96 protein-coding genes, 1 tRNA gene, 2 pseudogenes and 1 other annotated feature (2 of these 100 running past the window's edge) are annotated in these 115343 nt (G+C 54.5%); of the genes and pseudogenes, 42 read left to right on the top strand and 57 right to left on the bottom strand.

The genetic code is table 11. The features are described 5' to 3' along the window. Positions 1-413: the end of a ferric-rhodotorulic acid/ferric-coprogen receptor FhuE gene (gene fhuE / locus ACVKSX_RS00915; RefSeq protein ID WP_354438208.1), read on the top strand. The gene continues 1750 nt to the left of window position 1, outside the view; only the last 413 of its 2163 coding nucleotides appear in the window; the start codon falls outside the window, past its left edge; the stop codon is at positions 411-413. A 75-nt stretch (positions 414-488) separates the two neighbouring features. On the opposite strand, the gene ACVKSX_RS00910 is transcribed toward fhuE, so the two are convergent. From ACVKSX_RS00910 to ACVKSX_RS00895, 4 genes are all read right to left on the bottom strand, one after another. Beyond that, positions 489-890, bottom strand: coding sequence for a cell envelope integrity TolA C-terminal domain-containing protein (locus ACVKSX_RS00910; RefSeq protein WP_010247930.1), 402 nt, complete (start codon positions 888-890; stop codon positions 489-491). Positions 891-988: 98 nt separating this feature from the next. Continuing rightward, positions 989-1270, bottom strand: a complete 282-nt coding sequence (locus tag ACVKSX_RS00905; protein WP_010247933.1) for a hypothetical protein — start codon at positions 1268-1270, stop codon at positions 989-991. Between the two features lie 185 nt (positions 1271-1455). After that, positions 1456-2769 (bottom strand): LLM class flavin-dependent oxidoreductase, encoded by a 1314-nt coding sequence (locus ACVKSX_RS00900; protein ID WP_022624972.1) that lies wholly within the window; start codon positions 2767-2769, stop codon positions 1456-1458. 47 nt (positions 2770-2816) lie between these two features. Beyond that, a complete protein-coding gene (locus ACVKSX_RS00895; protein ID WP_354438205.1) occupies positions 2817-3887 on the bottom strand; it encodes an iron-containing alcohol dehydrogenase family protein in 1071 nt (356 codons plus the stop codon). Positions 3888-4139: 252 nt separating this feature from the next. Here ACVKSX_RS00895 and ACVKSX_RS00890 point away from each other — a divergent pair, with 252 nt between their 5' ends. After that, positions 4140-4685 carry an N-acetyltransferase gene (locus tag ACVKSX_RS00890; RefSeq protein WP_033758314.1) on the top strand — a complete coding sequence of 182 codons (546 nt, stop codon included), beginning with the start codon at positions 4140-4142 and terminating at the stop codon, positions 4683-4685. A 79-nt stretch (positions 4686-4764) separates the two neighbouring features. Beyond that, complete coding sequence (locus tag ACVKSX_RS00885; protein WP_354438204.1) at positions 4765-6075, top strand: MmgE/PrpD family protein; 1311 nt, start codon at positions 4765-4767, stop codon at positions 6073-6075. Between the two features lie 5 nt (positions 6076-6080). On the opposite strand, the gene ACVKSX_RS00880 is transcribed toward ACVKSX_RS00885, so the two are convergent. From ACVKSX_RS00880 to ACVKSX_RS00865, 4 genes are read right to left on the bottom strand one after another with little or no spacing between them, the layout of a single operon-like run. Next, positions 6081-8366 (bottom strand): molybdopterin-dependent oxidoreductase, encoded by a 2286-nt coding sequence (locus ACVKSX_RS00880; protein WP_354438202.1) that lies wholly within the window; start codon positions 8364-8366, stop codon positions 6081-6083. A gap of 33 nt (positions 8367-8399) precedes the next feature. Further along, positions 8400-9161: an amino acid ABC transporter ATP-binding protein gene (locus ACVKSX_RS00875; RefSeq protein ID WP_022624977.1), complete on the bottom strand. Its 762-nt coding sequence runs from the start codon at positions 9159-9161 to the stop codon at positions 8400-8402. After that, complete coding sequence (locus ACVKSX_RS00870) at positions 9154-10077, bottom strand: amino acid ABC transporter permease (RefSeq protein WP_033767719.1); 924 nt, start codon at positions 10075-10077, stop codon at positions 9154-9156. Before ACVKSX_RS00870 ends, ACVKSX_RS00875 begins: the two co-directional genes overlap by 8 nt. After that, a complete protein-coding gene (locus tag ACVKSX_RS00865) occupies positions 10044-10952 on the bottom strand; it encodes an ABC transporter substrate-binding protein (protein ID WP_354438201.1) in 909 nt (302 codons plus the stop codon). The genes ACVKSX_RS00870 and ACVKSX_RS00865 overlap by 34 nt, the downstream gene beginning before the upstream one ends. A gap of 713 nt (positions 10953-11665) precedes the next feature. Between ACVKSX_RS00865 and ACVKSX_RS00860 the strand changes: the two genes are divergently transcribed. Next, positions 11666-13588, top strand: a complete 1923-nt coding sequence (locus ACVKSX_RS00860) for a methyl-accepting chemotaxis protein (protein ID WP_354438200.1) — start codon at positions 11666-11668, stop codon at positions 13586-13588. Positions 13589-14016: 428 nt separating this feature from the next. On the opposite strand, the gene ACVKSX_RS00855 is transcribed toward ACVKSX_RS00860, so the two are convergent. Together ACVKSX_RS00855 and ACVKSX_RS00850 are read right to left on the bottom strand one after the other, a co-directional pair. After that, complete coding sequence (locus ACVKSX_RS00855; protein WP_010247965.1) at positions 14017-14277, bottom strand: hypothetical protein; 261 nt, start codon at positions 14275-14277, stop codon at positions 14017-14019. Between the two features lie 116 nt (positions 14278-14393). Beyond that, the gene (locus tag ACVKSX_RS00850) at positions 14394-14696 is read right to left on the bottom strand and encodes a hypothetical protein (RefSeq protein ID WP_155740577.1); all 303 of its coding nucleotides are present in this window, start codon (positions 14694-14696) and stop codon (positions 14394-14396) included. Between ACVKSX_RS00850 and ACVKSX_RS00845 the strand changes: the two genes are divergently transcribed. Beyond that, complete coding sequence (locus ACVKSX_RS00845; protein ID WP_354438199.1) at positions 14686-15384, top strand: RluA family pseudouridine synthase; 699 nt, start codon at positions 14686-14688, stop codon at positions 15382-15384. The two genes, ACVKSX_RS00850 and ACVKSX_RS00845, sit on opposite strands and share 11 nt — an antisense overlap. 16 nt (positions 15385-15400) lie before the next feature. Here the strand turns inward: ACVKSX_RS00845 and ACVKSX_RS00840 are convergent, their stop codons facing one another. Next, positions 15401-15940, bottom strand: coding sequence for a DUF2058 domain-containing protein (locus tag ACVKSX_RS00840; protein WP_010247968.1), 540 nt, complete (start codon positions 15938-15940; stop codon positions 15401-15403). Positions 15941-16091: 151 nt separating this feature from the next. On the opposite strand from ACVKSX_RS00840, the gene ACVKSX_RS00835 reads away from it, so the two are divergent. The 3 genes from ACVKSX_RS00835 to ACVKSX_RS00825 all read left to right on the top strand — a co-directional run bounded on the left by ACVKSX_RS00835 (position 16092) and on the right by ACVKSX_RS00825 (position 19033). After that, on the top strand, positions 16092-16724 hold the full coding sequence (locus tag ACVKSX_RS00835) for a TetR family transcriptional regulator (RefSeq protein ID WP_010670932.1): 633 nt from the start codon (positions 16092-16094) through the stop codon (positions 16722-16724). Between the two features lie 83 nt (positions 16725-16807). After that, positions 16808-18190, top strand: a complete 1383-nt coding sequence (locus ACVKSX_RS00830; protein ID WP_132500078.1) for a D-arabinono-1,4-lactone oxidase — start codon at positions 16808-16810, stop codon at positions 18188-18190. A 12-nt stretch (positions 18191-18202) separates the two neighbouring features. Beyond that, positions 18203-19033: a glycosyltransferase family 8 protein gene (locus tag ACVKSX_RS00825; protein WP_354438198.1), complete on the top strand. Its 831-nt coding sequence runs from the start codon at positions 18203-18205 to the stop codon at positions 19031-19033. A 90-nt stretch (positions 19034-19123) separates the two neighbouring features. On the opposite strand, the gene ACVKSX_RS00820 is transcribed toward ACVKSX_RS00825, so the two are convergent. Beyond that, positions 19124-20245 carry a Gfo/Idh/MocA family protein gene (locus ACVKSX_RS00820; RefSeq protein ID WP_163640073.1) on the bottom strand — a complete coding sequence of 374 codons (1122 nt, stop codon included), beginning with the start codon at positions 20243-20245 and terminating at the stop codon, positions 19124-19126. Between the two features lie 333 nt (positions 20246-20578). On the opposite strand from ACVKSX_RS00820, the gene ACVKSX_RS00815 reads away from it, so the two are divergent. The 4 genes from ACVKSX_RS00815 (at position 20579) to ACVKSX_RS00800 (ending at position 22682) form a co-directional block, all read left to right on the top strand. Next, positions 20579-20654, top strand: a tRNA-Asn gene (locus ACVKSX_RS00815). A gap of 368 nt (positions 20655-21022) precedes the next feature. Further along, positions 21023-21367: an XRE family transcriptional regulator gene (locus ACVKSX_RS00810; RefSeq protein WP_191924407.1), complete on the top strand. Its 345-nt coding sequence runs from the start codon at positions 21023-21025 to the stop codon at positions 21365-21367. Continuing rightward, complete coding sequence (locus ACVKSX_RS00805) at positions 21352-21663, top strand: HipA N-terminal domain-containing protein (protein WP_031591302.1); 312 nt, start codon at positions 21352-21354, stop codon at positions 21661-21663. The genes ACVKSX_RS00810 and ACVKSX_RS00805 overlap by 16 nt, the downstream gene beginning before the upstream one ends. Continuing rightward, positions 21660-22682, top strand: coding sequence for a type II toxin-antitoxin system HipA family toxin (locus ACVKSX_RS00800; protein ID WP_163640069.1), 1023 nt, complete (start codon positions 21660-21662; stop codon positions 22680-22682). The genes ACVKSX_RS00805 and ACVKSX_RS00800 overlap by 4 nt, the downstream gene beginning before the upstream one ends. A gap of 125 nt (positions 22683-22807) precedes the next feature. Here the strand turns inward: ACVKSX_RS00800 and katG are convergent, their stop codons facing one another. The 4 genes from katG to ACVKSX_RS00780 all read right to left on the bottom strand — a co-directional run bounded on the left by katG (position 22808) and on the right by ACVKSX_RS00780 (position 30851). After that, positions 22808-25027, bottom strand: coding sequence for a catalase/peroxidase HPI (gene katG, locus ACVKSX_RS00795; RefSeq protein ID WP_354438196.1), 2220 nt, complete (start codon positions 25025-25027; stop codon positions 22808-22810). Between the two features lie 187 nt (positions 25028-25214). Further along, complete coding sequence (locus tag ACVKSX_RS00790) at positions 25215-28310, bottom strand: efflux RND transporter permease subunit (protein WP_354438195.1); 3096 nt, start codon at positions 28308-28310, stop codon at positions 25215-25217. After that, on the bottom strand, positions 28307-29404 hold the full coding sequence (locus ACVKSX_RS00785; RefSeq protein WP_354438194.1) for an efflux RND transporter periplasmic adaptor subunit: 1098 nt from the start codon (positions 29402-29404) through the stop codon (positions 28307-28309). Before ACVKSX_RS00785 ends, ACVKSX_RS00790 begins: the two co-directional genes overlap by 4 nt. A 424-nt stretch (positions 29405-29828) precedes the next feature. Next, complete coding sequence (locus ACVKSX_RS00780; RefSeq protein WP_010247994.1) at positions 29829-30851, bottom strand: LLM class flavin-dependent oxidoreductase; 1023 nt, start codon at positions 30849-30851, stop codon at positions 29829-29831. A gap of 208 nt (positions 30852-31059) precedes the next feature. Between ACVKSX_RS00780 and ACVKSX_RS00775 the strand changes: the two genes are divergently transcribed. The 4 genes and pseudogenes from ACVKSX_RS00775 to ACVKSX_RS00760 all read left to right on the top strand — a co-directional run bounded on the left by ACVKSX_RS00775 (position 31060) and on the right by ACVKSX_RS00760 (position 35079). Next, positions 31060-32022 (top strand): fatty acid desaturase, encoded by a 963-nt coding sequence (locus ACVKSX_RS00775; protein WP_354438192.1) that lies wholly within the window; start codon positions 31060-31062, stop codon positions 32020-32022. Next, a pseudogene (locus tag ACVKSX_RS00770) lies at positions 32015-32788 on the top strand (phosphate/phosphite/phosphonate ABC transporter substrate-binding protein). Before ACVKSX_RS00775 ends, ACVKSX_RS00770 begins: the two are co-directional and overlap by 8 nt. 185 nt (positions 32789-32973) lie before the next feature. Beyond that, positions 32974-33888: a ketopantoate reductase family protein gene (locus ACVKSX_RS00765; RefSeq protein ID WP_031591308.1), complete on the top strand. Its 915-nt coding sequence runs from the start codon at positions 32974-32976 to the stop codon at positions 33886-33888. 129 nt (positions 33889-34017) lie between these two features. Beyond that, a complete protein-coding gene (locus ACVKSX_RS00760) occupies positions 34018-35079 on the top strand; it encodes a LacI family DNA-binding transcriptional regulator (RefSeq protein WP_354438191.1) in 1062 nt (353 codons plus the stop codon). A gap of 93 nt (positions 35080-35172) precedes the next feature. On the opposite strand, the gene tmaR is transcribed toward ACVKSX_RS00760, so the two are convergent. The 3 genes from tmaR to dacD all read right to left on the bottom strand — a co-directional run bounded on the left by tmaR (position 35173) and on the right by dacD (position 38147). Further along, on the bottom strand, positions 35173-35499 hold the full coding sequence (gene tmaR / locus ACVKSX_RS00755; protein WP_004571340.1) for a PTS system regulator TmaR: 327 nt from the start codon (positions 35497-35499) through the stop codon (positions 35173-35175). A 160-nt stretch (positions 35500-35659) separates the two neighbouring features. Continuing rightward, complete coding sequence (locus ACVKSX_RS00750; protein WP_010248016.1) at positions 35660-36718, bottom strand: FUSC family protein; 1059 nt, start codon at positions 36716-36718, stop codon at positions 35660-35662. A gap of 265 nt (positions 36719-36983) precedes the next feature. Further along, positions 36984-38147, bottom strand: a complete 1164-nt coding sequence (gene dacD / locus ACVKSX_RS00745; protein ID WP_010248019.1) for a serine-type D-Ala-D-Ala carboxypeptidase DacD — start codon at positions 38145-38147, stop codon at positions 36984-36986. A gap of 152 nt (positions 38148-38299) precedes the next feature. Between dacD and ACVKSX_RS00740 the strand changes: the two are divergent. Continuing rightward, positions 38300-38509 (top strand): annotated as a pseudogene (locus tag ACVKSX_RS00740) (type VI secretion system tube protein Hcp); the annotation flags it as partial. Positions 38510-38770: 261 nt separating this feature from the next. After that, entirely contained in the window at positions 38771-40198 is a 1428-nt protein-coding gene (sbcB, locus tag ACVKSX_RS00735) for an exodeoxyribonuclease I (protein ID WP_354438190.1), read from the top strand. A gap of 58 nt (positions 40199-40256) precedes the next feature. Here sbcB and ACVKSX_RS00730 read toward each other — a convergent pair whose 3' ends face one another. From ACVKSX_RS00730 to ltnD, 5 genes are all read right to left on the bottom strand, one after another. After that, positions 40257-41612: a GntP family transporter gene (locus ACVKSX_RS00730; RefSeq protein WP_033758358.1), complete on the bottom strand. Its 1356-nt coding sequence runs from the start codon at positions 41610-41612 to the stop codon at positions 40257-40259. A 125-nt stretch (positions 41613-41737) separates the two neighbouring features. Next, a complete protein-coding gene (locus ACVKSX_RS00725; protein ID WP_033778823.1) occupies positions 41738-42523 on the bottom strand; it encodes an HPr family phosphocarrier protein in 786 nt (261 codons plus the stop codon). Then, positions 42523-43167 (bottom strand): 3-oxo-tetronate 4-phosphate decarboxylase, encoded by a 645-nt coding sequence (otnC, locus tag ACVKSX_RS00720; protein ID WP_354438188.1) that lies wholly within the window; start codon positions 43165-43167, stop codon positions 42523-42525. Before otnC ends, ACVKSX_RS00725 begins: the two co-directional genes overlap by 1 nt. Next, positions 43160-44422, bottom strand: coding sequence for a 3-oxo-tetronate kinase (gene otnK / locus ACVKSX_RS00715; protein ID WP_354438186.1), 1263 nt, complete (start codon positions 44420-44422; stop codon positions 43160-43162). The genes otnC and otnK overlap by 8 nt, the downstream gene beginning before the upstream one ends. Further along, the gene (ltnD, locus tag ACVKSX_RS00710) at positions 44422-45327 is read right to left on the bottom strand and encodes an L-threonate dehydrogenase (RefSeq protein ID WP_029519622.1); all 906 of its coding nucleotides are present in this window, start codon (positions 45325-45327) and stop codon (positions 44422-44424) included. The genes otnK and ltnD overlap by 1 nt, the downstream gene beginning before the upstream one ends. A 267-nt stretch (positions 45328-45594) precedes the next feature. Here ltnD and ygbI point away from each other — a divergent pair, with 267 nt between their 5' ends. Next, entirely contained in the window at positions 45595-46356 is a 762-nt protein-coding gene (gene ygbI / locus ACVKSX_RS00705; RefSeq protein WP_033758363.1) for a DNA-binding transcriptional repressor YgbI, read from the top strand. 48 nt (positions 46357-46404) lie between these two features. Here the strand turns inward: ygbI and ACVKSX_RS00700 are convergent, their stop codons facing one another. Together ACVKSX_RS00700 and ACVKSX_RS00695 are read right to left on the bottom strand one after the other, a co-directional pair. Next, on the bottom strand, positions 46405-47763 hold the full coding sequence (locus tag ACVKSX_RS00700; protein WP_010248042.1) for an APC family permease: 1359 nt from the start codon (positions 47761-47763) through the stop codon (positions 46405-46407). A gap of 405 nt (positions 47764-48168) precedes the next feature. Further along, positions 48169-49584, bottom strand: a complete 1416-nt coding sequence (locus ACVKSX_RS00695; RefSeq protein WP_010248044.1) for a glutamine synthetase family protein — start codon at positions 49582-49584, stop codon at positions 48169-48171. Between the two features lie 204 nt (positions 49585-49788). Here ACVKSX_RS00695 and puuD point away from each other — a divergent pair, with 204 nt between their 5' ends. The 3 genes from puuD to ACVKSX_RS00680 are packed head-to-tail and all read left to right on the top strand — an operon-like array spanning position 49789 to position 52402. Continuing rightward, positions 49789-50556, top strand: a complete 768-nt coding sequence (gene puuD / locus ACVKSX_RS00690) for a gamma-glutamyl-gamma-aminobutyrate hydrolase (RefSeq protein WP_022625003.1) — start codon at positions 49789-49791, stop codon at positions 50554-50556. Then, a complete protein-coding gene (gene puuR, locus ACVKSX_RS00685) occupies positions 50549-51106 on the top strand; it encodes an HTH-type transcriptional regulator PuuR (RefSeq protein ID WP_033767775.1) in 558 nt (185 codons plus the stop codon). The genes puuD and puuR overlap by 8 nt, the downstream gene beginning before the upstream one ends. Before the next feature lie 18 nt (positions 51107-51124). Beyond that, positions 51125-52402, top strand: coding sequence for an NAD(P)/FAD-dependent oxidoreductase (locus tag ACVKSX_RS00680; RefSeq protein ID WP_022625004.1), 1278 nt, complete (start codon positions 51125-51127; stop codon positions 52400-52402). A gap of 168 nt (positions 52403-52570) precedes the next feature. Here ACVKSX_RS00680 and ACVKSX_RS00675 read toward each other — a convergent pair whose 3' ends face one another. Continuing rightward, the gene (locus tag ACVKSX_RS00675) at positions 52571-53398 is read right to left on the bottom strand and encodes an SDR family oxidoreductase (protein WP_045140280.1); all 828 of its coding nucleotides are present in this window, start codon (positions 53396-53398) and stop codon (positions 52571-52573) included. A 179-nt stretch (positions 53399-53577) separates the two neighbouring features. Between ACVKSX_RS00675 and hisL the strand changes: the two genes are divergently transcribed. The 12 genes from hisL (at position 53578) to ACVKSX_RS00615 (ending at position 63658) form a co-directional block, all read left to right on the top strand. Next, on the top strand, positions 53578-53625 hold the full coding sequence (gene hisL, locus ACVKSX_RS00670; RefSeq protein WP_100396937.1) for a his operon leader peptide: 48 nt from the start codon (positions 53578-53580) through the stop codon (positions 53623-53625). After that, positions 53601-53721: a sequence feature (His leader region), on the top strand. (Overlaps the previous gene by 25 nt.) A gap of 48 nt (positions 53722-53769) precedes the next feature. Continuing rightward, positions 53770-54669 (top strand): ATP phosphoribosyltransferase, encoded by a 900-nt coding sequence (hisG, locus tag ACVKSX_RS00665; protein ID WP_004571317.1) that lies wholly within the window; start codon positions 53770-53772, stop codon positions 54667-54669. Positions 54670-54672: 3 nt separating this feature from the next. Beyond that, a complete protein-coding gene (hisD, locus tag ACVKSX_RS00660) occupies positions 54673-55977 on the top strand; it encodes a histidinol dehydrogenase (protein ID WP_010670959.1) in 1305 nt (434 codons plus the stop codon). Next, positions 55974-57050: a histidinol-phosphate transaminase gene (hisC, locus tag ACVKSX_RS00655; RefSeq protein WP_124890112.1), complete on the top strand. Its 1077-nt coding sequence runs from the start codon at positions 55974-55976 to the stop codon at positions 57048-57050. Before hisD ends, hisC begins: the two co-directional genes overlap by 4 nt. Further along, positions 57047-58114, top strand: a complete 1068-nt coding sequence (gene hisB, locus ACVKSX_RS00650) for a bifunctional histidinol-phosphatase/imidazoleglycerol-phosphate dehydratase HisB (RefSeq protein WP_010670960.1) — start codon at positions 57047-57049, stop codon at positions 58112-58114. Before hisC ends, hisB begins: the two co-directional genes overlap by 4 nt. Continuing rightward, the gene (hisH, locus tag ACVKSX_RS00645; protein ID WP_008926061.1) at positions 58114-58704 is read left to right on the top strand and encodes an imidazole glycerol phosphate synthase subunit HisH; all 591 of its coding nucleotides are present in this window, start codon (positions 58114-58116) and stop codon (positions 58702-58704) included. The genes hisB and hisH overlap by 1 nt, the downstream gene beginning before the upstream one ends. Further along, entirely contained in the window at positions 58704-59441 is a 738-nt protein-coding gene (hisA, locus tag ACVKSX_RS00640; RefSeq protein WP_010248066.1) for a 1-(5-phosphoribosyl)-5-[(5-phosphoribosylamino)methylideneamino]imidazole-4-carboxamide isomerase, read from the top strand. The genes hisH and hisA overlap by 1 nt, the downstream gene beginning before the upstream one ends. Beyond that, on the top strand, positions 59423-60199 hold the full coding sequence (gene hisF, locus ACVKSX_RS00635) for an imidazole glycerol phosphate synthase subunit HisF (RefSeq protein ID WP_010248068.1): 777 nt from the start codon (positions 59423-59425) through the stop codon (positions 60197-60199). Before hisA ends, hisF begins: the two co-directional genes overlap by 19 nt. Further along, a complete protein-coding gene (gene hisIE / locus ACVKSX_RS00630; RefSeq protein WP_033778806.1) occupies positions 60193-60804 on the top strand; it encodes a bifunctional phosphoribosyl-AMP cyclohydrolase/phosphoribosyl-ATP diphosphatase HisIE in 612 nt (203 codons plus the stop codon). Before hisF ends, hisIE begins: the two co-directional genes overlap by 7 nt. Positions 60805-60918: 114 nt before the next feature. Beyond that, positions 60919-61395 (top strand): YbaK/prolyl-tRNA synthetase associated domain-containing protein, encoded by a 477-nt coding sequence (locus tag ACVKSX_RS00625; RefSeq protein WP_354438183.1) that lies wholly within the window; start codon positions 60919-60921, stop codon positions 61393-61395. Between the two features lie 66 nt (positions 61396-61461). Continuing rightward, a complete protein-coding gene (locus ACVKSX_RS00620; RefSeq protein WP_010248077.1) occupies positions 61462-62253 on the top strand; it encodes an ABC transporter substrate-binding protein in 792 nt (263 codons plus the stop codon). Positions 62254-62359: 106 nt separating this feature from the next. Continuing rightward, positions 62360-63658 carry a succinylglutamate desuccinylase/aspartoacylase family protein gene (locus ACVKSX_RS00615; protein WP_354438182.1) on the top strand — a complete coding sequence of 433 codons (1299 nt, stop codon included), beginning with the start codon at positions 62360-62362 and terminating at the stop codon, positions 63656-63658. A gap of 35 nt (positions 63659-63693) precedes the next feature. On the opposite strand, the gene gndA is transcribed toward ACVKSX_RS00615, so the two are convergent. The 25 genes from gndA to wbaP form a co-directional block, all read right to left on the bottom strand. After that, on the bottom strand, positions 63694-65103 hold the full coding sequence (gene gndA / locus ACVKSX_RS00610; RefSeq protein ID WP_010248093.1) for an NADP-dependent phosphogluconate dehydrogenase: 1410 nt from the start codon (positions 65101-65103) through the stop codon (positions 63694-63696). A gap of 102 nt (positions 65104-65205) precedes the next feature. Next, positions 65206-65979: a glycosyltransferase family 2 protein gene (locus tag ACVKSX_RS00605; RefSeq protein WP_354438181.1), complete on the bottom strand. Its 774-nt coding sequence runs from the start codon at positions 65977-65979 to the stop codon at positions 65206-65208. Next, complete coding sequence (locus ACVKSX_RS00600; RefSeq protein ID WP_307379282.1) at positions 65976-66884, bottom strand: glycosyltransferase family 2 protein; 909 nt, start codon at positions 66882-66884, stop codon at positions 65976-65978. Before ACVKSX_RS00600 ends, ACVKSX_RS00605 begins: the two co-directional genes overlap by 4 nt. Continuing rightward, a complete protein-coding gene (locus tag ACVKSX_RS00595; RefSeq protein WP_354438180.1) occupies positions 66877-67713 on the bottom strand; it encodes an NAD-dependent epimerase/dehydratase family protein in 837 nt (278 codons plus the stop codon). Before ACVKSX_RS00595 ends, ACVKSX_RS00600 begins: the two co-directional genes overlap by 8 nt. A gap of 1 nt (position 67714) precedes the next feature. Continuing rightward, complete coding sequence (locus tag ACVKSX_RS00590; RefSeq protein ID WP_307379275.1) at positions 67715-69589, bottom strand: rhamnan synthesis F family protein; 1875 nt, start codon at positions 69587-69589, stop codon at positions 67715-67717. After that, positions 69590-70336: an ABC transporter ATP-binding protein gene (locus ACVKSX_RS00585; RefSeq protein ID WP_307379272.1), complete on the bottom strand. Its 747-nt coding sequence runs from the start codon at positions 70334-70336 to the stop codon at positions 69590-69592. A gap of 1 nt (position 70337) precedes the next feature. Continuing rightward, a complete protein-coding gene (locus ACVKSX_RS00580; RefSeq protein WP_307379269.1) occupies positions 70338-71111 on the bottom strand; it encodes an ABC transporter permease in 774 nt (257 codons plus the stop codon). Then, positions 71108-71971 (bottom strand): dTDP-4-dehydrorhamnose reductase, encoded by an 864-nt coding sequence (gene rfbD, locus ACVKSX_RS00575; RefSeq protein ID WP_307379266.1) that lies wholly within the window; start codon positions 71969-71971, stop codon positions 71108-71110. The genes ACVKSX_RS00580 and rfbD overlap by 4 nt, the downstream gene beginning before the upstream one ends. After that, the gene (gene rfbC / locus ACVKSX_RS00570; protein WP_307379262.1) at positions 71968-72504 is read right to left on the bottom strand and encodes a dTDP-4-dehydrorhamnose 3,5-epimerase; all 537 of its coding nucleotides are present in this window, start codon (positions 72502-72504) and stop codon (positions 71968-71970) included. The genes rfbD and rfbC overlap by 4 nt, the downstream gene beginning before the upstream one ends. Next, a complete protein-coding gene (rfbA, locus tag ACVKSX_RS00565; protein ID WP_307379259.1) occupies positions 72501-73376 on the bottom strand; it encodes a glucose-1-phosphate thymidylyltransferase RfbA in 876 nt (291 codons plus the stop codon). The genes rfbC and rfbA overlap by 4 nt, the downstream gene beginning before the upstream one ends. A gap of 1 nt (position 73377) precedes the next feature. Continuing rightward, complete coding sequence (gene rfbB / locus ACVKSX_RS00560) at positions 73378-74439, bottom strand: dTDP-glucose 4,6-dehydratase (RefSeq protein ID WP_307379256.1); 1062 nt, start codon at positions 74437-74439, stop codon at positions 73378-73380. A gap of 295 nt (positions 74440-74734) precedes the next feature. Continuing rightward, positions 74735-75748 (bottom strand): UDP-glucose 4-epimerase GalE, encoded by a 1014-nt coding sequence (gene galE / locus ACVKSX_RS00555; RefSeq protein ID WP_010670976.1) that lies wholly within the window; start codon positions 75746-75748, stop codon positions 74735-74737. 42 nt (positions 75749-75790) lie between these two features. Next, a complete protein-coding gene (gene galF / locus ACVKSX_RS00550) occupies positions 75791-76693 on the bottom strand; it encodes a UTP--glucose-1-phosphate uridylyltransferase GalF (protein WP_010248118.1) in 903 nt (300 codons plus the stop codon). A 278-nt stretch (positions 76694-76971) separates the two neighbouring features. After that, a complete protein-coding gene (locus ACVKSX_RS00545; RefSeq protein WP_010248120.1) occupies positions 76972-78312 on the bottom strand; it encodes a lipopolysaccharide biosynthesis protein in 1341 nt (446 codons plus the stop codon). Then, positions 78309-79532, bottom strand: coding sequence for a glycosyltransferase (locus ACVKSX_RS00540; protein WP_187495740.1), 1224 nt, complete (start codon positions 79530-79532; stop codon positions 78309-78311). Before ACVKSX_RS00540 ends, ACVKSX_RS00545 begins: the two co-directional genes overlap by 4 nt. Positions 79533-79536: 4 nt before the next feature. Beyond that, entirely contained in the window at positions 79537-80799 is a 1263-nt protein-coding gene (wcaK, locus tag ACVKSX_RS00535) for a colanic acid biosynthesis pyruvyl transferase WcaK (RefSeq protein WP_010248124.1), read from the bottom strand. A gap of 159 nt (positions 80800-80958) precedes the next feature. Then, positions 80959-83175: a phage tailspike protein gene (locus ACVKSX_RS00530; RefSeq protein ID WP_163798726.1), complete on the bottom strand. Its 2217-nt coding sequence runs from the start codon at positions 83173-83175 to the stop codon at positions 80959-80961. Positions 83176-83257: 82 nt separating this feature from the next. Further along, complete coding sequence (locus tag ACVKSX_RS00525) at positions 83258-84292, bottom strand: glycosyltransferase (RefSeq protein ID WP_010670977.1); 1035 nt, start codon at positions 84290-84292, stop codon at positions 83258-83260. A gap of 46 nt (positions 84293-84338) precedes the next feature. Next, positions 84339-85091, bottom strand: coding sequence for a glycosyltransferase family 2 protein (locus ACVKSX_RS00520; RefSeq protein WP_010670978.1), 753 nt, complete (start codon positions 85089-85091; stop codon positions 84339-84341). Between the two features lie 69 nt (positions 85092-85160). Next, positions 85161-86078, bottom strand: a complete 918-nt coding sequence (locus ACVKSX_RS00515) for a glycosyltransferase family 2 protein (RefSeq protein WP_010248134.1) — start codon at positions 86076-86078, stop codon at positions 85161-85163. Between the two features lie 128 nt (positions 86079-86206). Next, on the bottom strand, positions 86207-87343 hold the full coding sequence (locus tag ACVKSX_RS00510) for an EpsG family protein (protein ID WP_010248137.1): 1137 nt from the start codon (positions 87341-87343) through the stop codon (positions 86207-86209). A 277-nt stretch (positions 87344-87620) separates the two neighbouring features. After that, positions 87621-89798, bottom strand: a complete 2178-nt coding sequence (gene wzc, locus ACVKSX_RS00505) for a tyrosine-protein kinase Wzc (RefSeq protein WP_010248139.1) — start codon at positions 89796-89798, stop codon at positions 87621-87623. Between the two features lie 12 nt (positions 89799-89810). Further along, positions 89811-90245, bottom strand: coding sequence for an arsenate reductase/protein-tyrosine-phosphatase family protein (locus ACVKSX_RS00500; RefSeq protein WP_010248142.1), 435 nt, complete (start codon positions 90243-90245; stop codon positions 89811-89813). A gap of 7 nt (positions 90246-90252) precedes the next feature. Beyond that, a complete protein-coding gene (locus tag ACVKSX_RS00495; RefSeq protein ID WP_010248145.1) occupies positions 90253-91392 on the bottom strand; it encodes a polysaccharide export protein in 1140 nt (379 codons plus the stop codon). A gap of 287 nt (positions 91393-91679) precedes the next feature. Then, positions 91680-93113 (bottom strand): undecaprenyl-phosphate galactose phosphotransferase WbaP, encoded by a 1434-nt coding sequence (gene wbaP / locus ACVKSX_RS00490; RefSeq protein WP_022625020.1) that lies wholly within the window; start codon positions 93111-93113, stop codon positions 91680-91682. Between the two features lie 795 nt (positions 93114-93908). On the opposite strand from wbaP, the gene ACVKSX_RS00485 reads away from it, so the two are divergent. Then, positions 93909-95480, top strand: coding sequence for a TerC family protein (locus ACVKSX_RS00485; RefSeq protein ID WP_010670979.1), 1572 nt, complete (start codon positions 93909-93911; stop codon positions 95478-95480). 30 nt (positions 95481-95510) lie between these two features. Here ACVKSX_RS00485 and asmA read toward each other — a convergent pair whose 3' ends face one another. The 3 genes from asmA to udk all read right to left on the bottom strand — a co-directional run bounded on the left by asmA (position 95511) and on the right by udk (position 98651). Further along, positions 95511-97334 carry an outer membrane assembly protein AsmA gene (gene asmA, locus ACVKSX_RS00480; protein WP_187510646.1) on the bottom strand — a complete coding sequence of 608 codons (1824 nt, stop codon included), beginning with the start codon at positions 97332-97334 and terminating at the stop codon, positions 95511-95513. Between the two features lie 12 nt (positions 97335-97346). Then, entirely contained in the window at positions 97347-97928 is a 582-nt protein-coding gene (gene dcd, locus ACVKSX_RS00475; protein WP_004571280.1) for a dCTP deaminase, read from the bottom strand. 81 nt (positions 97929-98009) lie between these two features. Continuing rightward, positions 98010-98651: a uridine kinase gene (gene udk, locus ACVKSX_RS00470; protein ID WP_010670982.1), complete on the bottom strand. Its 642-nt coding sequence runs from the start codon at positions 98649-98651 to the stop codon at positions 98010-98012. Positions 98652-98934: 283 nt separating this feature from the next. Here udk and ACVKSX_RS00465 point away from each other — a divergent pair, with 283 nt between their 5' ends. The 3 genes from ACVKSX_RS00465 to yegD all read left to right on the top strand — a co-directional run bounded on the left by ACVKSX_RS00465 (position 98935) and on the right by yegD (position 104476). Further along, positions 98935-99549 carry a phosphatase PAP2 family protein gene (locus ACVKSX_RS00465; RefSeq protein WP_010248160.1) on the top strand — a complete coding sequence of 205 codons (615 nt, stop codon included), beginning with the start codon at positions 98935-98937 and terminating at the stop codon, positions 99547-99549. 163 nt (positions 99550-99712) lie between these two features. Beyond that, positions 99713-103048 (top strand): diguanylate cyclase, encoded by a 3336-nt coding sequence (locus ACVKSX_RS00460; protein ID WP_354438174.1) that lies wholly within the window; start codon positions 99713-99715, stop codon positions 103046-103048. Positions 103049-103123: 75 nt separating this feature from the next. Further along, the gene (yegD, locus tag ACVKSX_RS00455) at positions 103124-104476 is read left to right on the top strand and encodes a molecular chaperone (protein WP_354438172.1); all 1353 of its coding nucleotides are present in this window, start codon (positions 103124-103126) and stop codon (positions 104474-104476) included. Between the two features lie 364 nt (positions 104477-104840). Here yegD and ACVKSX_RS00450 read toward each other — a convergent pair whose 3' ends face one another. Together ACVKSX_RS00450 and ACVKSX_RS00445 are read right to left on the bottom strand one after the other, a co-directional pair. Beyond that, the gene (locus ACVKSX_RS00450; protein WP_010248170.1) at positions 104841-106184 is read right to left on the bottom strand and encodes a carbohydrate porin; all 1344 of its coding nucleotides are present in this window, start codon (positions 106182-106184) and stop codon (positions 104841-104843) included. Positions 106185-106393: 209 nt separating this feature from the next. Continuing rightward, positions 106394-107353: an aldo/keto reductase gene (locus ACVKSX_RS00445; protein ID WP_033778771.1), complete on the bottom strand. Its 960-nt coding sequence runs from the start codon at positions 107351-107353 to the stop codon at positions 106394-106396. Between the two features lie 240 nt (positions 107354-107593). Between ACVKSX_RS00445 and ACVKSX_RS00440 the strand changes: the two genes are divergently transcribed. The 4 genes in view from ACVKSX_RS00440 to mdtD are tightly spaced (at most 51 nt apart) and all read left to right on the top strand, a layout consistent with a single transcriptional unit that may run on beyond the window. Further along, entirely contained in the window at positions 107594-108832 is a 1239-nt protein-coding gene (locus ACVKSX_RS00440) for an MdtA/MuxA family multidrug efflux RND transporter periplasmic adaptor subunit (protein ID WP_010670986.1), read from the top strand. Then, on the top strand, positions 108832-111954 hold the full coding sequence (locus tag ACVKSX_RS00435; RefSeq protein ID WP_010248179.1) for an MdtB/MuxB family multidrug efflux RND transporter permease subunit: 3123 nt from the start codon (positions 108832-108834) through the stop codon (positions 111952-111954). Before ACVKSX_RS00440 ends, ACVKSX_RS00435 begins: the two co-directional genes overlap by 1 nt. Continuing rightward, entirely contained in the window at positions 111951-115025 is a 3075-nt protein-coding gene (gene mdtC / locus ACVKSX_RS00430) for a multidrug efflux RND transporter permease subunit MdtC (RefSeq protein ID WP_354438171.1), read from the top strand. Before ACVKSX_RS00435 ends, mdtC begins: the two co-directional genes overlap by 4 nt. Positions 115026-115076: 51 nt before the next feature. After that, positions 115077-115343 carry the start of an MFS transporter gene (mdtD, locus tag ACVKSX_RS00425; protein WP_354438170.1) on the top strand. The gene runs 1140 nt beyond the window's last position, so 267 of the gene's 1407 nt are visible here — the first part of the coding sequence; its start codon is at positions 115077-115079; its stop codon lies off the right edge, out of view.

Here is a 115343-nt window from a genome sequence, read left to right as displayed (position 1 = left end):
CCGAGTTCGAGGTGAATGGCGCGCTGACCGATAATCTGCAGCTGACCTTTGGCGCAACCCGCTATGTGGCACGCGATAAAAGTGGCCGGTTCAACAGCTATCAGCCGCAAACCTCATTCAAGCTTTTCACCCGTTATCAGTTAGCCGCGATCCCCGAGCTCACCGTTGGTGGCGGAATTAACTGGCAGAACCGGGTGTTTAAAGATGTGACCAATGCCAGCGGCGACAGCGTACGGGTATATCAGGGCAGCTACCCGCTGGCCTCGTTGTTTGCCCGCTATCAGGTGAATAAGCAGGTTGCCGTACAGGCCAACGTCGATAATCTCTTCGACCGTGAATATTACAGCTATATGAACAGCTACGTTTACGGTGAGCCACGTAACGTGAATGTCAGCGTGTCTTATCAGTTCTGATAATGGTGAGCTGAGAGGCCAGACAGCCCGCGATTGCGGGCTGTCTGAGGGCTGATTTAACGGGCAGGATGCGTGTCAGGGCTGTCCTTCCATATTCCAGCGCGCTGATCCCATCACATCGAAAACATGCTGGTCGGTGAAAGCCGGAAATCTGGCGCGTTTTGCCGCCACTTTGAGCGCGTTGCAATAATCTTTATCGCCCCCTTTGATAATAAAATTATCCAGGGTGCCATCAATTTTGAAATCCAGATGGGCATTACAGCGTTTCCCCTTCCAGGCGTGCGGCTCTGATAGTGCAGCATCCAGCGCTTTTTTTATGCCAGATGCCTGCTGACCATAGATATCGTTGTCCCCGACTTTTCCTGAACGGTTATAGCTGCAGGTTTCGAGTGCGCTTTTTTTAATGCATTCGTGTGGAGTGAGAGGCGCACAACCGGCTAACAGGGCACAGCAGAAAATGGGAATGATCTTTTTCATGGATAAGTCCTTTTAGGTGAAAAGGGAACGGCGTCCTGCTCCCTGGTTATTCTGATATCAGGCTAAGCTAAACCCCTGCAAAGTGAATCAACACAGGGTTATTTTCCCGTTTTTTTTCGCCAGAAGAGAGAGAAAGCAATCGCTGTTAATACGCCAATCAGGGGCATCGTGGCCGCGCCCGCCAGAAAGTTGTGCTGGTCGATGCGTTTGTCCCTGCGGATATCCGCGAAGCGTGCGAGTGCCTGTTTTTCATCTGAGGCACGAACTTCCTCGAACTGTTTTTTATAACCCTGCTCTGTCAGATCGAAAGCTCGTGTTACGTCCGATCTTTCAAGTGCAACAGTGTATTTGCCTTTGGTATAGAACCTGTATTCTGACATTCAGCGATCTCACATCCCAGAGGATAGATTTGCACTATATCGGGTATGAATGGGTTTGCAGAACGCTTTTGGAAAATAGTGCGGCACAATACAGGCTCCAGCCTCCCTGCTGAGTTAACCGCATATCCTTTTCCAGCAAACTGCATGCAGTATTGCGGTAATATTTCCCGTGATGACCGTGGCTGTTAACTCTCTTCGGTTATCACTTTAAGCCCCAGATTCTCCCGCAGCGTGGCAAACTCATACTCATCGCGAAACAGTCCGCGACGGCGCAGTTCCGGGATCACCAGCTCCACAAACAGATCCAGCTGTTCCGGCATAATGGCTGGCATGATGTTAAAGCCGTCCGCGCCGCCCTGCTCCAGCCACTGCTGGAAGTCGTCGGCGATATCTTCAGCGGTACCGACAATCACGCGGTGTCCGCGTGAACCGGCGGCGACGGCGGCCAGCTCACGCAGCGTAAGATTCTCGCGCTTTGCCATATCGGTCATCAGCTTAACGCGGCTCTGATTACCTTCGCCCAGCGGAACCTCCGGTACCGGGCCATCCAGTGGATATTGGCTGAGATCCATACTGAACCGCAGTGAGAGCTGACGAAGCCCGTTCTCAATATCCACCAGCGTATTCAGCTTTTTCCACAGCGCCTTCGCCTCCTCACGCGTGCGGCCAATAATCGGCATGACACCGGGCATGATCACGACATGATCCGGGTTACGCCCGGCGGCAATGACCTGCTCCTTTTGAGTGCGATAGAACGCTTGCGCTTCCTCCAGACTGGCGGAGGCGGTAAAGATCACTTCCGCTGTCTCAGCCGCCAGCTTCTGACCATCAGCAGAAGAACCTGCTTCGATAATCACCGGACGTCCCTGTGGCGAACGCGTGATGTTCAGGGGGCCTTGTACCTGAAAATGCTCGCCCTGATGGTTGATCGGTTTGATCTTCTCATCAACAAAATAGTCCCCGGACGCTTTGTCGGGCTGCACTGCCCCCGCTTCCCAGCCCTGCCACAATTTGTCTGCCACCTCAAGGAACTCCCGCGCACGAGCATAGCGGGAAGCGTGGTCGGGCATATCGCTGCGGCTGAAGTTACGTGCAACGTCAGTGGAAAACGAGGTCACGACGTTCCACGCGGCCCGGCCACGGCTGATGTGATCCAGTGACGAGAAACTGCGCGCCAGCGTAAAGGGATCGCTGAAGGTGGTAGAGGCGGTTGCGGCCAGGCCAATACGTCTGGTGTTGACCGCCAGCGCCGCCAGCATCGTCAGCGGTTCAAGGCGTGCCATGGTCGACGGCAGACGATACATGCTGGTTGCCAGTGCATCACCCACAAAGAACAGGTCGAACTTACCCGCTTCGGCTTTTTTAGCCAGCGTGATCAGCCAGTCGATATCAGTGGGATCGCCCAGCTGTTCCGTCAGACGCCAGCCGCTCACGTGCTGACCCACCGGTTGAACAAACAGGCCGAGCCGCAGGCGACGTGATGGAGTGAAATGATTCATGAACGATTCCTGGTCTGTAAGGTGAAAAGGCGCGCCACAGCGCGCGCTTAAAAAAGGGTGTCCGTCGCCAGCAGCGCCTGTTCCAGCGCGCGGGCGGAGACGCTAAACGGCAGCCGTTCTGCGCAGGCGTGGGGGAATTTAATCTGCTGCGCGATGTTGCGCAGCGCGCTATGGCGATCGCCGCGTAACACCGGCAGCTTCAGCGGCATATCGTAGTGACGCAGCAGCGCAAGGAGTTCCGCATCCGCGACGCCGTCATGTTCCATCAGCGACTGCACCAGCAGGCTGAAGCCGACTTTCTCACCGTGCAGCCAGTGATGCAGCTCCGGCAGGTGCGTCAGTCGATTGTGAATGGCGTGCGCAAAGCCCGGCGTCGGCAGCAGGTCGCGCACACTGTTCGCCAGTCCGGCGAGCACGATAGTGGCATCAATGACTCTGACCAGTTCAGGCGTGACCCGCTGCTGCTGGCAGGCCAGGATCGCGGCGTCTCCCTGCTGCCGGAAAGTGTCAAGCGCCTGCCGCGCGGTCATCACCTTAAGATCCAAAGCCAGATCATCAGGGTTGTGCTGCTGGTAAGGCCGGAATTCATAATATTTGGCCAGCGCATCCACAATACCCGCTTTCAGGTAGCGCACGTCGCTCCGGGCGATTACTTCACTGTCCACCAGCACCAGCTCCGGCATTTTCCCCAGCGGCTGGCTGCGCAGATGGCCGCCTTGCTCGTTATAGATGATGGCAATCGGTGACCAGGCCGCGCAGGTTGCCGCCTGGGTCGCAAAGTTAACCAGCGTGACCGTCGGCAACTGGCTGGCAGCGGCTTTAGCCGCATCCAGCACGCGTCCACCCCCAATCGCCAGCAGCAGTTCTGCGCCCTGCTGTTCGGTATGGTGTTTTAAGCTGGCGATGGCCTGTTCTGTACATTCGCCCTCTAAATAGTCGAGCTGCCAGCGGATGCCATTCTCTTCAAGACTCTGGCTTAATTCCGGATTAACCGCCTGCCACGCCTGAGGAGAGGTAAAAATACGAATATGGGTGGCATAGGGTTTAATAAACTGACCGGCGCGGATGCGCAGGCCCGCCTCATGCGCATAGGCTCGCGGAGATGTAATGGCTAACACAGCAGCATCCTGATTATATAAAATAGAAAAAGACTTTTATTACAGTGAGTTAATAGCGTTTCATGGAATTTAATTTCTTTTCTGAATACTACGACAAATAACAATTTAAGCAATCAAAAACCGGCCATTTCATATTCACAAATCCGCATTAGGTTAGTTATTTTTCACACATAGCGACCCGGCTTTTACTGTTAATCTCTCATTCTGGCTGAATGAATTAACTGCCTGCCTGGCAGTTTTCCGGGAAATATTATGCAACTCGATTTTCGTCAGGTCAGAGAAGATGAGGTAGATGTTTATCTGGCGCTGATGCATGCCGCCTATGCACCCGTTAAAGCACTGGGCATTAAATTTGATGCCGCCACGGCTGACCGCGCTACAGCATTACGCCATCTGCAGAATCATGGCGTGTATGCGCTCTACATGCGTGACCAGATGGTTTCATCAGTGACCGTTCGCTATCCCTGGGGGCCGCTGCCCGGCCCGTTTGGGCTGCCGCATATCGGCTGGTTTGGCGCGCATCCCGACTATCCCGGCCACCATTTTGGTCGCCAGGTTCAGGATCGGTTAGAGCAGGAAATCCTGATCGATCAGTTGCATGCCCCTGCGGTCTCGCTGGGCACCGCCACCCATCACCCCTGGCTGAAAGAGATGTATCTGAAACGTGGCTTCCAGCCGATGCATACCCGCGATCTCGGTAAAGGTCACATCACCCTCTATATGAAAAAAGTACTGGACCCGGCGGCACATGATGCCTGGCTGAGCCGCCAGACAGCAGCAGAAGGAAACCCGCTATGAGCAGCGATAATCCCGCATCACTGGGCGAACAGCCGATCGCGTTTCGCCACGAACTACACCGTTTTCCGGAGCGACCGCAATGAACCTGAGCGTAATGCTGGCTGAACATATCCTTTATGGTCAGCCGGATGAGTCAGCGCACCAGCACGCGCGTGAAGGTGTGCGGGACTTCCTGGCGGTGAGCTGGCCGGTGTTACAGGGCGAGGTGCCGGATAGCGGCTTACCGGCACTGCGCACAATCTACCGCGACGGCAGCGTGCGCTCGCAGGCGCTGCTGCTGGGCTATGCCGGACATGCGCTGGACTACGATGATTTTCATGCCGATTTTCGCGGTCACCCCAGCGTAGTGATCCTGCCCGCCCTGCTCGCCTGGCAGCAATATCAGCCAAAGCGCCTGAACAGTTTTCTGGATGCTTACGTCACAGGTGTGGAAATGGCTGGTCGTCTGGGACTGGCTGTCAGCCAGCAACATTACGCGCTGGGCTATCACAACACGGCAACGCTGGGCACCCTGGCAGCGGCGGCGGCACTGGCGCGTTTGCTGGCGCTGGAGAGTGATGCAACCGCGACCCTGCTGGGGATCGCTGCCACCCAGGCCAGCGGGCTACGCGCGCAGTTTGGTTCGGCAGTGAAACCACTGCACGCTGGTTTTGCCGCAGAACGTGCGGTGTCAGCGGCTCTGCTGACACTGGCCGGAATAGATGGCCGTCAGGCGGGTGTGATTGAGGCTTTTCTGGCAGCCAGCAGTTCGGGTCAGGCGCAGCCGGAGAAATTGCTGGAAAACTGGGGCCGCCCCTGGCGGATTAGCGCGCCCGGACTGGAGTTCAAACCTTTCCCAACCTGCGCGGGTACCCACAGCGCAGCGGAAGCGGCACAAATGCTGCGCCAGCAGTGGCTGGCAGCCGGCAAACCTCTTGATGCGCTGCTGAGCCAGATTGTCGATATCACCGTCGCCTTCCCGCCAGGCGGTGACATCGCCGCTTCCATATCCGTTCCGACGCACGGCATTGAAGCGCGTTTCAGCCTGGAATATGTGATTGCTGCGATGCTGATCTACGGCGATCTGCGTTTGCAGGATTTTGCCGAAGGCGATCTCAATCATCAGATTATGCCACTGGCCGCCCGCGTCCGTCGTACTCCCGATAACAGCGCGCCGCCCGATGCGATTAATCCCGCCCTGCGCTTCCATGACGTCACGCTGACGCTGAGTGATAGCACAAAGCTGCATCAGCGCCGCACGCGCCAGCAGTCACTGGCAGAGAGTGTGGATGTAAACAGGAAACTGCAGCTGGCGCTGAAGGCGTCGTCGCCCGATCTGCTGGCAGCCAGTGAGCTGCGTTCAACGGCAGATTTGCAGGCGCTGGGCCGCGCAGTGCTGAGCGCCCTGTAACCGACTCATAACGGGGGAATAAAGGCCTGCACCGGCGTAACTTCCCCGGCAAATTTACGCACCTGTACCACCGTAATCTGCCCGCTACATCCCTGCGCCAGAGATGACGTCCCGATATCCAGCGTCAGCACATTGGGATTACCGTGACGACAAAGCGGACGGGCGGCAGTGGCGTCGACCGGATCGTACCAGGCACCGGTTGGCAGCTGTACCACGCCAGGCATAACCGTGTCGGTGAGACGTGCGCTGGCGAGCACATGGCCCCGATCGTTATAAAGCTCAATGATGTCGCCATCCGCGATAGCCCGGGCTGCCGCATCCTCGCTGTTGAGGCTACAGACTTCACGCCCGCCACGCTTGCCACTCTGACTGAAATCACCAAAATCGAGCTGGCTGTGCAGGCGCGTCGCGGGCTGATTGGCAATCAGCCAGAATGGGTAGTCGGCGCTGGGTTTTTGCTGGGGTTCACGCCATACCGGATGGCCGGGACAGTTGTCATAACCAAAGCTGGCGATAGTGGCGGAGAAGATCTCAATTTTGCCGCCTGCTGTGGGCAGCGGTGCAGCATCAGGGTCTGCGCGAAACGCATTGATCATCCGTCCACCATCCTTCACCTGCGGCAACGCCAGGATGCCCTGCTGCCAGAACTGATTAAAATCCGGTGTCTGCACCTGAAGCGCCGCCAGTTTTTCCTGAAACTGATGGTAAAGATGCTGCAACCAGCCACGCGCATCGCGCCTTTCACTAAACGCTTCTTCCCGGCCAAGTTGCCGGGCCAGCTCACGGAAAATCGTGTAATCGTCCCTGGCTTCGGCGTAAGGCTGTGCCACTGGCTGCATGGCGATTAAATGGCGATCGGTCGGCGCACCGCCGATATCCTCACGCTCCAGGGTCATGGTGGCGGGCAGGACAATATCAGCATGACGCGCACTGGCGGTCCAGACGCTCTCATGCACGATGAACGTATCCAGCTGGCAGAACGCCTGACGCAGCCGGGCCAGATCCTGATGGTGGTGAAACGGATTGCCACCCGCCCAGTAAGCCAGCCGGATATGAGGATAAGTAAGCTGACGGCCATTGTAGTCAAACCTGGTGCCGGGATTGAGCAGCATATCGGCAAGACGGGCTACCGGAATAAAGCGGTCGATGCCATTTTTGCCCTGCGGCAGGGACGGAAAGCTGACCAGATTGTGATGTTTGCCATAATGGCCCAGCGCACCCAGTGCATAGGTATAGCCGCCGCCGGGCAGCCCGGGCTGTCCGAGTGCCGCCGCCAGCACCAGGCCAAGCCACACCGGTTGTTCACCATGCTCGGCGCGTTGTAAGGCATGGGCGACCGTAACCAGTACGCGCTTGCCGTGCAGCTGTCGGGCGAACTGCCTGATCAGGTCGCTGCTGACGCCACAGATCGCGGCCGCCCACGGCGCGTCACGCACCACGCCATCCTCTTCACCCCGGATGTAGGCCACCATCTGAGGCCAGCCGACACAGTAGCGCGCCAGAAATGCCTCATCGGTTAACCCTTCGGTGATTAATACCGCCAGCAGGCCGAGTATAAACGCCGCATCCGTTCCGGGTCGCAGCGCCAGCCACTCACCCTGTGCTTCCTCTGGCAAATCGCTTTTCAGTGGGCTTACCGAGATAAAACGGGTGCCGCGCTGTGCTGTACGCTGCATAAAACCGCGCTCGGTATGCTCACTCAGGCCGCCGCTGGCCACCTGGGCATTTTTCAGCGCCAGCCCGCCAAACGCCAGCACCACCTCGCTGTGACCGGCAATCTCTTCCCAGCTCACGCCACGCCGGGCGACTTCATTCATGTCGCCCACAATATGCGGCAGCAAAACCGATGCCGCGCCGGAGCTGTAGCTGTTAACTGAGCGAACATAGCCGCCCAGCGTGGTGTTCAGGAAACGGTGCACCTGACTTTGGGCGTGATGGAAACGGCCTGCGCTTGACCATCCGTAAGATCCGCCAAAAATCCCCGCCGGGCCGTAAGCCTCACCGACCCGCTTAAGCTCCAGTGCAACCCGATGACTGGCTTCCTCCCAGCTAACCGCGACATATTCATCTGCCCCACGACGCCGATCCGGGCCAGGCCCGTTTTCCAGCCAGCCACGCCGTATCATCGGCCGTGCGACGCGTGCCGGGTGATTAAGTGAATGACGGAAGTTTTGCAACAGCGGACTGGGGTCGGGATCGCCCACGAACGGCTCAATAAGCAGTTGATCGCCGCTGCGCTCAGCGTGAAAAGCGCCCCAGTGGGCGCTGTGCATTACCGGTTTTTGCGTCATCCTGCTTCCTGGTTATCACAAAAGAAACGGTGCTCAGAGCACCGTTGCGATAAAGTTTCTGACGCGTCCGTTGTCCGGATCGTCGAGTACCTGCTGCGTCGGGCCAGCCGCCACAATTTTGCCGCTCTCCATAAAGACGATGTTATCGGCGACCTCGCGGGCAAATCCGATTTCATGGGTGACAACCACCATGGTGATACCGGAATGCGCCAGCTGTTTAATGACCTGCAGCACTTCACCCACCAGTTCCGGGTCAAGCGCCGAGGTCGGTTCATCAAACAACATAACGCCAGGATCCATCGCCAGTGCGCGGGCAATCGCAACGCGCTGCTGCTGACCACCGGAAAGGTTTTGCGGCCACTCATCTTCGCGACCAGACAGCCCCACCTGTTTCAGCAGCGCCAGTGCTTTGCTGGTCGCCTGATGGCGGCTCTGCTTTTTCACCCGCATCGGCGCATCCGTGATGTTCTGCAACACGGTACGGTGCGGGAACAGGTTGAATTGCTGAAACACCATGCCGATTTCCGCCCGCTGGCGTGCAATGGCACTGCTGTTGAGTTCGTGCAGCGCCTGGCCTTTTTGTCGGTATCCCACCATCTGGCCGCCGATACGGATGGTGCCACCATCCAGCTTCTCAAGGTGATTAATGCAGCGCAGCAGCGTGGATTTACCGGAGCCGGATGGCCCCAGAATCACCGTGACCGACCCGGCAGGTATATCCAGGTTAACGTCGTCGAGGATGGTTACGCCAGAGAAGCGCTTAGTGACCTTGCGCAGTGCAATTGCTTCAGCCATTGCTCACACTCCTTTGGGTTTTCGGCAGCGAAAAGCGCGGCAACGACGGCCATAGGCTGCGCTTTTCACGTCGCGTGACACCGCGGCCAAAATAACGCTCCACGTAATACTGGCCCACTGACAGCACTGAGGTCATCAGCAGATACCACAGGGTGGCGACCAGCAGCAGCGGGATCACTTCATAGGTGCGCTGATAGATAATCTGCGCCGAAAACAGCACATCCTGCAGAGAAATCACTGACACCACTGCCGTGGTTTTCAACTGGCCAATGATCTCGTTACCCGCTGGCGGCATAATGGCGCGCATCGCCTGCGGTAAAACGGTATGACGGAAAATCTGAGCCGGGCGATATCCAAGCGCGCGTGCCGCTTCAATCTGCCCATTACCCACGCTCTGGATACCCGCGCGCACAATTTCTGCGGCATAGGCGGACTGATGCATGACCAGCGCGATCACTGCCGCACTAAACGGGCTGACCAGCGCGTTGGACTGTGCACTCCAGATTTCACCTAAACCGGGAATCGACAGCGCTATTCTGGGATAGAGCGCCGCGATGTTGTACCAGAGAAACAGCTGCACCAGCATCGGCACACCACGGAAAAACCAGGTGTAGGCCCAGCTCACCGCAACCAGAACCGGGTTTGATGAGAGACGCATCAGCGCCAGCACCGTGCCGAAGGCAAAGCCCAGCACCACTGAAATGGCGGTGAGCTGCAGCGTCATTAACACCCCCTGCAGAATGGAGGGCGCAGTGAAGTTGTCTGCGATGATCCCCCACTCAAAGCGCGGATTGTTAATCATCGAATGTGCCATCGCCACCACGCACAACAGCACCACCAGCGCACTCAGCCAGCGTCCGTAGTAGCGTTTACTGACGATTTTCAGATCGTCAGTGTGGTTCTGAATCTCACTAATTTAAAAATCTCTTCGTTGCGTCGGGCTTCGGTCACAGCACCAAATCCGATTCCCCAGTTATCGAGGATTTTCCGGTAGCTGCCATCTTTGATTAATGAGTTCAGCGCGGCCTGCACGGCAGGTTCAAGTGGAGAGGCTTTTGGGAAAGCGACAGAGACCGGTGCATCGTTAACGGTGATTTCGCCGCTCATGGTCAGCGGTTTGATTACCTTAACCTGCCACAGCAGCCCCTCATAGGGACCCAGGAACAGCGGTACGCGCCCGCTGACCACCGCCTGCACGCCAGCCGGACGATCCGGGAATATCGCTACCTTGATGGGCTGCTTACCTGCGGCCTCACAGGCTTTACTGGCTTCTTCCAGCCGCGTAACCTGGGTGGTACCGGAACCGGCGCCGACCTCTTTGCCGCAGACGTCACTGAGTGATTTAAACGGGGCGATACTGGCGTCTTTTCGGGAAATAATTCCCAGCAGGCTGGCGTTGTAGTAGCCGACAAAGTCGATCTGTTTCAGGCGGGTCGGTGTGGCATTTATGTTCGACAGCGCCACATCGTAACGTCCGGTTTTCAGACCGGGAATGATGTTGTCGAAGCCGCCCGTGTCGCGCCACTCTACCGCGATACCCAGACGTTCACCCACCGCATTCATGATGTCGATTTCGCGACCGGCCAGCGTCTTATTATCTTCTTTATAAAAGGTAGTTGGCGGCGTATTCGGGTTTGTTCCTGCCACAATGTAGCCACGCTTGAGGATATCCGCAGGAATCAGCGTTTTCAGCGCCGGATCGGCTTTAACATGTATGCTGCTGTCAGCAGGCACTGAGGGTTCTGCCGCAAAGCTGACGGATGCGTTGAGCACGAGTGTGAAAAGGGTCATTCTTTTTATCAATTTCACCGGAACCTTTCTCCTGATATTTAAAATGTTCCCCCAGAGGGAAAAGCGATCGTGACCTGTTGTCAGCGCTGAAAGAAAGCCAGATAAGCGGCGGGCTCCAGAGCTTTTATCATCCTCGTAACGTTCTGTTGTCATTCTCAGTGAAGACCGGCGGCGATCACAAATGCTAAAACCGGGAATATTTTGCTGGAATATGGCAATGGCGCGCGTTGCGAGGCTGTTGAACAGGCGCTGGCATCCTGTGACCGAAGAGATGAGCAGTTTGGTAAGGATTGGCGAGGCGAGAAAACGTCATACTGCGGTGAATTAATTGGCACAGCCAGGCTCTGATGATTAATAAAAATATAATTTCATTGATAAGTATTTATTGAAAAATCATCCCTCTGCGCCTGACCGATTCTTTTATCCGGGACTTATTTGATCAAAATCAATAACTATTTATTCAGGTAATGTAAAGACTGCAGCAGGCACGGAAATCATAATTTTAATCAAAATTATCAATACATTACACGAAGTAAATCAAAGATTAGCAGGCAGATAGTTTCCCTTGAGAATAATGAAAGCCTCATTAATCAGATCATGGAGTAAGCATAAATAATATTAAAGCTTCGTCTGGCGCTGACGATAAGAAGATCATCTTTGAATTATTTCACAGCCTCTTCTCTGCTTCTGATATCTCACTAAAGGTGAACCTTATGGGCCTTGCTCAACGCATCTCCGATATTAAAATTGGGAAAAAACTGGGCGTCGGTTTTATCGTCGTCATTGCTGCCTCCCTCGCCATTACTTTTATCGCTTTCGATTGTTTTCGCAGTATTAAAGACAACTCCGCCCGGCGCACGATTACCGTGGAGATGGTAAACACGTTAAGCAAGGCACGCCTTAACCGCACCCTCTACCAGTACACCAAAGATTCCAAATTTGCCACGCAGAACGTTCAGGCCCTGAAGGAGTTAGATGCCCTTTATAAACGGCTGGATGGATTCAAATGGGATGAGATGGGCCAGCAGAAAGTCGCGCTGATGGGGCAGTTACTTAACGATTATCAGAATCAGCGCCAGACATTCGTGACTGCTGCGCAGGCGACAAGCAGCGCCTTTGATGCCATTAAACCGGGTGCCCTGATTGCGCTTGCGCATCAGTTTGAATCACTCGATATGGCTCTGACACCCGATGCGGCGCTGCCGGTCATGCACCTGGCCGCAGCGCTGTTTGATGCGGCCAATGTTGAAAAAGCGTTTCTCGATAAGCCGTCTGAGGCCAGCAGAGAGGCGATTCTTGAAGAATACACCGCTATCAACACCCTGAGCGAGCAACTGGATATTTTCGCCCAGCCAAATATTAATGACGTAACGCGAAATGTGCTCAGCACTCTGACGCAGCAACGCCAGGCTTTAACGCGCTATGTCGATGCGACAGAGAAAGAAAAGAGCGAATCGGCGGGCCTGACCACCACCGCAGAGCGGCTCAATGCGGTGGTCTCCGATACCTTTGCCTATCAGTCCCAGCTATCCTCTGAATTTATCAAACAGGCGGAGTGGCGCATTGCTTTTGCCGCGCTGATTTGTGTGGTTCTGAGTCTGCTGATTGCCTGGCGGATCACCCGCAACATTACGCTGCCATTGAAAGAGACGCTGAACGCAGCGCAACTTATTGCCGCGGGTGATTTAACAACCTCACTGAAAACCACACGTGGTGATGAGTTAGGTCAGCTGATGCAGGCGGTAGATGCAATGAATATCAGCCTGCAGAACATCATCACCAACGTGCGTGATGGCGTCAGCAGCGTGGCGCGTGCCTCGGCGGAAATCGCGGCAGGTAATACCGATCTTTCATCCCGCACAGAACAGCAGTCTGCCGCAGTGGTTCAGACCGCGGCCAGCATGGAAGAGCTCTCTTCAACGGTGAAACAGAATGCGGAGAACGCTCACCATGCGAGTCAGCTGGCGACAGACGCGTCAGTGAATGCCGGACGTGGTGGCGAGATTATCCGTGACGTTATCGAAACCATGAACAACATCAGCCAGAGTTCGGGCAAAATCGGCGAGATCATTCATGTCATCAACAGCATCTCCTTCCAGACCAATATCCTGGCCCTTAACGCCGCCGTCGAAGCGGCACGAGCCGGAGAGCAGGGTCGCGGATTTGCGGTGGTTGCCGGTGAAGTCAGAAATCTGGCCCAGCGCAGTTCACTGGCCGCCAAAGAGATTGAAACGCTGATACGCGAGTCACTTGATCGGGTTCATGATGGTTCTGAATTTGTGGAACGCGCCGGTACCACCATGGATGACATCGTCCGCTCTGTCAGTCAGGTTAAAGATATTATGGGTGAAATTGCTGCCGCCTCTGACGAGCAAAACCGCGGCATTTCTCAGATCGCCACGGCAATGGCCGAGATGGATACCACGACGCAACAGAACGCCGCGCTGGTTGAAGAGTCCTCCGCCGCAGCCAGCTCACTTGAATCTCAGGCAGATGAACTGGAAAAAACAGTAGCCGTATTCCGTCTCTCTCCCGGGCAGAGCAGTAGCAGCCGGGGCGCACCTGCCCTGTCACCGCGTTTAGTACCCGCTGCGCCCGTTAATGCATCCGCAGACTCGAGCTGGGAAAGCTTTTAACGGTTAGCGAAGCGTTAATTCTGTCTGACCGTAAATAGAGCCAGCCTTAATTATTGAGGCTGGCTGAAATAACAGCCCTCTTCAGACAAATAAGTGATCTGATTAATCAGAAGATAATAAGCCGTAGCGGTTAACGCGGGAATGATATGGTCAGGCGAGCATCCGGAAACTGAGGGAAGGTCATATTATCGGCCACGACAGCTGAAACAAGCTGGCTCGTGCCTGATGATTCCGGTTTATATCCCGGCTGGCTTTGAAATGAGGATAGAAAAGAATCGCGATCGGCCTGTACAGAAGCGATGGAGAGAGTTGTCGTCCCTGACAGCTTCTCCGGCCGGTCTACGCTTTCGCGCAACCGATGAGGTCGTCCGCTTCGTCGTTTTCCGGCCGGAGCCGGACTACGTCCATTGGCATCAGTTCCGTTACTGCTAGTTCAGCTCTTCGTTCAGGCTTGCAAGCGTCTGCAGGTACGGCACCTGCTGTTGAGCAATCGCCGGTGACTCAAAACTACTCAGCCAGCTTCTGGCTTCGGCGATTTTCGTCAGCCGATCCGCGTTGCTTTCAGATTTCGCCATATAACCCAGTTGGGTAAAGAGTGTTGCGATACTGATTTCTTTTTCACCCAGGGCAAGGCTTAGTGCCGCTTCGCCAATAATGACGTGGCCTTTCTCGTCGTTTTGAAATAACACAGAAAATCCTCCATTAGATACGAATTGATGACAACCTCACCAGAGACTGTAGTCGTAAAAGAGAGAACTGCCCGAATTTATCACTAAAAATCGCGCAACTTGCTGAACAAATGTTCTTAATGTTTTTTTTCCGGATTGTTCTGTTTGTCTCTGCCGCCCTTCCTGTCAGACTTGCTTTTAAATTCACGATGGGATGTCACCATGAAACTTTCCATTCTCCTTACGCTGCTGGCTGCAACGGTCTGCTCCGTTTTTGCTGCCCATGGCAAATTTGAAACGCAGCAGGCTGGCCAGTCACTCTTCACGCAAAGCGGGGAAACGATCAGCGAAGAATAATGGCTGCGCGCGGCATCGTCAGTGACCGGCCGATCGGTTATGATCCGTTGCCATTTACCTGCCGGTTGCCCGATGTCTGCCATTATCGATACGTTTATCGCCCCGCCCTGCTTTGATGAGATAACCCTCCTCTTTCAGGACGACCATCTGCTGGTGATCAATAAACCCAGCGGTTTGCTGAGCCTGTCAGGCAAAAATCCGCAAAACCTCGATTCGGTGCATCATCGGCTGGTGAAGCTTTTTCCTGGCTGCACGCTGGTTCATCGGCTCGATTTTGGCACCTCCGGGCTGATGGCCGTCGCACGCAGCAAAACGATTAATGCGGCACTCTGCCAGCAATTCAGCCAGCGCAGCGTGCGTAAAACTTATCAGTCGCTGCTGTGCGGGCACCTTGCCGATGACGAAGGCGTTATTGATGCCGCGATAGCGAAAGATCCGGCGCAGTTTCCCCGGATGGTGATTTGCCCGATCCAGGGGAAACCTGCGCGCTCACGCTACCGGGTCATGGAACGCGGTTATTATCAGGAAAAAAAGGGAAAGGGATTGCCGGTCACGCGGGTTGAACTGATGCCGGAAACCGGGCGCACCCATCAGCTGCGCATTCACTGTCAGCAACTGGGGCACCCGATTCTGGGCTGTGATCTCTACGGCGGGCTTTTGCTGCCTGGCGCAGATCAGGCAGAGAGACTGATGTTGCACGCCAGCGCACTGACGTTTGTTCACCCTGTCAGCGGCAGCACGCTGCAACTCTCTGCCGACAGCCCGTTCTGAATGCGTCAGCGCGCTGTTACCACATCAAATCATCGGGCACTTTGAAATCAGCATAAGGATCATCTTCGTCCTGTGCTTCTTCGCTTAATGCACTGTTTAATACGATGGCACTGGCATCACGCTGCGCAATTTTATCCGCTACGCTGGCCGGGATGATAGCGTACTGGCTCTCGCCATTATTGTCAGCCGCCAGGCGGGCAATGGCGAGACGCCCATTGATCAGCTGAGTCTGCGTCAGTTTATCCACCATAATCTTTTTGATCAGGTTATTGTCGGTGAAGTTGAAGCTGATGTTGCCTCTTGCCACGTCAATTTTGTTCATTTCGATCAGCTGTTTGACCTGCGCTTTGTACTCTTTAGACAGCACAGCCAGCTTCTGCTGTTCGTTCAGCTGCTTATCCCGCTCAAGCTGCGCTTTTTTGTTATCTTCCACCGCCGCTCTGGCTTCGCGTGCCTGAACTCTGGATTTCTTCGCTGTCCGCTGAACCTTGTCCATTTTTTTGCTGGATACTAATCCCGCTTTCAGCATCTGCTCTTGCAAGGTGAGTTTTGTCATTGTCGTCTCTGAACCTGTGAAATAATGTCCGGGATTATACCTGTAATCGTCCGGGCTGTACCAGGTTGCCGCACCTGCCGCGCCCGCGATTGCGGGCAGCCTCTCAACACTGTGCTAACATTCCCCGGTCAAAATCACCTTATTGAGCACCATGTCAGAGCTAACAAAACGTAAAAATGACCCTGAAGGGCTGAAAAAACGCATCATCGCAGGCGCACTGAAAACCTTCGCGGAGTTTGGTATGCAGGGTGCCAGGATGGAGCAGATTGCTGAGCATGCGCAAACCACTAAACGCATGGTGGTCTATCACTTTGGCAGTAAAGAGCAGCTTTATATCCACGTGCTGGAGCAGGTTTATCAGCAGATACGTCAGCACGAAACCGGCCTGAACCTGGCGGCGATGGAGCCGGAACTGGCCATGACCCGCCTTGTGGAAGCCAGTTTTGATTACCATGTCGAGCATCCCGATTTTATCCGGCTGGTCTGCAGTGAGAACCTGTTGCGCGGGCGCTACATCACCCAGTCGCCGCAGATTAAAGCCCTTAACCGCAGCGCGCTGGATCTGCTGGATGACATCCTGGCACGCGGTCAGCAACAGGGCGTGTTCACTGCCGATGTGCAGACCATCGATGTCCATCGCCTGATCAGCAGTATCTGCGTTCATCACGTCTCAAACCGCTACACCTTCAACGCCCTTTTCAGCCCGGACAACAGCGAAGCAGAGAGTATCCGCCGCAATCGTCAGCTGGCTGTAACCGCAACGTTACGCTATATCCGCAAATAATTGCCCGCAGGCCGGGCTGCGCTTAGCCATAGTCTACGCTTACTGATACTTGTCACTAAAATGCAATAATAAGGAATGCTGTTGTGAGCAGAGATGCACGCCTCTATCCGCTTCGTCAGACCCATGTTGAACCCGATGATGATGCGCTGTGGAACTGGGCGCAGAACGCGCAAATCGGCAGCCGTCACCAGGTTCAGCGTCCCGCCAGTGAAGCGGAATTACAGAGACTTATCCGGGAGTCACACGGCCAGATTCGGGTGATCGGCAGCAAGCTGTCGCCTGGTCGTATGCTGCATGTCAGTGATGACGATGTGCTGCTCGATCTCAGCGCACTGAGCGGCCAGCTTGCCAGTGATGAACAGAGCGTGACCTTTGGTGGCGCGACCCCGCTTGAGCAGGTCTATCGCAGCCTGACCGAAATGAACCGCATGCTGGCTTCATCGCCAGGCGTGATTGCCATTCAGACGCTGGCGGGCGCGATGGCGACCGGAACGCACGGCCAGGGATTGCAGCAGAGTTCGATTGCCGACGAAGCGCTGGCAATCAGAATGGTGCTGGCCGATGGCAGCGTGCGCGAATTTGTTCGTGGCGACGCTGACTTCCCGGCAGCGCAGGTCTCACTGGGCGCACTAGGCATTGTTACCGCGGTAACCCTGCGTACCCAGCCGTTTAGCATCTTCACCTGCCACAAATATGCCGTCTCTGCCGATACCCTTGAAGAGGATCTGCTGCGCTGGAACAACGACTATCCGCTGAGCAAAGCCTGGTGGTTTGTCGATGACAACCTGATGCACGTCTGGAACGCCCATGAGGCGAGTGACGAAGAGCGTCAGCGCTACGAAGCGCAGGGTCGTCAGGTGGTGGAACATGAGGGCGACGTTGACGAAAGCCTCAACGACACTATCGACCAGACGCTGGCACATATGCACCGCGATACGCAGATTGAGGGCAAAGGGGGAAAACAGTTTCGCACCGTCACCCGTTTTCGTGATTTCACCGATGTTACCGGTGACATTTACCAGCTCTTCTGCCGCGGCATTGCGGTGCCGCAGATCAATGTGGAAATCGGCGTGCCGCTGGCAAAAACCCCGGCCATCATTCGCCGCATCAAGCAGTGGTATGCCGAGAACCGTCCGCATATGCACTACCCGATTATCCTGCGCTGCACCGGTGCATCATCGGCCTGGCTCAGTCCGGCCGCTGACCAGCCAACCTGCTTTTTCGGCTTCGTGGTCTATTACGCCGACGATGGTTCGCTGTCACAGGAAGGACTGCACTTCCTGACTGAAGTGGAAAAACTGCTGGCCGAAGAGGGCGGACGCCCGCACTGGGGCAAATATTACGATGAAGAACGTTACAACTGGCGTGAGATCTATCCGCAGTGGGACGCCTTCCGCGCCCTGCGCAGCCAGCTCGACCCAAATGGCCGACTGGGTAACGACTACATCACGCCACTTTTTGACTGATTGAGGAAAGCTATGTTTGCCTGGGTAACGCTGTTAACTCAACCCGATTATCTGGTGGGCGTGAAAGCGCTGCACCGTTCGCTGCAACAGAGCCAGAGCCAGTGGCCGCTGGTGGTGATGACCACGCCGGCGATTTCAGCGTCTGACTGTCAGATTTTGCAGGATGAGGGCTGTGTCATTAAACCGGTCGAGCCCCTCTATCCGCGCGACGATCTGGATCAGCACTACGCATCGGCGCAGTTCGGCGAAGTCTGGACCAAGCTGCGCGCCTGGCAGCTAACCGATTATGAGCGCGTCGTATTTCTGGATGCCGATATGCTGGTCCTTCAAAACATGGATGAGCTTTTTACCCTGGATCTGGGCGATAACCCGCTCGCCGCCTGTCACGCCTGCCGCTGTAATCCCAACCAGATTGCCTCTTTTCCGGCAGAGTGGCAGCCTGAGCAGTGCCACTATACCTGGCAGGCGCGCGGAGAGAAGGCGCCAGAGAGTGTGGATCTTTACCTGAACGGCGGTTTTCTGGTGCTGAAGCCCGATAATGCGATGTTCGACGCACTGGAAAAGCGTATTGCCGCCATTGATGATCTCAGTAACTATCCCTTCTCCGAGCAGGATCTGCTGAATGAAGTGTTTGCCGATCGCTGGAAGCCGCTCTCTTACATCTACAATGCCTTGAAAACGCTGCCGTTTCAGCATAGCGGTCTCTGGCACGATGATGAGGTGAAGAACCTGCACTATATTCTGGCAAAACCGTGGAAACGCGATCTCAGCCAGCCCGAGAGTCAGCGCGATCGCTTTTATGCGCTGGATAAATTGTGGTGGGAAAAAAGCGGTCTGATCTGATCGGCTGCGGGCGGGAAGCCAACGTTTCCCGCCCTGCCCGCCAGTGTTAATCAACACATCGGCAATACCCTCTATCCCTCTGATTCTGCCCTATACCTCAATCCAGCGGCGTTGCACTGCTGAGTGAGCAATCGCTTCCAGTACCTTCTGAACCTGCAATCCCTCTGCAAAATCGGGCCACATGCGGTCGCCCGCTGCGATGCCGTTGATCAGGTCGCGAATCTCCACCGTTTTCTGATCGTTAAAGCCGATGCCGTGTCCGGCAGAAACACAGAAATTTGCGTAGTCAGGGTGTGCTGGTCCGGTCAGGATAGTTTTAAATCCCTGACGCCCGGCCGGTTCATCATGCAGATAGAGTTCCAGCTCCGCCATGCGCTCCTGGGTGTAGCGCAGTGTGCCTTTGGTGCCGGTGACAACGTAAGTCAGTCCCATCTTTGCGCCACAGGCGATGCGTGAGGTTTCAATCACGCCGTGCGCACCGTTATGGAAGCGAAGCAGCGCGCTGGCCTGATCTTCGTTTTCGACCGATAACTGCCGCGCAGGCTCTTTTGGGTCGGGCCTTGAGGCGATCACCGTCATCATGTCGCCGCTGACCTCAGCAATGTCACCAACCAGGTAGTGCGCCATATTAACGATATGCGCCGCCAGATCGCCAAGCGCACCGAGGCCTGCCAGCGCTTTCTGACAGTGCCAGTCGAGCGGCGTTTCCGGTCTGGCGAGATAATCCTCGTTATGGGTGCCGTAGAAATGCACCACGTCGCCTATCTCACCATTGGCAATGATCTCTTTCGCCAGCTGGCTGGTGGGGTTTTTCATATAGTTGAAGCCCACCAGCGTTTTGACTCCGGCCGCATCGGCTGCCGCCACCATCTCCTGCGCATCCGCCACGCTTAATGACAGCGGCTTTTCTGAATAAACGTGTTTGCCATGGCGTATCGCCTCCAGCGCCATCTCTTTATGCAGGAAGTTGGGGGCGCAGATATCCACGACATCAATCGCCGGGTCGCTGACCAGCGCGCGCCAGTCCCCCGTCGAGCGCGCGAAACCAAAGGTCGCCGCCTGACGGGCGGCCAGCTCGGGGTTCACTTCAGCCAGCATCTCCCGCACGATTTCGCCTTTCAGCGCAAATACGGTGGGAGCCTGCGCATATGCAATCGCGTGGCAGCGTCCGATATAGCCGCTGCCAATCATGCCGATTCTGACTTTGTTCATTTCAACTCCAGAGATTCTGTTCAGGGTTGAAATGGAATCTACGTTTCGTTTTTATTGCTGACAAAGCCAGAATGGAGACTTTGTGACGCCCGTAAAAAACTATCCGGTTAAATCACGCGCCCGGACGCCTGACAAGGACAATACAGCGCCAGAACACCTCATAAACACCTCAGTTTTACATGTGGCGTTTTGCCGGATGAGTCAGCCGCACAGGCCACTCTTTCAGTGCTTAAAACGCCATAGTGGCGACTATTTCAGCAGTCGCGCTAATTTATGAAAAAGAGCTTTGACATGGCCCGGCGTGGCCGTTACTATGCGCCCCGTTCAAACGATTCCTCTGTAGTTCAGTCGGTAGAACGGCGGACTGTTAATCCGTATGTCACTGGTTCGAGTCCAGTCAGAGGAGCCAAATTTGAAAAGCCTGCTTAGGAAACTAAGCGGGCTTTTTGCTTTTCATACTTCTGATAAAATTTCTGCGTCTTACTAAGTTTGTTTCCTCTTCAAATTCCCGGTTCTTTTCGTTATTGCCCGATACTTAGACATTCGATTCTGCCCTGTCTTAAAGGTTCATTTCTGACCCCTACACCACATACTCTCTGCAACAAATGCATTAATAGTGGCTTAAAGTGTCATAAATGACCTTTCATCAGCATATTTCACAGTCTGGCGGTAAGATGAGAAGATGCTGCCGTTAAAAGGTTCAAAAATGACCCTATTAGCACTATAGTCGGACCATATCGTTTCAAAAACGTACTGAAATTGCAGAAAAGGTCAAAAATGAACCTTGATGAGATTAAATCTTCGCTGCTAAGCCTTTCTGAGTCAGATCGGCAAAAGGTATTGGCGGGGTTAGCTTTGAGTAGAGAAGCCACAACAGAAGCAATAAATGCGGACAAACCGGACACCCGATCGGAGCTGAGTGATCTGACGTTTCCGACACTGCCACAACTACTGGGCAATGAACTCAAACGACAAAACATCACCTATGAAGAGATGGCGATTCAGATTGGTGTATCACTCTCAACATTTAAACGACTGATTGCTAAACCATCTTCTGCAAAGGCAATAAATCTTCACGCCTTGCTTAAAGAACTGGGTATAAAAGTATGGCTCGAAAAATAGAGGTGTGGCTTTACAACACGCTGGCAGGAACGCTGAGTGAAGGGCAAAACGGTTATACTTTCTGCTACCTGCCCACTTATGTCGGCTGTGCGATATCTCTCAGCATGCCGGTAAGACCTGAGCCCTATTTAAGTGAAGAGCTACATCCCTTCTTTAAAGGTTTAGCGCCGGAAGGCTGGTTGCGAAAACGCTATTCTGAAATTCAAAAAATTGATGATAAAGATCTGTTCGGCTTACTGATGGAAAATGGCAACGATTTGCTTGGGGCAGTCGTCTTTAAAGAGATAACATCATGAATTCAGAACGCTGCCTGATCACATTAAAACGGCTTAAAGAATCTGAGCTAAAAACTGGCTACTCAACAAAAGGCATCCGGCATCTGCTGGGTAGTCTGAATGTGGCTCTTAGCCTGCCGTTTACGCGCAGTCAGTTTATTCAGGAACTCCCTGAACGTCAGAAAGGCATGAGCATTTCAGGCTATCAACCCAAACTGTCGCTTCGCCTGGCAAAGGGAGAACTGGTGGTCGTCAGCAATGATGGCACCTATATCCTGAAACCCTCTCCGGAAGAATACCCACACCTGGCAGAAAACGAGCATGCCACTATGTGCGTTATGCAGCGTCTGAAATTTGACGTCCCCCCGTTCGGGCTGATGCCATTCAGACACGATGAAAATCGGCCAGACGAACTGGCGTTTGTCATTAAAAGGTATGACCGGACAGCGTCAGATAACGCGAGATTACATCAGGAACAGCTGGATGGCGCGATGGGTCTCGGCGATAAATATGGCAGGATTGATAATCATAAAGCCATCAGTTACGAGAAAGCCGCTAAATTCCTGAATACCAGAGTGAACAGCAGTTTAAAGAGTAAACGTGACCTCTTTTTGCGCATCGTGTATGCCTATGTGCTGGGAAACAATGATTTTCATCTGCGCAATATCGGGATTATCCTGCCTCCGCAGGGTTCACCCTGGCTGGCCCCGGTTTATGACTTTATCAGCGTTGTGCCCTACCCTGCAGCGTTTGGAGAGTATTTAGCTTTGCCCCTGCTGGAACGTGAAGAAAATGATGCAGGAAACGCACCGGGGATCAATTCAGAGTACGGAGAATATCTGGGTGCAGACTTTATCCTGCTTGCCCAGGGTATGGATATTAATCCGACACTGGCACGAAAATGGCTTTCCGAGGTGGTGAGTCATCATCAGCTTATTATCGATACTTATAATGAAAGTCATATGCCTGAATCGCAGCGGGAAGCCGTACTTGACTACGTGGCCCGAAGGATCACGTTACTGGCAGTGACCGAAATTTAAATGATGCCATTAACCTGTTGTACCTGGGTTGTAAAAGGATAGTTAAGCGGTCGAATAACTCACCTGCTCTCATAAAAAAACCCGCTAATATCAGCGGGTTTCAGGTTTTACAACGTCAACAGCAATCAGAGTTCAAACCGATCCAGATTCATCACTTTGGTCCAGGCGGCAACAAAGTCTTTGACGAATTTTTCACGGGCGTCGCTGCTGGCGTAGACTTCCGCCGAGGCGCGTAACACCGCATTGGAGCCAAATACCAGATCGGCACGCGTGGCGGTGAAACGGGTTTCGCCAGTGACGCGATCCCGTCCAATAAATTTCTCATTGGTCGAATCGGCGGCTTTCCACTCGGTGCGCATATCCAGCAGATTCACGAAGAAGTCTGTGTTCAGCGTCCCTGTGTGGTGCGTGAAGATGCCGTGCTGACTGCCATCAAAGTTAGCACCCAGCGCACGCATTCCGCCAACCAGCACCGTTAACTCCGGCACGGTCAGGGTCAGCTGCTGCGCTTTATCGATCAGCAGATTTTCGGTGGTGGTTTTGCCGAAGCCAGAACCGTAGTTACGGAAACCATCTGCACGCGGTTTCAGCAGATCGAACGACTCGATATCGGTCTGATCCTGACGCGCATCAACACGGCCCGGAGTAAATGGCACGTCAATTTCAACGCCAGCTGCTTTCGCCGCCTGCTCAACGCCGACCACACCCGCCAGCACAATCACATCTGCCAGTGAAGCCTTGTGCGCTTCACGCTGCACTGCTTCCAGCGTCGGCAGCACGCGTGCCGCGACGGCATTGACGTCCCACTCACGCTGCGGCAGCAACGCCAGGCGGGCACCGTTGGCACCACCACGTTTGTCGCCGCCACGGAAGGTTGATGCCGAGGCCCAGGCAACCGAAACCAGCTCGCTGACGCTGAGGCCGGTTGCAGCGATCTTCTCTTTCAACTGCGCGATATCCGCCACGGTTGGATGATAAACCGGTGCAGGCAGCGGATCCTGCCAGATCAGATCTTCCTGCGGGACTTCAGGTCCGATGTAGCGCGCTTTTGGCCCCATATCACGGTGAGTCAGTTTAAACCAGGCACGGGCAAAGGCTTCGTTGAACGCCTGCGGATCGTTGTGGAAACGACGCGAAATCTTTTCAAACTCCGGGTCAAATCGCAGCGTCAGGTCGGTGACCAGCATGGTCGGTTTGTGTTTCTTCGCAGCGTCAAACGCATCCGGGATAATGTCCGGGGCATCAGCTGCCACGAACTGGATGGCACCCGCCGGGCTGCGCGTCTGAACCCACTCATATTTGAACAGGTTCTCGAAGAAGTAGTTACTCCACTGGGTTGGCGTCTGAGACCAGATCACTTCCAGACCGGAGGTAATCGCATCTGCGCCAACGCCCGTGCCGTGGCTGTTGACCCAGCCCAGGCCCTGCGCCTCAATCGGTGCAGTTTCCGGATCGACACCGACGTGGCTGGCCGGTGCGGCACCGTGGGTTTTACCCAGCGTATGTCCACCGGCAATCAATGCCACGATCTCTTCGTCGTTCATGCCCATGTTGCCGAAAGTGGCGCGAATGGCCGGGGCCGCAGAGGCAGGATCGCCGCTGTGTTCCGGCCCTTCCGGGTTCACGTAGATCAGACCCATTTCGGTAGCGCCTAGTGGCGACTGCGCCAGGGATTCCGGGTGACGGTGTTCCAGCCAGGCGGCTTCTTCGCCCCAGTTCACATCCATATCCGGTTCCCAGACATCTTCACGTCCGGCACCAAAGCCAAAGGTACGGAATCCGGAGTTTTCCAGCGCGACGTTGCCCGCCAGAATGTAGAGGTCGGCCCAGGAGATCTTCTGACCATATTTCTGTTTAACCGGCCACAGTAAGCGGCGCGCTTTATCCAGACTGACGTTGTCTGGCCAGGAGTTTAGGGGTGCGAAGCGTTGCTGACCACGACCTGAACCACCGCGTCCGTCCACGGAGCGATAGGTTCCGGCGCTGTGCCAGGCCATACGAATAAACAGGCCGATATAGCTGCCCCAGTCAGCGGGCCACCAGGCTTGTGACTCGGTGAGCAACCCTTTGATGTCAGCTTTCAGCGCTGAGTAATCTAATTTGGCAAATTCTTTACGGTAATCGAAGGATTCATCAAGCGGGTTCGAACGGGATGAGTGCTGGTTCAGCAGGTCAACCCGGAGTTGATTAGGCCACCAGTCGCGGTTGGTTGTTCCGCCGCCCGGCGCCTGATTTTCCTGAGAAGGCTTACCGGCATGAAAAGGACATTTGCCCTCGGGCGCTTCGCGATCGGCTTCGACAATAGGCTTTGCATCTTTTGCATCTTCATCAATGGAATTGCTCATGGTCACACCTCTTTTTTGTATTTTCATCGCTACTCTATAGAGGATTTTCAGGATCGCACACCTGTCTCATCCTATCTGTTTGATAGCTTTTACCTTTTTATACACCTTCTTCAAAAGCTTAAAACAATGGATTGACGGTTACTGCCAGGCTGCAGAGAGCAGCGAAGCGGCAACCGTCACCCTGAGACTATTCCGACAGCGCCGGTTTCACAACTGCCGTTTTGCTGCCCGGCAGGCGGATGCGGAACCAGATGGCGTACATTGCGGGCAGGAAAACCAGCGTGATCAGGGTGCCGCCCAGCGTACCACCAATCAGGGTATAGGCCAGCGTTCCCCAGAACACCGAGTGGGTCAGTGGAATAAACGCCAGAATCGCCGCCATTGCCGTCAGCAGCACCGGACGGGCACGCTGCACTGTCGCTTCGACCACTGCATCAAAGGGTGCCAGACCCTCCTGTTCATTGTGGTGAATCTGCCCTATCAGAATCAGCGTGTTACGCATCAGGATGCCCGACAGGGCAATCAGCCCGACCAGTGCATTAATACCAAACGGCTGACTGAACAGCAGCAGCGTCGGCACGACGCCAATCAGCCCGAGGGGCGCAGTCAGAAAGACCATGATCATCGCCGACAGAGAACGCACCTGCAGAATGATGATCAGCAGAGTGATCGCAATCATGATCGGGAACAGTGGGGCCATCGCCTGGGTCGCTTTACCGGACTCCTCTATTGAACCGGCCAGTTCAATGCGGTAGCCCGCGGGCAGCGTCGCGATGATCGGTTGCAGGGCTTTGTTCAGCGCCGTCGAGACGTCAGGCGGCTCCAGGGAATCGGCGATATCACCCCGAACGGTGATGGTCGGCGTGCGGTCGCGCCGCCGCAGCACGGGATCTTCCATTTTCACCTGCACATCACCAATCTGCGATAAGGGAATACGCTGACCCGCGGCGCCCACCAGCGTGAAGTCGGCGATTTTAGCCGGATCGAGCCGGGTTTCTCCGGCCGCACGCCCTATCACCTGGACCGCGCGGATATCTTCCCGCACGGTAGTGACAGGCACGCCCGACAGCAGAAACTGTAATTGCCGGGCGACGTCACTGGATGTCAGCCCCACTGCCTGCAGCCGGTTCTGATCCAGTGAGAAATGCAGCGTCGGCACGGGGGCGCCCCAGTCGGTGTTCACCGTCCTCATCATCGGGCTGGCCCGCAGGACCGCTTCCACCCGATCGGCAATCGAGCGCAGATGGGCCGGATCGGGCCCCATCACCCGCCACGCCACCGGATAAGGGGAGTATGGGCCAAACACCAGCTGCGTCACACGAACCTGCGCTTCAGGCACCAGACCGCTGGCAATGGCGGCGCGCAGCTGCGTTTTCAGTGCCTCACGCGCGTCCTGACTGTCGGTCAGTACCACCAGCTTAGCAAATGCCGGATCGGGCAGTTCCGGTGCCATAGCCAGATAAAAACGCGGTGGCCCCTGACCAATATAGGTGGTGACGATTTTTGCCTGCTGCTGCTGTTTAAGCCATGTCTCAACCTTTTCAGCCGCTGCGCGGGTCTGTTCTATGGCGCTGCCGTAGGGGAGCTGAACTTCAACCAGCACTTCAGGCCGGTCTGAGGTCGGGAAAAACTGTTTTTTCACCAGCGCCATACCGAGCACAGCGGCGATAAACAGGGCAATCACCACGCCTGCCACCCAGCCTTTACGGGCAATCACGCGGGTCAGCAGGCGGCGAAAGCGGTTGTAGTGGCGGGTGTTGTAGATCGCTGCGTGGCCGCCTTCTACCGTTTTGATGGCTGGCAGCAGCTTTACGCCAAGATAAGGGGTGAACACCACCGCGACGATCCAGGAGGCGATCAACGCGATGCCGACTATCCAGAACATATTGCTGGTGTACTCGCCCGCCGTGGACTGCGCAAACCCATTGGGCATAAACCCGACGGCCGTAACCAGGGTGCCTGCCAGCATTGGTGCCGCCGTATGACTCCAGGCATAGGCAGAAGCCTTAATGCGGTCGTAGCCCTCTTCCATTTTCACTACCATCATCTCAATGGCGATAATGGCGTCGTCCACCAGCAGGCCCAGCGCCAGAATCAGCGAACCCAGCGTGATGCGGTCAAAGTTTTTGCCGGAAGCCTCCATCACCACAAACACCACCGCCAGGGTGAGCGGCACCGCAGCCGCGACCACCACCCCAACGCGCCAGCCCATGCTGACAAAGCAGACCACCATCACCACCAGCAACGCCACGACGAACTTAACCATAAATTCATCAACCGCCGAGCGGATATTGACGGACTGATCGGTGACCTGAGTCAGTGAGAGCCCCAGCGGCATCGCCTGGTTGATGCGGGCGGTTTCAGCCGCCAGTGCCTTGCCGAGTTCCAGACCGTTCCAGCCTTCACGCATTACGATACCCAGCAGCAGCGCCGGTTCGCCCTGATTGCGCACCATAAAGGTGGCGGGATCTTCGTAACCCCGGGTCACCGTAGCCACGTCCGCCAGCTTCAGGCTTCTCCCCTGCGCCACAATCGGCGTCTCACGGATTTTTTCCAGTTTATCGAACGCGCCATCCAGGCGGATAAAGACCTGCGGCCCCTGCGTATCAATCGATCCCGCTGGCGTCAGGACATTCTGATCGTTCAGCGCAGCAAAAATTGCCTGCGGAGTGATGCCGAGTGTCGCCAGTCGATCGTGTGAAAACGACACATAGATGCGTTCACTCTGCTCACCGATGATATTGACCTTTTTCACGCCAGGCAGATGCAGCAGTCGCTGACGCAGTGATTCCGCTTCACGAACCAGCAGGCGCTGCGGCTCCCCTTTTGCCTTCAGCGCCAGCAGTGCAAAGGTCACGTCGGAGAACTCGTCGTTGATCATCGGCCCGATGACCCCGGCAGGCAGATTTCTGCTCTCATCACCCAGCTTCTTACGCGCCTGGTAAAACTCCTCCTGAACCTGGGAAGGCGGCGTTTTGTCCTGCAGGGATAACATAGTGAAAGCCAGACCGGGGCGCGTGTACGTCTCGCTACGGTCATACCACCTCAGCTCCTGCAGACGCTTTTCCAGCGGCTCGGCCACCTGATCCTGCATCTCCTGAGCCGTCGCACCTGGCCAGGCGGAGATCATCGTCATCTGTTTTACGGTGAACGGTGGATCTTCTGCCCGTCCCAGTTCGAAAAAGGACAAGACGCCCGCCACGGTAATCAGGATGATCAGAAACAGCGTAATGGCGCGCTCGCGCACGGCCAGCGCTGACAGATTAAAGCGTCCCTGGCTCATGGCTGGCTCCCGGCAACGGCAGCGTCATCGGGGCGCACGCGCTCCCCCTGCTGCAACAGATGCGCGCCCAGCGCCACTATCTGATCGCCAGCATTAAGCTGACCCGTGACGGTGGCCGCCTCGTCACTTATCGACACCACCGTCACCGGCCGCCAGGCAACGGTAGCGGGCTGGCCGGTAATATCCCAGACGCCTGGCCCTTTACCGGCATCGTAGATCGCCGCCAGCGGAACCTGCAGCAGCGGTTGCGACGGTTTATTCGGCAGCATGATTGTGACGGTGGCTCCCAGCGGTGCGCTGGCCAGTGTGCCCTCCAGCACATATCTCGCCTCAAAGGTGCGCGTCATCGGATAGGCCACATCAGCCAGTTGGCGCAGCCGGGCAGAAACCGGCGCACTGCCCGCGCCATACAGCGTTGCCTTTGCCTCACTTCCCACTGCCGGGCGCAGGGTCTCCGGCAACTGAACACTTGCCTCGCGCTGTCCGGCTATGGCCAGTCTGATGACAGCCTCACCGGCACTCACAACCTGACCCGGCTCCGCCAGCGTTGCCATCACCACGCCATCGTCATCAGCCAGGAGCAGCGCATATCCGCTGGCGTTACCTGCCACGCTGGCCTGCGCCTGGGCGGCTTTCAGCTCAGCCTGAGCGGTGGCCGCAGCGGCCCGAATCTGGTCGTATGCCGACGCAGAAACTGCCCCGGTTGCCACCAGAGTGCGGTAACGCGCCTGATCGGCGCTGGCCTGTCTGACGCGTGCCTGCGCGGCGGCAACGGCCTGCAGCTGAGCCTGGGCCTGCAGCCGGAGATCTGCCGGGTCGAGCCGCATCAGCGGCTGACCGCGCTTCACCCGCTGGCCGCTATCCACCAGCCGTTCGAGGATTTTTCCTGAGACCCGAAAGCCGAGGTCGCTCTGAACCCGGGCAACCACGACGCCACTAAACGCACGGCTGCCATCGGTGGCGCTGATGACCTTTGTGACCCTGACCAGCGGCGGCTGCGTGCGCGGATCGTCTTTGGGTGAATTATCCCGGCAACCCGCCAGCGCCAGTGGCAGCAGACAAACAACCAGAATGGCAGGATTGAACCTGAGCATAGATTACCTTCAACAGTAAGCAGGAGAGTGCCGCCATTCTCTTATCATGTGACCAATACTGTCAATAGTCACAAATTGCGTAAAGGTATTATCCGTTCATACAGGTTATGAAAACACGTTAAACCAGGGAAATGCGTTGATGAAGGGTTCAGACCCACCCTGAGCAGAGGAAACATCCCATTCAGCAACAAGTGACGAAATAAATCATAAGTCACAAAATCTGCATATTCCGTACACTGGAAACAGAGTGTCGAAAAGGCTCTGTCAGGGCCTGGAATGGCTCGTCAGAGAGAAGTTCAGAGAGGATAAAGCAGAAAAAGCGGGGAGTGATGACGCGCGTTCACAGCAGAATCACCGCAGGCGCTTTGTCATCTGCGCCTGCGGTGGATCTCACAGCGCCCTGCTCTTCAGGGCGCTCTGTCACTTAACGCCAGCCGAGTTCCGGGGCGACATACTTCAGGATCGCCTCAATCACATGGGCGTTGTAGGCGACACCAAGCTGGTTTGGCACGGTGAGCAGCAGGGTGTCGGCTTCGGCAATCGCCTCATCCTGCGCAAGCTGCTTAATTAACGCCTCTGGCTCTGCGGCATAGCTGCGGCCAAAGATAGCGCGGGTTTTCTCATCGAGAAAGCCCACGGAATCCTGGTCGTTACCGCTGCGGCCAAAGTACGCGCGGTCCATATCATTCACCAGCGCAAAGATGCTGCGACTGACCGAGACGCGTGGCGCATGCTGATGCCCCGCTGCTTTCCAGGCCTCACGGTAGGCGCGGATCTGTTTAGCCTGCTGAATGTGGAACGGCTCGCCGGTTTCATCATCTTTCAGGGTTGAACTTTGCAGGTTCATGCCCATTTTTGCCGCCCATTCTGCGGTGGCGTTGGAGCCGGATCCCCACCAGATGCGGTCGCGCAGACCTTCAGAGAGCGGCTCAGGACGCAGCAGGCCAGGCGGATTCGGGAACATGGGCTGTGGATTTGGCTTAGCAAAACCTTCGCCGCGCAGCACCTCCAGAAACTCTTCGGTGTGACGACGGCCCATATCCGCATCGCTTTCTCCCGCTTTCGGTTCAAAGCCGAAGTAACGCCAGCCATCGATAACCTGCTCAGGTGAACCGCGGCTCAGACCCAGTTGCAGACGACCATTGGAGATCAGGTCTGCCGCGCTGGCGTCTTCCACCATGTAGAGCGGGTTTTCGTAGCGCATGTCGATGACACCGGTGCCGATCTCAATCGTTTTAGTACGCGCTGCAACGGCAGCCAGCAGCGGAAACGGCGAGCTGAGCTGGCGGGCAAAATGGTGGACGCGGAAGTAAGCGCCATCTGCGCCCAGCTCTTCGGCGGCGACCGCTAAGTCGATCGATTGCAGTAACACATCCTGCGCGGTGCGGGTGGCGGACTGCGACGAGGGCGTCCAGTGACCAAAGGATAAGAAGCCAATATTTTTCATCTGTATTTCTCCTGACAGGCGTTAAACGCCCGTGGATGCAAGGCGATTTCTGATAGAGAAAGGTTACGCCCCCGGAGCCGCCACTGATAGTCAATATCTTTCAGCGCCATATTCAGGAATTTCGACATAGCTAAGCAGATTATCCACTTTGCCTTTGCCCGCCCTTTCTTTCACTGTTCAGATTCCCGCTTCCGCTGTCAGGTGAATCATGCACACCGGTTATCTCTCTCTACAGCAGCGCGCCTGGCTTAAAGCGCGCGCACGCAGCTGGCTCTGGCGCAGCGAACTGCCGACCTGGCTGCTAATCGGTGTGATCTATGGCGGCTGGTTTGCGGTGATGCTGAACGCGCAGACGCTGGGACGGCTGCCCGCCACCCTGCTGCTGATCGTCTTCACTGGCTGGTATATGTCGCTCCAGCATGAGCTGATTCACGGGCATCCCACACGCTGGCCGCAGGTGAATCAGCTATTTGGCACCCTGCCGCTGGCGGTCTGGTATCCCTACGGACTCTATCGCGATTCTCATCTGGCCCATCATCGCAATCACACCCTGACCGAGCCGGATGAGGATCCGGAAACCTACTACCTCTCCGCTGCTCGCTGGGCGAAGTTACCGCGCTGGCAGCAGCAGCTGATTCATCTGCGTAACACTTTTTTGGGACGGTTGCTGCTCGGCCCGCTGCTGGATGTAGCGGCGACCTTCGGCGGGATGTGGCAGGCACTGCGCCGTGGCGATCGATCCGCGATAGCGATGTGGCTGCTGCACGGGACGCTGCTGGCACTGCTGTTTTTCTGGATGGCGCGGCAGGGATTTTCACCGCTGTGGTATCTGCTGGCGGTGAGTTATCCGGCGCTGGCGCTGACCAAAGTGCGATCTTTCTATGAGCATCGTGCGGCGGACGATCCGCTGGCACGGTCGGTGAATAATGAAGCGGCGTGGCCGTGGCGCATGCTATTCCTGAATCTGAACTACCATTCAGTACATCACGACCTCCCCGGCGTCCCCTGGTATGGCCTGCGTCGTCTCTATCTGCGCGATCGCGAGCATTACTACCAGCGCAATCATGGCTTTCGCGTGGCGGGCTATCGGGTCTGGCTGCGTCAGTTCTGGGTCAGACCGGTCGGGGTCAATGTCCATCCGGGACGATCAGCGGAGAAAACGCATGAATAACCTGCTCGCCTTGCCGATGTATGCGATTCACCCGCCCGCCACACGAGCACTGATGCAGGCAGTGGTTACCCTGCTGACGCAGCACGGCATCGCTACGCAGCTGGTCTGGCCTGAGGATCTGCTGACACACTGGCAGGATAATCGATTGCTGCTGAGCCAGACCTGCGGCTATCCGCTGGTCAGCCAGCTTCCTGCGGTTCAGCTGGTCGGCACCTTTCACTATCAGGCCCCAGGCTGCACCGGCCGTGACTATCGCAGCTGGCTGGTGGCGCGGGACAAACAGGCGACGCTGGCCGATTTTAACGACCAGCGGGCCGTAGCTAACAGCCTGGACTCTCACTCCGGCTATAACGCGCTGCGGTTTGTGGCTGCGCTTCAGGGCGTGAGATTTTCGCAGCTACTGCTGAGCGGTGGGCATCGTCAGTCGCTGGCAGCACTGCGTGATTCACAGGCGGATATCGCGGCTATCGACTGCGTCAGCTGGGCGCTGCTGGCGCGCTATGAGCCGGATGCGCTGCGCGGCCTGCATATCATCGGTGAAACGCCAGCCGCACCCGGATTGCCGTTGATCACGGCAGCCCCGACGTCAGTGGACCGGCTGGAGAGACTCCGCTCGGCGCTGCATCAGCTGGTGAACGATCCTGCCTAGCGCACCGTCTGCGACGATAACCTGATCGGCGGATTCAGCCCGGTAGAGAGAGACGATTATCAGGGCGTGCTGGCGTGGGAACAGCAGGCTGCCGCGCTGGGCGTCACCCGGCTGTAACACACCCCTCTGTTTCGAACTGCTTACCGGGCAGGGAAAATCTGATTTCTCTGCATCGTCACCTCCCTGCCCGCGCTTTCCCGACCTCTCATTTCATGCTCCCCGACGCGCTCTGACCGAGGCTAAGACTGGTAAGCCCGGTCACGGCGTTCTAAGGTAGAGGTTTTCAGCAGAGGGAGAGTGGGATGCGCATTCTGATGGCAGGCGCCGGCGCGACCGGTGGATATTTTGGTGCACGGCTGGCTCAGGCGGGCCAGGACGTGACTTTTCTGGTCCGTGAACGGCGTTATCAGCAGCTTCAGGCCAGCGGCCTGGTGTTGCAGACGCCGCAGGGCACTGAAACGCTACAGCCGCAGCTGGCCCAGGCGAGCAGCCTGACAGGCCACTATGATCTGATTATCGTGACGGTGAAGAGCTTTGCCCTTGATCAGGTGATGGAGGATATTGCACCTGCAGTGGGTCCGGAAACGCTGATCATGCCGATTCTGAACGGATTGCGGCACATCGCGACGCTGCAACAGCGTTTCGGCGAAGATAAGGTGATTGGCGGCCTGTGCAAAATCAACGCGACGCTGGGTGACAATGGCGAAGTTATCCAGATGACGCCGCTGCATCAGCTCTATTATGGCGCGCTGGACGGTAACAACGATGCGCGACTGCAGCGGGTTGATGCGGCGCTGCGTGACTGTCAGGTCGATACCCGATTCAGCGATAACATCATGGATGAGCTGTGGGAAAAATGGCTGCTGCTGAGCACGCTCGGCGCGGTTTGCTGCCTGGCGCGCGGAAATACCCAACAGATACTCACCTCGCGCGGCGGCGAAGCGCTGTTACAGGGTGTTTTCTCGGAGATTCTGTCAGTCATTACTGCCGAAGGCTATCAGACGCGTCCGGCGGCCACTGCCCGCATTCTTGAGCTGTTAAGCGATCCGGCCACCCCGATGACCTCCTCAATGTACCGCGATTTAACCCAGGGCTTTGATATCGAAGCCGATCAGGTGATAGGTGACCTGCTGCTGCGGGCGAAACGCCATAGTCTCGCCACGCCACTGCTTAACGCGGTGGATGTGAACCTTCAGGTCTATCTGCAGCAGCGTTAATGGCCCTGCCAGATACCGTGACCGGGTGCCGCAACGGACCCGGTTTTTGTGGTCGTGAAAGTGTGGTGTGCAGCAGCAGTGCAGCAGGAAAATTTGCTACACTCGTCGCTTCATCTTTTGGAGAGTTCAATGACTTCCCGCTCCGTGACCCTCGATGATGTCGCTCAACTGGCCGGCGTCTCATATCAAACCGTTTCACGTGTTTTAAATCGTTCTGAACAGGTGTCAGCCCGCACGCGGGAAAGGGTTGAGGCGGCGATGCTGCAGCTCAATTATGTGCCCAATCGTGTGGCGCAGCAGCTGGCCGGTAAGGCGACGCGCACGCTGGGTCTGGCCACCAGCGACCTGGCCCTGATGGCTCCTGCGCAGATCGCCTCGGCGATCCAGCAGCGCGCCGCCGGGGCGGGTTATCATCTGGTGATCGCCATGGACAGTGGTAACGATGCGGCAGCAACGGTGAATGAACTGCTGGCACAGCGGGTCGATGGACTGCTGATCAACCTGCCGCTGGAGGCAGATGAGGCGCAACAGATCCAGTTGCTCTGCGGCAGCAAACCAGTGCTGTTTCTGGATGTCGAACCGCAGGCGGCAGTAGCGCAGTGTCAGTACCCGAATGATTCTGGCGCACGTGCCGCCGTTGAACATCTGGTGGCGCTGGGTCATCGTCAGATTGGTTTGTTAAACGGGCCGCTGCGCTCGGTCTCGGCCCGTCAGCGTGAAAATGCATGGCGTCAGGCGCTGGCCGATCATCAGCTGACACCGCACTGTTCTCTGCGCGGGGACTGGAGCGCGCAGTCGGGTTATCAGGCGCTGCTGGCGCAGCTTCCCGACGATCTGCCGCAGGCGCTGCTGGTGGCGAACGATCAGATGGCGTTGGGTGCGATGCGGGCGCTGCATCAGTATGGCGTAGCCATTCCTGGCGAGATATCGGTGATTGGATATGATGACACCGCTGAGAGTGCGTGGTATCAGCCGCCGCTGACCACGGTGCGGCAGGATTTGCAATTTCTCGGCTCGCAGAGCGTCGAGCGGATGCTGGCCCGGCTTCAGGGAGCAGAGGCGTCAGACAACGCGCTGGAAACCACGCTGGTAATCCGGGAGACCACCGCCCCGCCTGCTGATGAGCGGGTTAATTTAGTGGCGCTGTCACAGCAGTTACAGGTGATCGCCCGCAGGCTGGCGGGAAAATAACCCTGCGCTGACGCAGGCAATAAAAAACCCGCCCCACCGGAGTGGATGCGGGTTGGCATAGGACGTCTGGCGCTTGCGCGCTGCTGTCTGCCCTTACGCTTTCGGGTGTTCGCCCACGCCCATCGCTTTGATCTTTTTCGACAGCTCGCGACGCTCTTTAGACAGGTCGGCGTTTTTGATGATGTACTCATCCACGCGATCTTCATAATCCACACGCATGCTGGCGATGATTTCCTGAATAGCCTCAACGCTCATGCCGGGTTTGATATATTCGCTCAGGTTGTCGAGCAGCAGTACGCGCTTCTGGTTGTCGCGAATTTTCTTCTCGTTGTCGACAATTTCACGCTGCAGTTTGTTTTTGCGGCGGAACATACGCACGAACTCCAGTACGTCCTGAAATGATTGCTTGGCATTTTCCATGATGGCACCTTTCTTTGAGCCTGCTGACGCAGGGAGAGAGTCAAAACGATCAGCTTAGCGGCTAGCCCGCCAGGTAAGCAATTTTCACAGCTAAATTCAGACTGGCTCTTATCTTAGCGCAAAGAAACCCTGTTTCACATTAAGTCATTGTCTGAGGTGATTATTTGCGCAGCGCCATCCGCATCAGGTCGGTCATCCGTTCCAGCTGTTTTGCCAGTTCCAGTGTCAGCCAGACGTAGCCGTAGATCGGCGTCTCCTCCAGACCTTCGCTGCCCGCTTCCGCGATCAGTCGCCGCAGTTCGCCACTGATTTCGGTCAGCTCGTGACTGTTAGCCACCACCTCTTCCGTTTCCCCTTCAATCGCCATGACCGACAGCGCCCGCAGCGTGTTCTCAGTCATCTGCTGGGTGCGGCGCAATGCAGGCGCGTTAAGCATAATCAGATGGCTCTCGCGCGATGCCCACCAGGCATTAATCTGCATCTCAATGGTGTAAACCATATTACGGTTGATGGTCTGGATCGCTTCAAGCACCGATTTTGGAATGCGCGTCTCTTTGCTTGACGGCTCCAGCAGCGCCCGCATTTTGATCACGCTGCTCAGCAATTTGCCCAGCGGCTTGTTGAGGCGTGGCTTTTCAACCAGGTTGGGTGAGAAACCGGCGTGATAGATTTTTGCCATTTCCGCCAGCGCGTCGGAGAGCTGAATGCGCCAGTGTGTATAGGCACGCTGCGCCCAGATAGCGGTAAACAGCAACGCCATCAGCGATCCCAGAATCACATCACCGCCGCGCCACAGTGCCATCGTGAAATCGCCGGTTGGTGCGCCCACGACCACGCTCAGTGTAATCCCGATCAACAACGCCATGTAGGGATGTTTGCCCAGCGTCAGGTAGCCACTGATCATCATGATGCCGCCGCACCAGGCCAGCATCATCGGCATCGAGATCAGCTCCAGCTTCAGGGCGATCAGACCGGATATTGACCCGGCGACCGTGCCGCTGATGCGCTGCAGTGCGCGCGGAAATACATTCCCCCAGGTGGAGATGGGCCCCATCACCACCACCAGCGTAATCAGCGGCCAGGTGCCTTCAGGGATATCGGTCGCCCGCACAAAGATAAAGCAGAGCAAAAAGGCGATGGCAATACGCACACCGTGGACGGAGCGATAATGGCGATAAAACCAGAACTCCAGTTTTGATATGGGCTTATCGGGACGCAAAATGACTTTCCGGTTGCGGGAACATGATGTGGCTATCTTAACGCTGAACGCGGCTCAGGCTTAGCGCGGGCCGGATATTTAAAACAGTTTTGACGTTCGCTTACAATTATCAACATCCGCCTCACATACTTTCCCGGTAGTTAAAAACAACTTAATGTGATTTTTTAACCTTTATCGGCTCTCAGTAACACATTCAGGGCAGCCAGCGTGCAAGTAAAAACGGGCAGCCCGCAGGCTACCCGTTTTAGTGCTGACAATCGGCTAATCAGAACTTCTGCCTGAGATAATCCGTCAGGCGGGTAATGACGCCTGCAGGTTCAACCGCACTCAACGCCACCAGCGGATAGTGGGCAATCTGCTGATCTTTATCCATCACCTGAATTTCACCAATGACTTCGTTGGCTTTCAGCGGGGCTTCCAGATCTTTGCGATCGATGACGTACTTCGCCTTCACGTTCTGCACTTCACTGCGCGGCAGTGACAGATAAACATCTTCTGCGGTACCCACATCCACCTGATGAGGATTGCCATACCAGACGTTTTCGCTGCCAATTTTCTTACCGGCATGGAACAGCTGAACGGTATCAAAGGTGTTCTGTCCCCAGACCAGCAGTTTACGCGCCTGCTCTTCGCGGCCTTTCGGGCTTTTACCGCCCATGACGACGGCGATCAGGCGATGCTTGCCCACCACATTCGAGGCGATGATGTTAAAGCCCGCGGTCTCAGTGTGACCGGTTTTCAACCCATCAACGTGGAGATTATTATCCCACAACAGGCCATTACGGTTGTTCTGGGTAATGCCATTCCAGGTCAGGGTCTTCTCACTGTACATGGCATAAAAATCAGGCTCACCATCAATAATGGCGCGTGACAGTTTCGCCATATCCAGCGCGCTGGAGAACTGACCCGGCGCATCCAGACCATGAACCGTTTCAAAATGGGTATTCTGCAGGCCGAGCTTCTCAACGTAGTGATTCATCATGCCGACGAAGTTCGCTTCGCTGCCCGCCACATAATCAGCCAGGGCAACGCAGGCGTCGTTACCGGAGTCGATGATGACGCCACGGCTTAAATCCCGGACGCTCAGCTTATCGCCTGGCTTCAGGAACATCAGCGAGGAGCCTTTGAACACCGGATTACCCGCCGCCCAGGCATCTTTTCCGACCGTAACCATGTCGTCACGGCTGATTTTCTTCTGGTCAATGGCGCGATCAACCACGTAACCGGTCATCAGTTTGGTCAGGCTGGCGGGATTACGGCGTTCATCGGGATTGCCAGCGGTCAGAACCTGTCCTGTAGTGGCATCCATCAGCACCCAGGAAGCCGCATCAACCGCCGGAGGCGTCACAGGAAAGGGAATCGCATCAGCCTGCGCCAGCGAGGCCCAAAAAACAGTAGCGGTAACGGTGAACAGCAGACGCCTTTTCAACACTTCATCCTTAATTGCACGGGAGAGAAAATTTCTAAAACGAAACGGAAACAGCCGCACGTTTTACGGCAAAAGCGTTGTGAAGGTTTGAATAAATTGAAAAAAAGTATGAACTGCGACGAGTATAGCTGATGCCTGCAGGGGGGTGGTAACGGCTAATTGATGCAGGAAATGAGACCGAATATTTCAATATCATCCTGGAAAACGTTAAGGTCACTACGGTATCGCCCTGCCTTGCACCCAGCGGCATGAGCAGCACGCATCTGGAAACACCGGAATTACGCTATGCAGCAATAACCTGGAAATATGTCGAAGGGAATATTATCTATCGTGACTCATGGAATGCGCGAGCTACAGCCTGAGAGGTAAAAAGTCCGCTTTACTCCTTGCCCCTGACCGCTCAGTCAGATACTACGCCCCCCCGCTACCATCCGAAACTTCAGGCCAGTGGGATTATGGTTTACCATGTAGTAAGTGAAGCCTGAGCATGAATGACCTTGCCCGGCAAAGGCACCGCTCTCGCACCAGCAGCCAGGCGCCGATGAAGAAAGGCATCCAGCGAACGGGAAGCCTGATGACTTTCTGTTCATCAGTTTAGTGAACGCAATGAACGGATATGAAATTTGAATAACGACCGCGTACAGCCCACTTTCCTCTTCCACGATTACGAGACCTTCGGCACCAGCCCCTCTCGTGACCGGCCAGCCCAGTTTGCCGGCCTGCGCACCGACAGTGAGTTTAATCCGGTCGGCGAACCCGAAGTGTTCTACTGCCGTCCGCCTGATGACTATCTGCCACAGCCCGAAGCGGTGATGATCACCGGCATTACCCCGCAGATAGCGATGAGTCGCGGCGTGATCGAAGCTGAGTTCGCTGAACGCATCCACGCGTTGTTCACCACGGAGCAAACCTGTGTGGTGGGCTACAACAACGTGCGTTTCGATGATGAAGTGACGCGCAATATCTTCTATCGCAACTTTTACGATCCCTATGGCTGGGCCTGGCAAAACGGCAACTCACGCTGGGACCTGCTCGACGTGATGCGTGCCTGCTACGCGTTACGGCCAGAAGGGATCAACTGGCCGGAGAATGAAGAAGGTTTTCCCAGCTTCCGGCTGGAGCATCTGACCAAAGCAAACGGCGTGTCACATGAAAATGCGCACGATGCCATGTCCGACGTTTACGCCACGCTGGCGATGGCGAAGCTGGTGAAAGAGAAGCAGCCAAAACTGTTTGATTTTTTGTTTACCCATCGTAACAAAAACAAGCTGATGAACCTGATTGATATCCCGCAGATGAAACCGCTGGTTCATGTCTCCGGTATGTTCGGTGCCGCGCGCGGTAACACCAGCTGGATCGTACCGCTGGCCTGGCATCCCGATAACCGCAATGCGCTGATCGTGGTGGATCTGGCGGGCGACATGTCACCACTGCTGCAACTGGATGCCGATACGCTGCGTGAGCGTCTTTACACGCCGAAAAACGATCTCGGCGATCTGCCTGCGGTGCCGGTCAAACTGGTGCATATCAATAAGTGTCCGGTGCTGGCGCCTGCCAGTACGCTGCGGCCGGAAGATGCGGCCCGGCTGAATATTGATCATCAGCACTGCCTGGCGAACCTGGCGCTGCTGCGTCAGCAGCCCGACGTGCGGGAAAAACTGGTCACGCTGTTTGCCGAAGCGGAGCCGTTTGCACCGTCAGATGATGTGGACACACAACTCTATGATGGCTTCTTCAGTGATGCCGACCGGGCGGGGATGAATATTATCCGTCAGACCGCGCCCGCGAATCTGCCTGCGCTGGACCTGAGCTTTGAGAGTGCACGGGTAGCGAAACTGCTGTTCCGCTACCGGGCGCGTAACTTCCCCGGCACGCTGGACGATGCCGAGCAGCAACGCTGGTTGCAGCACCGTCGTGACGTGCTTAATGCCGATCGGGTGCAGGCGTTTATGCAGGAACTGGAAGCTCTGGCGAATCTGCATGAAGCGGATGCAGAAAAGGTTGGGCAGCTTAAAGCGCTCTATCTCTATGCGCAGGAGTTGGTTTCCTGAAGCACTAAGAGTCTGACCCGGTATCGCCTGCCGGGTCAGACTTTCTGATGCTGCTTAATCAGAGCAAGGTCCACGCCAGCCAGGTCAGCGCAAAGCCGCTCAGCCCCATTAGCGTTGTCAGCACCGTCCAGGTGCGTAAACCGTCGGCCACCGAAAGTCCCAGATAACGGGTCACCACCCAGAATCCCGCATCATTGACATGCGACAATCCCAGACCACCAAAACAGGCCGCCAGGGTGACCAGTACCCGTTGCATATCCGTCACGCCGGTCACCGCCTGGGTCAGCAAACCGCTGGTGGTCAGGATCGCCACCGTGGCGGAACCCTGTGATGCACGCAGCGCCAGCGACAGGATAAATGCCGCTGGCACCAGCGGCAGATGCAGCGTTTCAAGCGTGACCGCCAGCGCTTTACCCACGCCCGACTCCACCAGCACTTTGCCGAATGCACCACCGGCCCCGGCCACCAGAATCACGCTGGCAGAGGTGGGAATGGCCCGGCCGGTCAGATCTTCCAGCTTATCTTTGCTCCAGCCACGCCGTACGCCCAGCAGCCAGGCCGCCAGCCCTAAGGCAATCAGCAGGGCAATCGGCGGTGTGCCGATCACGGTCATCACACTACGCAGCAGACTCCCTTCAGCCAGCAGTGTGTGTGACAGAGTTCCCAGCACGATCAATACAATCGGGACCACAATCAGGCCGCTGATGGTGAGCGCACCGGGTGGTGCCGGTTCATTCTTCTTTTCCTGCCCTTCCGGCTTGGCCATCTGCAACTGTTCCAGCACCTCCACCGACAGGGGGTAGCGGCGACGGTTCATGAATTTCGCTACGTAGTAGCCGATGATCCCGACCGGCACGGAAATCGCGATTCCCAGTATCATCAGCCATCCCATGTCGGTGTGCAGGATCCCGGCTGCCGCCGCTGCGCCCGGATGGGTCGGCAATGCCACATGTACCGTCAGCATCACACCCGCCATCGGCAGGCCAAACTTCAGCGGCGAGACCCGCGCCACTTTGGTAAAGCCATAAATCAGCGGAATAACAATGATAAAACCGACTTCAAAAAATACCGGGATGCCAAGGATAAAGGCCGCCATGGTCAATGCCGCAACGGTACGCTTCAGCCCCAGCGTTTTACTGAAACGCTGCGCCAGCGACTCGGCACCGCCCGAGGCTTCAATAATCGCCCCAAGCATGGCACCAAGAACGATGATGATGGTGATGTGCCCGAGCAGCCCGCCCATCCCCGTGATAATCGTCTCCATGATTTTTTCAGCCGGAATGCCGGTGGCGATGGCCACCAGCAGACTGACAATTAACAGGGCGACAAAGGGATGAACTTTGGCTTTGATGACCAGCAGCAGCAGGATCACGATGCTGGCGGTCGCTATGGCTAATAGCAGTGCGGTGGACATAGTAAACCTCAGAAATTGTTATATTTTTTAGGTTATCGGCGTACAGAATAAACAGGTGCAGGGTCAGAAAAAGGACGAAAAAATCTCAACCGGTGCCGAAACACCGGTTTTTTTAGCCCGTTAAATCAGGTTTTTCTCGCCCAGGGCGCAAACCAGCCAAGACCCGCGGTAGTGTTGCCGCGCGGGATATATTCGCAGCCCACCCAGCCGGAATAGCCGACCTCATCCAGCAGTGAGTAGAGATAGGGGTAGTTGATTTCACCCTCATCCGGTTCATGACGATCCGGTGCCGAAGCAATCTGCACGTGCCGATAGCGTCCGGCATAGTGGCGAATCAGATGGCTGAGGTTGCCATCCACCCGTTGCGCATGGAACAGGTCGAGCTGAGTGAAGACATTGGGTCGATCGATCTGTTCGACCATCTCCAGCGTCTGATACTGGCTGGCATAAAGATAGTTGGGTTTGGTGGTGGGATTCAGCGCCTCAATCAGCAGGATGATGCCGTGCGGCGCAAAGCGCTCAGCCGCATAACGCATATTGCTGATAAAGGTCTCAACGTAGCGCTGACGGTCAGCGTCGGGCGGCACCGTCGCCGCCATGATGTGCACCTGCGGGCAGTTCAGCGCCAGCGCATAGCTCAGGGCGCGATCGATATCCGCCTTTGCTTCCGCTTCCCGTCCAGGGATGGCCGAAACGCCCCACTCACCCGCTGCGACGTTGCCGGGTGCGGTATTGAACAGCACCAGTTGCAGCTGGTTATCATCAAGCCACTGCTTGATCTGCGTGGCGGGATAGTCATAAGGAAACAGAAATTCGACGGCAGTGAAACCGGCTTCCGCCGCTGCAGCGAAGCGTTCAGCAAACGGCAATTCAGTAAATTGCGTCGAAAGGTTAGCAGCAAACTTCGGCATTATCGGCTCCTTAATTCTGCCACTTCGGCATCATTGAGATAACGGATCGGGCGGTCGCTCAGGGTAAAGATCAGCCGGGCGGTCTCCTCCAGCTCTTCAGTGTTGTCTGCCGCTTCCTGCAACGATTTCCCCACTACTACCGGGCCATGATTCGCCAGCAGGAAGGCACGGTAACGTGGAGCCAGCGCCGCGAGATCCTCGGCCAGTCGCCCATCACCCGGCTTGTAGTAAGGCACAACCGGCACATCACCGACACGCATCACCACATAGGGGGTAAACGGACGGATGCAGTTGTCCGTGTCCAGCCCCTGTAAACAGGAGAGCGCCGTCAGGTAGTGGCTATGCAGATGCACCACCGCCCTGCAGTCGGGATTATTCAGATAGAGCGCGCGGTGAAACGCAATCTCTTTGGAGGGTTTATCGCCTGAGAGCCATTCACCGTCAGGCGTGACTTTTGCCAGCCGGTCACCCTGTAATTCACCCAGGCATGAACCGGTGGGAGTCGCCAGCAGATTGCCATCCTCCAGCAACATTGAGAGGTTGCCCGCCGAGCCGGTGGCATAGCCGCGCTGAAAAAACGAAGCGCCAAGACGCACCATCTCGTCACGCGCCTGCTGTTCCGTTAAAGAGAAAGATTCAGACATCAGTAAACTCCGTTTGCGCGCGGCGGAAGAAATCTTCATCGCCAAAATTGCCCGATTTCAGTGCCAGAGAGAGCGGCTGATGAATGTCGCGCACCCAGGGCACGCCGGGCGAAATCGTCGGGCCGATATGAAAGGCCGTCACACCCAGGCTCTGCGCGACCACGCCGGAGGTTTCGCCACCCGCCACGATAAAGCGCTGCCATCCGCGCCGTTTCAGCTCGCGGGTGACGGCAGCAAACAGCTGCTCAACCGCTTCGCTGCTGCGCTGAGCACCATAACGCTGTTGAATCGCCTGCAATTGTTGTGCGTCAGCGGTGGCAAACAGCAGGGGTGCTAGCGCCTGATCGCTGTTCGCTTCCACCCAGTCGCATAACTGCCTGGCATACGCCCCGGCATCTTCCAGGCAGCGTTCAGTCTCAACTTCGCAGGCCGGTGCCAGCTGGCGGTACACCGCGACCTGACGATTGGTCATCTGTGAACAGGAACCGGAAAGCACCACGGCGCGATCGCCCTGCGGACGGCCTGCCTGCTCCGCTTTTGCATCACTCTGAGCCGTTGCCCACTGCCGTGCCAGACCGATGGCCAGCCCGGAACCGCCGGTGACCAGGCGCAGATCGCTCAGTGCTTCGCCCAGGGTCAACAGATGTTCCTGATGCAGGGCGTCAGTTACGACGTAGTTGATCCCCTGCGCCGCCAGCTGACCCAGCGCCTGCCGTACTGACTCAGCGCCCTGATCGACCTGTGCCACAGCGATCAGCCCGGCTTTGCCCGTCGCCTGTGATGTCATCAGGCGCAGCAGGTTGCTGTCGTGCATCGGTGTGACCGGATGATGCCGCATACCGGAATCTGACAGCAGCTGATCGCCGACAAACAGGTAGCCCTGATAAACGGTGCGGCCATTCACCGGCAGCGCCGGACAGATTACCGTCTGCGTTTCACCCAGCGCCTGCAGCAGAGCGTCGGTTACCGGACCGATATTGCCCTGCGCGGTGCTGTCGAAGGTGGAACAATATTTGAAGTAGAAACGCTCACAGCCCTGCGTCTGCAGCCAGGCCAGCGCAGCCAGCGACTGAGCAACCGCCTGGTCTGCCGGACAGGAGCGGCTCTTCAGGCTGACCACAATCGCCTGCGCCTCTGTGGTTTCCTCGCTGTCAGGAATGCCGTTGAACTGAATAGTGGTCAGCCCGTTCTGCACCAGAAAACTGGCAATGTCAGTCGCACCGGTAAAATCGTCCGCTATCACGCCAAGCCGCATCAGATTTTCTCCTCTGCCTGCGGCAGCGTGATGCCGCTGAAGATTTTAATCACTGCACTGTCATCTTCACGGCCGTAACCGGCGTTGCTGGCTTCGGTGAACATATTGAGGGCGGTTGAGGCCAGCGGTAGCGGGAAGTGCAAGGCTTTCGCGGTATCGGCCACCAGGTTGAGATCTTTCACAAAGATATCGACCGCCGATTTCGGGCTGTAGTCGCCATCCACCACATGCCGCATGCGGTTTTCGAACATCCATGAATTGCCTGCGGCGTTGGTGACCACTTCATACATGGTTTCCAGCGGGATGCCGGCACGCGCCGCCAGCGCCATCGCTTCTGCCCCGACCGCGATGTGAACACCTGCCAGCAGCTGATGGATAATTTTGACGGTTGATCCGAGGCCGATCTCACTGCCCACGCGATAAACTTTGGCTGCCACGGCATCCAGTACAGATTGCAGTTGCGTAAAGGCCGCTTCACTGCCGGACGCCATCACCGTCATCTCACCGCTGGCCGCTTTAGCGGCACCGCCGGAGACCGGTGCATCCAGCATCAGCAGCTGATATTGCGCCAGCTGTTGTTCAATCTGCTGCGCATCCCGGGCGGACAATGTGGATGAGACCATGACCACGGTGCCGGGACGCAGTTTTGCGGCCAGGCCCTCTTCACCAAACAGAATGGCGTTAACCTGCTGCGCATTTACCACAAGCAGCAAAACGGCATCAAGCTGGTCTGCAAAGGCGGATGCTGAAGGCTGCGCATCACGCGCGCCTGCCTGGCGTAAGTTCTCAAGCGCGGCGGGATTCAAATCGACCCCCCAGGTATTGAGACCGGCACGCAGGCAGGATTTCGCGGCCCCCATGCCCATGGAACCTAACCCGATAACGCAGATATTTTCAGCTGGCACGATGCGCCTCCACTGTTAATTTAAGTGATTATTTGTTTGTTACTGTTAATCCTGCCAGTTTACTGCCGCCAAAAATGTGTTATCGCTCACAAAAAAATATTCCCGATGTGAACCAGAACAATTTTTAACATTACCAGATTGGCAGCACCGGCACTGCCGCAGTGCAGTTAGCGCCGCCGTTGCCGGGATTGCCGCTGTTATTATTTGTTCTGGTTAACCCGCAGATACTTTATAATGTGAAAAAATGGTAATCATCAGGGAGCCGATATGATTCCGGTTGAACGTCATCAACAGATTCTTGCGCTGGTGGCCGATCGTGGCGTGGTGAGCATTGCAGAACTCACTGAACGGCTGGGTGTGTCACACATGACCATACGCCGTGATGTGCAGAAACTGGAGGAGCAAGGGGCCGTGCTGTCGGTCTCCGGCGGCGTGCGCTCAGCCGACCGGCTGGCGGCTGAGCCGTCACATCTGACGAAAAGCGCCCTCTACAATGAGGAGAAGCGCGCAATTGGTCGCACCGCCGCCCGACAGATCCCACGTAACAGCTGCATCTACCTGGATGCCGGAACCACGACGTTAGCGCTGGCAAGAGAAGTGGTGGATCGCGATGATTTGCTGGTGGTGACCAATGATTTTATGGTGGCGAATCTGCTGATGGAGGCCAGTCAGTGCCGGGTTATTCACACGGGCGGCACCGTATGCCGGGAGAACCGCTCCTGTGTCGGGGAGTCGGCGGCACGCAGCCTGCGTCATCTGGCCATTGATATTGCCTTTATTTCCGCCTCCTGCTGGGGGCCGCGTGGCTTGTTTACGCCGGATGAAGATAAAGTGATGGTGAAGCAGGCGGTGAGTGAGGTGAGCAGTAAGCGGGTATTGCTGAGTGACAGTTCGAAGTACAACAGGATCGCGACGTTTCTGGCTTTACCTCTGGAGAGCTTTGATCGGGTAGTGACAGACACGCATCTGAGTGAGTCGGCGCGGGAGCTGTTAAGTGCGGGGAGCTGTGAACTGGTACTGGCTGGTTAAGCTGTCGCCGCCTTCCCTGAGACCGGGAAGGCGGCAACGTGAGCGTGATTAAACTTCTTCGCTGAACTGCGGCACCGGATTACGGAAGCTGCGGGTTACGAACGCCAGGTAGATAATCCCGATGGCGGCCCAGATCAGGCCCAGCTCCATAGAACTCTCTTCCAGATTCACCCACAGCGCTCCCACCGTCAGCGCGCCAAGCAGCGGCAGCAGCAGATACTGAACGTGATCTTTCAGCGTGCGGTTACGCTTCTCACGGACCCAGAACTGCGCAATCACCGACAGGTTAACGAAGGTAAACGCCACCAGCGCACCAAAGTTAATCAGCGCGGTTGCGGTCACCAGGTCGAAGTTAATCGCCATCAGTGCAATCGCACCCACCAGCAGCACGTTGAGCGACGGAGTACGCCATTTCGGATGGATGTAACCGAAGAAACGCTCCGGGAACACGCCATCACGGCCCATCACATACATCAGACGCGATACGCCAGCGTGCGCCGCCATACCGGATGCCAGCACCGTGACCACCGAGAAGATCAGGATGCCGACCTGCAACGCTTTACCGGCCACGAACAGCATGATTTCAGGCTGCGATGAGTCCGGGTGCTGGAAGCGTGTGATGTCCGGGAAGTAGAGCTGCAGGAAGTAAGATGCCGCGATAAAGATCACCCCACCAATCAGCGCGGTCAGGAAAATAGCGCGCGGAATGGTGCGTTCTGCATCTTTGGTCTCTTCCGACAGCGAACTGATGCCATCAAAGCCGAGGAACGAGAAGCAGAGTATCGTCGCACCGGTAATCATCGGCACCACATGCGCATTCTCAGACCAGAATGGACGGCTGCTCACCAGCGTGCCGGAACCTACGCCGCTTGCCACACCGTAGATTACCATCGCGGTAATCCCGACCATGACCACCACCTGCAGCACCACAATCACACTGTTGAAGTTGGCGACGGTTTTGATGCCCTTGAGGTTAGAGAGCGTCATAAATCCGACCAGCAACACCACAAAAATCCACGACGGAATGCCCGGCACCAGCGATTCGAAATAGTTTTTAGCCAGCAGGATGTTGATCATCGGCATGAACAGGTAGTCCAGCAGTGATGACCAGCCGACCATAAAGCCGACGTGCGGACTGATCGCCTTCTGAGCGTAGGTATAAGCGGAGCCCGCAGAGGGGAAGCGGCGTACCAGCTTACCGTAACTCACGGCAGTGAACAGAATCGCAATCAGCGCGAAAGCATAAGCGGTGGCGACGTGACCTTCGGTCAGCCCGGAAACGATGCCAAAGGTATCGAACAGGGTCATAGGCTGCATGTAGGCTAAGCCCATCATGACGACCGGAAGTAACGTGAGTGTTTTTTTGAGTTGCGCACGCTGCGGTGCGGCGGAGGTATTAAGCGACATGCTTCAGTCCCCCATGTGCGACAACCTGGCTGGGCTGGGTCACAGGGCAACTGCGCATTAAGCGACAGGGAGTAAGGTTAGCGGTTAACGCGGCGCCGTAGTCATCACGAAAACGCGTACCAGCGTTGGCTGGCAGAGTGTAAAACATCCCCATCTTTGTAATCCTCAATCTCACGCTTATGCGTGTTTTCAGTGTTTATCTATCCGGGTGCGTGCCCGGCCTCGGTTAAGTCAGCAAAAAACGCTCTAATAAAACTGGATGCAAAAAAATAACCGGCGCGGTTAGCGTCGGTTATCATCTGATTTTGCAGGCCGCGTATTCTGCCCTAACCCGTGGCAGGAATACAAGCCATCGGGGCATCTTATGCAAAAAAAAGCGCGTCAGATGACAGGTAAAAAAACCTGTCAGGCATTTTTCAGCATCCAGTCAATCTCGGTAGACGTAATCAGCCGTTCAAACTGCATCAGTTCATGATGCTTACAGCTGTGCCAGACACTGGCAAAGCGTTCGCCCAGTAACTTCTGCAGCGGATAGCTGTTGTCAAACTCATACAGCGCATCGCTCTGGCGGATCGGCAGTGCCAGACCCTCGGCATGGTGACCGTTGCCGGTGACCGGATGGGGCAACGGCAACTGGGTATCCAGCCCATGCAGCATCCCCGCAAGAATAGCCGACACCACCAGGTAGGGATTAGCATCCGCGCCCGCAACCCGGTACTCAATACGATGATTGTCGATATCCCCGCACGGCACCCGCAGCGCAACGGTCCGGTTGTTATGGCCCCACGATGCCTGCAACGGCACATAGGCGTCCGGAACAAAACGGCGATAGGCATTCACATTGGGTGCCAGCAGCGCCATTGAGGCGGGCATCAGATCGATCATCCCGGCCAGCGCCCGTTTCATCAGCGGCGAATCACTGCCGTCATCGCAGGCGAAGGCGTTGTGATCGGCGGCATCCAGCATGCTGATATGCACATGCATGCCGCTGCCCGCGTACTCCTCATAGGGCTTCGCCATAAACGTGGCGGTCATACCGTGATTTTCTGCCACCTGACGAATCAGGCGTTTCAGCTGCACCGCATGGTCACAGGCCCGCAGCACGTCGCGGGTATGATGCAGGTTAATTTCAAACTGTCCGGGCGAGGCTTCCGCCAGCGCACCATCGGCCGGGATGTCCTGCTGACGGGCCAGATCGTCGATGTCACGCAGCACATCGGCGAAATGATCAAGGTTATCTACCGAGTAGACCTGGCTCTGCATATTGCGTTCATCACTGCCGGGCGAGCACGGCGGCTGGATAAAGCCTTCGGCATCGCGCTTTTTGTCCACCAGATAGAACTCCAGCTCTACCGCTACCACCGGAAACAGACCTCGGTTACGCAGCTGTTGCCACAGCCGGTTAAGGACATTTCGGGGTTCAACGTCAAAGGGAGTGCCATCTTGGTTGCACATGGTTAACAGCAGTTGCGCAATGTGCTGAGGGTCAGACGCGGAGGGAACTAAAGTACCGGTGACGGGCAGGCAGAGATTATCGGGTTCGCCCAGTGACTGGCCGAGTCCCGCTTCTTCTACTGTGTTGCCGAGGATATCCATGGCAAACACCGAGGCGGGGAAATAACACCCTTTTTCCAGCTTTGGCAGCGCAGAGACCGGAATACGCTTGCCGCGGAACACACCATTTAAATCATTTAACAGGATGTCGACATACTGCGTGTCAGGATGGCGCTCCAGCCAGGTTTTCACCTCAAGCTGGAACGCGCTGGTTCGTTTCTCTTCACTGTGAAGCGTGAAGTCTTCCACTTCTACCAGGTTAGTCATGATCTCACCCGCCCCTATTAGGTTTGCGTAATGCTCAAAATAACAGCCACACCACTAACATAGCGCCAACATAAAAAGTGTGCAAATGTAACAAATCTGTTTGAAGAACAAACAGCAGATTGCTAGATTGAAAAAATATTGCACACTTAACCGCCAGACGTGCCCTTTCGGTAGATATTTCGAACAGCGATGCGAGGACGTGAGATGGGCATTATTTTTGACAAGCCGTTGATTGGCGTAGTGATGTGCCAGAAGGATTTGGGAGGCCATCCGAGCCAGACGGTTCACAATAAGTATACCGATGCGGTTGTCCTTGCGGGTGGCGTACCGCTGGCCCTGCCCCACAGTCTGATGAATGCGCCTCATCTATTAGAAAACGCTATGGCTGTTCTGGATGGCCTGCTGCTGACTGGCAGCCCCAGCAATATCGAACCCTGGCATTATGGCGAGGCGGGCGAAGAGCTGCATGCCGATCCGGGCCGTGACCATCTCGCCTTTCAGCTGATCACCTGGGCCACCAGCCACAAGATGCCGATGTTCGGGATCTGCCGTGGGCTGCAGGAGCTGGTGGTGGCAAATGGCGGTGCGCTGTGGCGAGAGCTCAGCGGGCAGCCGTCGTTTCAGCGTCACCATGAAGATGAGACGCTGCCGCTGGAGCAGCAGTATGCTCAGGTGCATCCAATCACTATTGAACCCGACGGCCTGCTGGCGACGCTGCTGGACAGCAACAGTCCGCTGGCGGTCAATTCACTGCATCATCAGGGGGTACGCGAACCGGGCCCGCAGTTGCGCGTTGAAGCGCGCGCGCCGGATGGCCTGATTGAGGCGGTGAGTCTGCGCCATCATCCCTTCGCCCTGGCGGTGCAGTGGCATCCCGAGTGGCAGCCGGAACACACGGCGGGATCGCAGGCGCTCTTCAGTGGCTTTATTCAGGCCGCCATTCGTTATCACAAGGAAAAAGAAAATGAGTGATGCCTCGCTGGCGCCGGGACGACGGCTGGCGCAGATCCGGCAGACACTGGGGCTGTCGCAACGCCGCGTCGCCGAACTGGCCGGACTGACCCACAGCGCCATCAGCACCATTGAACAGGATAAGGTCAGCCCGGCGGTCAGCACCCTACAGAAGCTGCTGAAAGTCTATGGGCTCTCGCTGTCAGAGTTCTTCTCGGAACCCAAACCGGACGCGGAACCTAAGGTCATTGTCCGCGCCAGCGACCTGCTGGAGATTGGCAGTCAGGGAGTTTCGCTGAAGCTTATCGACAATGGCCGTGCACAGCGCACGCTGGGCATGCTGCTGGAAACTTATCAACCCGGTGCCAGCACCGGCGAGAAGCTGCGTCATCCGGGCGAAGAGACCGGCACGCTGCTGGAAGGAGAGATTACGCTGGTCATCAACGGAGAGCACTATCATCTCTCCGCCGGAGAGAGCTACGTCATTGATACGGGCTTACCACACAGTTTCACCAACCGTGCTGAAATCCCCTGCCGCATTGTCAGTGCCCATACGCCAGCCAACTTTTAGGCGCTTCCGGAGGTTGTTATGAATTACGTGGAGAGTTATTACGCAGCGACCGCCAATCCGCATGCGCCCTGGCCGACATTACAGGAGAGCATTCAGTGTGACGTCTGCATTATTGGCGGCGGTTTCACCGGTCTTTCGGCGGCGCTGCATCTGACCGAGGTAGGCTATGACGTGGTCGTGCTGGAAGCGGCGCGGGTCGGCTTTGGTGCCAGCGGGCGTAACGGCGGTCAGGTGGTGAACTCCTACAGCCGCGACGTGGATGTGATTGAGCAGCGCTACGGTAAAGAGAGCGCCCGTATGCTGGGCAGCATGATGTTTGAAGGCGCTGAGATTATCCGCGATCGCATTAAGCGGTACGCGATCGACTGCGATTACCGGCCTGGCGGCGTTTTTGCGGCCCTGAATGCGCGCCAGATGGCGCATCTGCGAAAACAGAAAGCGTTATGGCAGCAGTATGGGAATCATGATCTGGAACTGCTGGATGAGCGAGCCATTCGCCGTGAAGTCGCCACCGAACGCTACGTTGGCGGGCTGCTGGACCGGCGCGGCGGCCATCTGCATCCGCTGAACCTGGCGCTGGGGGAAGCGGAGGCGATCCGGCGACATGGCGGACGCATCTATGAACAGTCCGCGGCGACCAGTGTGGTTTATGGCACACCAAACCGGGTAAAAACCGCCCAGGGCGAGGTCAGCGCGACCTTTGTGATCTTCGCCGGGAATGCCTATCTGGCCCCGCAGCTGGAACCGCGACTGAGCAGGAAAAGCATGCCGTGCGGATCGCAGATTGTGGCAACCGAACCGCTGTCAACCGACCAGGCGTTGTCGCTGATGCCGAACAACTACTGTGTGGAAGATTGTAACTATCTGCTGGATTACTTCCGTCTGACCGCGGATAACCGGCTGCTCTATGGCGGCGGCGTGGTTTATGGCGCACGGGAACCGGCCGATATTGAAGCGTTGATCCGGCCCAGGCTGCGCCGCACTTTCCCGCAGTTGCAGAACGTGAAGCTGGACTTCAGCTGGAGCGGCAATTTCCTCCTGACGCTGTCGCGCATGCCGCAGTTTGGCCGACTGGAGAAGAATGTCTATTTTATGCAGGGTGACAGCGGTCATGGCGTAACCAGTACGCATCTTTCCGGCAAGCTGATCAGCGAAGTGTTACGCGGCGATGCCGAGCGTTTTGATGCCTTCGCCCGCCTGCCTCACCTGCCGTTTCCCGGTGGGCGACGGTTTAAGGTGCCGCTGACGGCGATGGGCGCGGTGTGGTATGCGTTGAGGGATCGGTTAGGGGTGTGAGGCTGAGGGCCAGACCTGGCTGTCTGGCCTGATGAAAACAGGTCTTTCAGCGGGGCACATTCTGCCCTGTTGTTTAAACTGTTATAGTATGTTGTAACTACAGGAAGAGCAGAACTTTCACCTATCAGAGCGGGAGCACTCAGCCCCCGCAACAGCGCCAGCCGCGTATCACTCCAGCGGCATTTTAATCGGATCGTCATAGCGGTACTCAAAACCGAGCTCGCTACAGATGCGGGAACCATCAATCAGCTTGCCGCTATTCTTTTCCGGCTCGGGTGCGAACTGCGGCGGCTGCAGCCCAAGCTGGTGCGTGACCGCAGGATAGAAGGTGTCACGCGAGGGATGTTTCGAGGCACACAGATTATAGACCCGGCCCCCTTTGGGCGACTGCAGTAGCAGCGTGATCGCCTCAACGACATCATCCAGATGCACCAGATTGACGCCCTGCGAGCCATTGGCCACATCCTGCTTACCGGCGAGGAAGCGTCCCGGATGGCGCTTTGGTCCTACCAGACCGGCCAGCCGCACAATATCTACGCTGGTGCCTGGCAGATCGTGCAGCCAGTTCTCCAGTTTAACCAGCGTCTTTCCGGCCACCGTTTCTGCGTCCAGCGGGCTGTTTTCCCGCTTAGCGCCGGCGCTGCTGCCATAGACTGAGGTGGAACTGGTAAAGATAATGCGCGGTACCTTATAAACCAGCGCCGTATCGACCACATTCTGCACCGCCTGCAGATAGGCTTCGCCACCTTCCGCAGTGCGGCTGGCGGGCAGTGTAACGATCAGCGCATCGACGTTGAATAGCGGCTCAATATCGGCGGCATCACAGAGCAGTTCCGGCGTCAGTTCCAGCTGGAACGCCTCAATGCCGCAGCGGCGTGCCGCGTCTACACCGTCTGGCGTGGTTTTGCTGCCGGTGACCTGCCAGCCTCGCGCCGTTAACGCCGTGGCCAGCGGCATACCCAACCAGCCCAGTCCCACAATCGCGACCTTCTTCATTTTGACTCCTGACGTGAAACATCAACCCTGACTTCACCGTAGTTTGCCCCCTGATTGCAAACCAGAACAACCTGTTTCAGCGCTTTCCGAACCGCCCGTTTAAAAAAGTGTTGCCAAGCGCAGCCATCTTCGCTAGGTTAAACCCCACAAATGAATACTCATTCATCGACGAGATTATTATGACACGCGTTCAGTTCAACCATCATCACCACCATCATCCTGACTAGTCTTTCAGGCGATTGGTGCTGGAAGACTTTCAAGATCTTCCAGTGGTGTGAACGCAAGAGAACCCCCGGAAGATCGTCTTCCGGGGGTTTTTTTATGGGCTGACGTAACCACACATTCAGGACCGAATTAAGAGGACAGGAACCATGTTAGATAACACCCGTTTACGCATAGCTATGCAGAAATCTGGCCGTTTAAGTGATGATTCACGCGAACTGCTGGCGCGCTGCGGCGTTAAAATCAACCTTCAGCAACAGCGCCTGATTGCGTTTGCGGAGAACATGCCGATCGACATCCTGCGTGTGCGCGATGACGATATTCCTGGCCTGGTGATGGATGGTGTGGTCGATTTAGGCATCATCGGCGAGAACGTACTGGAAGAAGAGCTGCTGTCGCGCCGTGCCCAGGGTGAAGATCCGCGCTACTTTACGCTGCGCCGCCTAGACTTCGGCGGTTGCCGTCTGTCACTGGCGATGGCGACAGATGCCGAGTACACCGGCCCGGAATGCCTGGATAAATCCCGTATCGCCACCTCCTATCCGCACCTGTTAAAACAATACCTCGACAAAAAAGGCGTCAGCTTTAAGACCTGTTTACTGAACGGTTCCGTAGAAGTGGCGACCCGTGCCGGACTGGCTGATGCCATCTGCGACCTGGTCTCTACCGGTGCTACGCTGGAAGCCAATGGCCTGCGCGAAGTTGAAGTGATCTATCGTTCAAAAGCGGTGCTGATCCAGCGTGACGGCGAGATGCCTGCCGCCAAGCAGGAGCTGATCGACAAGATGATGACCCGTATTCAGGGCGTGATTAAAGCGCGTGAATCGAAGTACATCATGCTGCACGCGCCGAGTGAGCGTCTGGAAGAAGTGATCAGCCTGCTGCCTGGCGCAGAGCGCCCTACCGTGCTGCCGCTGGCAGGCGATGTCAGCCGCGTGGCGATGCACATGGTCAGCAGCGAAACCCTGTTCTGGGAAACCATGGAAAAACTGAAAGCGCTGGGTGCCAGTTCGATTCTGGTGCTGCCTATTGAGAAGATGATGGAGTAAGCCATGGCCTTTTCTACCCCGATTGAGTGGCAGCAGTGCACCCCCGAACAGCAGCAGGCGCTGCTGTTACGTCCTGCTATCGCCGCCTCTGAAAACGTGACGCTGACGGTGCGCGATGTGCTGGAGCAGGTAAAGCTGAACGGTGATGACGCCCTGCGCCAGTTCAGCGCCCGCTTCGACAAAGCGCAGGTGGATAACCTGCGTGTTACCGCGCAGCAAATCGCAGAAGCCAGCTTACGTCTGAGTGACGAGCTGAAGCAGGCGATGGCCGTCGCGGTGGGCAATATCGAAACCTTCCACAACGCGCAGATCCTGCCGCCGGTGGATGTGGAAACCCAGCCAGGCGTACGCTGCCAGCAGATTACCCGTCCGGTGAAATCGGTCGGACTCTATATTCCTGGTGGTTCCGCCCCGCTCTTCTCCACCGTGCTGATGCTGGCGACCCCGGCCCGTATCGCTGGCTGTGGCCGCGTGGTGCTCTGTTCGCCGCCGCCGATTGCCGATGAGATCCTGTATGCCGCCCAGCTGTGCGGAGTAGAAGAGGTGTTCCAGGTGGGCGGCGCGCAGGCCATCGCCGCGATGGCCTTCGGCACCGAAACCGTGCCACGCGTGGATAAGATTTTTGGCCCGGGCAACGCCTGGGTAACAGAAGCGAAACGTCAGGTAAGTCAGCGACTCGATGGCGCGGCGATTGATATGCCAGCGGGTCCTTCTGAAGTGCTGGTGATTGCGGATGAAGGCGCCACGCCCGCGTTTGTCGCGTCTGATTTGCTTTCACAGGCAGAGCATGGTCCCGACTCGCAGGTGATTCTGCTGACGCCTTCATTAAAGCTGGCCGAGGCGGTCGCGGTCGCGGTTGAGCAGCAGCTGGCGCAGTTGCCGCGGGCTGCCACAGCGCGTCAGGCGCTGGAAAGCAGCCGCCTGATCGTGGCGCGTGACCTTGAGCAGTGTGTCGCAATCTCTAATCTCTACGGCCCGGAGCACCTGATTCTGCAAACGCGCCAGCCGCGCGATCTGGTGGAGTCGATCACCAGCGCCGGTTCGGTATTTTTAGGCGACTGGTCGCCGGAGTCCGCGGGCGATTACGCCTCTGGCACCAATCACGTGTTACCGACCTACGGTTACACCTCGACCTGTTCCAGCCTGGGCCTGGCCGATTTCCAGAAACGCATGACGGTGCAGGAGCTTACGCCGCAGGGCTTCCTGAACCTGGCCGCCACCATTGAAACCCTGGCCGCCGCCGAGCAGCTGGATGCCCATAAGAATGCCGTCACCCTGCGCGTTGCCGCACTGAAGGAGCAAGCATGAGTCAGGATATTGAGCAGCTGGCGCGCGCCAATGTGCGCGCCCTGACGCCCTATATGTCGGCGCGTCGTCTGGGTGGCAACGGAGATGTCTGGCTCAATGCCAACGAGTTTCCGCTGCCGGTGCCGTTTGAGCTATCGCAGCAGACGCTGAACCGCTATCCGGAATGTCAGCCTAAACTGGTGATTGAGCGCTACGCTGCTTATGCAGGCTTAACGCCGGAGCAGGTGCTGGTGAGCCGTGGCGCAGATGAAGCCATCGAACTGATCATGCGTGCCTTCTGTGAGCCGGGTCAGGATGCGATTCTGTTCTGTCCACCGACCTATGGCATGTACAGCGTCAGCGCCGAAACCATCGGCATTGAATACCGCACCGTCCCGGCCCTGACCGACTGGCAGCTGAACCTGCCTGCCATTGCAGAGCAGCTGGATGGCGTCAAAGTGGTTTACCTCTGCAGCCCGAACAACCCGACCGGCAACCTGATCAATCAGGACGACATCCGTCAGCTGCTGGCAATGACCGCCGGTAAAGCGCTGGTAGTCGCAGATGAAGCCTACATTGAGTTCTGCCCGCAGGCGACCCTGACCGGCTGGCTGAAGGATTATCCGCATCTGGTGATCCTGCGTACGCTTTCTAAAGCCTTTGCGCTGGCTGGCCTGCGTTGCGGCTTTGCGCTGGCCAATAAGCCGGTCATCGACCTGCTGATGAAGGTGATTGCGCCCTACCCGCTGGCGACACCGGTTGCCGATGTCGCCGGTCAGGCACTGAGCGACCAGGGAATTGCGCTGATGCGTGAGCATGTGGCACAGCTGAATGAGAATCGTAGCTGGCTGCAGGCTGAACTGACTCAGCTGGCCTGCGTTGAGCAGGTTTTCTCCAGTGAAACCAACTATGTGCTGGCGCGCTTTACCGATTCACCAAAAGTCTTCAAAACCTTATGGGATCAGGGCATTATCCTGCGTGATCAGAACAAAAATCCGGGCCTGTCGGGATGCCTGCGCATCTCCATCGGCACGCGTGAAGAGTGCGAACGAGTGATCGCCGCGCTGCAAGCCTTTTCTGTGGAGCAAGCATGAGCCAGAAGACCCTTTTTATTGACCGCGACGGTACGTTAATCTCTGAGCCGCCTGAAGATTATCAGGTGGACCGCATGGATAAGCTGGCGTTTGAGCCAGATGTTATCCCGGCGCTGCTGGCACTGCAGGCCGCCGGTTATCGCCTGGTCATGATCACTAACCAGGATGGTCTTGGCACCCCGGGTTTCCCGCAGGCCGATTTCGATGGCCCGCACAATCTGATGATGCAGATCCTGACCTCGCAGGGCATTGCGTTTGACGATGTGCTGATCTGCCCGCACATGCCGGACGATCACTGCGACTGTCGCAAGCCAAAAACCCGAATGGTGGAAGCCTGGCTGGCCGAAGGCGCGCTGGATACCGCCAACAGCTACGTGATTGGCGATCGCCTGACCGATGTTCAGCTGGCGGAGAACATGGGCATCCAGCCTATCCGCTACGGTGCTGACGGCCAGAACTGGCAGACTATCCAGCAGCGTCTGACCCAGCGTGACCGCCATGCGCTGGTGCAGCGCAACACCAAAGAGACACAGGTGCGGGTAGAACTGTGGCTGGATCGCGAAGGCGGCAGCAAGATTAATACCGGCGTGGGTTTCTTCGACCACATGCTGGACCAGATTGCCGTACACGGCGGGTTCCGCATGAACATCGAAGTGAAAGGCGATCTCTATATTGACGATCACCACACGGTGGAAGATACCGGTCTGGCACTGGGCGAAGCGCTGCTGAAGGCACTGGGCGACAAGCGTGGCATAGGCCGTTTCGGCTTTGTGCTGCCGATGGATGAATGTCTGGCGCGCTGCGCGCTGGATATCTCCGGCCGTCCGCACATCGAGTTTAAAGCGGAGTTCAACTATCAGCGCGTGGGCGACCTCAGCACCGAGATGGTCGAGCACTTCTTCAGCTCGCTCTCCTACGCCATGATGAGCACCCTGCATCTTAAAACCAAAGGCAAGAATGACCATCACCGCGTCGAGAGCCTGTTTAAAGCTTTTGGCCGTACGCTGCGTCAGGCGATCCGCGTTGAGGGCAATACGCTGCCGAGCTCGAAGGGAGTGCTGTGATGAACGTGGTGATCATGGATACCGGTTGCGCCAACCTGTCGTCGGTGAAATGGGCGATTGAACGTCTGGGCTACACCCCGGAAGTAAGCCGCGATCCCGATGTGGTGCTGCGTGCCGACAAACTGTTTCTGCCCGGCGTCGGCACCGCGCAGGCGGCAATGAATCAGCTGGAAGAGCGTGACCTGATCGATCTGGTGAAAGCCTGTACCCAGCCGGTGCTGGGGATCTGCCTGGGTATGCAGCTGCTGGGACGCGGCAGCGATGAAAACGGCGGTGTGCCGACGCTGGGGATTATCGATGAGCCGGTGTCATTAATGGACACGCACGGCCTGCCGCTGCCGCACATGGGCTGGAATCAGATTACCGCGCAGGCGGGCAATCATCTGTTCCGTGGCATCGACGAAGGCTGCTATTTCTACTTCGTCCACAGCTATGCCATGCCGGTCAACGCCAGCACTATCGCCCAGTGTCACTACGGTGAAGCTTTCACCGCCGCGGTGCAGAAAGATAACTTCTTTGGCGTCCAGTTCCATCCTGAACGCTCGGGCAAAGCGGGCGCGCAGCTGCTGAAAAACTTCCTGGAGATGTAATGATTATCCCCGCGTTAGATTTAATTGACGGCAAAGTGGTTCGTCTGCATCAGGGCGATTATGGTCAGCAGCGCGATTACGGCAGCGATCCGCTGCCGCGTCTGCAGGATTACGTTCGCCAGGGCGCGACCGTGCTGCATCTGGTGGATTTAACCGGCGCGAAAGATCCGGCGAAACGCCAGATCGCGCTGCTGAAAACCCTGCTGGATGGCGTTGATGTGACGGTGCAGGTTGGTGGCGGCATTCGCAGCCGTGATGATGTGCATGCACTGCTTGAAGCCGGAGCGAGTCGCGTGGTGGTCGGTTCCACCGCGGTGAAACAGCCTGAAGAGGTAAAACGGTGGTTTGCGGAATTTGGCGCAGAGGCGATTGTGCTTGCGTTAGATGTGCGCATTGATGCCAGTAACCGCAAAGAAGTGGCAATCAGTGGCTGGCAGGAAGCGGCGGGTGTCACGCTGGAAGAGGTGATTACCGACTTTCAGCAGGTGGGCCTGAAGCACGTGCTGTGCACCGACATTTCTCGCGACGGCACCCTGAGCGGCTCCAATGTTGCGCTCTATCAGGAAGTGGCGGCGCGCTTTCCGACGATTGCTTTCCAGTCCTCGGGTGGCATTGGCGACCTCAATGATATCGCCGCCCTGCGCGGCAGCGGCGTTCAGGGCGTGATTGTCGGACGTGCGCTGCTGGAAGATAAATTCACTGTTTCGGAGGCGATCGCATGCTGGCAAAACGGATAATTCCCTGCCTGGACGTACGTGACGGCCAGGTGGTCAAAGGCGTACAGTTTCGCAATCACGAAATCATCGGCGACATCGTGCCGCTGGCGCAGCGCTATGCCGCCGAAGGTGCCGACGAGCTGGTGTTCTATGATATCACCGCCTCATCCGATGGCCGGGTCGTCGACAAAAGCTGGGTGTCGCGGGTTGCGGAAGTGATCGATATCCCGTTCTGCGTCGCGGGCGGCATTAAAACCCCGGAAGACGCGGCGCGCATTCTGGAGTTTGGCGCAGATAAGATTTCGATTAACTCGCCCGCGCTGGCCGATCCCACGCTCATTACCCGCCTCGCAGATCGTTTTGGCGTGCAGTGTATTGTGGTCGGGATCGATACCTGGTTTGATGAAGCCAGCGGTAAATATCAGGTGAATCAGTATACCGGCGACGAAGCGCGCACCCGAGTGACACAGTGGGAAACGCTGGAGTGGGTGCAGGAAGTGCAGAAGCTGGGCGCAGGCGAGATCGTGCTGAACATGATGAATCAGGATGGCGTGCGTAACGGCTATGACCTGGTGCAGCTGAAGAAAATGCGTGAAGTCTGCAAAGTTCCCCTGATCGCCTCTGGCGGCGCAGGCACCATGCAGCACTTCCTGGATGCGTTTACCGAAGCTAACGTGGATGGTGCTTTAGCCGCCTCGGTATTCCATAAGCAGATTATTAATATTGGTGAGCTGAAGAGCTTTCTGATCGACAACGGAGTGGAGATTCGCGCGTGCTAACTGAACAACAACTGGCCCTTCTCGACTGGGATAAAACACAGGGCATGATGCCGGTCATTGTCCAGCACTTCGTCTCAGGCGAAGTGCTGATGCATGGCTACATGAACCCGGCCGCGCTGGAGAAAACGCTGGCAGAAAGCAAGGTCACCTTTTTCTCCCGCACCAAAAATCGCTTGTGGACCAAAGGCGAAACCTCCGGCAATTTTTTGCAGGTCGTGAGCATCACGCCTGACTGCGACAATGACACCCTGTTAGTGCTGGCGGATCCTATTGGCCCGACCTGCCATCTGGGCACCACCAGCTGCTTCTCACCGGCGGTCCCTGAGTGGACGTTCCTCTATCAGCTTGAGCAGTTGCTGGCCTCGCGTAAAACCGCCGATCCTGAAAGCTCCTACACCGCACGACTCTACGCCAGCGGCACCAAACGCATCGCGCAGAAAGTGGGTGAAGAAGGCGTTGAAACCGCACTGGCCGCCACGGTCAACGATCGGGATGAACTCACCAACGAAGCTTCTGACCTGGTCTATCACCTGATGGTGCTGTTGCAGGATCAGGATCTCGACTTCCGCGCCGTGATCAACAACCTGCGTGACCGCCATAAGTAACTGTGCAATATGCTGCTCAGAATGCCGTTTTTATGCGGATTCTGAGCAGTCTTCAGCTCATTCCTCAGGTCCATCCGGCACAATGACGGCAACTCAAACCTCAGGGAGAGAACCGTGACCACCCATGAGAAATTAATCGCCCTGCTCGACCAGCACCAGGCACGCTATCGCCTGATGGAGCATGAGGCGACCGGTAAATGTGAAGCGGTCGCGGCGATACGCGGCACCGAAATCGGCAAGGGTGCTAAAGCGCTGGTCTGTCATGTGAAAGGCAACGGCGTTAAACAGCATGTACTGGCGGTTTTACCTGCCGATCATCAGGCCGATCTGGGCAAAGTCGCGGCCGCGGTCGGAGGAAGACGCGCCTCACTCGCCAGTCCGGCGGAAACCGATCTGTTGACCGGCTGCGTATTCGGGGCGATTCCGCCGTTCAGCTTTCATCCCGACCTCAGACTGGTTGTTGACCCCGCGCTGTTTGAACGTTATACGGAGATCGCGTTTAACGTCGGTCTGCTGGAACGTTCAGTGATCCTGAATACCGAAGATTATCGCGCGTTATGCGCGGCTGACGTGGTGAAGATTACGCAGTAATTGCCATCCCGGCAGCCCGGCGATACTCTGCATAATCACTCATCACGACAGAATAAGAGCAAAATCATGAACATTTTCACTCAACGCCTGCGTCAGACGCTGGCTGTGGCGGTTATGGCAGGCTGCGCTTTTGGCGCGCAGGCAAAAATCGAACAGGTGCGTTTCGCGGTCGATCCGACCTATCCGCCCTTCGAATCGAAAACGCCACAGGGCAAGCTGGTCGGCTTTGATATTGATCTGGGCAATGCGCTTTGTACTCAGATGCAGGCAAAATGTGTCTGGGTTGAAAGCCAGTTTGACGGCATGATCCCGGCCCTTAAAGCGCGTAAATTTGATGCCATTCTGTCCGACATGGGCATTACCGAAGAGCGCCTGAAGCAGATTGATTTCACCGCGCCGCTCTATGACACCCACACCCAGCTGATTGCCCGTAAAGGTGCTGGCATATTGCCCACCGTTGAATCCCTGAAAGGAAAAACGGTCGGCGTAGAACAGGGAACGGTTCAGGAGCGCTATGCGCTGGCGAAATGGCAGCCTCACGGTGTGACCGTAGTGCCTTATGGCGATCAGGCACAGGTTGAAAGCGATCTGGTTTCAGGCCGACTGGATGCGGTATTCACCGATGCGGCACAGGCTGCCATCGGCTTCCTGAAGCATCCGCAGGGCAAAGATTTTGAACTGGCTGGCCCGATTATACAGGATCCGATCATCGGCCCCGGCACGGCGATTGGCCTGCGTAAAGGCGATACCGAGCTGAAAACCGCACTGGATAACGCCTTCGTCGAAATCAAAAAGAATGGCACCTTTGACCAGATTCAGAAGCGCTATTTTGCTACGGATATCTCTATCCAGCCTTAACCTCGCGGTCGCCCTTTTTCATCCTCAACGCGATCCGGCACTATACTTTAACTTTTTCAGGACGGCGCGCTGTCGTCCTTTGCCGATTAAAGGACATTAACACGGTATGCATCAACAACATCATCCACTGTTAAGCGCCTCTTTAGGCACCCAGCGTGAAATCATCAGTTTCCATTTCGCGGAAGACAACGAGCGTCAGGTCTATATCCAGGCTGCGCTGCATGGCGACGAACTGCCCGGTATGGCAGTGGCGTGGTTTTTAAAGCAGCGACTACAGGCGCTGGAGTCCGCCGGTCAACTTAAAGCCGCTTTTACCCTGGTGCCGGTTGCCAATCCGCTGGCGCTGGGACAGCACTGGCATGGCACCCATCTTGGCCGATTCCATACGCTCTCTGGCCAGGACTTCAACCGCCGTTTCCCGTCACTCGGTACTACCCTGGCGGCCGGGCTGGCTGACAGTCTGACTCAAAGTGAATCGCAGAACCGGAGCCTGATCCGCGAGGCGATTGATCGTCACTATCGTGATACCGTGCCAAAAACCGAGCTGGATGCGCAACGCCACACGCTGATGCGGATGGCCAGTCAGGCCGATATGATGATTGATCTGCACTGTGACTGGGAAGCCGTGCCACATCTGTACACCACGCCGCACGCCTGGCCGGACATTGAGCCGCTGGCGCGCTGGTTAGGCAGCGAGGTGCAGCTGCTGGCGCAGATCTCTGGCGGTGAACCGTTTGATGAAGCCTGTTGCGAACCCTGGCTGACGCTGGCGGAACGGTTTGGCAAAGATTATCCGATGCCACGCGGATTGCTGCCGGTGACGCTGGAGTTGCGTGGCGTGCGTGATGTGTCGCCTGAACAGGCGGAGAAAGACGCGGAGGCGATTATTTCAGCGCTACAGGAAGGCGGTTATATCAGCTACAGCGAGCCAGCGATTTCCGTGGAAGTGGCTGCGCCCGTGATCGGTGGCGACGAACTGGTCCCGGCGAGCGCGGGCGGAGACGATATCGTGGCTATCAATGACGGCCCGATTGGTTTAAACGTGCCAGATATCGCTGAAGCACCTGGAGAAGCTGGCGTCATCAAAGAGCGCCACAGCGAAGGATCGGCGGCGGCCTCCCCTGCCATGAAAAATCCACCTACGCCGTTAGCGGGCTGTGAATATATTCATTCGCCGGTATCCGGACTGATCCTGCATCGTAAACCGCTGGGCGCAAAGATTCGGCCGGGAGAAGTGGTGGCGGAGATTGTTGACCCGATAACCGACCAGATCACCCCGCTGGTGACGGAACATGGCGGTATTCTCTATGCGAGACACTGGGCTAAGTTTGCGACGGCAGGCATGCTGGTTGTGAGGCTGGCAGGTGAGCGAGAGATTCGGAGCGGGGATTTGCTGGTAGGATAAAAAAAGGGCTTCCCGAGGGAAGCCCTTTTTAGTGATTAATCTAACCACTCGGTGTGGAACACACCGTCTTTATCAATGCGCTTGTAGGTATGCGCACCGAAGTAGTCACGCTGCGCCTGAATCAGGTTAGCAGGCAGCACTTCTGAACGGTAGCTGTCGTAGTAAGCGATCGCCGCAGAGAAAGTTGGCGTCGGGATACCGTTCTGAATCGCGTAGGAAACCACATCACGCAGCGCCTGCTGATACTGATCGGCGATATCTTTGAAGTACGGTGCCAGCAACAGGTTAGCAATGCCTGCATCTTCTGCGTAAGCATCAGTAATCTTCTGCAGGAACTGGGCACGGATGATGCAGCCGGCGCGGAAGATCTTCGCGATTTCACCGTAATGCAGATCCCAGTTGTTCTCTTCAGATGCGGCACGCAGCTGTGAGAAGCCCTGAGCATAAGAAACGATTTTACCCAGATACAGAGCGCGACGAACTTTCTCGATGAACTCCGCTTTGTCACCGGTGAAGGCCTTCGCCTGTGGACCGCTCAGTACTTTAGAGGCTGCCACACGCTGGGTTTTCAGCGAGGAGAGGTAACGAGCGAACACAGACTCAGTGATCAGTGACAGAGGTTCGCCGAGATCCAGTGAGCTCTGGCTGGTCCATTTACCGGTACCTTTGTTCGCTGCTTCATCCAGAATCACATCAACCAGGTATTTACCTTCTTCGTCTTTCTTGGTGAAGATATCTTTGGTGATGTCGATCAGGTAGCTGCTCAGTTCGCCGTTGTTCCACTCAGTGAAGGTCTCAGCCAGCTCTTCGTTGTTCAGACCCAGCGCGCCTTTCAGCAGAGCATAGGCTTCAGCGATCAGCTGCATGTCGCCATACTCGATGCCGTTGTGAACCATCTTCACGTAGTGGCCCGCGCCGTCCGGACCGATGTAAGCCACACAGGCTTCACCATCTTCTGCACGTGCAGCAATTTTATCCAGAATAGGAGCAACCAGCTCGTAGGCTTCTTTCTGACCGCCAGGCATGATAGATGGGCCTTTCAGTGCGCCCTCTTCACCACCGGAGACACCGGTACCGATGAAGTTGAAGCCCTGGTCAGAAAGCTCTTTGTTACGACGGATAGTATCTTTATAGAAGGTGTTACCGCCATCGATCAGGATGTCGCCTTTATCCAGGTGTGGAGTCAGGGAGGCGATTGTCTTATCGGTCGCTTCACCCGCCTGAACCATCAGCAGGATACGACGAGGTTTTTCCAGCGATTCGACAAACTCTTCAACGGTGTAAAAAGGAGCAAGTTTCTTGCCCTGGTTCTCGGCGATGACTTCATCAGTCTTTTCGCGTGAACGGTTAAAGATAGAAACAGTGTAACCGCGGCTCTCAATGTTAAGAGCCAAGTTGCGGCCCATCACTGCCATACCTACAACGCCGATCTGTTGCTTGGACATTATTTACTCCTGTCATCTTACTTTTGGTGAAATCGCCAGGCCAAGAATTAACGTTAACATCATTCTAAGCATGTAGACGTGACCCTCAAAATATATGCCTGGTTATCGAGAATGCTTAATTAAATAGTAAAAATTCTTTAAATACAAAATAAATATGCTTTTGAGATGCCAGCTCATGTGTTGGTTGAAAAGTTTTCTATTTTGATGCTGAGTAAAGTGAACCACCTTAATATCAGGCAAGTAAAAAGCCTTAAATCCATTTTTATGTGCTCTAAGGCATAAATCGAGATCTTCACAATACATGAAATATGCTTCATCAAATCCTTGAAGTGTTTTGAAAACATCCGATTTAATTGCTAAAAATGATCCAGCAAACCAGTCCACCCTAGTAATAACTTCAATATTATCTCTGTTTATTATGCTTTTATTGAAGTTGAAGAGATAAGATGTAAAAAAATCCCAAGGTTTAGGAAAGTGGCGAACAGACGGGTCTCGATGAAGATATTCAAGATCTTTAAAAAGGTCGACACAAAAGAGATCATACTTATTTTCATTATGAACTTTTACAAGTTTTGAAATTGAATCATCCGTCAAAATTATGTCAGGATTAAGGAAGATAAAATAGTCCCTTTGCCAATCAACAGATTTCTTACTTATAAAATCAATCATTTCATTATTGTTAGCAGCAAACCCTTTGGCTTTACCAGAGTATAAATAGTCTATATTCCTTTCATTACAATATTTCTTAAGATCAACGCTTCCAATATTATCCTTAATGTAGAATTGGAAATTTTGAGAATAAATATTATCCAAGCCGTTTAACAAATTATAAATGTAATCGTCATGGCCGTGACTAACAATAATAAAATGAATCATGATTTTCTAAAGGCATCTCTGACTGAATTTATATAATATTTAAAATATTTGGCGTCTCTGGTATTTACTAGTAAAATAATCTGATGAATAAATGAGAATAAAATCTCTCTTACCGAAAGCAATTTTGGTACATGCTTCATCTTTAGCAGTTTAAAACCATTTCTTACTCGATAATATCGTCTCCATGGTGAATGTACCGGAACTTTGAATTTTCCTAGTGAGAGGGTCGAATCTCCGATTTCATGCTCAAGTGTAACTGTTGGTATGAGAAAGATATCATAACCGAAACTTTCACAGCGCAAACACCATTCAGTATCTACATAATCAATAAAAAGTGCCTCATCCATAAGCCCGATCTTAGCCAGGGCTTTGTTATGGATAAGTAGCCCCGATGCTATTAAACAAGAGACCTTCACCGGCTCTTTTTCTTCCATTTTAGGAATAAACTTTTTCCTAAAACCGAGTTTAGTCAAAATGATAAACGCATAATTAAAGTTATAACGAGAGTCAAACAAATTAGGACCCACAGCAGCAACATTATCGAGATCATTAACTGAATGATAACCTTTAATCAAGCTTGGTATGAAATTAGATGGGGGAAGACTGTCCTGATCAAACATCAAAGTAAAATCCATACCTGATGACAACGATGCCTTTATTCCCTGATTTTGAGCCGCTGCAATTCCTACATTAGATTCATTAGCAATAAGAGTAATAAGATGATTATCGGCAACAAATACTTTGATAGAATCAATGTCATTACTTTTATTATCGACTATATAGATATGATCACATTCATTTAAGATCGAATTAATCAAACCCATAAGTTTCTTCAAGTCAGGGTTATAAGTAATGATAACGGCAGCCACAGTACTGCCGTTATTTTTATGTGCACTTTTAATCATTATTCATTATTTTATTAATAATTTTAGAACTACCCCAAATGGCAGGGGAATCATATTCTCTTGCAGGGAATACGTTATATAACGGTTTGATGTTAAGAGCATTATCCTTTATGAATTTTTCCACAGTCGTTCTTAAGCTTACAGGTTTCCCACTACAACAATTTATAATACCGTTAACTTTATCTTGATTACTAGCAGCGAAGATTTGATTTGAAAGATCTTTAATATTGATAAAATCATATAGCATCTCACCACTATTAAGTGGAAAAGTACCTTTTTTTTCCTGCTCAGCTGTTAATATTTTCGAAAAGATAGAATTACTATTATTATCATCCCCAAGAATATAATACATCCTAAGCCACTTCAGATTACAATTGTATTTATTAGCGAGATATAGACAAGCCTGTCTTAAATAATTTTTCGAAATACCATATGGGTTAATAGGGTTACAAGGAGTATTATTATCTATTTCACCAACAAAATAACCCACTTCGTGCATAGTGCCTGCTACAGATATATTTTTTACACCTGCAATCATCAAGCTCTCAATAAAATTAAGATGTCGAGTAACATTATTGAGATGACATTCATCATGATGGTTAAAGCCTGACTGCCAGGCAAGATGAATAACACTATTCATTCCAGAAAAATGGTTAATAACCTCTTCCCTGGTGGCAGACAATATATCCATTTTAATGATATATTCGTCAACCATAGTTTTTTCGGTGCTATAAACAACGCTGACAGGTTGAAAACCGTTGTCTTTAATAACACTTATTACGTGCCTGCCAATGTATCCAGATGCGCCAGTGACCGCAATATTGTTCATCTTAATGGTTCCGTTTATATGCAATTTTATACAGTTTTAAAGCCATTTTATAAGGAGCCCGAAGTAATCTTGCAAGCTTAGGAGATTTAGTCATCATTCTTTCTTTAAAGATTGTTACTATCATGGAAATATGACCATGTAGAGATTTGACCCTCATATGACTTAGATTACTAGTCTGATAAACTACGTCTCCATTAGGCAATTGTGACATAATACTTTGAAACTTATATTCAAGTTTAGCATAATTTTTTTCTGCCGAACGCGTAGTCATAAAACAGTAGTAAAAATATCCTGAATTTGCAGCAGCATAGCCGATTAAACGCTCAAGAACATGGGCTAATCCTCCATCAACATGAGCCGGCTCTTCATTAAAATCTTCCCATTTCCAGGGATAACTAAATATTGACTCCAAAGCTTCAGGCTTAAACCAAAACATGGTTCCATACGGTGCTATAGGTGTATTGTCATCAAATGGTGTATTAATATTTAACTTTTTAGCCCACGCTTTTGAAGGAGCATAATTAGCAAACCAAGCATGACCATGTGTAGGATATGAAATATGAACCACAGGCGGCATTACTATACCAATGTTGTTAGTATCCATCTCAGTAAGAAGATTACTGATATATGCAGGACTAGCTAAAAGGTTCTGATACAAGTGATCTTTGAAATGATTTGAAGAGTTGACGCTATTCTGTGGGGATTTTTTAGAGTGAAGTCGGCAAATGAAATCATATTCACCTGGCTTACAAATATCTTTAAACGTGATGAAAAGCGATGACATATCACGCCCTTGATTCTTTTCAACAACTCTCACTTCTTTTTTATTAGCTAACGTGAATCCATTAATAGAACCTTCTAATAACTTTTTATTTTTAATGGATGCTGTAGAAATATATAAATCAAAGCTAACGGGAATATTTTTAATATATGGGATTATATCATCTATCATTTCAGGATAATATAAATGTGCAATAACAGCTATTTTTTTAGCTGAGATATCATTTACACTGCCTGTTTCGGGCAATATTTTCAAAAGTTCCAAGTTGGTATAGAGATTACGGGGTTTGACGGTCCTTAGGACATTCTGATCAATCAATCCTGTATCATACGCACTATGGTCCCTGATGGTATTATAAGCTGCTCTCAGATCTACTGCGTTAGCATCAAGCCATAAGGGATCGTGAAAGAAAAGTCTCCGCTTTAAAATCGGGCATCGGTTTTCTAAAGCCTTATTTATATCAATAAATGTCGGATATGGTGAAGGATAATCCTCGACAGGTAAATAGCTGAAAGACTTAAAACCTTTATCTTCAAAATACTTAGTAAATCTGGATTCATGCTGCAGGATAGAATCAGTGTAGCTTTTAATCATTGGCATTGTTTGCCAATAATTCTCAAATTCGGGTGAAGAAAGAAGTTTTTTCTTAACAGCAATGAAGTGGGATTGAATATGCTTTGGCAATTCCCCATGGCCTGTAAAAGGATTAGGAACCATCTTGTCATGTTCGCTTATCCCCCATAAGTCACAATTACTATTGTCAGCCGCTTCAAAGAGCTCTTTAAAAGGATAAATCGGGCCAAAAAAAGTATAATTGAGGAGGATTAACTCATCATAATTTTTCGCTAACTCTTTATAACCATAAAGCTCCATGCCTTCTTTATAGCCCCAAACATCAAAGCCAATATTTTCACGGCAAAAAATCTTATCAGCGTATTTCTCAAGCTTATCCCTTCCACTAATACTAAGATGAGAATTGGAGACAACAACTATAGTATCTACAAATTCTTTTAATGCAGATAATTTGTAAGGAATATAGTCATCAACAATGCCTGCATCATCATAAAATAGGTAGAATGCAATCCTCTTAGTCATTTAGTTAAAATCCTTGTTTAAATACTTAGAAATAATAGTTTTTGGTTCACCATCTGCAATGATAACACCATGATCAAGCCAAATAACTCTATTACATAGCTCCATAAGCAGCTCCGTCTGGTGGGAAACAAAAACCATTATATTTGAGTCCTCAATCATTGATTTCATTCTTATTTGTGCTTTATTCACAAATTCTGCGTCGCCACCCGCGAAAAGTTCATCAAGTATCAAAATGTCCGGTTGTACCGCGGTAGAGATTGCAAAGGCCAGTTTAAGATACATACCTGTAGAATAATATTTGACAGGAGTATCGATAAATTCTGAAAGTTCAGAAAAATCAATAATATCTTTTTCAATCGCTTTTAGATATTTTTTGTTATATCCTAATATCGCGCCATTAAGATAGATGTTTTCGCGGCCACTCAGTTCCGGGTTAAATCCAGCGCCTATCTCTAAAAGGGGAGCAACGTTACCGCAAATTGTGACCTTGCCATTCGAAGGTTCATAAATTTTACATAGTATCTTTAGTAAACTACTTTTTCCAGCACCATTATGCCCAACTATTCCGAGTCGATCACCATGATTTATTTCCAAGTTAATATTTGTAATAGCTTTAAACTTTTCCGCCTTATTTACATGATGTTTATCTTTCAGAACATTAGCAAACATCTCTTTTAGCGAACTCTTGTTATTTTTATGCAAATCAAAAACAAGAGAAACGTTTTCAAGAATAATTTTCGAATTCATATCAAAGCCTAAAAATAATCTTTGCACTGTTTCTATTAAAGAACCAAACACCTAAAAACAGAGTTACTACGCTAATTAAAGAGCAAATCATCAGCGTAAATGAGTCAGGGATTTTCCCATTGTAAATTGGCTGCCTGAACAATTCTAAAAAATAAAAAAGCGGGTTACTCGTAAATATAAAATGAAACTTTTCGGGAATTGCTGTTATTGGATAGATTATCGGTGTTGCAAAATATAGCGCCTGAATTACGACCCCCACAAGATATTGTGCATCTCGAAAATAAACTGACACAATTGAAAGAATCAGAGATAAACCTAATGCAAAAACCGTAAATATTATAAATGACAATGGAAGAATAAGTAACGCCGGAGTCATACTAGCACCAAGAAACAATGCAATAATGAATAAACAGGCAGTACTTAATAAAGAATCAATAAGTGTTGTAGTGACGGTAGATATGATAAATATCTGCTTGGGAAGATATATTTTTTTGAAAAGTGACTCGTTTGCGATCAATGCCGATGATGCTTGGTTTAACGAGTTAGAAAAAATGGCCCAGGGAATCATTCCGGAAAAGAGGAATATAGCATAATCATTCACCTGAAACTTCATTACCATCGAAAAAACAACAGCAATTATCGCCATGTTTAATAATGGGTTAAGCAACGTCCATAAAAAACCAAAAACCGTTCTACGATAACGTAAAGTAACCTGCTGATGTATTAATTGAAATAATACAGTACGAAACTTATAAATTTCCGTGAAAAAAATCATACTTTTCTCTCAAAGAACTCCAACTTACTCATAGCTAAATCAAGACCTTCCTTTAAGCATGATAGCTCCATATTTAAATCAATAGCTTTCGAACAATCCATCACGCTAAATTTTGGTCTTTTAGCAAGACTTTTAAATTCATCAGATGTTACCTTAGTGATTGATGCATTTTTGATTTGCATAGTATTTGCTATCATCAGTGCAAAATCGTACCAGCTTAATTTTGTATCACCTGCATAATGATAGACACCGCCAGGTAAATCCTTTATTTCAGCAAATTTATATAACACCTTGGCTATGTCCCCAGCGTATGTAGGGCAACCAATTTGGTCGCCTACCACCCTGATATCTTTCCTGTCTACTAATAATTGACTGATGGATTTAAGGAAGTTTTGACCGTACTCACTGTAAACCCATGATGTTCTTAATATAACCGCCGATTCATATTCTTCGAGTACTGCACTCTCACCCTTTTTTTTGCTGTCACCATATACATTAATAGGATGACATGGGTCTGATTCTTTATAAGGAAGAGAAGATTCACCATCAAAAACATAATCAGTGGACATATGATAAAACTGTGCTCCACATAGCTTTGCAGCCTTTGCCATAAATCTCGCACCATCAACATTGACAGCATAAGCCAAAGCGTCTTCGATTTCTGCCTTGTCCACCGAAGTATATGCTGCAGCGTTAATGATTATAGTTGGATTAAAATCTTGTATCACTCTTAATGCATCTTTTTCGCAAGTGATGTCCAGTTCAAGTTTATCGGCAAAAAACGTCTCCCATCCAGCGGGAGTGTGCTGGATGAGACTATGACCTAGCTGCCCTTTTGCTCCCGTAATCAATAATCTCATTTATAAAGATTCACTAGGCTTAATCCTTTTTTATCTTTTTCAGATAAAATCGGTGTATCAATAGGCCAATCAATTCCGACGTCTTTATCATTCCAGATAAGACAGGCTTCTAATTGAGGATTATAATAATCAGTGCATTTATATTCGAAATCAGCAGTCTCTGATAGCACCACAAAACCATGCGCTAAACCAGGTGGAATCCAAAACTGCTTTTTATTTTCTTCAGAAAGAAGAACGCCTTCCCATAGTCCAAAGGTGGGCGAGTCACGACGAATATCTACTGCTACGTCAAACACAGCTCCGCTTACTACTCTTACTAATTTTCCCTGCGGCTTTTCTCGTTGGAAATGTAAGCCACGGAGAACGTCTTTTTGGGATCTAGAGTGGTTATCCTGCACAAATTCCAAGTTTATTTCTAGCATCTCGCTGTACCGTTTCTTTTCAAACGTTTCGAGAAAAAAGCCTCGTTCATCTCCGAATACTTTAGGCTCAATTATTTTTACGCCTGTGATTTTGGTATTGGTGACTTTCATTGATGTTTACCCGTAATTAAAAATTGCAAATATTTCCCGTAAGCTGTTTTTCTTAATTCTTCAGCACGTGTCACCAGATCATCAATCCCGATCCAGCCATTACGGAATGCAATTTCCTCAAGACAAGCGACTTTTAATCCTTGTCGATTTTCAATTGTATGAACAAAATGGGAGGCTTCAAGCAAGCTATCATGAGTCCCTGTGTCTAGCCATGCAAATCCACGGCCCAGCAATTCGACATTTAATTTTTGGTTATCTAAGTACAACTGATTAATACTAGTAATCTCAAGCTCACCACGTTCTGATGGTTTAACCACTTTTGCATAATCCACAACATTTTCGTCATAGAAGTAGAGACCAGTAACCGCCCAGTTTGATTTTGGATTTTTAGGCTTTTCTTCAAGAGATAATGCTTTAAAGTCTTGATCAAATTCAACTACACCAAATCTTTCAGGATCCTGAACCTGATAGCCAAATACTGTCGCTCCAGTCTGCAAATTAGCAGCATCTTCTAGTTTTTGTCCGAAACTTTGCCCAAAGAATATATTATCACCTAGGATAAGTGCTGATTTGTCATTTCCAATAAAAGCTTCTCCGATTAAAAAAGCTTGGGCAAGCCCGTCTGGAGACTGTTGAATTGCATAAGAAATGGAAATACCAAATCTTGATCCATCTCCAAGCAAGCGCTGAAAACCAGAAATATCCTCAGGTGTGCTTATTAAAAGTATATCTTTAATCCCTGCCAACATTAGCACAGAGATTGGATAATAAATCATAGGCTTATCATAAACGGGTAGTAATTGTTTAGACACACCTTGTGTGATTGGATACAAGCGTGTGCCAGATCCACCAGCCAATACGATACCTTTCATATTACTTACCTAATCCTAATCTTGTTCCAGCATAAGAACCGTCTAAAACACGTTTCCACCAGTTCTCGTTATTCAAATACCATTCAACAGTTTTTTTGATACCGGTTTCAAATGTTTCTAACGGTTCCCAACCTAAATCACGTTGGATTTTGGAAGCATCAATTGCATAACGTAAATCATGACCCGGCCTGTCTGCAACAAACTCGATCAAACTGCTGAACGATTGGATATTGTTAGGTTTATCAGTTACAATTTCATCCAAAATACTGCAAATGGTGCGTACAACATCAATATTTTTACGCTCATTATGTCCGCCGATATTATAGGTCTGCCCGACATTCCCTTCGGTCACAACTTTATACAAGGCTCTGGCATGATCTTCAACATAGAGCCAATCTCGAATTTGTTCGCCATTACCATATACAGGAAGTTTTTTACCTGATATTGCATTCAAAATAATTAACGGGATAAGCTTTTCAGGGAAATGGTATGGCCCATAATTATTTGAACAATTTGTAACTATCACAGGTAAGCCATAAGTCCTCGCCCATGCTCTTGCAAGGTGATCGCTTGACGCTTTAGACGCTGAATAGGGGCTACTTGGTGAGTATGGCGTTTCTTCAGTAAATAAATCTGTCGTATTATGTAAATCACCATATACTTCATCTGTTGATATATGATGAAACTTGAAACCCCTTTTATCTTCAAGTTTTGACCAGTATTTTCTGGCACATTCGAGCAGATTATAAGTACCAATTATATTGGTTTCAATAAAATCACCAGGGCCATCAATAGATCTGTCAACGTGACTTTCCGCAGCCAGGTGCATAACGTAGTCTGGTGAATACTTATCAAAAAGCTCATTTAATGAAGAACTATCACAAATATCAACATGCTCAAAATTGTAACGGGAAGACTTTTCAATTTTCGCTAGAGATTCAAGATTCCCTGCGTAAGTCAGCTTATCAATATTGATAACCTTCTGGTCTGTATTATTGATGATATGCCTTACGACTGCTGAACCTATAAATCCTGCACCACCGGTAACAAAGAATGTTTTCATAACATATGATTCGCTAATTGATTTGAGTACCATTTATACAAAAACTGCTTACTTTTTAAACACTAGTTGCACATTTTTTTTAAAAACCGAATGCTACCGCCCTTGGCTCAAGCTACCAAAACGCTGTAACACTCATTAAAAAAATTAAGCTGGTATATCAAAGATTTACCAGCTTAGTTTAAAAGCTTTTCCACCATCAACACTTAATTCTGCTTGTTGTGGCATCTAATCGCAAGCCATTCATGAAAAATTAAAGGGTATTAAGACCGTTCTCAGCAAAGCTTATTCATGAAATTTACCGAAACCCATCCGGGTTCTTGCTCTGCCAGTTCCACGTATCGCGCATCATCTCATCGATGCCGCGCGTCACGCGCCAGTCGAGCGTTGTGTTAGCCAGTGACGCATCAGCCCAGAACGCAGGCAGGTCGCCATCGCGACGTGGCTTGATCTCAAACGGGATCGCCTTGCCGGACGCCTTCTCAAACGCTTTGATCATCTCCAGCACCGAGAAGCCTTTGCCGCCGCCCAGGTTAAAGGCGGTGTAGCCCTCGACTTTGCTCAGATAATCCAGTGCTTTCAGATGCCCTTCCGCCAGGTCAACGACATGGATGTAGTCACGCAGACAGGTACCATCTGGCGTATCGTAATCACCGCCAAACACGCCCAGCTTCTCCAGACGGCCAATCGCAACCTGTGCAATGTACGGCAGCAGGTTGTTTGGGATGCCCGCCGGATCTTCACCGATTTCGCCTGACTCATGCGCGCCAACCGGATTGAAGTAACGCAGCGCAATCGCCTTGAACTTCGGCTCCGCTTTGGCGAAGTCGCGCATCACGAATTCGGTCATCAGCTTAGAGGTGCCGTATGGACTGGTGGTGCCGCCAATCGGGGTAGTCTCAACGTAAGGAACCGGGGCATCTGCGCCATAAACTGTTGCTGATGAACTGAAGATAAAGTTCCAGACGCCAGCATCACGCATCTCTTCCAGCAGTACCACGGTGCCCGCGACGTTGTTCTCGTAGTACTCCAGCGGCATACGCGTAGATTCACCGACTGCTTTAAGCGCAGCGAAGTGGATTACGGCTGAAATGCTGTTGGATGCAAACAGGTCACGCAGACAGGCGCGATCACGGATATCGCCTTCAACGAAGGTCGCTTTTTTACCCGCCAGTTTCTCAACGCGGTTAATCGCTTCGCGTGAGGCATTGCAGAGGTTATCCAGAACCACAACATCATCACCGCGCTGCAACAGCGCCAGTACCGTATGGGAGCCGATATACCCTGCTCCGCCCGTGACTAAAATTGCCATGTGAGCTCCTTTCAATTTGCCGCGCAGGGCGCGGCAAATAAATTACTGTTGTTTTGCGAGGATGGTCTGGATAGCTTCGCGGAAATCGCGACCCTGCGCGTTGCTGCGCAGGCCGTAAGAGACAAACGCCTGCATGTAACCGAGCTTACGACCGCAGTCAAAACTGTGGCCGGTCAGCAGCGAAACATCAACGGTTTTATGTTTGCTCAGGCTGGCGATGGCATCAGTCAGCTGGATACGGCCCCACGCGCCTGGCTCAGTGCGCTCCAGTTCGGCCCAGATATCAGCAGAAAGGACATAGCGGCCTACCGCAGCCAGGTCAGAGTTCAGTCCGGCGGTATCTTCAGGCTTCTCAACGAAATCGGTAATGGTGCTGATGTCGCCAGGGTGATCAATCGGCTCTGCAGTGGTGATTACTGAGTACTCAGTGAGATTGGACGCGGGCATATGCTGTGCCAGGACCTGGCTGTGGCCGGTCTCTTCAAAACGGGCAACCATTGCTGCGAGATTGTAACGCATGTGGTCAGCGGTGGAGTCATCCAGCAGGACGTCTGGCAGCACGACCACAAACGGATTATCACCGATCATCGGACGGGCACAGAGAATCGAGTGGCCCAGACCCAGCGGCTGCGCCTGGCGCACGTTCATGATAGTCACGCCTGGCGGGCAGATAGACTGCACTTCGCTCAGCAGCTGACGCTTCACGCGCGCTTCCAGCAGCGCTTCGAGCTCATAGGTGGTGTCGAAGTGGTTTTCAACGGCATTTTTCGATGCATGCGTGACCAGCACAATCTCTTTAATACCCGCGGCAACACACTCGTCAATGATGTACTGGATCATCGGTTTGTCGACGACAGGCAGCATCTCTTTCGGAATGGCTTTAGTCGCAGGGAGCATATGCATACCGAGGCCCGCAACCGGGATTACTGCTTTAAGCTTGGTCATATTTATTCCGTTTAATAAAATGAAGATGTGGGTCGATTATGCAGGATCGGCCGGAAGAGCAAGTATAATCTTTATCTGAAAATCGGACAGTAACTCTCTGTCATAACTTGGAAATTCGGCATTTTGCCCATTGCCAGCAACGGCATAAACTGAATAAAGACAATCAGTAATCGAATATCGCCTCTGTTATTTCCACCCCTGGTCGCCGCGCGGCTGAGACCAGCCATAAATGAAAACGGGCGACCCTGAGGCCGCCCGTTGATATAACGCAATTGTGATTACAACCAGCCTTCAAACCACTCTGGCATCACAAACAGATTAAAGTGATTGACCAGCAGCATTATGCCGACAAATACCACCGACACCGCCACCCACTGCCGGGCATAAGGGATAAACCGAATGCCAATCACCGGCTTAATAAAGAACGGATGAGCCAGTGCCGAGATCAGAATCTGCGAGATGGAAAGCGTCAGCGCCACATAGAGCACGTTCGGCCAGATAAAGGTGGTTGCCAGCACCGCCAGAACCACAATACTCGCCACGATGTTCCAGTAGAACTCAACGTTGGTCCGTCCGTTGGCCTGGGAAATTGCCCCGGTCAGTCCGCCCATCGGCCGCAGCATACCAAACAGCAGCATCAGCGGAATCAGGTGATAGACCTGCTCGTGGGATGCGCCGTAGAGCACACGAACGATAACCGGCGAGAAGATGCCAATCACCAGGTACATCGCGCTGCTGAACAGCATGATCCCCAGCGTGCCTTTGAGGAACAGCTTCTTCAGCTGCTCGGCATCGTGCTGCTTCTCTGCAAAGCGCGGCAGTGCCAGACGGTTAATCACCGGCGTCACCAGCTTCAGCGGTTGCAGCACCAGCTCTTTCGCCAGCGAGTAGACACCCAGCATCTCGGCGCCCATCACTTTACCCACTACCAGTGCATCGGCCTGGGTGCGCAGCTGGTTAATGGTCTGCGAGCCGAGCTGATAACTGCCGTAGCGAATCGCGCCAATAAAAGTCGCTTTATCGAACTCCCAGGTCGGACGCCACGACTTCTCACCCAGCGCAATCATGCAGAGGATGCGGGTAAAGGCGTTGATAAACAGACCAAGAATCGCCGCCGCTACGGTAAGCGAGGTGAACTCCAGCATCGCCACCACACAGAGGAAGGCAAACAGCTTGGTGCCCATCTCAATCTTCGCCAGCGAAACCATCCGCTTGGTTTTGATGTAGTGCGCCTGATACTGCGACAGATGCCCCAGCACCAGGAAGTTGAGGCTGGTCAGCATGATCAGACCCACCAGCTCCGGCAGGTGATAGAACCAGGAGACCGGGAAGGCGATCAGCAGCATGATCAGGCCAGTACACAAGCTGAGTGAGACGTTCACCCAGTAGATAGTGCTCTGCTCACGACGGGTAATGTTCTGGCGATGCACCAGATAACTGCTCATCCCCATATCCTGCAGCACACCCGCCACCGCCAGGATGGCGTTGATGATGGCTAACAGACCCAGCTCGTGGGTTTCCAGTTTGCGGGCGAGAAAGCTCAGCTGTGCAACCTGCAGCACTGCCGAGAAGCAGGTGCTGCCGAACAGCCAAATCGCCTGTGACTTAAATCCACTCACACCAGTCGCTCCAGAATCTGTGCCAGTTCGCCGTAGGCGATATGCTGATTAAATTCAGTCTCAACTTTGTGACGGGCGGCCGCGACCACGGGCGCCACATCCACTTCACCCTGAGAGAGCTTCAGCAGCGTCTCCGCCAGCGCCTCAGGATCGTCCTCTTCCACCAGCCAGCCAGATACGTTGTTTTCGATCAGCTCCGGAATGCCGCTGTGGAAGGTTGAGACCACCGGCAGGCCGACCGCCATCGCCTCCATCAATGCAACCGGAATACCTTCCATATCGCCATCTGCGGCGGTTTTGGAGGGCAGCAGGAAGATGTCAGCCTCACTCAGCGCGCGACGGATCTCCTCCTGCGGTTTAAAGCCCGGCATGCTGACGCAATCTTCCATCCCCTCGCGGGCGATGAAATCACGCATCATCTCATCCTGATCGCCGTTACCGATAATGGTGTACTGAAACTGACCGCCACGCTGCTTCAGGATGGCGCTGGCTTTGACCGCCACATCCAGCCCTTTCTTCTCGGTCAGACGTGCCACCGAAACGATACGCAGCGGCGTCTGAAACGCCTGGCGCGGCTGGAAGTTAAACTTTTCCGGCTCAATGCCCATACGCGTAACGTGAATTTTTTCCGGCGGGCAGCCCATCTCAATCAGCTTGTTCTTCCACAGATTGCTGATAGGCAGCATCAGCTCACTCTGGCGGAACAGATTCACATAGTCGAGTTTGTGCTCTTCCAGAATGTGACGACGGGAAATATCGGCGCCGTGAAACACGGTCGCCTGTTTACCCTTGAGCACGCCCAGCTCACGCAGCTTGTTCGCCAGCGCACCGGCATAGCCGAAATGCACCAGGAACACATCTGCGGTGAAGGTCTGCTTTGCATTCGCCACAATCGACGGCAGCAGCAGTTTGCTGGACTGCGCGCCATACCGGCGCACATTCAGCGAACGCAGCAGCGACGGCTTCGTCACTTTTGGCAGCACCAGCTTGATGCGCTGGTTCAGCTTATCGACAATCGAGACCTTCTCTTCCGGCAGCAGATAATGCGTTTTCGCCGCCAGGCCATACTCATCAAAAGCGGCATGCCGGTTCACTAAATCGCCGGGAAAGACTGAAATAATCTCCACCTCGTAACCGGCATCAATAAAATGGGTTACCTGATTTAATACGAATGTCTCAGAGGCAACCGGGAAACGCATGGTGAAAAAAGTCAGTTTCATCACATTACCCTAATACTTTGAGAATCTCTTCAGTGATCCGGTTGCCAATTTCCCTTTCATTCGCAACGGCCGTGTCGACCTTGAGCTTGATGTTGTCGTAATCGGCAAGCACAGTTTTCACCTTGTCGATTAGCGAGCCATCCATCAGGCTTTTCACATCGGTTGCCATCTGCGGCAGACCAAGCTGGTTCATCACACCCATCGACTTGTGCTCGTAGTTGATCGCCACAGCCGGGGTGCCAAAGTTCATAGAGATAATCGCCGAGTGCAGGCGGGTACCAATGGTCAGATGACAATGATTCAGCAGGATGCCCAGTTCCAGGTCATTAAACTCATCCATAATGACATGGTAATGTTCAGGCTGCGTCACGTGGTCACGCAGGGTCAGTGCAACCATGCGGTCATCTTTGGCATAGCTGTCGATGCCGGTACAGGTTGAGAACGCCACAACCTGATAGCCTTCAGCAATCATGGCATTGATCACCCGGCCAAATGCCGCTTCATACTCTTTCTGCGTCACACCCAGACGTTTATCAAACGGTGCCAGTTCACGCACGGTGATCGCGATGGTTTTACGGCCATCGATAATGCCCTGCCAGTAGAGCAGGTTATGGCTCGGATTTTCGACTTCGCGTGCGCGCACCAGGAAAGCGGTATCAACGCCAGACGCGACTTTAGAACTGGTCACGCCATCGCGCTTCATCAGGTCAAGACTGACCGATTCACGCAGCACCAGGCTGTCGACCCGATCAAAGACAAAGTTTGCCAGCGCATTGACGCGCGGGTTCTGGAACGGCCCCACCGAGTGACCGATCAGGTAGATCGGCTTTTTCGCCATCAGCGCACAGAGGGCATGGTCAAACTGGGTCACACCATAGAGGTCAACGAAGAACGATCCGCCAACCTGAATAATCGCATCATATTTTGCCAGGCTGTCAGTAAACGCCTTCAGGTGCGGGGGTACAGCGAACGACTTAAAGATCCCGCCCTTGCCCAGATGCGCCATCATGATATCAGGCATCAGGCGGTTCGCGACTTTACGCTTGAACGAACCGACCAGACCTTTGCCTGATTTGCTGTTGTGCAGATACAGCGCATCCTGCTTAATATCCTGCTGAAGCAGATAACCGGAGCTGGTTGGATAACGGCTTATAACATCAATTTCTAAATCACTGCGTGCAGACTTCATTGAATCAATCAGTCCACGAAGAATCGCGCCATCCCCGCGATTTCCACACGTATGGTTACCCACCAATAAAATTTTCATAACAACTCCGAATGAATTTTTTTAATTCTGTAAGCCGCCCAGATCCGCAATGGGCAAAATGAACTCTGTTTAAAGTAATGCTTTACGGGATAACGCACCCAAAGGTAGTGCTCCTGTTAAAACCGGCCGCCTCCATTGTGGCGGCCGTGATGCAAGGGATTACGACTTGATTGCGAAGTAAGGCAGTGCGACCTGTTTGCCGTTGATCACGACGGAAACAAAGCCTTCTGGCTTGCTGGTATCGACCTGATCGGCGGAGAGCGGACGGGAAGCCATCAGCAGGTCGCCCTGTTCATTAGCGCCCACGCCCGCTTTGCCGTTGTGCAGGCTGAAGCGCTGCGGCGCGCGTTTAGTCGCGTCGCCCGCCGGAGGATTGCCCTTCTCCATCTTCGCGTTAACGCGCGCACAGCGACCAGTGACAAAGCGATCTTTACCGGTGGTTTTCACCAGCACGGCCACCGACGGCGTCCAGCCCGCCAGTTTGATGAAGATGCGGACATCGGTGTCATGCTCAGCCACATAGCGCACATCGACAATCGGGCTGCTGCCTTCGGCCGACCAGCTCGCTTCAGAGCGATCTTTTTTGCGCTGTACGTGGATCATCGCGCGGCCACCGGTGGTCTTGTCACCGATCAGGTCCATCAGCGGCTTATCGCCACTGCCGTTACTGAACTGCGACTGACCAAAAATTTCGATCTCCCACGAATCACCCACGGTCGGGGAGTAGAGGCTGCCGAGATCAAACCAGGTTTCCTGATTCGTGTTGTTCTCTAAACGCCAGCGCGAGGTAATGTAGTTGTACTTCAGGCTGCCATCGAGCGCGACGCCATAGGACTCCACGCGGGTCGATCCCATCTCCCAGATGCTGAGCAGACGGTCGCCCTGCATGGAGTTGTCGATCCAGCTGCCCGACTGCAGGCTGGTCTGGCGCATATTCAGGCGCGTGTTATGCGCGATCAGCGGATTCTTACAATCTTCCAGGCTCAGCGCATCGACAATCCACTGGCCGTTGGAGAGATCGCCCGGATTATCACAGTGCTCAATCCAGCCGTTATGGATAATCGACTGGCCGCAGCGCGGCAGGTTGAGGACTTTGCCACCACGACAGTACTGCGCATTGAAGTTCGACAGCTCAATCGCGGTGCTGTGGTCCCATTTGCCCTGCTTCTGACCTGACCAGCCCGATTTGATCACATCGCCGCTACAGCGTGAGGCGTACCACTGGTCGATTTTACAATCCAGAGTATCCTGCAGGCTGATGGCGGTGCCGCCGACTGCGTTAAAGCGCAGGCAGGCACCACGGAAATATTGTCCGCCAGGGCAGTTGTTATGGAAAAAGCCCTGCTTGTTGGGGCTTTTATCGCTGTTGCCGTTAAAGTTCAGGTTGGAAAGCTCAACCCGACGTGCATTCATCTCAAAGACGAACTCTGACTTACCATCCGAGACAATCGTGGTCGCCGGGAAGTAGCCGAAGTTTACCATCGCACCGGACATGCGGAAGAAGTTGAGATACTTATCGCCAAGGTTACAGGCTGAGACCATGAAGGTACCGGCCGGGAACTGGACACAGATCTGCTGGTTAGCCTGCTGTGACCACTGGAACATCGCCATAATGGCGGGTGCCGTATCGGTTTTGCCATCGGCAATCGCACCGAAATCAAACAGGGTCAGGCGGTTAAAATCGTCTACCACGCGACGCCAGGAAAAGCCCTCACCGGCAAAGTTTACGCCGCCATCATTCTGAGCGGGCTGGAAGCTGCCGACAAACTCGCCGCCGCCGACTTCCCGTCCTTCATGCCAGCTTTTCAGCTTAACCTTAGCCCCTTCAAACAGCGGACGGGTTTTGCGCAACTCCGCTACGGACGGGATCTCACCAATCAGCTGATAACCTGCTGGCTGCGCCAGACGCTGACTGAAATCTGCAGCGCCCGGACGGCTGACATCTGCGATGTTGAACAGCGTCTGACCACTGCTGTCTTCAACTGCCATCGAATGCGACGGATTGGCAATCAGCGCAGCATTGTCCTGAATAAACTGGGCAAAGTTACCTTTGTTCAGCGCGATAGGCTGAGCAATCTCCGACACTTTGCCGCTGGCATCACGCAGGAAGACCGGGATCTGGTTGCCCGGTTTGCTGGCATCTGCACCTGCTTTACCAATCCAGAGTTTGCCTTCAAAACCCTGCCAGAACTGCGGTGGCATGGCGTAGACATTTTCCGGGGTCAGAATTGGCACGTCGCCTTTAGGCACGTCAGTGGCATCAACCGGCTTCAGGGCGATACCGTTACTTTTTGCAGCGTAGCTGGAAAAGGTGCTCACGGAGAGAGCCCCCACCAGAGCGGAGGCGGCGGTCTGTAAAACTTCTCTTCTTTTCATGCATCAATTCCCGTAGTCAATAAGGCCATTGGCCATGGCGGTGTCCCTGAGGCACGTCGCAAGTGAGCTTTTCCAGCTCCGGTTAAACCAATGACAGCCAGCTTTGCTTAATCTGATTACCGTCGAATTTCAGCGCGGTCTGTTTCGTTTTTTCGCTCATGGCATAGAACAGCGCATCATCGCTGGCGAGCTGCTCCATTCGGGCCAGAAACGTGGCTTTGTCGTTCATCGGAACCAGGAAACCATCTTCACCGTGATTGATGATCTCCTGTGGACCGGTCGGGCAGTCATATGCCACTACCGGCAGCGACCAGGATTTTGCTTCCAACAGTACCAGCGGCAATCCTTCATAGCGCGAGGTCATCAGCGCCATATCGCTGTCGCGATAGTAGTCGTTGATATTGCTGACCTTACCGACAAACTTCACACTGTCGGTGATGCCCAGCACCGCCGCCTGGTCATGCAACTGTTGACGCAGTTCACCGTCACCGGCAATCACCAGCGTCCAGTCAGGATGGCTGCGGGCGAAGTCGCGCCAGATATCCAGCATCAGGTCAAAGCCCTTCTGGTTATCCAGACGGCCTACGGCCAGCGCCTGGCGATGACGGGTCTGGCGCTGATAGTCTTTGTAAACCACCGGGTTGGGGATTTGCTTGCTGGGAATGCGCCAGCGGCTGAACACCTGATGATCTTTGTCGGTCAGAACAATCACGCGGTCGTAGTAGCGCAGCAGCAGAAACTTGAGGAACTTAATCGGTTTGCTGAAGGAGTTAATGGCGATGTGTTCGCAGGCGTAGGCTTTGCCCCGCTTCTTCTTCATCGCCAGCAGATTCCAGAAAGCGAACATCACGCTCAGGCGGCCCATGCTGATCAGGAAGACGGTATCGAAACCCTCTTCGTGAATCCGGGCAACCGCGCTTTTGATCGGATTGCTCTGCCCTTCAAAGCTGACGATCTGTTTGACGTGCTCAAACGGGTAAAAGGTTTTTCCACTGCCTTCCAGCGAGTAGATGGTGACTTCATGGGTCTCGCCAAGACACTCTGACATGAAGTTACAGATGTTCTCGGTGCCCGCATACGAATAAGCATCTTTGATCACCAGGACAATTTTTTTCATGAAACGCTATCCACCTCAAATTTTAAAGACAATCCTGCCGACAGGCTTAACGATGCTTAAGGGTAAACAGCACACCATTCACCATATACCAGGCGTAATAGTAATAGATTTTTAAAGGATTGTTTTTATAGATAATTCTTAATAATTCAAGGTGCCACTGGGCCGCTTTGTTCTTATTACGGGAAAGGGAATCGCCTAATTCGTAATAGTTGACCAGAATCGTCTGAATTACGCGTGCCTGCTTATAGCGGGTGAATAATTCATACAAAAACAGGAAATCTTCGTGGCCTTTGCGCTGGAAGAAAAGCCCCTGCGGCGGGCGGCGGAAACAGACGGAGGAGAAGCAGACGCGATACTGCTTCTTCACAAAGTTTTCCTGCTGCAGGTAAGGTTTGCCGTAGGTAATGTCGTGCTCAGCCTTGCGGGTTTTATAGTGATATTCGGTAATCACAAAATCATCGCCGGCCGCGATGGCAGCGACCTGCTGGGTCAGTTTATCCGCATGCCACTCATCGTCGCTGTCGAGAAAGGCGATAATCTCTTCAGTGGCCGCGCGCAGCCCGACGTTTCGGGTCTCTGCTGCGCCCATGTTGACCGCGTTATCCAGAATGGTAATGCGCGGATCCTGACAATGCTCACGCACAAATTCCAGCGAGTCATCGGTCGATTTATCGTTGACCAGATAGAGATGCCAGTCGGTATAGTGCTGATTGATAACCGATTGCACCGCGCGTAACACCGTCTGACGTGCATTATACATAGGCATGACAATGCCAACGGTTCCAACAGAAGTATTCATCTTCAACCCTGAATTAATCGTAAAAAGAGTCGCTCCTGGCATCAGGAGCAGAGCGAGGCGCGGCGCGCGTCAGGAGATCGCTTTCTCACCGCCGAAACGTGCTTTGACCTTGTCTTTAACCCGGTTCATAAAGTAAGCACGGTTGTCTTTGTTGGTGAGGAAGAAGTAGCGCGCGAAGCTCAGGCTCGCCATCAGCGACTTACCATCCATCTTGTAGCGCAGCGGCAGCTTAAAAGCTTTGTAGGTGTGGATATCACGCGGGGTCAGATGCGGCTTCATGCTATCGAGCCAGAACATCGAGTAGTTCACCGATTCGCCTTTGTGTTTCGAGCCAAACTTAGTGACCAGATGGTAGTTCGCCAGCGGTGCGGCGATCATCACAAAGTCATAGCCCATGCGGTCGGCACGTATGCAGAAATCGTAGTCCTGATGACGGATGTAGCGGGTATCGAACTGAATTTTCGCCGCGTCTTCCCGCTTCAGCACAATGGTGCTGGTCTGGATAAAGCCGTAGCAGCCGAACAGATACTCCGCGACCGTTTCATTTTTGCCTGGCGGCTGCATCGGCATCACTTTCAGGAACGTGCCATCCTGATAGATATTCACCTGGCTGAAAATGACGAAATTCTTTTTGCCCTGCGCGTCCAGCTGAGCAATTTTTTCGCTCACCTGCTGCAGTTTGTCCGCCGCCCACTCATCATCGGCGTCAAGGAAGCTGACGTAGTCACCGGTCGCCAGCTCAATGCCTTTGTTACGTGCACCGGCTCCGTTGAGTTTGACCTCGGAGAGCACCAGATTGATATCGAGATCCCGGTAGCGTTCGCTGCGCACCACATCCGCCAGCGCGGCGGCATCCGCAGATTTATCATCAACGATGATGACTTCGAAATTGCGATACGTTTGTGCTTTAACGCAATCCAGCGTCGTGACAATCGATTCTGACGCGTTATAAGCCGGAATTACGATGGAGAAACGAATGTCCTTCATTGCCAGCACCTCATTAAAGTAGTTCAAAAATAAACAGTTCATTCGACAACGGTCGATGAAAAACCTGTGTTCTGACCGACGACCGCCCCTGGGTGAAACTCGTCACCCAGAGGCGGTCGTCAGATTGATTAGTGGATCAGCCAAAACTCCCGCGCCACTTCATAACCGGTAACGGCCTGTTTGGTTGAAATGGTGTTGTAGTAGAGGTAATAGAGCAGGAAGAACACCAGCATGGCATACAGCGCTGGCTTCCAGGATCGCCTTGCCTGATAAATCAGCGAGGTCAGGATGATCGGCTCAACCTGCTGCAGATAGTTTGACAGGCGCGAACCTGACGGGAAGTTGTACAGGAAGATCCTGATCGCCCCGCCGATGGCAAAACTTAAAATCAGCAGATAGTTAAGGCGATACTGGGCGTAATTCTCGCGCTTCAGCTTATCGGTCAGCATGAAATAGAAGAAGACGAACACCAGCATGATGTTTTTCAGGTTCGATACGGCCAGGATGCTGCCACCCATTGCATAGGAGGGGTCATTGTTATAGCCCGATGCCCTCTCTCCCAGCGATCCCAGATGACCGGCAATCAGGGCAATAAAGCCCGAGCCACCCACAACCGATAGCGGCAGACTGGCAACGATGATAATGACCGGCCACCAGCGCCAGTCCCGGATAAACAGGAACGGCACAAGCGTCACCACCATGACACCGGTGTTATGGCTCGTGAACGACAGAATAAAGAAGGCAAATGCCCACCAGTAGCGCTTGAGATAGATCGACCAGAGAACGCCAAGGAACAGCGCAGAACTCAGGCCAAAGCGAATCTGGTTAATGTCTTTGTTGATAAAGATGTGCGCCGAATAGAGCACCAGCGCCAGCACCGGATACGGAGACATCTTCCTGAAAAACCAGGTATTGATGGAAACGGCAATGGCGCAGAAGACAAACAGGAAGATGCTGGCATTGTGCGAAAACAGGCTGGTGAGCCAGGCCATCGCAAAAATCAGCGGTTCGTAACGGAAAAACGCAACGGTATTAAAGAAGCCATTAATCTCAATACGTCTTACAAAGTCTTCGAAGAAGCTCCGGTACTGAAAGTCATCCATGCCGGTACCAAGACCGCGTATTCCCCCGAAAATAATCAAAGTCACGGCGGCAAAACAGAGTAGCCAGGTCAGAATATAATTTGTGCGTTCGTCTTTTTTTAGCGCTATTTCAAACAGCGAAAGCAGCAGTAAAAAGCCTGATACATACCAATATGGAGCCATGGTGTGATTCCTTAATTCCACAAGTTCTCATGCCAGCAATAATCACGTTTCGCCTTCCCGACTGGCTTTACAGCGAGTCTGATTGCACGGTCACAAATTGCGTGCGGGCGATGCCTGCTGGTGATGAATTCTGTTGAGTGACGCTCGCCATGCGATTTATAGATGTATCGCTTTTGTGGGTTTGGACAGAATAACCTGTGTAAATTGATGCGTGTCGTCATTCAAAGGGACGATAAAAAGGGGCGGTCAGACCGCCCCCTGTTTTATTGCTCAATGATCAGCTTTTGTTCGTCTTGCCGTAGTCATAGGCGTAGTAGTCATACCCATAGCCATACGCATTAGCGGCTTTACGCACCACGGCGTTGAGGATCACACCTTTAATCTCAATACCGTTCTGGGCAAAGCGTTTGAAGCTGACGTCCACTTCTTTGGTGGTGTTGGCTTCGAAACGCGCCACCATCAGTGAGGTACCGGCCAGCTTACCGATGATGGAGGCATCGGTGACGGCCAGGATTGGCGGCGTATCGATTAACACCAGGTCGTAGTTCTTGCTCGCCCACTCCAGCAACTCACCCATGCGACGATGCATCAGCAGCTCAGACGGGTTCGGCGGAACCTGACCACGTGGCAGGAAGTCGAAACCGTACACGCCCTGCTGAATCAGCGCCGGGCTGAATTCAGTTTTACCGGACAGCACGTTGGACAGACCTGATTTGTTATCTGCGCCCAGCAGTTCGTGGGTATAACCACGACGCATGTCGCCATCGATAAACAGAACACGCTGACCCGCTTTCGCGACCAGGGTCGCCAGGTTGGCACAGATAAAGGTTTTACCAATACCCGGGCTGGCACCGGTGATCATCAGGATGTTGTTTTTCGCTTCCATCATCGCGAAGTGCAGGCTGGTACGCAGGCTACGAATCGCTTCGATGGAGAGGTCAGTCGGATTACCCAGCGCCAGCAGCGTTTCGTGCGGATCGGTTTTCACCTTGCTGCCACGACGCGCCAGGGCTTCGGTATCCTTCTTACGCTGCCAGTCTGACAGTGGAACGCTGGCATAGACATTCATGCCCAGCTCTTCCAGCTGATCCGGGTTCTCGATGCCGTGATGCAGCAGCGCTTTCAGCAGAACCAGACCCACTGACACAAACAGACCGAAAATCAGGCTCGCGGCGATGATCAGCAGCTTCTTCGGTGCAACAGGCGAGTTAGCAGTCTGCGCGCCATCGATGATGCGGACATCACCCACGGTGCTCGCTTTACTGATACCCAGCTCCTGCTGACGGTTCAGCAGCTGCATGTAGATCTCCTGACCAGACTGAACGTCACGGGTCAGACGCAGGATTTCCTGCTGAGTCTGCGGCATGCCAGCAATTTTCTTGTTCAGCTGAGCCTGCTCACCTTCCAGCGTTTTGCGTTTTTCAAGCAGCGCGCGATACGTCGGGTGATCTTTGGTAAACAGCTGAGAGACTTCGGCTTCACGGAAGGTCAGTTCGTTCAGCTGACTCTGCACGCTGACAGAGGAGTCCAGAGCGGATTTCGCTTCCAGTGACAGGTCAACAGATTCGTTCTGACGACGGAAGGTGTTCAGCTTGTCTTCCGCTTCATCCAGCTTGCTGCGCACGGCAGGCAGCTGAGTGCGTAAGAACTCCAGGCTTTTCTCTGCCTGCGCTGACTTGCGCTCAACGTTCTGTAACAGATAGTTATTCACAATCTGGTTCAGCACTTTGCTGATCTGCTCTGGATCTTCACCCAGATACTCCAGACCCAGCACACCGGTATCTTTACCTTTGTCTGCCACGGTCAGGTTAGAGAGCACTGAACGGATCGCCTGCAGGTTATTCAGCTTGGTCACGGTGAAGCTGGTGCCTTCATCAGCGTGGATCTCGCTGACCAGCATGCTGATGTCGCCGTGCGACTCCAGCTGGCCGACTTTACCTTTGAACAGCTCATCGCCATCTTTTGAGACGGTGTAGCTATCCGGACCGGTCACTTCCAGTTCAACGTTACGTTTGTCGATAGTGCGTGGGATTTCCAGGCGCGAAATCGCGATACTGGCGGGTTTGTTGCCCATCAGGCGCGACAGACCTTTACCGATAACCGGGAAATAGTTCTGCTCAACGACGGTATCCAGACCCAGATCGTCAACGGTTTTGCCGATGACCATACGGGATTCCAGAATCTCGATTTCCGTATCAGAGGCTGGTGTCGGTGGCAGAATGCTGTCAATTTCGTTCAGTACGGTGCTGGCATTCTTCTGCTCAACCTGAACTAACGCATCTGCGCTATAAATGGGTGTTGCAAACAGTGTGTAGAGTGTTCCCGCCAGCATGAAAAAAGCGGTAACGGCAACAATGATCCAGCGATGATCAATTAGCTGTCCCACAAGATGCGCCAGATCCCATCCATTCGAATCCTCTCCCGGCGCGGTTCTGACCTTATTTTTTATATTCATGGATAATCCCAACTATCGGCTTAATACGTTCACCCACTTCTGGGTAGCGTTTTCCAGTAATCCGTAAATCTCTTCAAAGGCCTCACGGCTTTTTCTGTACGGATCCGCAATTTCTTTCTGATTGAGCCAGTGCCCAAGCAGCATGGTTTTGCCACGCGCGGCCGGGTCGATGCGATTCACCTGTTCAATATGTCGCTTTTCCATCACCAGAATCAGGTCAACGTTGCGGCACATCTCTGCCGTCAACTGTTGCGCCTCATGTCCTTCCAGCGACAGACCCTGCGCAGCAGCGACTTCAGACGCCGTCTTGTCGGCCGGGTGGCCGACCAGCGCCCCCAGGCCGGCAGAGCGAACGTCTAAATCAGGCAGCGCACGTTTAAACAGGCGCTCTCCGGTAGGAGAGCGGCAGATGTTGCCGACGCAAACGACTAACACGGACTTAATCATGACGACCTTAATTACCCCAGGTACGGATACGCGATGCGGCCTGTGTTGCATCGTTGATACCTGCGATGGTCGGTATCAACTGCCCAATCACACGGTTCCAGCGCGTCAGCGGCGTAGAGGTGACATAAACGATGTCGTAAGGCTGGAGCTGGAAATCGGTTCCCATCACCATGGATGCCGCATCTTTGGTGTTCAACTGATAGATGTTGGCAATCTTGTTACGATCGGTGCCGTGCAGTGGACGGATAACGAATACACCGGTGGCGTCAGAGGTGGTTTGATCCATCCCGGCCGCATTGCCCAGTGCTTCCGCCAGCGTCATGCCGCTACGGTCCATTTTCAGGGTGGTCTGCTGCTTCACTTCACCCATCACGAAGATTTTCAGATCATCGTTACGCGGAACGTAAAGAATATCGCCTGGATAGAGGAGGTGGTTCTGGCTCAGGTCACCATTCTGCATCAATGCCTGCAGAGAGATGCGCTGTTCACGACCGTTGTGCGTCAGCACCACGTTGCGCCAGTCAGCATCAGCGGCCAGGCCGCCAGCGGCGTTGATCGCATCCAGCACCGTCAACGGAACGTTGGTGATGGGCTGCTGACCAGAAGTGGTCACTGAACCCGTCACATAGGTTTTCTGTGATTTGAACGAGGCGATGCTGACATCAACCTGTGGGCTTTCAATGTACTGAGCCAGACGACGTGACACTTCGTCACGCACTTCGCCGACGGTACGGCCCGCTACACGCACACGACCGATGTAGGGATAGAAAATGGTGCCGTCAGAATGCACCCAGTTACCGGTGTCGCTGGCGCTACGGTACTGACCCGCTGGGGTGGTCAGTTCCGGGTGGTCCCAGACCGTTACGGTCAGGACATCGCCCACACCGATACGGTATTCGTAGTTCTGAATTTCGTTCTGCAGGGCAGGATTCGTCTGAGCCACCAGTGGCTTCGGACGCATCCTTTCAACCAGTGAAGGCGTTAACGGGAAGACGTTGACATATTTATCGATGTCAAAGTTGCTATCCTGCTGTTCAACAACATCTTTTCCTGATGTAGAAAGGTGAGAACCTGGTTCGATCGTACACCCGCTAAGGAATGTGGCGGATACCAGCAAGGGTATCAATTTCATTTTGATTGTAATCATTTAGATCTTCGCTATCAGTTATTTATTGATAGAGGCGAAACCGCCGCTGTGTAAGCGTCCAACAAAAAGTAAATCCTACCTGACTTAAGCACTGAACCTGTCGTTCATTATCCTTGCTCCACTTGTTATAAGTAGCGGCCATCTACCAGGGTGTACCCTGAACGCCACGCATCATAGCGGACTATGGATGCACAGCGATATCCCTGATGATGGCCACTATCAACGACACGCCTGACAACGGCAAAACACCTCTGAGCGCGCATTAACGCGCTCATTCCGACTCACGATTAATAGGCACCATCGCGTTTCAACACCACGCCTACTGTTTTAAACAGAATCGCGATGTCGTTCCACAGTGACCAGTTTTTCACGTACCACGAGTCGAAATAGACGCGGGTTTCATAGTCAACATCATTACGACCGCTGACCTGCCACAATCCCGTCATGCCTGGCTTTGCCATCAGGTAATAATCAACATCACCGGCATAACGACAGAGTTCATCTTCAATGACCGGACGCGGTCCGACCAGACTCATATCACCGCGCACCACGTTCCAGAGCTGAGGGAGCTCATCGAGGCTTGTTTTACGGATGAAGTGGCCCACTTTAGTAATACGTGGATCATTTTTGAGTTTGAAATCTTTATCCCATTCCGCACGGGCAATCGGATCAGTACGAAGTACCTCTTCCAGCACTTCTTTTGAATTAATGACCATCGAGCGGAATTTCAGGCATTTGAATTTACGGCCATTCATTCCCACACGCTCGTGACCATAAATCGGTGGTCCACCGTCACGACCCACCAGGAAGCCCAGTACCAGCAGCGCTGGCATCAGCATCAGGATAATTGAGAGCGCACCCACGATATCGAATGCCCGCTTCAGGAAGCGCGACGTGCGTTTAGCCAGGTTGTTCTGAACCCGCAGGATCATCACTTCATGGCTGAAGATATAGGCCATGTCAGTACCGTAGAGCGGTACACCACGCAGGGTTGGGATCACTGACACTGAACGGCAGTTGTGCATCGCCAGCGATTTAAGCCAGACATCACGGTACTGACTCTGCTCATACTCAACCGCAACGATAAACTGCGTTTCGCTGTTGGTGAGGCTCCAGAGCTCCTGCTCGTCGCGCAGCACCGGCACGCCGTTCATGATCTCCTGCGGACAGGTTCCATCAACGTCATAGAAGGCGATAACGTCAAAACCCATGACCTCTTCGCTTTGCAGTGCCTGCCAGGCTTCGTGCGCATTTTTGCTGCTGCCGATAATAATGGTCTGTTTTTTCCACAAGCCATTTTTATTCAGCAGACGTTTAGAAAGCGCGCGGCAGGTCGGAATTAAAATCAGCGCCAGGATCCAGGTCAGTAACCAGACGAAACGCGACATCTGCCACTGCGACAGGGCGGTAATCGACAGGTCGATAACAGAAAATATAAGAATGGTACGAAAAACTTCTTTTAATTCGAACCAGAAAGGTTTGCGGTAAGTGTAGTGACGCAGCCTTACCCAGAACCAGCCAATACAAATTACCGATAGACAAATGTGTGTGGCAATTTTTAAATTCATTTCTTTTTCAGAAATATCTGCCAGCGGCGAATCTGACTGCAAATTAATTAGCATCATCGCCAAAAATAACGCTGCGTTGAAACAAATTAAGTCTGAACATGCCAGCATTAATTTGGTAATAAGACTTTTAAACGTAAATTCTGTATCGCGCATATTTAACTCTTTATTTTATTTCCTTAAACCCGCAACGGCTATCGCCTGTTTAATCATTAAGCGACGAAACCTCTCCAGAGTGAGCCGTTTCTAAGGGGAGCTCCTGCGGCGTTTACGCCAATGATCTTAACCATGAAACCAATAATATCGTGATGAATACCAACAGATTACTCTGACTTAACCACCGCCAGCGCTGCTCACTTTATCAACAAAAACGCGATTCGGGCACGCTACCGCCCTTGGCTGTCGCTGCCAATATCGCTGTCATCATTCATAATGCTCCCTGTAATGTGTTAGCGTTACCGCAACGCATCATACAGACGTTCACAGGCGAATTACTCATTCGTGACATTGCGATTAATGTCGAATAGGTACGCAGATTACGACTCTGGGGCAGAGTTTGCTAACTTGTTGCTATACTAGTTATTACTGGCTTGTTTACAAGCAGGTCCCGCCATCCCTGGACTATTTTAGGAAAAAGACTACCAGCAATTAGTATTGAGGCCTGACGGGCAGTGCAATCCTTTCTTCACAATTCGGATTAATGCCATACTCCCGATGAGATAAATCGCATAAGCCCGGCAGGTGAATATCTCTTTCCTGTCAGCCAATGACTAAGAATTATCTCTACTGCGCCCTGTGAAGTTAATCAAAGCGTCACACTATTATGTTCATATTTTGCACGATATAGCGCGGTTATCTCAGAACATGCCCCCTGCCCTGCCATTTGTACGTGGCTTCGCACTCCACTATCATCAGAGAAAACTCAATTTAAGACATTCAGGTGAACAACGCATGCTGGAGGTAATTGCAGATCCCTCGCTATGGGCGGGATTAGTAACGCTAATCGTTCTGGAACTGGTTTTAGGCATCGACAATCTGATCTTCATCGCCATCCTGGTGGAGAAGCTTCCAGGGCCGCTTCGCGACCGCGCGCGCGTGATTGGACTGCTGCTGGCGTTATTGTGCCGATTATTGCTGCTGGCATCGCTTTCCTGGCTGGTTACGCTGAAAGAACCCTGGATTACGCTTATGGGCCACCCCTTCAGTGCGCGCGATTTACTGCTGCTGACAGGGGGGATTTTCCTGCTATTTAAAGCCACCACAGAGTTGAATGAGCGTCTTGAAGGGGGTGATGAGGCGTCCGGTCAACAAAAAGGCGGCGCTAAATTCTGGCCGGTGGTGGCGCAAATCGTGGTGCTGGATGCCATCTTCTCGCTGGATGCGGTGATTACTGCCGTCGGCATGGTTAATGACTTACCGGTCATGATGATTGCGGTCACCATCGCCATTCTGCTGATGCTGCTCGCCAGCAAGCCGTTAACCCGCTTCGTGAACAACCATCCTACGATTGTGATCCTCTGCTTAAGCTTTCTGCTGATGATCGGCTTCAGCCTGGTGGCGGAAGGCTTTGGCTTTGTGATTCCCAAAGGCTACCTCTATGCAGCAATCGGCTTCTCGGTGGTGATTGAGGCACTGAACCAGCTGGCGCACTTTAATCGTCGTCGGGTGCTGTCGGCCGGTCGTCCGCTACGCCAGCGCACGGCGGAAGCGGTGTTACGGCTGCTGCGCGGCGCGGCAGAACCGGCGGAACTGGATGCGAAAACTTCGTCACTGATTGCTGACAGCGATGACAGCATGCTGTTTAACCGGCAGGAACGGGTGATGATTGCCCGCGTACTGGGCATGGGTCAGCGCCACATTAACAGCATCATGACCTCTCGCCACGACGTCGAACATATCGATCTCAGTGATGATCCGGCAGAGATTATGTCGCGCCTCGACCGCAACCAGCACACGCGAATACTGATTACGGATCACTCCAGCGAACCGCTGGGCGTGGTTCACGTTATCGATCTGCTGCACCAGTCACTGCACCACAATTCCCTGGATTTACGCGCCCTGATTCGACAGCCGCTGGTCTTTCCTGAGCGGCTGACGGTGCTGCAGGCGCTGGAACAGTTTCGTCAGGCCCATACTCACTTCGCCTTTGTGGTTGATGAGTTTGGTTCGGTGGAAGGCGTGGTGACGCTGAGCGATGTGATGGAGACCATCGCCGGCAATCTGCCGAATGAGGCGGGTGAAATCGATGCTCGCTACGATATTCAGATTCAGGATGAAGGTCACTGGATTGCTAACGGTCATATGCCGCTGGAAGATCTGGCGCTCTATGTGAAATTGCCGCTCGATGAGCAGGGTGACTATCATACGCTGGCGGGATTACTGATGGATAAGCTGCAACACATCCCTCAGGAAGGCGAAGTGTTGCAACTGGGTGACTATCTGCTGCGAACGCTGCAGGTCGAAAATCATCGGGTGCAGAAAGTCGAGATCCTGCTGCAGCCCGATATCAGTTACGAGGTCTGAGTGGTTAGCTGGCAGAAGGGAATGCGCCCGCTACGGGCGCATGATTTTCTTCAGGTTCTCTTTGTTCTCGCCCTCTTTCTGGCGATCGATCCACTGATTCAGCCGTGATTTCGCCTCACTCTGCAGCCGGTTACGCAGAACGTCATCCACCGGCAGAGAGTATTGCAGGCTGTCCCAGCTACCATACATGCGCAGCGGAACCGGCTGACTGGAGAGCGCCTTCACCAGCGCATCATCGCCACGCCAGCCGCTGATTTTCAGCCCCAGGGTCATATCCAGCTGTTGCTGCACCATGTCAACTTTGCCCGCACCCTGCAGGCCCAGATTCTGTCCGTTGCCATTGATATCGCTGAAGCTGAGTACGCCCTTATTCAGCGCCACCTGTGCGCTAATCGACTCAATCCCCTCATCCACCGCCTGATCGCTGCTGACCTTATCGCTGACCCGCGCCACGGCACGCTGCACCATCTGCTGCAGATTCAGCTGTGCCAGCTTCAGGTTGCTGGCGCTGATGGTCGCCCTGCCCTGCCAGCGACGTTTGGCTGCTTCGACCGTCAGCGTATCACCCGACAGGTCGCCATCCAGACTCAGGTTCCCCTGCACACTTTCCGGCAGTTCAAACGCTTTAAGCAGCGGCTGAATCGCAATTAAACGGAGTTGGGGTTTAAGGCTGACCCGCGTCTCTGGCTGACGGATATCGATACTGCCGGGAATGGAGAAGCTGCCATTGCCCAGCTTGCCGCTGAGCGTCTTCAGCGTCATCACTCCCTGCTGATTGCTGGCGTTCACCGAAAGACTGGTCAGAGAGAGTCCGCGCCATACCGCATTGTCAGCCTGTAACTTCAGCGCCAGATCCAGATCATTCAGCGGAGAGTCGGCGTTGCTGCGTTCCCGCGGCGCAGCAATCACCGGCGAACGGGCCACGGTGGCGTGCTGCACGCCAGGTACGTCAGAGACGGACGCACTGGTGAGTAAATTATCGACGTTAAGGTTGCTGGCTTTCAGATCCAGCGCCAGCTGCTGCGGTGGCGCAATATGGCCACTGCCCTGCCCGGTCAGGGTGCTGTCATTGGCGGTGAGCTGCAGATTACTGAAGGAGAGCTGCTGGCGGTCACCATCCCACTCGCCCTGCAGGCTCAGCGAGCCTTTGATCCCCTGTGCCGGAATATCGGCGCCGGACAACGTGTAATCAAGCTGCTGCAACTGGCCGCTGAGGCGATGGGGATATTGCGCGGCATCCAGCTGGCCTTTGAGATTCAGTGTGGCGTTGCGCTGGTTGCGCATCAGCGTGGTGCTCAGCGACAGCGTCGCCAGCTTGTTCGCGTCCTGTTCCATATTAATGTTGAGGTCGCGGAAATTATACTCGTCGCCGCCTGGCTGCTGCCAGATCAACAGACTGTCTGCTACCCGCAGTTTAGCGATATCGAATGACCAGCCGCTGGAAGGCGAAGCCGGCTCCGCATCACGCGGACCCTGGGGCGCATTTCTGGCACGCTGCGCGCGGCTATCTGGCGTCACCCGCACTATCGCATTTTTCAGCATCACCTGGCTGACGCTGAGCTGATGGGATAACAGTGGCCAGAGATCAACATCCAGCCGCATGTTTTCCGCCGAGACCATCGGCTGGCTGGCGCCCGGCGCGGTAAGACTCATCCGGCCGGCCAGAATGCTGAGCTGAGGCCAGACGTGCCAGCGCAGATCGCTGCTGACCTCAAGGCGATAACCACTGCGTTGTTCGACCTGCTGCACCATATAGGCACGAAAGTCGTTGGGATTAACCAGCAGCACCAGCGCGCTCATTCCCGTTACGACCACCACTAACAGGATGGCCAGCGTGGTTATCACTCTTTTCATTACATCCTCAGATCAGTCTTTGTCGATACGGCTGGCATCAGCGCCCTGCTGACCGCGATATTTCGCATCTTCACGCCGGTTGTAGGGACGCGCAGCCGGGCCTGAAAGCGGTTCAAAACTCAGCGCGCCGATCAACATGCCGGGACGCAGAGCCAGCGGCAGTTTACCTGAATTGTAGAACTCCAGCACGATACGGCCCTGCCAGCCAGGATCGATGCGGTGAGCCGTAACGTGTACCATCAACCCAAGTCGCGCCAGCGATGAACGGCCATCCAGCCAGCCGACCAGATCGTCAGGCAGCGTCACGGACTCCAGCGTCACCGCCAGCGCCAGCTCTCCCGGATGGAGGAAAAAGGCTTCGCCATCAGGCAATACGATCTCATCGCTCATGACCCGATCCAGTGCCGCGCTCACTTCCTGTTTCGGGCCGCTCAGATCGATAAAGGCCGCGGTATGACCGCTGAAGGTGCGGAACTGATTACCCAGACGCACATCGACGGTGGCTCCGTTAATGCGCTCGACCGGCGGGCGTGGCTCAATGGCCAGTTTGCCATTGTCCAGCCAGGCTTCAATATCGCGATCGCATAATCTCATTGCGGTAACTCCATGGCATAAGTGTAGCAAACCGGCATGCTTGCCTGCCGCCGGTCTGCACCACGTCCGGACGGACGTGTGTTATTCAAAAAACTGGTTGATTTTCGCCTTGAGGATATCGATGGCGATACGGTTTTTTCCGCCGCGCGGCACAATGATATCGGCGTACTGTTTTGATGGCTCGATAAACTGCAGGAACATCGGACGCACGGTCTTCTGATACTGACTCATTACCGAATCCATTGAGCGGCCACGCTCATTGACGTCACGTTTCATACGACGCATCAGACAGATGTCGAGCGGCGTGTCCACGAAGATAGAGAAGTTGAGTTCCTGGCGCAGACGGGCATCGGTTAACAGCAGAATGCCTTCAAGGATGATGACCTTTTTTGCGCTCAGATGATGCGTTTGCTGGGTGCGGGTGTGCTCAACGTAGCTGTAGACCGGCAGCTCAATATCCTGACCAGCTTTAACCGCCTGCAGATGCTGCAACAGCAAATCATGATCCATCGCGCTCGGATGGTCATAATTGGTTTTAACCCTCTCTTCCATGGTGAGGTGACTTTGATCTTTGTAATAAGCATCTTCCGGGATGACCCCGATGTGCTCGCCACCTACCTGATCACGGATTTCACGATAGAGCGTGCTGGCAATTAAACTTTTACCGGATGCGGAAGCGCCGGCAATGCCTACAATCACGCACTGATGAGACTTGTCAGTCATACTTTTTTAAGACCTGATAACTGGAGCCTGCCACTGGTCACACATTACGCGGGCAGCGGACGGGCCGAAATGGAGAGGGTGTGTTCGCGCTAAGTATAGGGATTTCGGCCTTTTGATGCCAGAGAAATGGCGTCGACGACTTTTCAGACTTTCTCCTTTGGACGCCACTCATTTCACCGATAAACTAGCGGCACACCATACTATAAAAAAAATGGCCTGCGCGGCGCGCTGTTCAGACAACGCGTGTCGCTAACGTGACGACCGAAGATGCATCAGGAGTGGTATGCACTGGAAGACTTTGACCTATTTTGGCGACAGCATGCTGTTGATTCCAACAGCCGTGATTATTGCGCTGATTTTGCCGTGGAAGAGTGATAATCGTCATACGGTCTTTTACTGGATTGTGGCATTTGGCCTGGCTGGCCTGACCGTCAGCATCTCTAAAATTCTGTTTCTGGGGTTTGGCATCGGCAGCGCCCGCTTTAATTTTACCGGTTTCAGCGGCCATAGTGCCATGTCCGCCACGCTGTGGCCGGTCATGCTATGGCTGATTTCCGGGCGCTGGTCCGCGATGTGGCGCATTGCGGCGATTGGGGTTGGTTATCTGATTCCCCTGATGGTCGGTTTCTCCCGCCTGGTCATCCACGCACACTCAAAAAGTGAGGTGGTCACCGGGCTGCTGCTGGGCTTCACGCTGAGCACGGCGTTTCTGATCTCCCAGCGTCGCACCTCGCTCAAAGGCTTCAGCTGGCCGCAGGTCGGTGCTGCGCTGTTAGTGCCGTTTGTATTGATGAGTCACGGTCGTGTCGCCACCACGCAGCAGTTCCTGGAGCGTTTCGCCGCCAGCCTTGCGGGCATGGAGAAACCCTATACCCGCGCCGATCTTTTCCGCCAGTAATCAACGTGCTGGCAATCAATCTTAGCGTGCCCGTCAATTCGCCGAATAACGGGCAATATTGATTTCACCCCTTTTTTCTTTGCCGGATGTGCTAGCATGCAGTGAGAGAATGACTGGTGCCTGATACGCCATTGTGGAGCGTTGCACCCTGCCGGAAGTCCGCATGACGATAGAGATCCTGTCCCCGCAAAATAGCACGCCAAACCGCTGGCTCTCGGCGTTGCTCCTTGGCTGCGTGGTGTTTGTCCTGACACTCTTCTGTCTGGAACTGATCGTCGTCAGCGGCAAAATCTCCCCGCTCTGGTTTCCGACTACGTTAATGACCGTCGTGGTTTTCCGCTGCCCGTCACGCCAGCTCCCGCTGCTGCTGACAGCCTGCGTGCTTGGCACCGCCGGGGCTAATGCCATCATCATCGGGCCTGCCCTCTCGAACATTAAATTCGCCCTGCTCAATCTTATCCAGGCCGGTGTGGGTGGCATGCTGCTGCGCGCCCTGCTGGATCGGCGCGCGCCGCTGGATTCACTGCATGACTGGGCACGGATGGTACTGTCGGTGGGCATCGTGACGCCGGTGCTCGGCGGCCTGCTGGCACTCTGGACGCTACAGGTCAGCGGCCACGCCTCGTTTCCCTTCTTTTATACCTGGGTGATCTCCGAAATCATCGGCATGCTGGTGTTAGGCCCGATGCTGTTACTGCTGCCGTGGCCGCTGCGTCGCACGGGGTTCAGCAATCTGCGCCTGGCCGAAGCTTTGCTGACGCTTCTTCTCACCCTCGGGGCCAGTTATCTGGCGCTGCGCTTTTTGCCGTGGCCCTTTACCTTTATTGTGGTGATCCTCTTCTGGTGCGCGGTCCGCCTGCCCAAGCTGCAGGCGTTCGTGCTGTTCTTCCTGAACGCCAGTTTTATCTCGATACTGCTCGCCTTTGATCTGGTCACCGTGGTGAACAACAACAGCGCGCTGGGCCCGGTCTCCAGCTGGCTGCCGTTCCTGCTGGTGCTAATCCCCAGTCACATTATGTCGCTGGTGATGGATGCGTTCCGGCGCGAAAAGCTCCATATCACTGACAGTGAAACCCGCTTCCGTCACGCCATGGAGTATTCCGCCATCGGGATGGCGCTGGTGGCGCCCCACGGCATCTGGTTGCAGGTCAACCGCTCGCTGTGCCAGATCCTGGGCTACCCGGCTGAGGAGCTGAAGCGGCTGACTTTTCAGCAGATCACCCATCCCGACGATCTCAGCCTCGATTTGCAACATGCGAACCGACTGCTGGCGGGTGAGATTGATACCTACACCTTTGAGAAGCGCTATTTCCGCAAAGATGGCGAGATTGTCTGGGCGCGGCTGACGGTATCGCTGGTGCGCGACAGCAGCTATGCCCCGCTCTACTTTATTGCGCAGATTATCGATATCTCTGAGCTGAAGCAGAGCGAGCAGGTGAATCGCCGGCTGATGGAGCGTATTACGCTGGCCAACGAAGCGGGTGGCATTGGCGTATGGGAGTGGAACCTGCTGACCGGCGAGATGTTATGGGACAAGCGCATGTACGCGCTGTTTGGTCTTGCCCCGCATGAGTCACCCAGCTATGACCTCTGGATCCATCTGCTGCATCCCGCCGATCGCGAGTATGCCGCACTGACGGTGCAACAGGCGATTGAGCTTCGCAGCGCGTTTCACATGGAGTACCGCGTGGTCGATGACCAGGGTCATCGCTGGGTGCGCACTCAGGCCAACCGGCTGCTAAGCAAAGAGGGGCGCATTGAGCGCATGCTGGGCATCTGTCAGGACATCACGCCGCTACGCAATCTTAACGAGGCGCTGTTTCAGGAGAAAGAGCGCATGGCGATCACCCTGGATTCGATCGGCGAAGCGGTCATCAGCACCGATAAAGAGATGCGCGTTGCCTTTATGAACCCGGTGGCGGAAAAAATGAGTGGCTGGTCGCAGGAGCAGGCCGCCGGTCAGCCGCTGAGTGAGCTGCTGCATATCACGCAGGGACGTAACGGCCCTGAGGTAGAGAGTTTGCTGTTATGCCAGCTGCCGCCGGAAAAAGTCACCCCCGGTCTCGCTGAAGATCTGGTGCTGCATACCCCGGACGGCGGCCATATCGATATTCACTACAGCATCACGCCGCTGCGTTCGGAAGCGGGTCTGGAACAGGGGGCGGTGATGGTCATTCAGGATGTGAGTGAGTCACGCAAACTGATGAAGCGCCTGAGCTACAGCGCGTTGCATGACACCCTGACCCGTCTGCCTAACCGCGCCAGCTTCGAACTTCAGCTTAAGCGTCTGCTGTTTGATGCCGCTGAACATCAGCATCAGCATGTGCTGGTGTTTATCGACCTTGATAAGTTTAAAGCGGTCAATGACAGCGCCGGGCATGCTGCAGGCGATGCGTTACTGCGCGAACTCTCCGATCTGATGCAGCACCCTCTGCGCAGCAGCGATTTCCTTGCGCGACTGGGCGGTGATGAGTTTGCACTACTGATGCCCGATTGCGATATCGCACAGGCACATAATGTGGTGCAGCGCATTGTCGCCGCGGTAAATGATTACCGGTTCCAGTGGCTGGGACGCCTCTATCAGGTCGGTGCCAGCGCGGGCGTGACGCAGATTTCAGCAGAAAACTGTCAGAGCAGCGACGTGCTTTCGCAGGCGGACATCGCCTGTTACAACGCCAAACGCAGCGGGCGCGGACGGCTGGTGGTCTACGAACAGCATCGCTTACCGCTGTCGGGCAACCATCAGGGCATGGATGCGGCGATGATTGATGCGCTGCAGATCGAACTGCCCGCCTGGGCCGTTGCCCCGCCAAAAACGCCGCAGGCAGCCTTTATCTGGCTGCTTGAGGTACAGCTGTTAACCGCTGACGGATTGCTGCTGGATGAGACACTGTTACGCAATAACCTGCCTGATGAAACGCTGCGTCGCCGGCTGGATAACAATATTGTTGAGGCTTTTTTCCGCCACGACGTGCAGCGGCTCAATAACAAAGGCATTCCGGTGATTCTGCCGCTTAATGCCCAGGTGCTGAGTGATGCCGCCTTTGTGCAGCAACTCTGTCAGCGCTTTGTCGCCGCCGGACTCTCCAGCAGCGGCTGTGGTTTTGCTTTCCCTGCCGCCAGCGTGCTGAGCCAGGGCGATCAGCTCTATGCCGCGCTGCTGCAACTGCGGCAGTGCGGCTGCCGCATCGTATTGCAACATTTTGGCCGTAATCTGGATGCTTTTAATCTGCTGAGTGACGAGGTGGTCGATTATCTGGTGCTGGCGCCTGAACTGGTTGCCAACGTTCACAATAATCTGATGGATGAGATGCTGCTGACCATCATTCAGGGCCAGGCCACACAGCGCAATATCTCGGTGCTGGCCGGTCCGGTTTCGGTACCGGCCCTGCTCAGCACCCTGGCTAACCTCGATGTTAACGGCGTCTGGGGCAGTGCCGTGGCGGAGCGCCAGCCGTTGCGTTCACTGGCTGAAGATCACATCTTCGCTATTCGTTAATTCCGGCGCTGCCCGCTTGCCACCCTGCTGAAGCTGCGCTAAAGTCGCCCCCTTTTTTCCGGCATGGGGGCGAAAATGTTCATAGGATTTGATTACGGCACGGCTAACTGCTCTATTGCAGTCAGCGAAAATGGCACGCCACGTCTGTTAACGCTGGAAAATGATCAGCGCCTGCTGCCGTCGATGATCTGTGCGCCCACCCGCGAGTCGATCAGCGAATGGCTCTATCGTCATCATCAGGTCGCGACACCTGACAGCGAAACCACGGCGCTGCTGCAGCGCGCGCTGCGATATAACCGCGAAGAAGATATCGATGTCCAGCCCAATAGCGTGCAGTTTGGCCTCACCGCGCTGCAGCATTATATGGTCGATCCCGAAGATGTCTGGTTCGTTAAATCCCCCAAATCGTTCCTCGGTGCTACTGGCCTGAAGCCACAGCAGATTGCCCTGTTTGAAGATCTGGTCTGCGCAATGATGCTGCACATCCGCAAGCAGGGTGAAAGCCAGCTTGATCAGGTTATCGATCAGGCGGTGATCGGACGCCCGGTCAACTTCCAGGGTTTAGGCAGTGAAGAGTCTAACCAGCAGGCTGAAGGTATTTTGCTGCGCGCCGCCCACCGCGCCGGTTTCCGCGACGTGGAGTTTCAGTTCGAACCGGTGGCGGCCGGACTCGATTTCGAAGCCACGCTACAGCAGGAGACGCGGGTACTGGTGGTGGATATTGGCGGTGGTACTACCGACTGCTCAATGTTGCTGATGGGGCCGAAGTGGCGTGATAAAGCTGACCGCCGTGAAAGTCTGCTGGGCCACAGCGGTTGCCGCGTCGGCGGTAACGACCTGGACATCATGCTGACGTTTAAGACCCTGATGCCGCTACTCGGTCTGGGCGGTAACACCCAGAAAGGCACCGCCCTGCCTGCCCTGCCGTGGTGGAATGCGATCGCCATCAATGATGTTCCGGCACAAAGTGACTTTTACAGTCCCGCCTGCGGAAAGTGGCTGCGGGATTTAGTGCGTGATGCGGAACAGGGTGACGTGGTGGCTCGCCTGCTGAAAGTGTGGCAGCAGAAGCTCAGTTATCGCCTGGTGCGCGCAGCGGAAGAGAGCAAGATTGCGCTGTCAGCCAGCCCGGCGCATACCGCTTCCCTGGACTTTATTGCCGCCGCATTAGAGACAGAGATTAGAGTGGAACAGCTGCAGGACGCCATCAGTCAGCCGCTGGAGAAAATTCTGGAACAGGTCCAGCTGGCATTAGCCACCAGCCAGATTAAGCCTGATGTGATTTACCTGACCGGCGGCAGTGCGCGTTCGCCGTTGCTGCGCGCGGCGCTGCAGAAGACGCTGCCGGATACACCGATTGCGGGTGGCGATGATTTCGCCTCCGTCACCGCAGGGCTGGCCCGCTGGGCGGAAGTGATGTTCCGCTAGGCTTGCACTGCAATAACAAAGACGGCACCTGAGGGTGTAATGCCAGTCAGTTAAGCGACAGGTGATAACGCAGTCTGGTGCCGGGCTGCTCTGAAACTTCAGTGTGTATTGTTAAAAAGGGCACGAGAGTGGAGGCCTGAGCGCCTCTGCTGCTGAAAGGGCTATCCGCAGCGCTGAGGCGTGACGGCGGGCCAGAAGTCCACGCCGGGAAGCGTGGACAGTTCGGGGCCGGCCAGGGAGGGCCGATCCCCGAACGGTTCGTCGGCACGACGTCAAAGCCGAAGGTACCGCGTGAGCGGCGCGAGGACGGCCCGGCAACAGCAGAGGTGCGCTGGCCCGCACTGCGGCTCGCTCGCCCGGAAAATCAGAAGGCAATATTGGCGCTGATACCGCCGATAAACGCATCTTTCACTTCACTGACTGCACCAGGGGCAACCACATACTGCAGGTTAGGACGCAGTGACATCCAGTTAGTTACTTTAGCGTTGTAGTAAACCTCATAGTTGTACTCTGAACCTTCCTGAATCGGCAGATAGGTCGGGCTGTCAAAGCGGCTCTCGCCATTAGCCTGATTCTGCTGACGCAGTGAGCGGGTATAGTCGCTGTTCACATGAATCCGTGACGCGCCCACGCCGATCTCATCCTGAGGACGGGCATCAAACGGTCCTGTCCAGGTAAACGCAATAGACTGATAGTTGTCGGTCTTTGAGGTCTTGTGATCGTTCATCACCGCCTGCACCCGCACACCCAGACCGCGATTCACATCGCCGTCCTGCGCGGTCAGCTGTTGCTGTAACAGCAGATAGCCGCCATAGGAATGGGCCTGATCCTGATAGCCGCCGTTGCGCCAGCTGCCATAAACATCGCCATCCACCGAGGAATAGTAATAGCCGATGCGGTAGTTACCCGGTAATTTCTCCGGCCCGAAGGTTGGCTTCCAGCCCAGTTCGACCGGCACCAGATTCCCTTCTGAATTGCTGGTATCCAGACGGAAACCATCACCGCGATCGTAGTTAGCGCTGTTCTGATTATAGAAACCGACCTGGAAGAAAACGTCCGGCGTGATATTGAATTTCACCCGGCCGCCCCACTGCGAGACCGGCCAGTTAAACCAGCGATCGCCGCGCCAGTTACCCGCCTGCCCGCTGCCCAGCGCCAGGTTCTGGAACAGATTGCCATCGAAGTTATCGAAGTCTTCCCCTACCGTCACCCGCCCGGCTTTCACATCGACCACATCGTTAAACAATCCTTTGCGCAACCAGAACTGGGTCAGACGCCAGGTCTGGCCGCGACCGTAAACCTCCTGCACCGAGGAGAGCATACCGGTGCGTTGATCCGCGACCTGTTCAGAAAGATTCTGTCCGTTACGACTGGTCACGGTCATCTGGAACTCGGCATCCTGCCAGTCCAGCAACTTCTGCAGATCGAAATTGGTGCCAAACGACCACTGATCGCTGTAGCGCATGGTGGTATTGGTATCTGCCCCGCCGCCTAAATTCGCGGCGCTTTCCATGGTGTAGTTAACGTCAAACTTAATGCCGTCGTCCTGCAGCTGCGTTCGGTAACCGCCCCAGTCACCAAACATCCATTCGGAGTCCGGGCTCAGGGCGTCAGCGGCCAACGCCTGCGCGGAAAACATGGCCAGGATCAGGGTGCCGGTTGCCACACGGCGCAGCGGGAAACGCTGCTCTGCTTTTCTGTTTTTCATCTTGCTTATTCTTATGTAAGTTACGGAAAATGACGCGCAGAGGATAGTGCTGGATAACCTCTGTTTTTTGTAAATACGTGCGCATAATTACCCGTAACATCCGTTTATTAACGCATTTGTGATCGGGATCGCTGATTGGTTATTCTCTGGGCGGGGTGCCAATTTTTTGACAGGTGCAGCATAAAAAGGGGCGCTATCGCCCCTTGTGTTTACTGGCTTGCCTGATTCAGTTGTTCAATCTGCGCCGGGGTCAGCGTCAGCTGCATCGCGCCAGTCAGATCGTCGAGCTGTTTCAGCGAGGTGGCACTGACAATCGGTGCGGTGATGCCGGGACGGGCGATCAGCCAGGCCAGCGCCACCTGCGTCGGCGTCACCTGATGCGCTTCGCTGATAGCGTCCAGTGCGTCCAGGATCCGCAAACCGCGCGGGTTAAGGTATTTATCTACGACACCCTGACCGCGCGCGCTTTTACCGGCATCCGCCGCCTCGCGGTATTTGCCACTGAGAAAGCCGCTGGCGAGTGAATAGTAGTTAATAACGCCCAGCCCCTGCGCCATCACCACCGGCTCCAGCTCCGATTCATAGGGCTGGCGGTCATAAAGGTTGTATTCAGGTTGCAGGGTTTCATAGCGAGCCAGCCCCTGCGTTTCACTGACCTGCAACGCCTCCTGCAGCCGTGCCGCGCTGTAATTGGAGGCACCAATCGCCCGCACTTTGCCCTCTCTGATCAGGCTGTCAAAGGCGCTCAGGGTTTCCGCCAGCGGCGTATCCTGATCGTCGCGGTGCGCCTGGTAGAGATCGATATAGTCGGTCTGCAACCGGCGCAGTGAATCTTCAACTGCCTGACGGATATATTGCGGTTTCAGCCCGGTTTTCTCCGGCGACAATTCCATGCCAACCTTGGTTGCCAGCACGATCTGGTCGCGTTTGCCGCTTTTTTTCAGCCATTCACCAATAATGGTTTCCGATTCACCGCCTTTATTGCCCGGTGCCCAGCGGGAATAGACGTCGGCGGTATCGATAAACCACAGGCCTCGATCCACCAGCGCATCCAGCAGAGAAAAGGAGGTGGTTTGATCCACTGTCCAGCCAAACACGTTGCCGCCAAACGTCAGCAACGGCACCGCGATACCACTGTCACCCAACTGCCGGGTTTGATTCTGACTCATTTCCTGCTCCTTATTTGCCTGAAAAAACCGTCTGTCTTTCAGCATAGCAAAGTGATTTCACGGCTTTATGACGATTGTGATGCGATTAATGAAAGAACAGGCATAATTACCCCGCCCTGACAGATATCCTTATTTCCTTCAACTTCTGCCCGTCAGAGGCGGCTACACTCTGTCGTTTGCAGGCTACCCATTTGATGCCTGCGCCTGGGACTACGTCACTGCTGGAGAGCACCAACAATCATGAGCACCCGACATCCTGTTATGAAGAAAACCCTTATCGTGCTGGCCCTGATCGCCGTGGCCGCTGGCGGCTATTATGCCTGGCAGCGCCATGCCCAGCCGCAGAGCAGCAGTCAGAGTGACGCACCTGCGCCACGTGGCGGCAAAGGCGGCGGTGACGGTGCCCGTCGTCCCCTCGCGCCGGTTCAGGCCGCTACGGCCACCAGCCAGAGCGTGCCGCACTATCTGAGTGGACTGGGTACGGTGACCGCGGCTAACACGGCCACGGTGCGCAGCCGGGTCAATGGCGATCTGCTGGCAATCCACTTCACCGAAGGGCAGCAGGTGAAGGCGGGCGAGCTACTGGCAGAAGTCGACCCGCGGCCTTATCAGGTGGCGTTAACGCAGGCGCAGGGCCAATTGGCAAAAGATCAGGCGACGCTGGCCAACGCCCGTCGTGACCTGGCGCGCTTCGAGAAGCTGGCAAAAACCTCGCTGGTGTCGCAACAGGAGCTGGATACCCAGCGCTCACTGGTCAGTGAAACGCTCGGCACGCTGAAAGCGGATGAGGGAAGCGTCGCCAGTGCGCAGCTCAATCTTACCTACAGCCGGATCACTGCGCCGATTGCCGGCCGGGTCGGGCTGAAACAGGTGGACGTCGGCAACTACGTCACCAGCGGCGACACCACCGGTATCGTGGTGATCACCCAGACGCACCCGATTGATGTGGTCTTTACCCTGGCTGAGAACAGCATCAGTTCCATTCTCAAGGCGCAGAAAAGCGGTGAATCGCTGCTGGTGGAAGCCTGGGATCGCAGTAATCAGAATCTGATCGCCAATGGCAAACTGCTAAGCCTTGATAACCAGATTGATGTCACCACCGGCACCATCAAAATCAAAGCGCGTTTTGATAATCAGGACGACACGCTGTTCCCCAATCAGTTCGTGAATGTGCGGCTGAAGGTCAACACCCTGCAGGATGCGATTGTTATCCCACCTGCCGCGCTGCAGATGGGCAACGAAGGCAACTTTGTCTGGGTGGTTAACAGTGACAACAAGGTCAGCAAGAAAAGCGTGATTGCCGGCTTGCAGGATAGCGAGAAAGTGGTGGTCAGCGCCGGTCTGGAGGCGGGCGAACGCGTCGTGACCGATGGGCTGGATCGCCTCACGGAAGGCGCAAAAGTCGAGGTGGTCGCGCCGCAGAGCAACGCACCGCGCGCTACCCGCGCCACCCTGCCGTCAAAAGGAGAGCGTGAGTAATGCAGGTCATGCCTCCCGATCATAGTGGCGGACCGTCACGCCAGTTTATCCTGCGGCCGGTCGCCACCACGCTGTTGATGATTGCGATCCTGCTGGCCGGGGTGCTGGGCTACCGCTTCCTGCCGGTCTCGGCGCTGCCGGAAGTCGACTATCCGACGATCCAGGTCGTCACGCTCTATCCGGGTGCCAGCCCGGATGTGGTCACCTCCTCCATCACCGCGCCGCTTGAGCGCCAGTTTGGTCAGATGTCTGGCCTGAAACAGATGGCGTCACAAAGCTCCGGCGGTGCCTCGGTGGTGACGCTGCAGTTCCAGCTGACGCTACCGCTGGATGTCGCAGAGCAGGAGGTGCAGGCTGCCATTAACTCCGCCACTAACCTGCTGCCCAACGACCTGCCTAATCCGCCGGTCTACAGCAAAGTGAATCCTGCCGATCCACCGATCATGACGCTTGCCGTCACCACGCGCAGCATGCCGCTGACGCAGGTGCAGGACATGGTGGAAACGCGGGTGGCGCAGAAAATCTCTCAGGTCAGCGGCGTCGGACTGGTGACGCTATCGGGCGGTCAGCGTCCGGCGGTGCGGGTGAAAATGAATGCGCAGGCGCTGGCTGCGCTGGGTCTGACCAGCGAAACGGTGCGGACCGCTATCAGCAATGCCAACGTTAACTCCGCCAAAGGCAGCCTGGATGGTCCGACCCGCTCAGTTACCCTGTCAGCCAATGACCAGATGAAATCAGCGGAGGATTATCGCCAGCTGATTATCAGCTACAAAAACGGCGCACCGGTGCGTCTTGGCGACGTGGCGACCATAGAACAGGGAGCAGAAAACAGCTGGCTCGGCGCCTGGGCCAACCGCGATGCGGCGATTGTGCTCAACGTTCAGCGTCAGCCTGGTGCCAATATCATCGCCACAGCAGATAATATCCGTGCCATGTTGCCCGCCCTGACCGCAGCCCTGCCGAAGTCGGTGGAGGTTAAACTGCTCACCGACCGCACCACCAATATTCGTGCTTCGGTCAACGACACGCAGTATGAGCTGATGCTGGCGATGGCGCTGGTGGTGATGATTATCTATCTGTTTCTGCGCAACGTGCCCGCCACGCTGATCCCGGCGGTTGCGGTGCCTCTGTCACTGATCGGCACCTTCGCGGCGATGTACTTCCTCGGCTTTTCAATTAACAACCTGACGCTGATGGCGCTGACCATCGCCACCGGCTTTGTGGTCGATGATGCCATCGTGGTGATTGAGAACATCTCACGCTATATCGAGAAAGGGGAAAAGCCGCTGACCGCCGCGCTGAAAGGTGCCGGCGAGATCGGCTTTACCATCATCTCCCTCACCTTCTCGCTGATTGCGGTCCTGATCCCGCTGCTGTTTATGGGCGACGTGATCGGCCGTCTGTTCCGCGAATTTGCCGTGACGCTGGCGGTGGCGATTCTGATTTCAGCGGTGGTGTCACTGACCCTGACGCCGATGATGTGCGCCAGGATGCTGAGCGCGGAGTCGCTGCGCAAACAGAACCGCTTTTCGCGGGCCAGCGAAGCGATGTTTGATCGTATCGTGGCCGCCTATGGCCGCGGCCTGAAACGGGTACTTAATCATCCCTGGCTCACGCTGTCGGTGGCGCTTGGCACCCTGGTGCTGACGCTGGTGCTGTGGATGATCATTCCGAAAGGCTTTTTCCCGCAGCAGGACAACAGCATTATTCAGGGCACGCTGCAGGCACCGCAGTCGGTCTCCTATGCCAGCATGGCGCAGCGCACCCGCGATGTCGCCTCCATCATCATGAAAGATCCGGCAGTGGAGAGCATGACTTCGTTTGTCGGCGTGGATGGCACCAATGCCTCGCTGAACAGCGCGCGTCTGCAGATCAACCTCAAACCGCTGGATCAACGCGACGACCGCATTCCTGCCATTCAGCAGCGCCTGCAACAGCAGGTCAGTGAGGTACCGGGCGTGCAGCTGTGGCTGCAGGCGGTGCAGGATCTCACCATCGATACCCAGGCGAGCCGCACGCCCTATCAGTTCACGCTGCAATCGGGTTCACTGTCGTCGCTCAGCACCTGGGTTCCGGCGCTGCTGACCCGGCTCAGCACCCTGCCACAGCTGCGCGATGTCAGCAGTGACTGGCAGGATCAGGGACTGGAAGCCTATGTCAAAGTGGACCGCGACAGCGCCAGCCGCCTCGGCATCAGCATGGCGGATGTCGATAACGCGCTGTACAACGCCTTTGGTCAGCGGCTCATCTCCACCATTTATACCCAGGCGAACCAGTATCGGGTGGTGCTGGAGCAGGACAATAGTGCCACTCCAGGCATGGAGAGCCTGGAGGCGATTCGCCTTAACAGCAGCGACGGCGGCAGCGTACCGCTGAGCGCCATTGCCCGCATTGAACAGCGCAACACGCCGCTCAGCATTAACCATCTCGACCAGTTCCCGTCGGCGACCTTCTCCTTCAACGTGGCTGACGGCTATTCGCTGGAAGATGCGGTGAAAGCGGTGTCGCAGGCTGAAGCCGAGCTTGGCATGCCCGCAGAGCTGATGACGCAGTTCCAGGGCAGCACGCTGGCGTTTGAAGCGGCGCTGAGCAGCACCGTCTGGCTGATTGTGGCGGCTATTGTAGCGATGTACATTGTGCTGGGCGTGCTTTATGAGAGCTTTATTCACCCCATCACAATTCTCTCAACGCTGCCCACGGCGGGTGTCGGCGCGCTGCTGGCGCTGATGCTCAGCGGCAATGAGCTGGATATCGTGGCGATAATCGGCATCATCCTGCTGATCGGCATCGTGAAAAAGAACGCCATCATGATGATCGACTTTGCGCTGGCGGCCGAACGTGAACAGGGTATGAAGCCTGTTGATGCCATCTATCAGGCCTGCCTGCTGCGCTTCCGCCCGATTCTGATGACCACGCTGGCCGCCCTGCTCGGCGCGCTGCCGCTGATGCTCAGCACCGGCGTCGGTGCCGAACTGCGTCATCCGCTGGGGATTGCCATGGTCGGCGGGCTGATTCTGAGCCAGGTGCTGACCCTGTTTACCACCCCGGTGATCTACCTGCTGTTTGATCGACTGGCGCACGCCACCCGCCGCCGCTTTGCCCGCACGGAGGCCGCAGAGTGAAGTTCTTTGCCCTGTTCATCAACCGGCCCGTCGCCACCACGCTGCTGACGCTGGCCATCGCACTGGCGGGGATGCTGGGTTTCCGGCTGCTGCCGGTGGCGCCGCTGCCGCAGGTTGATTTTCCGGTGATCGTTATCTCGGCTTCGCTGCCGGGTGCCGCGCCGGAGATCATGGCGTCGTCGGTGGCCACGCCACTGGAGCGCTCGCTGGGACGCATCGCGGGCGTCAGTGAAATGACCTCCACCAGTTCGCTGGGCAGCACCCGCATCATTCTGGTGTTTGATTTTGATCGCGACATCAACGGAGCCGCGCGCGATGTCCAGGCCGCGATTAACGCGGCGCAAAGCCTGCTGCCTACCGGGATGCCGTCGCGCCCGACCTATCGCAAAGTGAACCCTTCAGATGCGCCGATTATGATCATGACGCTGACTTCGGATACCTATAATCCGGGTCAGCTCTACGATTACGCCTCGACCCAGCTGGCGCAGAAACTGTCACAGATTGAGGGCGTGGGCGACGTCACCGTGGGTGGCAGCTCGCTGCCTGCGGTCCGCGTGGCCCTGAATCCTCAGGCGCTGTTTAATCAGGGCGTCTCGCTGGATGCGGTGCGCACCGCCATTTCCAACGCCAATCAGCGACGGCCGCAGGGCGCACTGGATGATTCGCAGCAGCGCTGGCAGTTGCGTACCAATGACGCGCTGCAGACCGCCAGTGAGTATCAGCCGCTGATAGTGCATTACAACAACGGCGCGGCGGTCAGGCTGTCGGATGTGGCGACAGTCGAAGATTCAGTGCAGGACGTACGCAACGCCGGGATGTCGCGCGGTAAACCGGCGGTGCTGCTGCTGATCCGCAAGACGCCTGAAGCCAACGTCATCGATACGGTGGACCGCATCCGCGCCGAAATGCCGCTGCTGCATGAGGTGATCCCGGCCGCCATCGATCTGCAGATCGCTCAGGATCGCTCACCCACCATTCGCGCCTCGCTGCATGAGGTGGAGCAGTCGCTGGTGATCGCCGTGGCGCTGGTGATTCTGGTAGTGTTTGTTTTCCTGCGTTCGGGCCGCGCCACGCTGATCCCCGCCGTTGCGGTGCCGGTTTCGCTGATCGGCACCTTCGCCGCAATGTACCTGTGCGGCTTCAGCCTCAACAACCTGTCGCTGATGGCGCTGACCATCGCCACCGGCTTTGTGGTGGATGATGCGATTGTGGTGCTGGAGAACATTGCCCGACACGTAGAAGCGGGCATGAAGCCGCTGGCCGCCGCGCTGAAAGGGGTGCGGGAAGTCGGTTTTACCGTGTTGTCGATGAGCCTGTCACTGATTGCCGTGTTCCTGCCGCTGCTGATGATCGGCGGACTGATTGGCCGCTTCTTCTCAGAATTTGCCATTACGCTGTCGGTGGCAATCGTCATCTCGCTGTTTATCTCGGTCACCCTGACGCCGGTGATGTGCGCCTATCTGCTGAAGCCGCACGCGCCGCGAAGTCAGCCGCGCCAGCGCGGCGCGGGCCGGCTGCTGATGGCGATCCAGCAGGGTTATGGCCGCTCGCTTAGCGTGGTACTGAACCATGCGCGCTGGGTGATGGTGCTGTTTTTCGCCACCATCGTCCTGACCGGCTGGCTGTTTGTCCATATTCCGAAAACCTTTATGCCGGAGCAGGATACCGGACGACTTTCCGGTTTCATCTCTGCCGACCAGAGCATTTCGTTTCAGGCGATGCGCAGTAAGCTGCAGGATTTTATGGAGATTGTCGGGGCCGATCCGGCGGTAGAGAGCGTGGTGGGCTTCACCGGCGGAATGCGTACCAACAGCGGCTCCATGTTTATTTCGCTGAAGCCGCTGTCGGAGCGCAAAGAGAGTGCAGTGGAGATTATCGCCCGCCTGCGCAATAAGCTGGCGAAAGAACCCGGGGCAAGTCTCTATCTGAATGCGGTGCAGGATCTGCGCGTCGGCGGTCGGGAATCGAATGCCGGTTATCAATATTCCCTGCTGTCGGACGACCTTAACGCCCTGCGTGAGTGGGAGCCAAAAATCCGTCAGGCGTTCTCTGCCCTGCCGCAGCTGGCGGATGTGAACTCCGATCAGCAGGATAAAGGCAGCGAGATGGCGCTGACCTATGACCGGGAAAGCATGGCGCGGCTTGGCATTGATGTCTCTCAGGCCAATGCCCTGCTGAATAACGCCTTTGGTCAGCGTCAGATCTCCACCATCTATCAGCCGCTTAACCAGTACAAAGTGGTGATGGAGGTCGATCCGCGCTACACCCAGGATATCAGCGCCCTGTCGCAGATGTTCGTGATAAACAGCGAAGGTAAAGCGATTCCGCTGTCGTGGTTCGCCCACTGGCAGCCCGCGAATGCGCCGCTCTCGGTCAATCATGAAGGGCTGTCTGCCGCCTCGACCATCTCATTTAACCTGCCGGAAGGGGTGTCGCTGTCGCAGGCGTCGGAGGCAATTGAACGCACCATGACCGCGATTGGCGTGCCCTCCAGCGTGCGCGGCAGCTTTGCCGGTACGGCGCAGGTGTTTCAGCAGTCGCAAAGCAATCAGCTCTGGCTGATGCTGGCGGCGATTGCAGCGGTCTATATCGTGCTGGGGATCCTTTATGAGAGCTATGTCCATCCGCTGACGATCCTCTCTACCCTGCCCTCGGCGGGTGTCGGTGCGCTGCTGGCGCTGGAGCTGTTCGATACGCCCTTCAGCCTGATTGCGCTGATCGGTATTCTGCTGCTGATCGGAATCGTTAAAAAGAACGCCATCATGATGGTCGATTTTGCGCTGGAGGCAGAGCGCAACGGCCAGTTCAGCGCGCGGGAAGCAATTTTCCAGGCGTGCCTGTTGCGCTTCCGGCCGATTATGATGACGACGCTGGCGGCGCTGTTTGGCGCGCTGCCGCTGGTGCTGACCAGCGGCGACGGCGCAGAGCTGCGTCAGCCGCTGGGGATTACCATTGCAGGCGGGCTGGTGATGAGCCAGTTGCTGACGCTCTACACCACGCCGGTGGTCTATTTAATGATGGATAAGTTGCGCCGTAAAAAACGCCCGCTGGTCGCCGCGCAGCAGCCGTAACAGGTATGGCGGCAACAGGCATCGGACGTGACGCCTTTATCGGGGGGATCGATGAGTACGCAAAGCACTAACGTCCGCTGGCAACTGTGGATTGTTGCCATCGGCTTCTTTATGCAGACGCTGGATACCACCATCGTGAATACCGCGATCCCGTCGATGGCGCACGATCTGGGTGTCAGCCCGCTGCACATGCACTCGGTCATCGTCTATTACGTGCTGACGGTAGCGGTGATGCTGCCGGTCAGCGGCTGGCTGGCCGATCGTTTTGGCGTGCGCAACATTTTCTTCTGCGCGATTGTGCTGTTCAGCCTGGGATCA

It is taken from the genome of Pantoea sp. PvP021 (genome assembly GCF_054056055.1).
Note: the sequence above shows the minus strand (reverse complement) of the source record. Positions and strands in the feature narration are given on the sequence as shown.

Excerpts from the sequence above, each read along its gene's own strand:
- ACVKSX_RS00910 (WP_010247930.1), bottom strand. The coding sequence starts at position 890 with ATGAAAAAGATCATTCCCATTTTCTGCTGTGCCCTGTTAGCCGGTTGT.
- ACVKSX_RS00905 (WP_010247933.1), bottom strand. The coding sequence starts at position 1,270 with ATGTCAGAATACAGGTTCTATACCAAAGGCAAATACACTGTTGCACTT.
- ACVKSX_RS00900 (WP_022624972.1), bottom strand. The coding sequence starts at position 2,769 with ATGAATCATTTCACTCCATCACGTCGCCTGCGGCTCGGCCTGTTTGTT.
- ACVKSX_RS00890 (WP_033758314.1), top strand. The coding sequence starts at position 4,140 with ATGCAACTCGATTTTCGTCAGGTCAGAGAAGATGAGGTAGATGTTTAT.
- ACVKSX_RS00885 (WP_354438204.1), top strand. The coding sequence starts at position 4,765 with ATGAACCTGAGCGTAATGCTGGCTGAACATATCCTTTATGGTCAGCCG.
- ACVKSX_RS00880 (WP_354438202.1), bottom strand. The coding sequence starts at position 8,366 with ATGACGCAAAAACCGGTAATGCACAGCGCCCACTGGGGCGCTTTTCAC.
- ACVKSX_RS00875 (WP_022624977.1), bottom strand. The coding sequence starts at position 9,161 with ATGGCTGAAGCAATTGCACTGCGCAAGGTCACTAAGCGCTTCTCTGGC.
- ACVKSX_RS00865 (WP_354438201.1), bottom strand. The coding sequence starts at position 10,952 with ATGACCCTTTTCACACTCGTGCTCAACGCATCCGTCAGCTTTGCGGCA.
- ACVKSX_RS00860 (WP_354438200.1), top strand. The coding sequence starts at position 11,666 with ATGGGCCTTGCTCAACGCATCTCCGATATTAAAATTGGGAAAAAACTG.
- ACVKSX_RS00845 (WP_354438199.1), top strand. The coding sequence starts at position 14,686 with ATGTCTGCCATTATCGATACGTTTATCGCCCCGCCCTGCTTTGATGAG.
- ACVKSX_RS00850 (WP_155740577.1), bottom strand. The coding sequence starts at position 14,696 with ATGGCAGACATCGGGCAACCGGCAGGTAAATGGCAACGGATCATAACC.
- ACVKSX_RS00840 (WP_010247968.1), bottom strand. The coding sequence starts at position 15,940 with ATGACAAAACTCACCTTGCAAGAGCAGATGCTGAAAGCGGGATTAGTA.
- ACVKSX_RS00835 (WP_010670932.1), top strand. The coding sequence starts at position 16,092 with ATGTCAGAGCTAACAAAACGTAAAAATGACCCTGAAGGGCTGAAAAAA.
- ACVKSX_RS00825 (WP_354438198.1), top strand. The coding sequence starts at position 18,203 with ATGTTTGCCTGGGTAACGCTGTTAACTCAACCCGATTATCTGGTGGGC.
- ACVKSX_RS00820 (WP_163640073.1), bottom strand. The coding sequence starts at position 20,245 with ATGAACAAAGTCAGAATCGGCATGATTGGCAGCGGCTATATCGGACGC.
- ACVKSX_RS00810 (WP_191924407.1), top strand. The coding sequence starts at position 21,023 with ATGAACCTTGATGAGATTAAATCTTCGCTGCTAAGCCTTTCTGAGTCA.
- ACVKSX_RS00805 (WP_031591302.1), top strand. The coding sequence starts at position 21,352 with ATGGCTCGAAAAATAGAGGTGTGGCTTTACAACACGCTGGCAGGAACG.
- ACVKSX_RS00800 (WP_163640069.1), top strand. The coding sequence starts at position 21,660 with ATGAATTCAGAACGCTGCCTGATCACATTAAAACGGCTTAAAGAATCT.
- katG (WP_354438196.1), bottom strand. The coding sequence starts at position 25,027 with ATGAGCAATTCCATTGATGAAGATGCAAAAGATGCAAAGCCTATTGTC.
- ACVKSX_RS00790 (WP_354438195.1), bottom strand. The coding sequence starts at position 28,310 with ATGAGCCAGGGACGCTTTAATCTGTCAGCGCTGGCCGTGCGCGAGCGC.
- ACVKSX_RS00785 (WP_354438194.1), bottom strand. The coding sequence starts at position 29,404 with ATGCTCAGGTTCAATCCTGCCATTCTGGTTGTTTGTCTGCTGCCACTG.
- ACVKSX_RS00780 (WP_010247994.1), bottom strand. The coding sequence starts at position 30,851 with ATGAAAAATATTGGCTTCTTATCCTTTGGTCACTGGACGCCCTCGTCG.
- ACVKSX_RS00775 (WP_354438192.1), top strand. The coding sequence starts at position 31,060 with ATGCACACCGGTTATCTCTCTCTACAGCAGCGCGCCTGGCTTAAAGCG.
- ACVKSX_RS00765 (WP_031591308.1), top strand. The coding sequence starts at position 32,974 with ATGCGCATTCTGATGGCAGGCGCCGGCGCGACCGGTGGATATTTTGGT.
- ACVKSX_RS00760 (WP_354438191.1), top strand. The coding sequence starts at position 34,018 with ATGACTTCCCGCTCCGTGACCCTCGATGATGTCGCTCAACTGGCCGGC.
- tmaR (WP_004571340.1), bottom strand. The coding sequence starts at position 35,499 with ATGGAAAATGCCAAGCAATCATTTCAGGACGTACTGGAGTTCGTGCGT.
- ACVKSX_RS00730 (WP_033758358.1), bottom strand. The coding sequence starts at position 41,612 with ATGTCCACCGCACTGCTATTAGCCATAGCGACCGCCAGCATCGTGATC.
- ACVKSX_RS00725 (WP_033778823.1), bottom strand. The coding sequence starts at position 42,523 with ATGCCGAAGTTTGCTGCTAACCTTTCGACGCAATTTACTGAATTGCCG.
- otnC (WP_354438188.1), bottom strand. The coding sequence starts at position 43,167 with ATGTCTGAATCTTTCTCTTTAACGGAACAGCAGGCGCGTGACGAGATG.
- otnK (WP_354438186.1), bottom strand. The coding sequence starts at position 44,422 with ATGCGGCTTGGCGTGATAGCGGACGATTTTACCGGTGCGACTGACATT.
- ygbI (WP_033758363.1), top strand. The coding sequence starts at position 45,595 with ATGATTCCGGTTGAACGTCATCAACAGATTCTTGCGCTGGTGGCCGAT.
- ACVKSX_RS00700 (WP_010248042.1), bottom strand. The coding sequence starts at position 47,763 with ATGTCGCTTAATACCTCCGCCGCACCGCAGCGTGCGCAACTCAAAAAA.
- ACVKSX_RS00695 (WP_010248044.1), bottom strand. The coding sequence starts at position 49,584 with ATGACTAACCTGGTAGAAGTGGAAGACTTCACGCTTCACAGTGAAGAG.
- puuD (WP_022625003.1), top strand. The coding sequence starts at position 49,789 with ATGGGCATTATTTTTGACAAGCCGTTGATTGGCGTAGTGATGTGCCAG.
- puuR (WP_033767775.1), top strand. The coding sequence starts at position 50,549 with ATGAGTGATGCCTCGCTGGCGCCGGGACGACGGCTGGCGCAGATCCGG.
- ACVKSX_RS00680 (WP_022625004.1), top strand. The coding sequence starts at position 51,125 with ATGAATTACGTGGAGAGTTATTACGCAGCGACCGCCAATCCGCATGCG.
- ACVKSX_RS00675 (WP_045140280.1), bottom strand. The coding sequence starts at position 53,398 with ATGAAGAAGGTCGCGATTGTGGGACTGGGCTGGTTGGGTATGCCGCTG.
- hisG (WP_004571317.1), top strand. The coding sequence starts at position 53,770 with ATGTTAGATAACACCCGTTTACGCATAGCTATGCAGAAATCTGGCCGT.
- hisD (WP_010670959.1), top strand. The coding sequence starts at position 54,673 with ATGGCCTTTTCTACCCCGATTGAGTGGCAGCAGTGCACCCCCGAACAG.
- hisC (WP_124890112.1), top strand. The coding sequence starts at position 55,974 with ATGAGTCAGGATATTGAGCAGCTGGCGCGCGCCAATGTGCGCGCCCTG.
- hisB (WP_010670960.1), top strand. The coding sequence starts at position 57,047 with ATGAGCCAGAAGACCCTTTTTATTGACCGCGACGGTACGTTAATCTCT.
- hisH (WP_008926061.1), top strand. The coding sequence starts at position 58,114 with ATGAACGTGGTGATCATGGATACCGGTTGCGCCAACCTGTCGTCGGTG.
- hisA (WP_010248066.1), top strand. The coding sequence starts at position 58,704 with ATGATTATCCCCGCGTTAGATTTAATTGACGGCAAAGTGGTTCGTCTG.
- hisF (WP_010248068.1), top strand. The coding sequence starts at position 59,423 with ATGCTGGCAAAACGGATAATTCCCTGCCTGGACGTACGTGACGGCCAG.
- ACVKSX_RS00620 (WP_010248077.1), top strand. The coding sequence starts at position 61,462 with ATGAACATTTTCACTCAACGCCTGCGTCAGACGCTGGCTGTGGCGGTT.
- ACVKSX_RS00615 (WP_354438182.1), top strand. The coding sequence starts at position 62,360 with ATGCATCAACAACATCATCCACTGTTAAGCGCCTCTTTAGGCACCCAG.
- gndA (WP_010248093.1), bottom strand. The coding sequence starts at position 65,103 with ATGTCCAAGCAACAGATCGGCGTTGTAGGTATGGCAGTGATGGGCCGC.
- ACVKSX_RS00605 (WP_354438181.1), bottom strand. The coding sequence starts at position 65,979 with ATGATTCATTTTATTATTGTTAGTCACGGCCATGACGATTACATTTAT.
- ACVKSX_RS00600 (WP_307379282.1), bottom strand. The coding sequence starts at position 66,884 with ATGATTAAAAGTGCACATAAAAATAACGGCAGTACTGTGGCTGCCGTT.
- ACVKSX_RS00595 (WP_354438180.1), bottom strand. The coding sequence starts at position 67,713 with ATGAACAATATTGCGGTCACTGGCGCATCTGGATACATTGGCAGGCAC.
- ACVKSX_RS00590 (WP_307379275.1), bottom strand. The coding sequence starts at position 69,589 with ATGACTAAGAGGATTGCATTCTACCTATTTTATGATGATGCAGGCATT.
- ACVKSX_RS00585 (WP_307379272.1), bottom strand. The coding sequence starts at position 70,336 with ATGAATTCGAAAATTATTCTTGAAAACGTTTCTCTTGTTTTTGATTTG.
- ACVKSX_RS00580 (WP_307379269.1), bottom strand. The coding sequence starts at position 71,111 with ATGATTTTTTTCACGGAAATTTATAAGTTTCGTACTGTATTATTTCAA.
- rfbD (WP_307379266.1), bottom strand. The coding sequence starts at position 71,971 with ATGAGATTATTGATTACGGGAGCAAAAGGGCAGCTAGGTCATAGTCTC.
- rfbC (WP_307379262.1), bottom strand. The coding sequence starts at position 72,504 with ATGAAAGTCACCAATACCAAAATCACAGGCGTAAAAATAATTGAGCCT.
- rfbA (WP_307379259.1), bottom strand. The coding sequence starts at position 73,376 with ATGAAAGGTATCGTATTGGCTGGTGGATCTGGCACACGCTTGTATCCA.
- rfbB (WP_307379256.1), bottom strand. The coding sequence starts at position 74,439 with ATGAAAACATTCTTTGTTACCGGTGGTGCAGGATTTATAGGTTCAGCA.
- galE (WP_010670976.1), bottom strand. The coding sequence starts at position 75,748 with ATGGCAATTTTAGTCACGGGCGGAGCAGGGTATATCGGCTCCCATACG.
- galF (WP_010248118.1), bottom strand. The coding sequence starts at position 76,693 with ATGACCAAGCTTAAAGCAGTAATCCCGGTTGCGGGCCTCGGTATGCAT.
- ACVKSX_RS00540 (WP_187495740.1), bottom strand. The coding sequence starts at position 79,532 with ATGAAACTGACTTTTTTCACCATGCGTTTCCCGGTTGCCTCTGAGACA.
- wcaK (WP_010248124.1), bottom strand. The coding sequence starts at position 80,799 with ATGAAAATTTTATTGGTGGGTAACCATACGTGTGGAAATCGCGGGGAT.
- ACVKSX_RS00530 (WP_163798726.1), bottom strand. The coding sequence starts at position 83,175 with ATGAAAAGAAGAGAAGTTTTACAGACCGCCGCCTCCGCTCTGGTGGGG.
- ACVKSX_RS00525 (WP_010670977.1), bottom strand. The coding sequence starts at position 84,292 with ATGAAAAAAATTGTCCTGGTGATCAAAGATGCTTATTCGTATGCGGGC.
- ACVKSX_RS00520 (WP_010670978.1), bottom strand. The coding sequence starts at position 85,091 with ATGAATACTTCTGTTGGAACCGTTGGCATTGTCATGCCTATGTATAAT.
- ACVKSX_RS00515 (WP_010248134.1), bottom strand. The coding sequence starts at position 86,078 with ATGAAGGACATTCGTTTCTCCATCGTAATTCCGGCTTATAACGCGTCA.
- ACVKSX_RS00510 (WP_010248137.1), bottom strand. The coding sequence starts at position 87,343 with ATGGCTCCATATTGGTATGTATCAGGCTTTTTACTGCTGCTTTCGCTG.
- wzc (WP_010248139.1), bottom strand. The coding sequence starts at position 89,798 with ATGAATATAAAAAATAAGGTCAGAACCGCGCCGGGAGAGGATTCGAAT.
- ACVKSX_RS00500 (WP_010248142.1), bottom strand. The coding sequence starts at position 90,245 with ATGATTAAGTCCGTGTTAGTCGTTTGCGTCGGCAACATCTGCCGCTCT.
- ACVKSX_RS00495 (WP_010248145.1), bottom strand. The coding sequence starts at position 91,392 with ATGATTACAATCAAAATGAAATTGATACCCTTGCTGGTATCCGCCACA.
- wbaP (WP_022625020.1), bottom strand. The coding sequence starts at position 93,113 with ATGCGCGATACAGAATTTACGTTTAAAAGTCTTATTACCAAATTAATG.
- ACVKSX_RS00485 (WP_010670979.1), top strand. The coding sequence starts at position 93,909 with ATGCTGGAGGTAATTGCAGATCCCTCGCTATGGGCGGGATTAGTAACG.
- asmA (WP_187510646.1), bottom strand. The coding sequence starts at position 97,334 with ATGAAAAGAGTGATAACCACGCTGGCCATCCTGTTAGTGGTGGTCGTA.
- dcd (WP_004571280.1), bottom strand. The coding sequence starts at position 97,928 with ATGAGATTATGCGATCGCGATATTGAAGCCTGGCTGGACAATGGCAAA.
- udk (WP_010670982.1), bottom strand. The coding sequence starts at position 98,651 with ATGACTGACAAGTCTCATCAGTGCGTGATTGTAGGCATTGCCGGCGCT.
- ACVKSX_RS00465 (WP_010248160.1), top strand. The coding sequence starts at position 98,935 with ATGCACTGGAAGACTTTGACCTATTTTGGCGACAGCATGCTGTTGATT.
- ACVKSX_RS00460 (WP_354438174.1), top strand. The coding sequence starts at position 99,713 with ATGACGATAGAGATCCTGTCCCCGCAAAATAGCACGCCAAACCGCTGG.
- yegD (WP_354438172.1), top strand. The coding sequence starts at position 103,124 with ATGTTCATAGGATTTGATTACGGCACGGCTAACTGCTCTATTGCAGTC.
- ACVKSX_RS00450 (WP_010248170.1), bottom strand. The coding sequence starts at position 106,184 with ATGAAAAACAGAAAAGCAGAGCAGCGTTTCCCGCTGCGCCGTGTGGCA.
- ACVKSX_RS00445 (WP_033778771.1), bottom strand. The coding sequence starts at position 107,353 with ATGAGTCAGAATCAAACCCGGCAGTTGGGTGACAGTGGTATCGCGGTG.
- ACVKSX_RS00440 (WP_010670986.1), top strand. The coding sequence starts at position 107,594 with ATGAGCACCCGACATCCTGTTATGAAGAAAACCCTTATCGTGCTGGCC.
- ACVKSX_RS00435 (WP_010248179.1), top strand. The coding sequence starts at position 108,832 with ATGCAGGTCATGCCTCCCGATCATAGTGGCGGACCGTCACGCCAGTTT.